General features: G+C 71.7%; 50 protein-coding genes and 2 pseudogenes. 33 read left to right on the top strand and 19 right to left on the bottom strand.

The window, feature by feature from the left end; all coding sequences use genetic code 11:
• Nucleotides 1-44 precede the first annotated feature (44 nt).
• The 7 genes from ACFRCG_RS07940 to ACFRCG_RS07910 form a co-directional block, all read right to left on the bottom strand.
• On the bottom strand, nucleotides 45-1,556 hold the full coding sequence (locus ACFRCG_RS07940; RefSeq protein WP_380029917.1) for an FAD-dependent monooxygenase: 1,512 nt from the start codon (nucleotides 1,554-1,556) through the stop codon (nucleotides 45-47).
• Between the two features lie 36 nt (nucleotides 1,557-1,592).
• A complete protein-coding gene (locus tag ACFRCG_RS07935; protein ID WP_380029916.1) occupies nucleotides 1,593-2,726 on the bottom strand; it encodes a zinc-binding alcohol dehydrogenase family protein in 1,134 nt (377 codons plus the stop codon).
• A gap of 81 nt (nucleotides 2,727-2,807) precedes the next feature.
• Entirely contained in the window at nucleotides 2,808-3,734 is a 927-nt protein-coding gene (locus tag ACFRCG_RS07930) for a ketoacyl-ACP synthase III (protein WP_380029915.1), read from the bottom strand.
• A complete protein-coding gene (locus ACFRCG_RS07925; protein ID WP_380029914.1) occupies nucleotides 3,731-3,979 on the bottom strand; it encodes a phosphopantetheine-binding protein in 249 nt (82 codons plus the stop codon). Before ACFRCG_RS07925 ends, ACFRCG_RS07930 begins: the two co-directional genes overlap by 4 nt.
• 31 nt (nucleotides 3,980-4,010) lie before the next feature.
• The gene (locus ACFRCG_RS07920) at nucleotides 4,011-4,259 is read right to left on the bottom strand and encodes a biotin/lipoyl-containing protein (protein WP_379997784.1); all 249 of its coding nucleotides are present in this window, start codon (nucleotides 4,257-4,259) and stop codon (nucleotides 4,011-4,013) included.
• On the bottom strand, nucleotides 4,256-5,254 hold the full coding sequence (locus ACFRCG_RS07915; protein WP_380029913.1) for an alpha-ketoacid dehydrogenase subunit beta: 999 nt from the start codon (nucleotides 5,252-5,254) through the stop codon (nucleotides 4,256-4,258). The genes ACFRCG_RS07920 and ACFRCG_RS07915 overlap by 4 nt, the downstream gene beginning before the upstream one ends.
• The gene (locus ACFRCG_RS07910) at nucleotides 5,251-6,162 is read right to left on the bottom strand and encodes a thiamine pyrophosphate-dependent dehydrogenase E1 component subunit alpha (protein WP_380029912.1); all 912 of its coding nucleotides are present in this window, start codon (nucleotides 6,160-6,162) and stop codon (nucleotides 5,251-5,253) included. The genes ACFRCG_RS07915 and ACFRCG_RS07910 overlap by 4 nt, the downstream gene beginning before the upstream one ends.
• A 627-nt stretch (nucleotides 6,163-6,789) precedes the next feature.
• Here ACFRCG_RS07910 and ACFRCG_RS07905 point away from each other — a divergent pair.
• From ACFRCG_RS07905 to ACFRCG_RS07860, 10 genes are all read left to right on the top strand, one after another.
• The gene (locus ACFRCG_RS07905) at nucleotides 6,790-7,017 is read left to right on the top strand and encodes an MbtH family protein (RefSeq protein WP_380029911.1); all 228 of its coding nucleotides are present in this window, start codon (nucleotides 6,790-6,792) and stop codon (nucleotides 7,015-7,017) included.
• A 41-nt stretch (nucleotides 7,018-7,058) separates the two neighbouring features.
• On the top strand, nucleotides 7,059-8,600 hold the full coding sequence (locus ACFRCG_RS07900; protein ID WP_380029910.1) for an amino acid adenylation domain-containing protein: 1,542 nt from the start codon (nucleotides 7,059-7,061) through the stop codon (nucleotides 8,598-8,600).
• A gap of 35 nt (nucleotides 8,601-8,635) precedes the next feature.
• The gene (locus tag ACFRCG_RS07895; RefSeq protein ID WP_379997774.1) at nucleotides 8,636-8,866 is read left to right on the top strand and encodes an acyl carrier protein; all 231 of its coding nucleotides are present in this window, start codon (nucleotides 8,636-8,638) and stop codon (nucleotides 8,864-8,866) included.
• 86 nt (nucleotides 8,867-8,952) lie between these two features.
• Nucleotides 8,953-10,140: an NAD(P)/FAD-dependent oxidoreductase gene (locus tag ACFRCG_RS07890; protein WP_379997772.1), complete on the top strand. Its 1,188-nt coding sequence runs from the start codon at nucleotides 8,953-8,955 to the stop codon at nucleotides 10,138-10,140.
• 43 nt (nucleotides 10,141-10,183) lie between these two features.
• Complete coding sequence (locus ACFRCG_RS07885; RefSeq protein WP_380029909.1) at nucleotides 10,184-17,962, top strand: amino acid adenylation domain-containing protein; 7,779 nt, start codon at nucleotides 10,184-10,186, stop codon at nucleotides 17,960-17,962.
• An 11-nt stretch (nucleotides 17,963-17,973) separates the two neighbouring features.
• Nucleotides 17,974-25,701, top strand: a complete 7,728-nt coding sequence (locus tag ACFRCG_RS07880) for an amino acid adenylation domain-containing protein (protein WP_380029908.1) — start codon at nucleotides 17,974-17,976, stop codon at nucleotides 25,699-25,701.
• A 4-nt stretch (nucleotides 25,702-25,705) separates the two neighbouring features.
• Nucleotides 25,706-29,569, top strand: a complete 3,864-nt coding sequence (locus ACFRCG_RS07875) for an amino acid adenylation domain-containing protein (protein ID WP_380029907.1) — start codon at nucleotides 25,706-25,708, stop codon at nucleotides 29,567-29,569.
• Between the two features lie 79 nt (nucleotides 29,570-29,648).
• A complete protein-coding gene (locus tag ACFRCG_RS07870; protein ID WP_380029926.1) occupies nucleotides 29,649-30,374 on the top strand; it encodes a thioesterase II family protein in 726 nt (241 codons plus the stop codon).
• A gap of 120 nt (nucleotides 30,375-30,494) precedes the next feature.
• Nucleotides 30,495-31,433 carry an ATP-binding cassette domain-containing protein gene (locus ACFRCG_RS07865; protein ID WP_380029906.1) on the top strand — a complete coding sequence of 313 codons (939 nt, stop codon included), beginning with the start codon at nucleotides 30,495-30,497 and terminating at the stop codon, nucleotides 31,431-31,433.
• Nucleotides 31,430-32,191, top strand: coding sequence for an ABC transporter permease (locus tag ACFRCG_RS07860; RefSeq protein ID WP_380029904.1), 762 nt, complete (start codon nucleotides 31,430-31,432; stop codon nucleotides 32,189-32,191). The genes ACFRCG_RS07865 and ACFRCG_RS07860 overlap by 4 nt, the downstream gene beginning before the upstream one ends.
• Here ACFRCG_RS07860 and ACFRCG_RS07855 read toward each other — a convergent pair.
• Nucleotides 32,175-35,318: a BTAD domain-containing putative transcriptional regulator gene (locus ACFRCG_RS07855; protein WP_380029903.1), complete on the bottom strand. Its 3,144-nt coding sequence runs from the start codon at nucleotides 35,316-35,318 to the stop codon at nucleotides 32,175-32,177. The genes ACFRCG_RS07860 and ACFRCG_RS07855 overlap by 17 nt on opposite strands.
• Before the next feature lie 518 nt (nucleotides 35,319-35,836).
• Here ACFRCG_RS07855 and ACFRCG_RS07850 point away from each other — a divergent pair.
• From ACFRCG_RS07850 to ACFRCG_RS07800, 11 genes and pseudogenes are all read left to right on the top strand, one after another.
• Nucleotides 35,837-36,148, top strand: a complete 312-nt coding sequence (locus tag ACFRCG_RS07850) for a phosphopantetheine-binding protein (protein WP_380029902.1) — start codon at nucleotides 35,837-35,839, stop codon at nucleotides 36,146-36,148.
• Nucleotides 36,145-37,392, top strand: a complete 1,248-nt coding sequence (locus ACFRCG_RS07845; RefSeq protein ID WP_380029901.1) for a cytochrome P450 — start codon at nucleotides 36,145-36,147, stop codon at nucleotides 37,390-37,392. Before ACFRCG_RS07850 ends, ACFRCG_RS07845 begins: the two co-directional genes overlap by 4 nt.
• A complete protein-coding gene (locus ACFRCG_RS07840) occupies nucleotides 37,389-38,126 on the top strand; it encodes a thioesterase II family protein (protein ID WP_380029900.1) in 738 nt (245 codons plus the stop codon). Before ACFRCG_RS07845 ends, ACFRCG_RS07840 begins: the two co-directional genes overlap by 4 nt.
• 68 nt (nucleotides 38,127-38,194) lie before the next feature.
• Complete coding sequence (locus tag ACFRCG_RS07835; RefSeq protein WP_380029899.1) at nucleotides 38,195-41,287, top strand: type I polyketide synthase; 3,093 nt, start codon at nucleotides 38,195-38,197, stop codon at nucleotides 41,285-41,287.
• A gap of 39 nt (nucleotides 41,288-41,326) precedes the next feature.
• Nucleotides 41,327-46,891, top strand: a pseudogene (locus ACFRCG_RS07830) (SDR family NAD(P)-dependent oxidoreductase); the annotation flags it as partial.
• Nucleotides 46,892-46,900: 9 nt separating this feature from the next.
• Nucleotides 46,901-53,473 (top strand): type I polyketide synthase, encoded by a 6,573-nt coding sequence (locus ACFRCG_RS07825; RefSeq protein ID WP_380029898.1) that lies wholly within the window; start codon nucleotides 46,901-46,903, stop codon nucleotides 53,471-53,473.
• 2 nt (nucleotides 53,474-53,475) lie between these two features.
• Complete coding sequence (locus ACFRCG_RS07820) at nucleotides 53,476-56,601, top strand: type I polyketide synthase (protein WP_380029897.1); 3,126 nt, start codon at nucleotides 53,476-53,478, stop codon at nucleotides 56,599-56,601.
• Nucleotides 56,602-56,848: 247 nt separating this feature from the next.
• The gene (locus tag ACFRCG_RS07815) at nucleotides 56,849-60,148 is read left to right on the top strand and encodes an amino acid adenylation domain-containing protein (protein WP_380029896.1); all 3,300 of its coding nucleotides are present in this window, start codon (nucleotides 56,849-56,851) and stop codon (nucleotides 60,146-60,148) included.
• 14 nt (nucleotides 60,149-60,162) lie between these two features.
• Nucleotides 60,163-60,933 (top strand): thioesterase II family protein, encoded by a 771-nt coding sequence (locus ACFRCG_RS07810; protein ID WP_380029895.1) that lies wholly within the window; start codon nucleotides 60,163-60,165, stop codon nucleotides 60,931-60,933.
• A 219-nt stretch (nucleotides 60,934-61,152) separates the two neighbouring features.
• Nucleotides 61,153-61,617: a hypothetical protein gene (locus ACFRCG_RS07805; protein WP_380029894.1), complete on the top strand. Its 465-nt coding sequence runs from the start codon at nucleotides 61,153-61,155 to the stop codon at nucleotides 61,615-61,617.
• 87 nt (nucleotides 61,618-61,704) lie between these two features.
• Nucleotides 61,705-62,553 carry a DUF4097 domain-containing protein gene (locus ACFRCG_RS07800; protein ID WP_380029893.1) on the top strand — a complete coding sequence of 283 codons (849 nt, stop codon included), beginning with the start codon at nucleotides 61,705-61,707 and terminating at the stop codon, nucleotides 62,551-62,553.
• A 112-nt stretch (nucleotides 62,554-62,665) separates the two neighbouring features.
• On the opposite strand, the gene ACFRCG_RS07795 is transcribed toward ACFRCG_RS07800, so the two are convergent.
• Both ACFRCG_RS07795 and ACFRCG_RS07790 read right to left on the bottom strand, forming a co-directional pair.
• Nucleotides 62,666-63,178: a hypothetical protein gene (locus ACFRCG_RS07795; protein ID WP_380029892.1), complete on the bottom strand. Its 513-nt coding sequence runs from the start codon at nucleotides 63,176-63,178 to the stop codon at nucleotides 62,666-62,668.
• A 240-nt stretch (nucleotides 63,179-63,418) separates the two neighbouring features.
• Nucleotides 63,419-64,624: a serine hydrolase domain-containing protein gene (locus ACFRCG_RS07790; protein ID WP_380029891.1), complete on the bottom strand. Its 1,206-nt coding sequence runs from the start codon at nucleotides 64,622-64,624 to the stop codon at nucleotides 63,419-63,421.
• A 355-nt stretch (nucleotides 64,625-64,979) separates the two neighbouring features.
• On the opposite strand from ACFRCG_RS07790, the gene ACFRCG_RS07785 reads away from it, so the two are divergent.
• The 5 genes from ACFRCG_RS07785 (at nucleotide 64,980) to ACFRCG_RS07765 (ending at nucleotide 69,673) form a co-directional block, all read left to right on the top strand.
• A complete protein-coding gene (locus ACFRCG_RS07785) occupies nucleotides 64,980-65,390 on the top strand; it encodes a hypothetical protein (protein WP_380029890.1) in 411 nt (136 codons plus the stop codon).
• A complete protein-coding gene (locus ACFRCG_RS07780; protein ID WP_380029889.1) occupies nucleotides 65,335-66,396 on the top strand; it encodes a tyrosinase family protein in 1,062 nt (353 codons plus the stop codon). Before ACFRCG_RS07785 ends, ACFRCG_RS07780 begins: the two co-directional genes overlap by 56 nt.
• 159 nt (nucleotides 66,397-66,555) lie before the next feature.
• A complete protein-coding gene (locus ACFRCG_RS07775) occupies nucleotides 66,556-68,271 on the top strand; it encodes an alkaline phosphatase D family protein (RefSeq protein ID WP_380029888.1) in 1,716 nt (571 codons plus the stop codon).
• 25 nt (nucleotides 68,272-68,296) lie between these two features.
• Entirely contained in the window at nucleotides 68,297-69,133 is an 837-nt protein-coding gene (locus ACFRCG_RS07770; protein ID WP_380029886.1) for a helix-turn-helix domain-containing protein, read from the top strand.
• A gap of 72 nt (nucleotides 69,134-69,205) precedes the next feature.
• The gene (locus tag ACFRCG_RS07765) at nucleotides 69,206-69,673 is read left to right on the top strand and encodes a cupin domain-containing protein (protein WP_380029880.1); all 468 of its coding nucleotides are present in this window, start codon (nucleotides 69,206-69,208) and stop codon (nucleotides 69,671-69,673) included.
• A gap of 75 nt (nucleotides 69,674-69,748) precedes the next feature.
• On the opposite strand, the gene ACFRCG_RS07760 is transcribed toward ACFRCG_RS07765, so the two are convergent.
• Complete coding sequence (locus ACFRCG_RS07760) at nucleotides 69,749-70,099, bottom strand: MerR family transcriptional regulator (RefSeq protein ID WP_380029878.1); 351 nt, start codon at nucleotides 70,097-70,099, stop codon at nucleotides 69,749-69,751.
• Nucleotides 70,100-71,486: 1,387 nt separating this feature from the next.
• Between ACFRCG_RS07760 and ACFRCG_RS07755 the strand changes: the two genes are divergently transcribed.
• Nucleotides 71,487-71,843, top strand: coding sequence for a hypothetical protein (locus ACFRCG_RS07755; RefSeq protein WP_380029876.1), 357 nt, complete (start codon nucleotides 71,487-71,489; stop codon nucleotides 71,841-71,843).
• A complete protein-coding gene (locus ACFRCG_RS07750) occupies nucleotides 71,840-74,788 on the top strand; it encodes a tetratricopeptide repeat protein (RefSeq protein ID WP_380029874.1) in 2,949 nt (982 codons plus the stop codon). Before ACFRCG_RS07755 ends, ACFRCG_RS07750 begins: the two co-directional genes overlap by 4 nt.
• A gap of 198 nt (nucleotides 74,789-74,986) precedes the next feature.
• Here ACFRCG_RS07750 and ACFRCG_RS07745 read toward each other — a convergent pair whose 3' ends face one another.
• From ACFRCG_RS07745 to ACFRCG_RS07710, 8 genes and pseudogenes are all read right to left on the bottom strand, one after another.
• Entirely contained in the window at nucleotides 74,987-75,922 is a 936-nt protein-coding gene (locus ACFRCG_RS07745; RefSeq protein WP_380029872.1) for a hypothetical protein, read from the bottom strand.
• 183 nt (nucleotides 75,923-76,105) lie between these two features.
• Nucleotides 76,106-76,405, bottom strand: a complete 300-nt coding sequence (locus ACFRCG_RS07740; protein WP_380029870.1) for a metal-sensitive transcriptional regulator — start codon at nucleotides 76,403-76,405, stop codon at nucleotides 76,106-76,108.
• 16 nt (nucleotides 76,406-76,421) lie between these two features.
• Nucleotides 76,422-76,667, bottom strand: a pseudogene (locus ACFRCG_RS07735) (DUF2892 domain-containing protein); the annotation flags it as partial.
• Between the two features lie 157 nt (nucleotides 76,668-76,824).
• Nucleotides 76,825-77,571 (bottom strand): sulfite exporter TauE/SafE family protein, encoded by a 747-nt coding sequence (locus ACFRCG_RS07730; RefSeq protein WP_380029868.1) that lies wholly within the window; start codon nucleotides 77,569-77,571, stop codon nucleotides 76,825-76,827.
• Complete coding sequence (locus ACFRCG_RS07725) at nucleotides 77,568-77,927, bottom strand: rhodanese-like domain-containing protein (RefSeq protein WP_380029866.1); 360 nt, start codon at nucleotides 77,925-77,927, stop codon at nucleotides 77,568-77,570. The genes ACFRCG_RS07730 and ACFRCG_RS07725 overlap by 4 nt, the downstream gene beginning before the upstream one ends.
• Before the next feature lie 41 nt (nucleotides 77,928-77,968).
• Complete coding sequence (locus ACFRCG_RS07720; RefSeq protein ID WP_380029864.1) at nucleotides 77,969-79,342, bottom strand: rhodanese-like domain-containing protein; 1,374 nt, start codon at nucleotides 79,340-79,342, stop codon at nucleotides 77,969-77,971.
• Nucleotides 79,343-79,595: 253 nt separating this feature from the next.
• Nucleotides 79,596-81,113 carry a diacylglycerol/lipid kinase family protein gene (locus ACFRCG_RS07715; RefSeq protein ID WP_380029862.1) on the bottom strand — a complete coding sequence of 506 codons (1,518 nt, stop codon included), beginning with the start codon at nucleotides 81,111-81,113 and terminating at the stop codon, nucleotides 79,596-79,598.
• 192 nt (nucleotides 81,114-81,305) lie between these two features.
• Nucleotides 81,306-81,722 carry a hypothetical protein gene (locus ACFRCG_RS07710; RefSeq protein ID WP_380029860.1) on the bottom strand — a complete coding sequence of 139 codons (417 nt, stop codon included), beginning with the start codon at nucleotides 81,720-81,722 and terminating at the stop codon, nucleotides 81,306-81,308.
• Nucleotides 81,723-82,304: 582 nt separating this feature from the next.
• Between ACFRCG_RS07710 and ACFRCG_RS07705 the strand changes: the two genes are divergently transcribed.
• The 5 genes from ACFRCG_RS07705 to hutH all read left to right on the top strand — a co-directional run bounded on the left by ACFRCG_RS07705 (nucleotide 82,305) and on the right by hutH (nucleotide 86,686).
• On the top strand, nucleotides 82,305-82,886 hold the full coding sequence (locus ACFRCG_RS07705) for an AAA family ATPase (protein ID WP_380029858.1): 582 nt from the start codon (nucleotides 82,305-82,307) through the stop codon (nucleotides 82,884-82,886).
• A gap of 118 nt (nucleotides 82,887-83,004) precedes the next feature.
• On the top strand, nucleotides 83,005-83,328 hold the full coding sequence (locus tag ACFRCG_RS07700) for a hypothetical protein (RefSeq protein ID WP_380029856.1): 324 nt from the start codon (nucleotides 83,005-83,007) through the stop codon (nucleotides 83,326-83,328).
• Nucleotides 83,329-83,338: 10 nt separating this feature from the next.
• A complete protein-coding gene (locus tag ACFRCG_RS07695) occupies nucleotides 83,339-83,977 on the top strand; it encodes a nucleotidyl transferase AbiEii/AbiGii toxin family protein (RefSeq protein ID WP_380029854.1) in 639 nt (212 codons plus the stop codon).
• 159 nt (nucleotides 83,978-84,136) lie between these two features.
• The gene (locus ACFRCG_RS07690) at nucleotides 84,137-84,454 is read left to right on the top strand and encodes a hypothetical protein (RefSeq protein ID WP_380029852.1); all 318 of its coding nucleotides are present in this window, start codon (nucleotides 84,137-84,139) and stop codon (nucleotides 84,452-84,454) included.
• Nucleotides 84,455-85,096: 642 nt separating this feature from the next.
• Nucleotides 85,097-86,686, top strand: a complete 1,590-nt coding sequence (gene hutH, locus ACFRCG_RS07685; RefSeq protein ID WP_380029850.1) for a histidine ammonia-lyase — start codon at nucleotides 85,097-85,099, stop codon at nucleotides 86,684-86,686.
• Nucleotides 86,687-86,897 lie beyond the last annotated feature (211 nt).

Raw genomic sequence — 86,897 nt, 5'->3', positions numbered from 1 at the left:
GGCCCGTGGCGCCATTGCCACGGGCCCGCCTCGGCGGTAGGGCGTCAGGATCGGCGCGGCGGGCCGAACCAGGTGGTGAGGGCCCGGCGCAGGGCCCGGGTGTCCGGGTCGGCGTCCGGGTCGGCCCCCCAGGCGACGTGGCCGTCGGGGCGGATCAGCAGCGCGGCCGGGGCGGCGACCTCGCTGCCGGGCGGGACGGGCCAGTACTCGTCCGCGCTCCGGGCCTCGACCAGGTCGACCCGATCCGACCAGTCCCGGACCACCTCCGCCAACTCCTCGCCGCCCCGCAGATCGAGCAGGACCGGGCGGGCGGCGTGCAACAACTCGTGGATCCGGCCGACGCCCTCGGACGTCTTGAGGTCGGCGTCGGGGACCCGCCGGCCCACCAGCGCGTGGTCCCCGTCGATCGGATACCGGATGTCCAGCGCCGTGAGCATGGCGCACAGATGCCGGTTGACGTCGTCGAACACGATGAGCGAGCCGAACACGTCGCGCAGCGCGTCCGTTTGCGGACCGGGTCGGGTCAGGGCCGACTGCGCCCGGGTGTTGTGCAGCACCCGCTCCGCGACCGGGTGGCGTTCGTCGTGGTAGGTGTCCAACAACTGCTCCGGCGCCCGGCCCAGTACCACCGAGGCGAGCTTCCAGCCGAGGTTGACCGCGTCCTGTACGCCCACGTTCAGTCCCTGCCCGCCGGCCGGGAAGTGGATGTGCGCGGCGTCGCCCGCGAGCAGCACCCGGCCGACCCGGTAGCGGGCCGCCTGCCGCGCGGCATCGCCGAACCGGGAGATCCACCGGGGGTTGCGCATGCCGTAGTCGGTGCCCGCGAGCTTGATCAGCGAGTCACGGAGCTGCTCGAACGTCGCCGGTTCGTCGCGATCCGCGACCCGGTCGTACGCGGACGTGATCACCCGGTACCAGCCCGGCTCGAAGCCGATCACCGAGAACTCGCCCTCCGGGCGACGCCGCGCCCAGATGTACTCCTCGTCCAGATCCGGGAGTTCGACGTCGCCGATCAGCGCGGTCATGGTGGCCGGCGTGCCGGGGAAGTCGATGCCGGCCAGCTTGCGCACCGTGCTGCGCCCGCCGTCGCAGCCCACCAGCCAGCGGGCGCGCAGCGTCGCGGACTCGTCCGTACCCAGCTCGACGCTCACCCCGGACTCGTCCTGGCGCAGCCCGGTCACCTCGGCCGATCGCCGCACCCGCACCCCGAGTTCGTCCGCCCACTCCTCCAGCAGCCGCTCGATGGTGGACTGCGTGATCATCAGCGGCAGGGGGTGCCGGGACTCGGACTCGTCGAAGTCCAGCCAGATGCCGGAGAAGTGGCCCACCGACTGGAGTTCGCCGAGCGCCAGGAACCGGTCCAGCACCCCGCGCTGGTCCAACACCTCCAGGGTGCGGGAGTGCATCCCGCCGGCGCGCGCCTCGCCCGTGCGGTCCGCGCGCCGCTCGACCACCGCCACGTCGACGCCCGCCAGCCGCAGTTCGCAGGCGAGCATCAAGCCCGTCGGCCCGGCGCCCGCGATCACCACGTCCGCGTCCATGCCGGTGTGTGCCACGTCGTCTCCCCCTGATATCACTGCGTCTCCAACCGGTCAGAGCGGGTTCACGCGGTACATCGGGAAGTACGACCCGATCCGGGCGTTCGCGTAGTCGTCGGCCAGCTCCGGCACCCGGTCGAAGTCGTAGATCACGTCGGACCCCTTCGGCGCGATCCAGCCCTCGGCCTCCTGGAAGTCGCGGATGCCCGGCGAGTCCGGCAGACGCCAGACGTGCGTGTTGATGAGCAGGTGCCGGCCGATGCTCTCCGCGCCGCGCAGATGCGACAGGCGCATCCCCGCCTTCCAGCCGCACGTGGTGACGACTCCCTCGCGGGCCAGCGCGGTCAGGGTGATGTCGTACAGGGGCTCGCCGATGTTGTCCACGAAGATCGCGACCCCGTGGCCGTCGCTGAGTTCGTTCACCAGCTCCAGGAACTCCCGCACCGACGTGCGCCGTCGCTGGTGCCGCTCGCGGTCCGTGCGTTCGGCGCGGGTGGGCAGCGAGAGGGCGGGGAACCGGCGGCGATCCACCGGGGTGATGCCGTTCTCGCGCAGGAAGGCGATCCGGTCGTCCGAGCCCGCCGTCATCGCCACCCGGAACCCGGCCCGCTTGGCCAGCATCAGTTCGGCGAAGGCCACGCCGCCGCCCCAGCCGAAGACCAGATGGTTCGCGGGGTCGTCTTCGGCCACCTGGGTGCGCCAACACCCGTACGCCTTCTGCCAGTTGTCCCACGCGGTGAAGTACCGCCCGTATGTGGTCCACTGCGGCAGCGAGTAGGCCGTACCGTCGGGGATGGGCAGCAGCAGCCGGGCGTCCATCTTCGTCCGCTTGGCCAGCAGGCCGATTGTGTGGGGACAGTCGTAGGCGTAGGCCAGTTCGGCGTAGCCGAAGCGGTCGAGCTTGCCGAACGGCATGAGCAGGCACAGGTCCCCTTCGCGGACCCGCACGTCCCGGCCGGCGGCGTTCACGTCGAGCACGCGCACCACGCCCAGGTTGCCCAGGACCACCGCGTCCTCACCGCGACTGCTGCACACGTCGATCGGTGAACGGGTCAGCGCGTGGTCCATGTTGGCCTCCCAGGAGCAGAGGATCGGCTCCACCAGCGCCTCACCCTCCTCCAGCGGGCCGAAGGCGAACCGATCGCGTTGCAACGCGCTCCCGGGACTGCCGTCGTGCGCACCGGTCATCGCACCGGAGCGCAGGACCCAGGCATCTGGCGAGTAGATGACAACCTCCTGTGATCGACTGTGTTGGCGAAGCCTGAAGCTCTAGAGGTCCACCCGGTAGCCCACCGACACCCCGCCCCATGCCTCGCCCGCGCCGTAGGCCACCGCTCCGAGTCGGCCCGCGGTGGGCAGGGATCCGGCCGTCAGTTCCTCGGCGAAGGCCAGTGGGATCGTCGCGGACGACGTGTTCCCGGAGTGCTCGATCCGATTCACGAACGGCACGCCGAGATGGGTGGTGAAGGTGCGGACCTGCTCCAGGATGCGGCCGTTCGCCTGGTGGCCGACCACGACGGTCGGCGCCGGACCGTGGTCGAAGAGATACTGCGCCGACTCCGTCATCCGGCGCACGGCGCGGTCGTACACCTGCATCCCGTCCAGGTGGATGCCGCCGCCGTCGAGTTCGCGCATCAGCGCCTCCTGGGCGCCGTCGCAGCCGGCCACCTGGCGAAATCCCTCGAACTCCGGGCGATCCGTGAGCAGTACGGCCGCGGCGCCGTCGGCGAAGATGCACGCCGTCTGCCGGTCCGTCCGGTCCACCATCCGGGACATGGCCTCCACCGAGCACAGCAGGACCGACCGCGCCGATCCCGCGTCGCACAACGAGAGCCCGGTGACCAGGCCGTAGACGAAGCCGCAACAGGCCGCGTTCATGTCGAACGTCAGCACCGAGGGCCCCAGCCCGACGAGTTGTGCGACCTTCTGCGCGATCCCGGGAACGCGCTGCGGCGACGAGGTGCTGACCACGATCAGGGCGCCGATCTCGGAGGAGTCCGCCATCGCCGTCACGATCGGTACGCACGCCTCCGCCGCCACCTCCGCCAACGGGGTCTCGTCCGGCAGCCAGGAGCGGGACGCGATGCCGCTGCGGCGCCGGATCCACTCGTCGGTGAGGCCGATCGACGTGAAGTGCTCGTTGTCGATCGTTCGGCCCGGCTTGGCGGTGGCGATGTCGACGATGCCCGCGCTCATCCCCGGTTCGCCAACTTCACGAAATAGGTGGTGAAATCGTCCAGGAAGGCGAAGCCCGCGGTCTCCTTCAGGTCGCCCTTGACCTGGAGCTCGCTCTCCAACTGCTGGTGCAACTCGACCAGGTCGAGGGAGTCGAGGTCGAGGTCGGCGATCGGCCGGGCGAGGTCGTCGGGACCCAACCCCGGGTCGCGCTCGCGCAGTTTGGCCAGCATGGTGTCCGCGATCCGGCTCTCGATGTCGCTCATGTCCTTCTCCGTTCTCCGTCCCCGGGGGGAACTACTCGGCCGCCAACCGGTACAGCACCTCGCCGGACTTGAGGATCGTGCCCACCGTCGCGGCGTGGGCCGTGATCCGTCCGCCGCGTTCCGCCTCGATCTCGGTACTGGCCTTGTCGGTCTCCACGACCGCGATCACGTCGCCGCGCTCGACCCGGTCGCCGACACCGGCGACCCACTCGATCAGCAGGGCCTCGCCGAGACCGTGGCCGAAGCCGGGAACCGGCATGTCCTCGGAGGAGTCGCTCACTTCGTCATCACCAGCACCTCGTCCTTGATCTCCTGCACACCGATCAGGTATTCGCTCTCGAAGTTCGCCGGGGGATAGATGCGGCGTTCGGGGGCCAGTCGGCGGATCGGGGCCCGGAGCGTGTCGAAGCCGCGCTCGGCCACCTCCGCGGCGATCTCGGCGCCGATGCCCACGTCCTTCGATCCCTCGTGCACGATCAGCAGCCGCCCGGTGCGGGTCACCGACTCCAGGACCGTGTCCATGTCGAGCGGGGCCACCCAGCGCAGGTCCACCACCTCGACGTCGACATCGGGGGCGAGGTCGTGCGCCGCCTCCAGTACCTCGTGGGTGATCGCGCCGAACGTGGCGATCGTCAGTTCCGTGCCGCGCCGGACGATCCGGGCCGCGGTCGGCGACCGCGCCGGCTCGGGGTCGCGCACGGGTGTGTCCCGCCGCCAGTACAGCCGGATCGGCTCGTACACCACCACGGGCGAGCCGAGCGTCACCGCGTGGCGCAACACCTGGTCGGCGTCCTCGCCGGTGGACGGGCACGCCACCGAGATGCCCGGGTAGCGGGCGAACAGCGCCTCGTTGGACTCGCTGTGGTGCTCGACGCCCCGGAAGCCCCCGCCGGTGGGGATGCGCACCACCAGGCTCGGGCTCACCTGCCCGTTCCACCGGTAGCCGATCCGGGACGCCTGGGTCACCAGCTGGTTGACCGCGGGATAGGTGAACCCGTCGAACTGGATCTCGCAGATCGGCACGAGACCGCTCATCGTCATGCCGACGGCCTGGCCCACGATGGTGGACTCGGCCAGCAGCGCGTCGCGTACCCGCTCCGCGCCGAAGCGCTCCCGCAGGCCCCGGGTCACCCGGAACACGCCGCCGAGGCGGCCGATGTCCTCGCCGAGAAGCAGCAGTGCCGGCTCGTGTTCGAGCAGGTCGGCAAGGGTCGCGTTGATCGACTCCGCGAAGGTGGGGGTCCGCACGGTGCTCGTCTCGACGGTGCTCGTCACGCGTACTCCTTCATCAACCGTTCGCGCATCTCCCGTACCTCGGTCTCGACACCCTCGAGCCACGCGGCGTCCACCACGCCCAGGCCGTTCAGCCGGGCCGCGTACGAGGTCACCGGATCCGCGGCCAGGCTGCGCGCGATGTCGTCGCGGGTGCGGTAGACCTCCTGCGAGTCGGTGGTCGTGTGGCCGCGGATGCGGCCGACCTGGATCTCGACCAGATAGGGCGCGCGTTCGCCGCGAATGTGGGCGGCGGCCCGCGAGCACGCGGAGAACACGGTTTCCGGATCCCGACCCGAGATTCGGACCGACTCGATCCCGAAGCCCCGGGCCCGCTCGGCCACCGAGGTGCGCATCTGCTCCTCGGCCGGCTTCGAGATGGCCCAGCCGTTGTTCTGGCACACGAACAGCACGGACGCCGACTCCACGGCGGCCAGGTTCAGCGCCTCCGACATGTCGCCCTCGCTGGTGGCCCCGTCGCCCACGTAGACGACGACGAAGTCCTCCCGCCCCTGGAGGCGTTGCCCGATCGAATAGCCCACCCCGTGCAGGGTCTGCGCGGCCAGGACCAGCGTGTAGGGGAAGAACCGCAACCGAAACGGATCCCAGCCGCAGAAGGTGCGGCCGGCCCACTGCGCCAGCAACTCGTCCGGCGCCACGCCCCGAAGCAGTGCGATGGCGTGCTCGCGGTAGGTGGGAAAGACCGTTGCCTCGGGGCCCACGGCGAGCGCGGAGCCCACCTGCGCGGCCTCGTGCCCCTGCCCCGAAGCCCACAGGATGAGCCCGCCCTGCTTCTGGAGCCGATGCGCCTCCTCGTCGAGACCTCTCGCCACGAGCATGTGGCGCAACAACGACCGCCGTGTGTCGTCGTGCAATTCGGTCGCGTACTCGTACTCGGATTCCGACTTCAAGACCATGGATCACCAGCCGTAGGTTCGTCGATGAGCTTTCTGTCGTCGTATCGCGGTATCGCGCGCAACATCCCGGCGACCTCCGGGTGACGGCGAACCGTACGTCGGCGGTCGGGGTGCGGCTTTTCCGGCATTTCCCCGCCCGGGAGATCGGGCCTCGGCGGGCCGACCGCGCAGACCCGTAATCGACTGCGCGCTCTCGATCGCCTCCGGGGAGGAGATTGGCAGAACCCGAATTCGAGCAGACCCGTCCACGGGCCGATGCCCGGTCATGGTGGCACAGAACTCGGTGGGGTACAGGCCCGATGGATGCCCGGGAGGTCGTCGCTCCCGCAGCCCCTGTTCGGCGCGCCCGTCGCCATTGTGACGTGGGCGGTCGGGTCCTACGGTGTGGCCTCGGAACCGCGATGCGGCCGGCGGATGCCGGGTGTCCCGTCGACGGGACGACGCCGAACGGTGAACCCGCGTCCCGGCCCGCGACGAGCGATATCGAGTCGCCCGGCGACGGGCGAGGGTTGTGAAATGGTGTGCGCCTCGGCCGAATTGCCCACCGTGTCGCCCCATGATCACCCGGGGCGGCTCGGTCGCGGCATTCATCGATTCCCAGTTGTGACGCGACGATTAAGGATGGTGCCCGTGAGCACGAACCCCTTCGACGACGAGGACGGCCGTTTCCAGGTCCTGGTCAACGCCGAGGAACAGCACTCCCTGTGGCCGGTGTTCGCCGACGTCCCGGAGGGCTGGCGGGTGGTCTTCGGCGAGGCGAGCCGGGCCGAATGCCTGGAATACGTCGAGCGGAACTGGACCGACCTGCGCCCGAAGAGCCTGCGGGAGGCCATGGCGGCGGACCGGTGATCCTGCGGGGAAAGCGGGTCGCCCTGCCACCGAATCCCGTCGTGCACCGGCAATTCGAGGCGCACGCGCGGACCACCCCCGACGCCGTCGCCGTGCGCTGGGCCGACCGGGAGGTGACGTACGCCGAACTCGACGCGCGCGCCAACCGGTTCGCCCGCCTGCTGCTCGCGCGCGGACACGGCCGGGGCGCGAAGGTCGGCCTGTGCCTCGACTACTCGATCGACCTGCTCGTCGCCATCCTCGGCACGCTCAAGGCGGGCGCGGCCTACGTCCCGCTCGACCCGGCCTACCCGGAGGCGCGACTGCGGCTGCTGCTGGGCCAGGTCCCCGATCTCGCCATGATCGTGGCCTCCCCGGCGACGTTCGCCCACGTCGAGTCGGCGTCCGTCGAGGTCGTCGTCTTCGAGGAGCTGGCCGACTACCTCGCCGGGCTCGCCGGCACCGCCCCCGACGTCGCGGTCACCGGGGACGACGTGTGCTACGCGGTCTTCACGTCCGGGTCCACCGGTACGCCGAAGCTGACCGCGGTGCGGCACGAGGGCTGGTTCAACCTGTTGAACTGGCTGATGCTCGAATACGGCCTGAACCGCGAGTCGGACAACCTGGTGGTCAGCGCGTTCGGGTTCGACCTGTCGCAACGCAGCCTGATGATGCCGCTGTTCTGCGGCGCCACCCAACACCTTTTGGCCAGCCGCAACTTCGATGCCGCCATGGCCTATCGGCTGCTGAACCGACACGGGATCCGGGTCGTGCACTGCGCCTCCAGCACGCTGTATCTGCTGGTGGACTGGGAGACGGCGCGCAAGGGCGACGCGCTGACCCGGCTGGACTACGTGATCTTCGGCGGCGAGCCGCTGCACGTGGAGCGGCTCGCGCACTGGATGCGACGCGAGGGCAACACCTGCACCCTCCTGCACCAGTACGGGGTCGCCGAGTGCACCGACGTCGCGTCGTCGTACGACCTGGCCGACTACCGGCCGGGTGAACACGACATCGCACCCGTCGGCAGACCGGCGTACAACACCGACCTGCACATCGTCGACGAGCGCATGCGGGGCGTCGCGGCGGGCGAGTACGGCGAGATCCTGATCGCCGGCACCAGCGTCGGCGCGGGCTACCTCAACGGCACCGGGCCCGAATCCGAACGGTTCACCACGATCGAGGTGGACGGCGAACCGCGCCGGGTGTACCGCACGGGCGACCGCGGCCACGTCGACTCGAACGGCGATCTGGTCATCGCCGGCCGGATGGACGCGCAGGTCAAGGTGCGCGGGATGCGCATCGACCCCACCGACATCGAGCGTGCGCTCGGCCGGCTGCCCGGCGTCCGGCAGGCCGCCGTGGCGGTCGCGCACACCGACTCGGGCGACGTCGAGCTGATCGCGTTCCTCGTCCCGATCGGCGACGACCTCGCCGAGGACGACGTGCGCGCCGGTCTTTTGGCGACGTTGCCGCGAAACATGGTTCCGGCCCGGTTCGTCAACACCGCGCGGATTCCGCTGAGTCCGCACGGGAAGGTGGATCGGCCGGCGCTGGTCCGGGAGTTCCGGAGGAATTTCGCCGACAGCGGCACCCCGGCATAGTCGACGGACCTTGATGACAACCGAGAGGACCTGTGATGATTGCCGAAAGAGTGCTGTCCATCTGGCGTCGGGAACTCCGGCGCGACGACATTTCCGTCGACGACAATTTCTTCACCCTCGGCGGCCAATCCGTGATTATGGCCGGGATTCAGGGTGCGTTCATCGAGGAGCTGGACGTCGAGGTTCCGATGGACCAGTTGTTCCTCAATCCGACGGTGTCGTCGATCTCCGCGTACATCGAATCCATGGGCGCGACGACCTCATAGCGTCACCCGGTCGTTCCGGCGGCCACGACGACTTTCCGGCTGCGGCCGCTTCGGGATCCAGATAACCACCAAGTGAGAGAGGCACCATGTACGACGTCATTGTCATCGGTGCCCGTTGCGCGGGTTCGCCAGCGGCCATGTTGTTCGCGCGTCAAGGATATCGAGTCCTGCTCCTGGAGAAGGCACGATTCCCCCTGGACACGCTGTCCTCGCATTACATCCACCAGCCGGGAGTGGCGCTGCTCGGTCGCTGGGGGCTGCTCGACGACCTCCGCGCCGCGGGTTGCCCGCCGATCAACCACGAGAGCTACGACGGGCCCGGGGTGCGACTGGACGGCTTCTCGCTGCCGGTCGACGGCTACCGGACGACCTACGCGCCCAGGCGGTTCGTACTCGACCCGATCCTGGCGCGGGGAGCGGTGGCGTCGGGTGTGGACTTCCGGGAGTCCTGCGCGGTCACCGACCTGATCTTCGAAGACGATCGGGTGGTCGGGGTGCGGTACACCACGCCCGAGGGCACCGAGGCAACGGACCGGGCCCGGCTGGTGATCGGCGCGGACGGCATGCGCTCGCTGGTGGCCCGCAAGGTCGGCGCCCAAAACGTCGTCGAGCACCCGCGGGCGACCTGCGTCTACTACAGCTACTGGGCCGATGTGCCGTCGAGCTTCGAGCTGTTCGAGCGGCCGGGGCGCTGGATCGCCGCCATCCCGACCAACGACGACCTCACGCTGATCATGACCTACTTCCCGCAGGACGAGTTCCCCACCGTCCGCACCGCGGTGGAGCCCGCCTACCTGGAGGCCGTCCGCACCACCAACCCCGTGCTGTTCGAGCGGATGGCGGCGGGCAAGCGCGTGGAGCAGATGTACGGCACGGGGCACCAGGAGAACTACTTCCGCAAGGCATACGGGCCCGGGTGGGTCCTGCTGGGCGACGCGGTGCACCACAAGGACTCGATCACCGCCCGCGGGATCACCGACGCCTTCATCCAGGCTCAGACGCTCGTCGACCACATCGGCGACGGCCTGCACGACGACGCCGTGCTCAAGCGGGCGTTGCGGCGTTACGAGAACGACCTGAACAACAACTTCCTCAACCTCTACCAGGGCGTGCTCAACGTGGCCGAGCTCAAGCCCGAGGGGCGCACGGAGATGTTGCGCAAACTGGTCGGCCACCAGGACCTGATCGACCGCTACTTCTCCACGGTCTCGGGTGCGTGCTCCCTCGACGACTTCTATAACGCCGACCTCTTGACGGTGCTCGATCAGAACTGAGTGGCGGATTGCTCCTGTGTAGTTCCGCTGATTTGGAGACACAATGATTCCGTTGTCGTTCGCGCAGCGTCGGCTGTGGTTCGTGGACCGCTTCGAAGGCCCCTCGCCGACCTACAACGGCGCGTTCGCGCTGCGGCTGACCGGCGAACTGGACGTTGCCGCACTGGAGTCGGCGCTTCGCGACGTCGTCGACAGGCACGAGGTCCTGCGCACGGTGATCGTCGAGGACGACGACGGGGTCCCCCATCAGGTGGTGCTGCCCGCCGATCACGAGCCGTTTCGCCTGCCGGTCGTCGAGGTCGCCGAGGAGGGGCGGGCGGCGGCGGTCGACGCGGTGGCCACGAAGTGCTTCGACCTGGCGGCCGACGTGCCGATCCGGGCCGAGTTGGTGCGGTGCGGACCGCGCGAACACACGCTGGTGGTGGTGGCGCACCACATCGCCGTGGACGGGGAGTCGTTCGGGCCGCTGTTCCGCGACCTGACCACGGCCTTCGCGGCGCGTCGCGCGGGCGCGGCACCGGTGTGGGAGGCGCTGCCGGTGCAGTACGCGGACTACACGCTGTGGCAGCGCGACGTGCTCGGCGAGGAGTCCGACCCGGAGAGCCTGGCGGCCCGGCAACTGGCCTACTGGCGCGAGGGGTTGGCCGACATGGCGCAGCCGCTGGCGCTGCCCACGGACCGGCCGCGGCCGCGGATGATGAGCGCGCGCGGCGACGCGGTCGGGTTCGCCATCGACCCCGACCTGCTCCGCTCCGTGGAGAAGCTGGCCGCGCAGGCGGACACCACGGTCTCGATGGTCATGCACTCCGCGCTCGCGGTGCTGCTGCACCACCTCGGCTGCGGCGACGACGTGCCCATCGGCGCCCCGATCGCGGGCCGCACCGACGAGGAACTGCGGGACCTGGTCGGCTTCTTCGTCAACACCTGGGTGCTGCGCGTCGACCTGTCCGGGAACCCGACCTTCGGCGAACTGCTGGGGCGGGTGCGGGATCGGGCGCTGGCCGCCTACGACAACCAGGACATGCCGTTCGAGCGGCTGGTGGAACTGCTCAACCCGGACCGGTCCACCGCCTACAACCCGTTCTTCCAGGTGATGCTCTCCTGGCAGCCGCCGGTGCCGGCGCTGACCATCCCCGGTCTGGAGGTGCGCGCCGAGCGGCTGGAGACCCGAACCGCCAAGTTCGACCTGTTCTTCGACCTGCTCCCCGACGCCTCGGGCGGGGCGCGGTGCCGACTGGAGTACCGCACCGACCTGTTCGACCGGGACACGGTCGAAACCCTCGCGGGGCGGTTCGTGCGCGTGCTGGGCCGACTCGCCGCCGACGCGGAGCGCGGGATCGGCGGGATCGACGTGCTGGACGAGGCCGAGCGGGAGCGGCTGCTCGGCACGTTCAACGACACCGCCACGACCCCGACCGCGCTGACCGTCCCGGAGCTGTTCGAAACCCAGGTGGCGACGACACCGGACGCCCCGGCGATCGTGTGCGACGAGCGCACGCTGACCTATCGCGAACTGGACGAGCGGGCCAACGCCGTCGCGTGGGAGCTGATCCGGCGCGGCGCCGGGCCCGAGGACCTGGTGGTGCTGGCCCTGCCGCGCACCGAGGACCTGGTGGTCGGCCTGCTCGGGATCCTCAAGTCCGGTGCCGGATACGTGCCGATGGACCCGCAGTACCTGGGCGGGCGGGCGCAGACGGTGCTCGCCGAGGCCGGGCCGCGATTCGCGGTCACCGACACGCGGACGTGGCCCAACATGCCGGCCAACGACATCTCGACCGTGGACCTGGACCGGCGGGCGCAGTGGGACACGCCCGCGGGGGCGCCGGACGACGCGCGCCGGATCTCGCCGTTGGCGCCGGACCACCTGGCGTACGTGATGTACACCTCCGGTTCCACCGGCAAGCCCAAGGGTGCCGCGATCACCCACCGCAACGTGGTCAACGGCGTGCGGGAGCTGGTCCGCGTGCTGGACGCGCCGCCCGGATGGCGGATGTTGGCCGGCACCTCGGTCAACTTCGACGTCTCGGTCTTCGAACTGCTGACCACCCTGTCCACCGGCGGCACGGCCGAGGTGGTGCCCAACGCGCTGGCCCTGGCCGAACGGCCCGGCTGGGCGGGCCACGTGATCAGCGCGGTCCCCTCGGTGCTCGGCGAGCTGGTCGGCCACCTGGAGAAGACCACCGACGTGCGCACGGTCGTCTTCGCGGGCGACATCCTCCCGGCCCGGCTGGTACGCCAGGTGCGCGAGGCGCTGCCCGGTGTGCAGGTCGTCAACTCCTATGGGCAGAGCGAGAGTTTCTACGCCACCACGTTCTCCCTCGGCGGATCCGAGGAGTGGACGGACGGCGAGGTCGCGCCGATCGGCACCCCCCTGGGCAACATGCGCGCCTACGTGCTCGGCCCGGGACTCGCCCCGGTGCCGCAGGGCGTGGTCGGCGAGTTGTACGTGGTGGGCACCTGCCTCGGGCGCGGCTACCACGGCCGCCCGGGCCTGACCGCCGAGCGGTTCGTGGCCAACCCGTTCGGCCCGGCGGGCGAGCGCATGTATCGCACCGGCGACCTGGCCCGGTGGAACGCGCGCGGGCAGCTGGAATGCCTGGGGCGCGGCGACGGCCAGGTGAAGGTGCGCGGCTTCCGGATCGAGACCGCCGAGGTCGAGGCGGCCTGCGCGGCGCACCCCGGGATCGGCGAGGCGGTGGTGGTCGCCCGCGAGGTGCCCGGCGGCGGCCGTCGACTGGTCGCGTACGTGGTGCACACCGAAGGCGAACGTGTCGGCGACGACGGCGCCGGCGGCATCGGCGACGTGGACGTACAGTCCGGTGCCTCGGCCGCCGAGCTGCGCAGGTTCGTCGCGGCCCGGCTGCCCGACTACATGGTGCCGTCGGCCTTCGTGGTGCTCGGCCGCATGCCGCTGGGACCGACCGGCAAACTGGATCGCTCGGCGCTGCCCGAACCGGAGTTCGTCGGCGAGACCTACCGGGAACCGCGCACCGAGGCCGAGGCGATCATCGCCGCGGCATACGCGGACGTGCTCGGCGTGGAGCGCGTCGGCATCGACGACGACTTCTTCGCGGTCGGCGGGGACAGCCTGCGCTCGATCCAGGTGGTGGCCCGGACCCGGGCCCGGGGCCTGGAGCTGACCACGCGGGAGATCTTCGAGTGCCGTACGGCGGCCCGACTCGCCGAGGTGGCGACCGCGCGACGGGACACGATCCCGGTGCTCGCGGAGCACGAGGGCGGCGGCGTCGGCCCGATGCCGTTGCAGCCGGTGGCCCGGCAGGTGTTCGAACACGGCGGCGGGATCGACCGGTTCGCCATGTCGATCGCCCTGGAACTGCCCGCCGGCATCGACGAGAGCGGCCTGGCGGCGACGCTGGACGCGGTACTGGACCGGCACGACCTGCTGCGCGCGCGACTGGTGCGCGACGACGACGAATCCTCCCTCGTGGTCCGCCCGCGGGGCGCGGTGCGGGCGGCGGAGTTGATCCGCCGGGTTCCGTGCGACGGCCGGTGGGACGAGCCGAAGCTGCTCGACCTGGCGCGGACGGAACTGGACGAGGCGACCGGACGCCTGGACCCGCGGGCCGGGACCATGGCGGACTTCGTCTGGTTCGCCGCCGAGTCGGGCGCCGGCCGACTGCTCGTGGTGCTGCACCACCTCGTGGTGGACGGCGTGTCCTGGCGGATCCTGATGGCCGACCTCGCCGAGGCGTGGCAGCAGGTCCGCTCCGGCCGCACGCCCGAACTGCCCGCCGTCGGCACCTCGGCCCGCCGCTGGGCGTCGGCCCTGGCGGACGAGGCGCTGAGTCCGGAGCGGGAAGCCGAACTGGCGTTTTGGCGCGACATGTTGGAGGCGCCGAACCCCCCGCTGGGCACCCGCGCGTTCGACCCCGCGGTGGATGTGATGGCCACGCTCGACAGCGTCCGGGTGCAGGTGCCCGCCGACGTCACCGAGGCGGTGCTGACCACGCTCCCCGCGGCCTTCAAGGGCACCGGGACCGATGTACTGCTCGCCGCGCTCGCCCTGGCGGTCAACCGGTGGCAGGGCGCGGAGCGCTCCACCCTGGTCCGGTTGGAGGGACACGGCCGCGAGGAGGACGTGGTCCCCGGCGCCGACCTGTCGCGCACCGTCGGCTGGTTCACCAGCATGTATCCGGCCCGGGTCGACGTGCGGGGCGTGGACCCGGCCGAGGTGTCGGCCGGCGGTTCCGCCGTCGCGCGGGCGATCAAGCTGGTCAAGGAGCAGCTGCGCGCCATCCCCGACAAGGGCGTGGGATTCGCCCTGCTGCGTCACCTCAACCCGGAGACCGCCGAACAACTGGCCGAACTCCCGGTGCCGCAGATCGGGTTCAACTACCTCGGCCGGGTCTCCGACGCCGACGTGCCCGAACACCTGCGCGCGCAGGGGTGGGGACCGGCGTCGTCCTGGTCCGCCGAACTGGTCCCGACACCCGACCCGGACCTGCCCGCGCTGTCCGCCCTGGAGGTCAGCGCGGTCGCCACCGACACCCCCGACGGCACCCGACTGCAGGCCGCCCTCATGTTCCCCACCGGGCTGCTCACCCGCGAACGCGTCGCCGAACTGGCCGAGCTGTGGGTGGAGATGTTGCGCGGGATGGCCGCGCACGCCGCGCAGTCGGCGATCGGCGGCCTGACGCCGTCGGACAACCCGCTGGTCACGGTGGGACAGGACGAGATCGAGACCTGGGAGGAGCGCTACGGCCGACTGGCCGAGGTGTGGCCGATGCCCCCGTCGCAGTCCGGCATCCTGTTCCAGGCGGCGCTCGCCGACGGCTCCTTCGACGTCTACCACATGCAGTTCGTGCTGCACCTGTCCGGGCACGTGGACCCGGAGCGCACCCGGGCGGCCGGGCAGGCACTGCTCTCCCGCTACCCGAACCTGCGCTCCGCGTTCCTGACCGGAGCCGGCGGCGAGCCGATCCAGGTCGTGCCGGAACACGTCGACATCCCCTGGCGGCACATCGACCTGACCGACCGCGACGAGGCCGAACAGGATGCCGAGCTGGACCGGTTCCTCGCCGCGGACCGGGTCGACCAACTCGATCCCGTCCGGCCGCCGCTGCTGCGCCTGGCCCTGCTCACCTGCGGGCCGAAGCGGGCCAAGCTGGTGATCACGGCGCACCACGCGCTGTTCGACGGCTGGTCGTCGCCGTCGGTGATCACGGACCTGATCCGGCTCTACTCCGGCGCCCACGAGATGACGCCGGTCCGCGGCTACGGCGATTACCTGGCCTGGCTGGCCGCGCGGGACCGGGAGGCGTCGGCCGCCGCGTGGGCCGCGGAGCTGGCCGGATTCGACCGGCCGACCCTGGTGGCCCCGAGCACCGCGTTGCGCGAGACGGCGTCGGCCCTGGGCCGGATCGAGGTACCGCTGTCGATCGACAAGGGCCGCGAACTGGCCCGCCGCGCAGCCGAACTCGGGGTCACGCTGAACACGCTCCTCCAGGCCGCGTGGGCGATCCTGCTCGCCAAGCTCACCGGACGGCAGGACGTGGTGTTCGGCGCCGCCGTCAACGGTCGCCCGGCGGACCTGCTCGGCTCCGACGAGATGGTCGGCCTGTTCATCAACACCCTGCCGATCCGGGTCCCGTGCCGACCCGACCAGCGTGTCGCCGACGTGGTCACCGAGTTGCAGCGGCGCCAGACCGCACTGCTCGACCACAACCACTACGGGCTGGCCGACATCCAGCGCGGCGTCGGACTGCCCGCCCTGTTCGACACCATCGTGGTCTTCCAGTCCTATCCGATCGACCGCGAGGGCATGATCGAGGCGAACACCTCCGCAGGCTTCTCCATCGACGCCATCCGGCCGTTCGCGGGCTCGCACTACCCGCTCACGCTCAACGCCTCCGACCCCTACCTGCGACTGTCCCTCGACTACCAGAACCACCTCTACGACCGCGCCGCGGCCGAGGAGGTCGCCGCCCGGCTCGTGCGGGTGCTGGAGCAGGTGCTCGCCGACCCGACCGTGCCGATCGGCGCCGTCGACGTGCTGGCGGCCGACGAGCGGGACCGGCTGGTGCGCCGGGTCAACGACACGGCGCACCCGGTGGCCGCCGACACCCTGCCGGGCGCGTTCGAGGCCCAGGTGGCGCGGGAGCCCGACCGGATCGCGCTGATCGGCGACCGGGAGACGCTGACCTACGACGAGTTCAACCGGCGGGCCAATCGACTGGCGCACTGGCTGATCGTCCAGGGCGCGGGCCCCGAGCGCACCGTCGCGGTACGCATCCCACGGTCGGTGGACCTGATGGTGGCGATCTACGCCGTGGTCAAGGCCGGTGCGGGCTACCTCCCCGTGGACACCGACCTGCCCGAGGACCGGGTGCGGCACGTACTGGACAGCGCGAAGCCGCTTCTGGTGCTCGACGGGACGCTCCCGGACGTCTCCGGATACCCGGTGGTCGACCCCGAGCGCACGCTGTCGCCCGACAACGCCGCCTACGTCATCTACACCTCCGGATCCACCGGCGGCCCCAAGGGCGTACAGGTGTCGCACCGGTCGATCATGAACCGGCTCAAGTGGGGCTTGGCGCACTTCGACGTCGACGAACGGGACCGGGTGCTGCTCAGTACCTCCGCGAGCTTCGACGTGTCGGTGCCCGAACTGTTCGCCCCCCTCCAGGTCGGCGCCGCCGTGGTGATCGCCCGTCCCGACGGGCGCCGGGACCCGGCCTATCTGGCCGAGTTGATCCGGCGCGAGAAGGTGACCGGAGCCGACTTCGTGCCCTCCCTCCTGGAGGCGTTCGTCGCCGAACCCTCGGCCCGGGCGTGCACGAGCCTGCGCTGGATCGAGGTCGCCGGCGAGGCGTTCCCGGCCACGCTCGCGAACAAGACGGTCGACCTGCTGCCCGACTGCGGGGTGCACAACCTCTACGGGCCCACCGAGGCGGCCGTCGAGGTCACCGCCTGGCAACACGTGCCCGGCGCGGAACGGGTCCCGATCGGCGCACCGGTGTGGAACACGCAGGTGTACGTGCTGGACGCGGCACTGCGCCCGGTCGCGCCCGGCGTCGCGGGGGAGCTGTACCTGGCCGGCGCCGGCCTCGCCCGGGGCTACCTCGGCCGCACCGACCTGACCGCGCACCGCTTCGTCGCCTGCCCGTACGGCGCCCCGGGAAGCCGGATGTACCGCACCGGCGACCTGGTGCGCTGGAACGAGGACAGCCAGGTCGAATACCTCGGTCGCACCGACTTCCAGGTCAAGGTGCGCGGCTTCCGGATCGAGCTGGGCGAGATCGAGGCGGCGCTGACCGCGCATCCCGACGTCGACCACGCGGTGGTCGTGGTGCGCGAGGAGCGCGCCGGCGATCAGCGGTTGGTCGCCTACGTCGTCCCGGGCAAGGATCCGGGCACCGCGCAGGCGCCGGACCTCGACCTCGCCGCGCTGACCGACCTGGCCCGGGAACGGCTGCCGGAGTACATGGTCCCCTCGGCCATCGTGCCGCTCGCCGAGTTCCCCACGACGGCGAGCGGAAAGCTCGACCGCAAGGCCCTGCCCGTGCCCGAGCAGACCGAGGTCGCCGTCGGACGCGGGCCGCGCAACCCGAGGGAGGAAGTGCTCTGCCGGTTGTTCGCCGAACTGCTCGGTGTGGAGGAGATCGGCATCGACGTCGACTTCTTCGAACACGGCGGGCACTCGCTGCTGGCCACCCGGCTGACCGGTCGCATCCGCAACGAACTCGACGTCGACGTGAAAGTCACGACGGTATTCCGCAATCCGACCGTCGCCAAGCTGGCGGAGAGCCTCGGCGAATCGACCGCTTCCAGCCGCCCGCAGCTGCGCCCGATGACCACATAGGAGAAGCGTCGATGATCCCGTTGTCCTTCGCCCAGCGTCGGCTGTGGTTCCTCCACCGTCTGGAAGGCTCGTCCGCGACCTACAACATTCCGTTCGTGCTCCGCCTGGACGGGCCACCGGACACGGCGGCCCTGGCCGCGGCGGTGACGGACATCGTCACTCGGCACGAGAGCCTGCGCACCCTGATCGTGGAGGACGCCGACGGAACGCCGGAGCAGCGGATCCTGGCCCCGGAGGAGGCGATCCCGCGGTTCCGGGTGGTCGACGTCGCGGCGGACGCGGTCGAGGCCGTGACGCGGGAGGTCGCCTGCGAGGGGTTCGAACTGCACACCGACCTGCCCCTGCGGGTGACCCTCCTGCGGATCGCCCCGCAGGAGCACGTCCTGGTGTTCGTCTTCCACCACATCGCCGCCGACGGATCGTCGATGGCGCCGTTCCTGCGTGATCTGGTGTCGGCGTACGCGGCCCGGCGGCAGGGGAGCGCGCCGGAGTGGACGGCGCTTCCGGTGCAGTACAAGGACTACACGCTGTGGCAGCAGCAGTTGCTCGGCGACGAGGCCGACCCGAAGAGCCTCGCCGCGACACAACTCGACTACTGGCGCGCGGAATTGGCGGGGGTTCCACAGCCCCTGCAACTGCCGCTCGACCGGCCCCGGCCGACGGTGGCCGGCCACGACGGCGGCCATGTCTCCTTCGAGTTGGAACCCGAGTTGCTCACCCGACTCGGAAAGCTGGCCGCGGACCGCGGCGCGACGGCGCCGATGGTGGCCCAGGCGGCGCTGGCGGTGCTGCTGCGCACCCTCGGCGGCGGCGACGACGTGACGATCGGCAGCCCGATCGAGGGGCGCACCGACGAGGCCCTGGCCGATCTGATCGGGTTCTTCGTCAACACCTGGGTGCTGCGCGCCGATCTGTCCCGCAACCCCACGTTCGGCGAACTGCTCGAACAGGTACGGGACAAGTCCCTGGCCGCCTACGACAACCAGGACGTGCCGTTCGAGCGGCTGGTGGAACTGCTCGACCTGGAACGCTCCACCGCGTACCAGCCGCTGTTCCAGGTGATGCTGGCCTGGCAGTTCGTGTGGCCGCCGATCGAGATACCGGGCCTGCGGGTGACCCCTGTGCCGGTGGGCACCGACACCGCCAAGGTCGACCTGTTCCTCAACGTGGTCCCGGACGCCGGCGGACGCGCGCACGGCCGACTGGAGTACGCGACCGAATTGTTCGACCGGGCCACGGCGACCGACATCGTCGAGCGGTTCGTCCGCATCCTGGAACTGGTGGTCGCCGATCCGGGCGTGGGCGTCGGCGACCTCGACGTGCTCGGCGAGGACGAGCGGGCCTGGCTGCTGCACACGGCGAACGACACGGTCGAGCCGATCCCCGCCGCCGACCTCGTGGACACGGTGGCGCGGCATGCCCGCGACACCCCCGACGCGCTCGCCGTCATCGGCGAGGAACGGTCGCTGACCTACCGGGAGTTGGATACCCGGGCCAACCGGCTGGCGCACCGGCTGATCGAGCGCGGGGTGCGGCCCGAGTCGCCGGTCGCCGTCCGGTTGCCGCGCTCCGCGGACCTCGTGGTCGCACTGCTGGCGGTGCAGAAGGCCGGCGCCGCCTACATCCCGATCGACCCGGAGCACCCGGGTTCCCGGATCGACCACATCCTGGCGGACTCCCGCCCGGTGCTCGTGCTCGACACCGGGACGTGGGCCGACATGGACCTGTCCACGGGCCCGGACTCGGCACCGACCGTGCGCGTGTCGCCGGACAACATCGCCTATGTCATCTACACCTCGGGTTCGACCGGCAACCCGAAGGGGGTGGCGGTTCCGCGCGGCGCGCTGACCAACTTCCTGGCCACGATGAGTCGGCGGGTTCCGCTCTCGCCCGCGGATCGACTGCTCGCGGTGACGACGATCTCGTTCGACATCGCGGCGCTCGAACTGTATCTGCCGCTGATCTGCGGGGCGGCGGTGGTGCTCGCGAACAAGGACACCGTGTCCGATCCGTCCGCCGCCGTGGCGACGATCGGCCGGCACGGAGTCACCGTCGTACAGGCGACGCCCGCGTTCTGGCAGATGGTGCTGACCCACGAGCCGACCGCCGCGACGGGCCTTCGGGTCCTGGTCGGCGGCGAGGCGCTGCCGCAGCGGTTGGCCGAGACGTTGGCCGGGCGGGCCGTCGACGTGCTCAACGTGTACGGCCCGACCGAGACGACGATCTGGTCGACGAGCGCGACCGTCGCGCCCGGATCCGGTGCCCCGGCGATCGGCACACCCATCGGCAATACCCGGGTCTACGTGCTGGATTCGCGGCTACGGCCGGTCCCGCGCGGGGTCGACGGCGAGTTGTACATCGCCGGTGACGGCCTGGCCCGCGGATACCACGGGCGACCCGACCTGACCGTCGGACGATTCGTCGCCTGTCCGTTCGGTCCCGCCGGTGCCCGGATGTATCGCACCGGGGATCTCGTGCGCTGGGGGCGGGACGGGCGGCTGCACTACGTCGGGCGGACCGACTTCCAGGTCAAGGTCCGCGGATTCCGGATCGAACTCGGCGAGATCGAGCATGTATTGGCGGCACACCCCGGCGTGACGCAGGCGGTGGTCGTGGTGCGCGAGGACGGGTCGGACAAGCGGCTGGTCGCCTATGTGGTTCCGGAGGCGGAAGCCGACCCGGACCCCGCGCCGACCGAGGCCGACGCCCCGGCGCCGCCCCCGGACGCCGCCCTGCTCGCCGACCTGCGCGAGCACCTGCGCGCCCGGCTGCCCGACTACATGGTGCCCGCCGCGATCGTCCCGCTCTTCGCGATTCCGCTGACGCCGAACGGGAAGCTCGACCGGCGGGCGCTGCCGGCGCCGGACTACGCACAGGTGTCCACCGGCCGGGCGCCGCGGAATCGGCGCGAGGAGACCCTGTGCGCCGTGTTCGCCGAAGTACTCGGCCTGGACGGCGTCGGGATCGCCGACGACTACTTCGCGCTGGGCGGGGACAGCATCCGCTCGGTCCAGGTCGTGGCCCGGGCCAAGGCCCGGGGCATCACGGTCGGCGTCCGGGAGATCTTCGAGCACCGCACGGTCGCGCGGCTCGCCGAGCTGGTCGCGGAGCGGGACGCCGAACAGGGCCCGACCCTGGCCGAGTTGCCCGGCGGCGGTGTCGGCCCGGCCCCGCTGACGCCGATGGCGGCGCACGTTCTCGCGCTCGGTGGTGGCATCGGGCGGTTCTCGATGTCGGCGATGCTGACCCTGCCCGAAGGTATCGACCGCGCGGAACTGCTCGGCGCGCTCCAGGCCGTGCTGGACCGGCACGACGTGTTGCGTTCGCGGCTCGACCGGGCCCGGCCGGGCCTGTGGATCGAGCCGCCCGGCAGCGTGGACGCCGGCGCGCTGCTGCGGGAGGTGCCCAGCGGCGACGCCGACGTCACCGCCGAACTGGACGCGGCCGCAGGCCGGTTGGATCCGGACGCCGGTGTCGTGGCGCAGTTCGTGTGGTTCGCCGCCGACCCGGGCGCGGGACGGTTGTTGATCGTGCTGCACCACCTGGTGGTCGACGGGGTGTCGTGGCGGATCCTGGTCCCGGACCTGATCCGCGCGTGGCAACGGATCCACGCCGGCCACGCCCCCGAACCGGCGCCGGCGGGAACCTCGTTGCGCCGGTGGGCGCATGCCCTGGCCGACGAGGCTGCCGACGCGGCGCGCGTGGCGGAACTGCCCGTGTGGCAGCGGATCCTGAGCGGCGACGAGCCCGTGCTCGGCGCCCGGGAACTCGACCGCACGCGCGATGTCGCGGCCACCGTGGACACGGTGCGGGTCCGGGTACCGGCCGACGTCACCCAGGCCCTGCTGACCACGGTCCCGGCGGTGTTCCGCGGCGGGGCCGACGACGGGCTGTTGGCCGCGCTCGCGCTGGCGCTGACGCGGCGGCGCCGTACCCGGGGCGGGTCCGAGTCCTCGGCGCTGGTGCGCATGGAGCGGCACGGCCGGGAGGAGCACGTGATCCCCGGCGCGGACCTGTCGGGCACGGTCGGATGGTTCACCTCCTCGTTCCCGGTCCGGCTCGACCTCGCCGGAATCGACGTGGAAGACGCGTTCGCCGGCGGACCCGCCGCCGGCCTGGCGATCAAGGCGGTCAAGGAGCAGTTGCGCGCCGTACCGGACAACGGCATCGGCTACGGCCTGCTGCGCCGGCTCAACCGGGACACCGCCGGCACGCTGGCCGCCGAGCGGGAGCCGCAGATCGGGTTCAACCACCTCGGCCGCGCCGCCTCCGGCACGGACATCCCCGCCGAGCTGCGCGGCCTTGGCTGGGCACCGGACGACACGCACCCGGACCTGATCGCCGCGCCGGACGCGGACATGCCGGTGCTCTCGGCCCTGGAGATCGACGTGGTGGCCACGCCCACCGCCGCCGGCGACGAATTGACCGCCTACTTCGCCTTCCCCACGGGTGTGCTCTCCCGTGAGGACGTGAGCGAGCTGGCCGAGGCGTGGGTCGAGGCGTCGACCGCGCTGGCCCGGCACGCCGCGACCCCCGACGCGGGCGGGTCGACCCCGACCGACGCGCCGCTGGTCGAGGTGCGTCAGGAGGAGATCGACGGTTGGGAGGCCCGGCTCGGCCGGCTGACCGAGATCTGGCCGACCACCCCCGCGCAGTCGGGGATGTTGTTCCACACCATGCTGGCCGGCGCGTCCTTCGACGCCTACCACGTGCAGCTGGTTTTCCAGCTCTCCGGCGAGGTCGACCCGGAACGCATGCGCCGGGCCGGACAGGCCCTGCTGGATCGGCACACCAACCTGCGCGCGGCGTTCGTCGAGCGGGCCGACGGCGCTCTCGTACAGGTGGTCCCGGCGCGTGGGGTGACCCTGCCCTGGACACACCTCGACCTGACCTCGGTCGACGAGGCCAAGCGGACCGAGACGTTCGAGCGATTCCTCGTCCGGGACCGGGCCGCCCACTTCGACGTGCGCACCCCGCCGCTGATGCGACTGGCCCTGGCCACCGTGGAGTCCGGGCGGGCGGAGTTCGTGATGACCGCCCACCACGTGCTGTTCGACGGCTGGTCGATGCCGCTGCTGATGCGCGATCTGCTCCTGCTCTACGCCTCCGGAGGCGATCCGGCCGGCCTGCCCGAGAGCCGTGGCTACGGCGAGTTCCTGGCCTGGCGGGCCCGGCAGGACCAGGACGAGACGGCACGGGCGTGGGCGGCCGAACTCGACGGGGTCGAGGAGCCGACCCTGCTCGCGCCCGGCTCCGCCGACGTGGGCGAGGGCGGTCTCGAACAGGTGGAGATCGCCCTCCCGGTCGACGAGGCGCGCGAGTCGATCCGCCGGGCCGCCGCGATGGGCATCACCGTCAACACCCTGGTGCAGGGCGCCTGGGCACTGCTGCTCGGCCGACTCACCAACCGCCGGGACGTGGTCTTCGGCGCCACCGTCTCCGGGCGCCCGCCCGCGGTGGCGGGCGTCGAGTCGATGGTCGGGATGTTCATCAACACCGTTCCCGTCCGCGTGCGCCACGCCCCCGGCGACACCGTCGCCGAGGTCCTGACCGCGTTGCAGCGCCGACAGGCCGACCTGATGGAGCACCACCACCACGGGCTCGTCGACATCCAACAGGCCGTCGGCCTGCCGTCCCTCTTCGACACCCTGGTGGTCTTCGAGTCGTATCCCATCGACCGCGAGGGCCTGGCCGACGCCGGAGCCGCCGCGGACGGGATCACCTTCACCGGTCTGCGCCCGAACAACGGCACCCACTACCCGCTGGCTCTGATGGTGGCCGCCGACCCGCACCCGGAGTTCATCCTCCAGTACGCGCCGGGCGTCTTCGACCGGGCCGACGTGGAGGCGATCGCGGCCCGCTTCCTGCGCGTCCTGCGCCAACTCGTGGCCGACCCCGAACGCCCGGTCGCCCGGGTGGACACGCTGGATCCGGCCGAACGCGAGCGCCTGCTCGTCGCGTTCAACGATACGACCGTGCCGACCCCGGACGTGAGCATCACCGAACTGGTCGAGGCCCAGGCGGCCCGCACCCCGGACGCGGTCGCCGTGGTCGCCGAGGGCGAGTCGACGACGTATCGCGAGCTGACGGCCCGGGTCGACCGCCTGGCGCGCGAACTGGTCGCGCTCGGGGTGTGTCCGGAGTCGCCCGTGGCGGTGTCGCTGCCGCGCTCGGCCGATCTGGTGGTCGCGCTGCTCGCGGTCCTGAAGGCCGGCGGCGCGTATCTGCCGGTCGACCCCAAATACCCCAGCCAACGCCTGCGGGCCATCCTCGAGGAGGCACGCCCGCGCCTGGTCCTGACCGACTCCGCGACGGTGGCCGCGCTGCCGGAGCACGACGCCCCGGACGTGTTCCTCGACGCGCTCGACCTGTCCACCGCCCGCGCCGACATCGAACGACCCCCGCACGCCGAGCAGTTGGCGTATGTGCTGTACACCTCGGGATCCACGGGCAAGCCCAAGGGCGTCGCGATCACCCACTCCAACGTCGTCAACGGCGTACTGCGGCTCGCTTCCAGGGTGGGCATGGAGCCGGGTAAACGCCTTTTGGCGGGCACGTCGATCAACTTCGACGTCTCGGCGTTCGAGATCTTCACCACCCTCGCCGCCGGCGGCGTCGTCGACGTAGTCCGCGACGTTCTGGTCCTGGACGAGCGGGAGCGCTGGAGCGGCGCGGTGGTGTCCACCGTGCCGTCGGCCTTCGCCGAACTCGTCGACCGCATCCGCGACCGGGTCGAGGTGGAGACGGTCGTCTTCGCCGGCGAGGCCCTGCCGCCGTCGCTCGTCGACAAGACGCGCGAAGCCTTCCCGGGCGTACGGATCGTCAACGCCTACGGGCAGAGCGAGTCGTTCTACGCCACCACCAGTACCGTCTCCGGCGATACCCGGGACTGGGCGGGCAGCGCGCCCGTGGGCACCCCGCTCGGCAACATGCGGGCCTACCTCCTCGGCCCCGACCTCGCGCCGGTGCCGCCGGGCGCGGTCGGCGAGTTGTACGTCGGCGGGAACGTGGGGCGCGGCTACCACGGCAACACCGGGTCGACCGCGGAGCGCTTCCTCGCCGACCCGTTCGGCCCGGCCGGCGCGCGCATGTACCGCACCGGGGACCTGGCCCGCTGGAACGCCGAGGGCGAGCTGCGATACGTGGGCCGGGGGGACGCGCAGGTCAAGCTGCGCGGCTTCCGGATCGAGCCCGCCGAGGTCGAGGCCGCGCTCACCGCGCACCCCGACATCGCCCGGGCCGCCGTGCTCACCCGGGGCACCGGCGCCGGCACGCGGCTCGTCGCGTACCTGGTCTCGTCGGGCGAGGCCGACGCGGACACCGTTCGCGGATTCCTCGCCGAGCGACTGCCCGAGTACATGGTGCCGTCGGCCCTGATGTTCCTGGACCGGCTGCCACTGATGCCCAACGGCAAGCTGGACCGGGCCGCGCTGCCCGAGCCGGAGATCGGCACGAGCGCCTACCGGGCGCCGCGCAATGTCCGCGAGCAGGCCCTGGTCCGGCTGTTCGCCGAAGTGCTCGGCCTCGACCGGGTGGGCATCGACGACAACTTCTTCGCGCTCGGCGGGCACTCCCTGCTCGCCACCCGGTTGATCAGCCGGGCCCGCGCCGACCTGGGGATCGAGATACCCATCCGCAAGATCTTCGACCTGCCGACAGTGGCCGCGCTCGCACCGTGGTCGGAGGAACCGACGGCTCCCCGCCGCCCCGGTTTGCGCAAGATGACCGTAGAGGAGTGAGGCAATGATTCCGCTGTCATTCGCACAGCGTCGCTACTGGTTCCTGCACCAACTGGAGGGTGGGGAGACCTGGAACATGGCGGCGGCGTTCCGGCTGACCGGGGCGCTGGACCGCGACGCCCTCGCCGCGGCGATCCGGGACGTGGTCGAGCGGCACGAGGTCCTGCGCACCACGTACGTGACCGACGAGGACGGTGAGCCGCGCCAGCGGATCCTGCCCCTGGCGCAGGCCCTGCCGCAGGCGCGGATGCCGGTGGTCGAAGTGGCCGCCGAGGACGTCTCCGCGGCGGTCGACGAGGCCGTCGCGCACGGGTTCGACCTGGCGAGCGAAATCCCGTTTCGGGCAAGCCTGTTCCGCTGCTCGCCCGAGGAGCACGTGCTGACGGTGGTGATCCACCACATCGCCACCGACGGCAGCTCGGGCGCGCCGCTGGCCCGAGACCTGGGCGTGGCCTACACCGCGCGCCGCGACGGTCGGGCACCGGAGTGGGAGCCGCTGCCCGTGCAGTACAAGGACTACACGCTGTGGCAGCGCGAGGTCCTCGGCGACGTGGACGACCCGGACAGCCTGGTCGCGACGCAGATCGAATACTGGCGCGACGAACTCGAGGGTGTGCCCGAGCCGCTGAACCTGCCGCTCGATCGCCCGCGATCGGTGGAGACGGACACCGCCGGCGACGCGGTCGCCCTCGTGGCGACCCGGGAGGTGTCGGCCGGGTTGGAGAAGCTGGCCGCCGAACGCGGCACGACCATGGCGATGGTCGTACAGTCCGCCGTGGCGGTGCTGCTGAGCAGGCTCGGCGCCGGCGACGACGTGCCGATCGCCACCCCGATCGCCGGCCGCACCGACGACGCGCTCGCGGACCTCATCGGCTGCTTCGTCAACAACCTGGTGCTGCGCGTGGACCTCTCGGGCGACCCGTCCTTCGTGGACGTGCTCACCCGGACGCGGAACAAGGCGCTGTCCGCCTACGAGCAGCAGGACGTGCCGTTCGACGTGCTGGTGGAAACGCTCAACCCCGACCGCTCGGCCGAATACCGGCCGCTGTTCCAGGTGATGTGCGGCTGGCAGAACTATGCCCGGCCCAGCTTCGAACTCCCCGGCCTCCGGGTGGAGTTCCAGCAGGCGCTGACCCAGAAGACGATGGTCGACCTGTTCTTCAGCATGGGCGTGGACGAGGCGGGCCGGCTGCACGGCGACATCCAGTATTCGGGCCGGCTGTTCGACCGCGGCACGGTCGAGGACATGGCCGCCCGGTTCATCCGGATCCTGGAGCAGGTGGTGGCCGACCCGAACGTGCGCGTCGGGGACATCGACGTGCTGGTCGCGGGCGAGCGCGAGCAACTGCTCGTCGAGGTCAACGACACCACCGAACCGACCCTGGAACAGGGGCTGTTGGCGGCGATCCACCGGCAGGTGGAGGCGGCCCCGCAGGCCCTCGCCGTGATCGGCGAGGAGGAGACGCTCACCTACCGGGAGCTGGACGTCCGGTCGAACCGGCTGGCGCACTGGCTGGTCGAGCGCGGCGTGCGAGCCGAGTCGCGGGTCGCGGTGTGCCTGCCGCGCACGGTGAACCTGATGGTGGCGATCCTCGCGGTGCTCAAGGCCGGCGGAGCCTATGTCCCGGTCGATCCGGACCACCCGCGTTCGCGGATCGACCACGTCCTCGGGCAGGCGGATCCGCTCCTGGTACTGGACGCGGACACGTTGGCCGGAGCGGATTGTTCGGGATATCCGGACTCGGCGCCGGAGGTGGTCGTACGGCCCGACAACACCCAGTACGTGATCTACACGTCGGGCTCGACCGGAACCCCGAAGGGGGTGGCGATCCCCCGCGGCGCGCTGGCCAACTTCGTGGCCGCGACCCGGCGGCGCTTCCCGCTGTCGCCCGACGACCGCATGTTGTTCAGCACGACGGTGTCGTTCGACATGGCCAACACCGAGCTGTACCTGCCGTTCGTCTGCGGCGCGACCATGGTGATGGCGACCAGGGACACGGTCACCGAGCCGTCGAGGATGGTGGCGTTCCTGCGCCGGCACGAGGTCACGGTGGTGCAGGCCACGCCCGCGTTCTGGCAGATGGTGCTCACCCACGAGCCGACCGCCGCGCGGGGTCTGCGGATCATCACCGGCGCGGAGGCGGTGCCGGTACGGCTGGCGGAGACACTGGCGGACCAGGCCGTCGAGGTGGGCAACTGGTACGGCCCCACCGAGACCACCACGTGGTCGACCATGGCGCCGGTCAAGGCCGGGGCGGGGGTCGCGATCGGGACCCCGGTCGGGAACACGCAGGTGTACCTGCTCGACGCGCGGCTGCGCCCGGTTCCGCGCGGGGTACAGGGCGAGTTGTACATCGCCGGTACGGGTATGGCGCGCGGCTACCAGGGTCGCCCGGATCTGACCGCGGAGCGGTTTTTGCCCTGCCCGTTCGGCCCGGCCGGGGCGCGGATGTACCGCACCGGGGACCTGGCGCGGTGGAACCGCGACGGCCTGCTCGAGTACATCGCGCGCACCGACCACCAGGTGAAGATCCGGGGCTACCGGATCGAGTTGGGGGAGATCGAGCACGCGCTGGCCGGGCACCCCGGGGTCGCGCAGGCGGCGGTCGTGGTCCGCGAGGACCGGGAGGACGAGCGGCAGATCGTGGGATACGTGGTGCCCGCGTCCACCGTCGGCGCGTCGGCCGACTCCGCCGGCCCGGCGGGTGAGGGGCCGCGGGTGTACGACGACGAGGCGACCGTCGCGCTGCTCGCCGAGCTGACCGAGCACCTGCGCGGGCGCCTGCCCGAGTACATGGTGCCCGCCTCGGTGATCGCGCTCTCGCGGATCCCGCTGACGCCCAACGGCAAGCTCGACCGGCGGGCACTGCCGGCGGAGCAGACGGGCGCCGTCGTCGGCGAAGGGCCCCGCGACGTCACCGAAGAGAAGTTGTGCGCGCTCTTCGGCGAGTTGCTCGGCCGAAAGAGCGTCGGCATCCACGAGGACTTCTTCGCCCTCGGCGGACACTCGCTGATGGCCACCCGGCTCAGCGTGCGCATGCGCGCCATGTTCGACGTCGACGTGCCCCTCAGGACGATCATCAAGTTCCCGACGGTGGCCGAGTTGGCCTCGCTCGTGCTCATCGGCGGTATCCCCGTGGGCGACAACGTCGACCCGTTCGGGGTCGTGCTGCCGTTGAACAACGATCCCGGGACGGGCAAGGAGCCCCTGTGGTTCTTCCACGGGGGAGGCGGCCTGGGCTGGGCCTACTTCAGCTTCGTGATGCACGTGCCGGACCGCCCGGCCTACGCCCTGCAATCGCGCGGCTCCAACGGCGTGGACGCGCTGGCCGGCTCCGTCGAGGAGATGGTCGACGACTACATCGCCGAGATGTTGAAGATCCAGCCCGAGGGCCCTTTCCATCTGATCGGCTGGTCCTACGGCGGTACCGTCGTGCAGGCCGTCGCGGAGGGGCTCGACCGGCGCGGGCACGAGGTCGCCCTGGTGGCCATCCTCGACTCCCAGCCGGGCGGCGAGGGGTTCTCGGAGATCCACGCCGGCAAGACGCTGGAGGACTACCGGGACGAACTCGAGGAGTTCTTCGGCCAGTACATCGGCACCGACAACCAGCAGGACTTCCTGGACACCATGTCGAAGGTGCTGGCCAACAACACCCGGCACATCATGTCCTTCCAGTCGCCGGTCTATCGCGGCGACGTGGTGTTCTTCAGCGCGACGCTCAAGGACGACCTGTACGCGCACATGTGGCGACCGCTGGTCCTGGGCGAGATCGAGGTGCACGACGTGCGGGCCACGCACCACGAGATGAACATGCCCGGCCCCGTGGCCGAGGTCATGGAGGTCGTCGTCCGCAAGCTGGCGCAGTGACCGCACGTCGATTGCCCGAGACCGGTTTCGACGAACCGACGAATGATGATTGGGGTTGGTCGGGGTGAGCGCACCCGGCATGTCCGCGCCGGACGAGAAGCAGACCGCGCTGTTGTGCGTGCCGTTCGCCGGAGCGGGACCGTCGTTCTTCCACCCGTGGCGGGAACCCGCCGCAAACCGGTGGCGCGTGCTCTCGGTCGAACTGCCCGGCCGGGAGCGGCGGATCCTGGAGACGCCGTATCGCAATGTGGTCGAGGCGGCCAAGAACTCGGTCGACGAGATCGTCGAGAACCTCGGCCGGGGCACGCGAACCGTGTTGTTCGGGCACAGCCTGGGTGCGGTGCTCGCCTACGAGTTGGTGCATCTGCTGAGCACGCGCGGGGTGCCCGTCGAGCGACTGGTCGTCAGTGGCTCGCCGGGTCCCTGGACCCAGCGGGAGCGCCGGGCCTCGGGTCTGCCGGACGAGGAATTCCTGGCCCGGGTCGAGGAGTTCGCCGGATTCCGGCACGAGGCTCTGGACCACCCGGAGATGCGCGAGCTGATCCTGCCCGTGTTGCAGGCCGACTGCGAGATGCACGAGAACTACCTCCCGAGTACCGACGACCCGATCTCGGTGCCGATCTGCTCGATTCGCGGCAGCCGCGACGGTCTGGTCGACGCGGACCAGGCCCGGGAGTGGCGGGACGCGACCACGAGCACGTTCGCGTACGCGGAGTTCCCGGGCGATCACATGTATCTGGTCGATCACGCCCGGGAGATCCTGGATCTGATCGAGGCGCAATCCGCCCACGACACCACGGGGTGACCAGCGGCCTCCGGCCGAAGCAGCGGTGCCCCACCCGGGGCGACACGACGGAATGCGATGTCAGCGGCCGTGTCAGGGGTGTGACAGTCGGGTGACAGTCACCGTGGAAATGGTGGATGCATGAGAAGTACGGCGATCGCAGTTTCCGGGCTGCGCAAGGCATACGGCGACCGGATGGTGCTCGACGGCATCGACTTCGAGGTCGCCGAGGGATCGGTTTTCTCCATGCTCGGCCCGAACGGGGCGGGCAAGACGACGACGGTGAACGTTCTGGCGACGTTGCTGAAAGCGGATTCCGGAAGCGTGCACGTCGCCGGGCACGACGTGCTGACCGCGACCAGGCAGGTCCGCGCGGCGATCGGGGTGACCGGTCAATTCGCCGCGGTGGACGAGTTGTTGACGGGTCGGGAGAACCTGCAGCTGATGGCGGACCTGAAGCGGGTGCGCTCCGGGGAGCGGGTGGTCGAGCGGCTGCTCGAGCGCTTCGACCTGGTCGAGTCGGCGGACAAGCGCATCTCCACCTACTCCGGCGGCATGACCCGCAAGCTGGACCTGGCGATGACCCTGGTCGGCGCCCCGCGGATCATCTTCCTGGACGAGCCGACGACGGGCCTCGACCCGCGCAGCAGGCGCACGATGTGGGGGATCGTCCGCGATCTGGTGGCCGACGGCACCACCATCTTCCTCACCACGCAATACCTCGACGAAGCCGACCACCTCTCCGATCGGATCGTGGTGCTCGACCAGGGCAGGCTGGTCGCCGAGGGCACCCCCGACGAACTCAAGCGTCAGGTCCCCGGTACCCACGTCCGGCTACGCTTCACCGATCTCGACGAGCTCGACGCGGCGGCGCGCGTGCTGCGCGGGGGCACGAGGGACGACCAGGAACTGCTCCTGCGAGTGCCCAGCGACGGCCAGTCGAAGTCGCTGCGGGCCCTGCTGGACCGGCTCGACGAGTACTCGATCAACGCACAGGAGTTCTCCGTGCACACCCCGGACCTCGACGACGTCTTCCTCGCCCTCACCGGGCACCCGAGCGAGGAGGCGGTCGCGTCATGAACAATGTCGCCACGGCGTGGGCCGACTCGACGATCATGTTGCGCCGCAACCTCAAGCACACCATGCGCAACCCCCTCGTGCTGTTCAACGCGATCCTGTTCCCGATCGTGCTCCTGCTCATGTTCGTCAAGGTGCTCGGCGGCGCCTTCGAGGTCGGCGAGAGCTACATCGACTACGCCACGCCGGGCATGCTCGTGATGGCCGTCAGCTACGGGCTCGGATCCACCGCGACGGCCGTCAACGACGACATGACCAAGGGCATCATCAACCGCTTCAAGGCGATGGACATCTCCCGCGGCGCGGTGCTGACCGGGCAGGTCATCGTCACCACGGTGCGCTGCCTGGTGGCCTGCACGGCGATCATCGCGGTGGCCTTCGCGATGGGTTTCGACCCGGATGCCGGTGCACTCGACTGGCTCGGCGTGCTCGGCTTCGTCATCCTGCTCACCGTCGCGGCCAGCTGGCTCACCGTGGCGTTGGGGCTGGCCGCGAAGTCGGCGGAATCGGCGGGCCTGGCCACCGTACCGCTGATCATGCTGCCGTTCCTGAGCAGCGCCATCGTGCCCGCGGACACGATGGGCGCCGGAGTGCGCCAGTTCGCCGAATACCAGCCCTTCACCCCGATCATCGAGACGCTGCGCGGGCTGTTGGCGGGCGACCCCTCGACCGGCGACGCGCTCGCGGGCATCGCCTGGTGCATCGGGCTCGCTCTCGTGGGGTACACGTGGGCGGTGTCCACCTTCAAGAAGCGAGCGTGACCTCGACAAGCCGGGACCAGTGCGTTTGAGTCCCTTCCCGAGCCGCCTCGGCGAAACCCCCGTCGCCGAGGCGGCGTCGCGCGTTCTGCTCGATCCGCGCCGCGTCCGGATGAGAGCGGTCCGGCAACCCGCGTACGTCCGCGCTCGCCGCGAGCAACCGCGCGGCCTGCACGGGGTCGTCACGACGCAGCGCCAGGTCCGCGACCCCGACGAGCACCTGCGCGATCACCGGCGCGTGACCCGCCTCGGTCGCCGCTCGGCAGGCCGCCGCCCGGTGCTCCCGCGCCTCGCCCACGTCATCGGCGAGATAGCCGAGCAGGTCGTGCGTGGCCGCCCGGACGTTCGCCTGCTGTGCCTCCTCGCCCAACATGGCCGTCGCGACGCCGAGTTGCCGACGCGCCTCCTCGGTATCGCCGCCCCATCGGGCGAGTTCCGCCCGCGCGAAGGCCAACTCGGCCAGCGCGTCCGGCCAGGTGACCCGCTTCGCGTGCCGCTGCGCCTCGGCCAGGGCGGCCGCGCCGGCCTCCTCGTCGCCCAGCAACCAGTACAACTGCGCCTGCCGCGAGCGCATCCGGATCACGTCCTCCAGCGCACCCACCTCGGTGACCACCGCGATCGCCTGCTCGTAGTGCTCGCACGCGCCGGCGAACTCGCCGCGCACGGCTATCCGATCCGCCAGCTCCGTCTGGGCGAACGAGATCCCGAACCGCTCGCCGATCTGCCGGAACGCCGCCAGCGCCATCTCCAGATACGCGTCCGCGTCCCGCCCGCCCTGGCCGAGCATGATGCGCATCTTGCCCAGGTGCAGCCGAGCCAGCGCGCGCACCCACGGGTCCTCGTTGTCGAGTAGCGGCTCGAATGCGGGCAGGAACGCGTCGGGCGCCTGCAACAGGCGCTCCAGCGCGGCGACGAGCCCGAGCAGCGGGTAGCTGCGCCGGCTGCGCAGGCTGAACCGGTGCGCCTCGTGGATCCACACTGCCGCCTGGTGCTCGTCGCCGCGCCCGGAGCTGACGAACAGGACGACCAGCGCGTACACCATGGCCCGGATCTCGTCGGTCACCTCGCCCGGCGTCCTGGTGGCCGCGATGATCAGCTCGATGCCCTCGGTCCGGTGTCCGCTGAGCCACCAGTACCAACCCGTGCCCGCGGCCAGCCGCATCGCCGCCTGCGCCTCGCCCGCCGCCAGTGCGCCGCGCATCGCCGCGCTGATGTTGTCGTGCTCGCTCTCCAGCGTGGCGAGCCATTCCAACTGCTCGGCGCGGCGCAGGTGCGGCTCCGCGGTCTCGGCGAGTTCGGTGAACCAGGCCAGATGCGCGTGGCGCGCCCGGTCCGATTCCCCCGCCTCGGCGAGCCGGTGCCGGGAATACTCCTTGATCGTGCCGATCATGCGGTAACGCTGGGTGCGGTCGCCCTCGGCGAGCAGCAGCGACTTCTCGGTCAGCGCGGTGAGCAGTTCGAGGACCTGCTCCGGCTCGACCGCGTCGCCGGCGCAGACCCGTTCGGCCGCCTCCAGGCTTGCTCCACCGGCGAACACCGAGAGCCGACGCAGGACCACCCGCTCGACATGGGTGAGCAGTTCCCAGCTCCAGTCGACGGCCGCGCGCAGTGTCCGGTGTCGAGGCAGTGCGGTCCGGCTGCCACTGGTCAGCAGACGGAACCGGTCGTCGAGTCGGTTGGCGAGCTGATAGATGGACATGGTGCGCAACCGGGCCGCGGCCAGTTCGATCGCCAGCGGCATCCCGTCCAACGCCCGGCACACGCGCGCCATCGTCTCCGGCGCGGGGGCCTCGACCCACGGGTCCCGGCGCACCGCCCCGGCCCGGTCGCGCAGCAGCCGGACGGCGGGCGAGGCCTCGATCTCGTCGGGGCTCGCGTCCGCGTCCGGCAGGGCCAGCGGCTCGACCAGCCACAGCGCCTCCCCGGTGATGCCGAGCGGCTCCCGGCTCGTTGCCAGGATCCGCAGCCGCCGGCACTCCCCGAGCACCCGGTGGGCGAACACCGCCGCGGACTCGATCACGTGCTCGCAGTTGTCCAGGATCAGCAGCGCCTCCCGCTCGCGGATCGCGGCGATCAGCCGGTCCGTCGGCTCCACGCTCGGCGCCGCGCCGAGCAGCGCGTCACGCAGACCGAGGCCGGAGAGGGTGGAGCGGGCCACGTCGCCGTCGGTGCCGATGGCGGCCAGTTCCACCAGCCAGGCCCCGTCCGGCAGGTCGTCGAGCAGGGTGCGGGCGGTCTCCGTGGCCAACCTGGTCTTGCCCGCCCCCGCCGGCCCGATGACCGTGGTGAGCCGGTGTTCGGCGACGAGTTCGCGAACCGCGGCGATGTCGGCGTCGCGCCCGAAGAAGGTGGTCAGCTCGGCACGCAGGTTGCTCCTGCGGTTCTCCTCCCGCCGCCCCAACTCGCCCCGCAGCAGCGCGCCATGCAACGCGGCCAGCTCCGGCGAGGGATCCACGCCCAACTCGTCCGCCAGGGCCTGCCTGGTGCGCTGGTACACCAGCAGTGCGTCGCTGTCGCGCCCGGTCGCGACCAGGGCGCGCATCAGCGCGGTGGCGAACCGTTCCCGCAGCGGATGTGTGGCCACCAGGTCGGTCAGCTCCGTGACCACCTCGGCGCCACGCCCCAGGGTGACCTCCGCGTCGAAACGCTCCTCGGTGGCGGTCAGGCGTAAGCCTTCCAGGCGTACGATCGCGGCGTCGAACGCGGGGCTGTCCGCCAGACCGACGTCCTGCATGGCCGCACCGCGCCACAGCTCCAGGGCCTCGCGCAGCAGGCGCACCCGTCGGGAGGCGTCCTCGGTGCGCAGGCGGCCCGCGGCGACGAGGCGTTCGAACCGCACCGCGTCGACGGAGTCGGGTTCCACGGTCAGCCGGTAACCGTCCGGCCGGCCCTCGATCACCCCGTCGGGCAGCGCCTTGCGCAGCCGCGACACCAGGCGTTGCAGTGCGTTCGTCGCGTCGACGGGCGGGTGTTCGCCCCAGATCCAGTCCACGAGCACGGCCTTGGGGACCGGGTGGCCCGGTCTCAGTGCGAGGGCGATCAGCAATGCGCGCAGCCGCGCGCCCGGCACGTCGGCCGTACCGCCGGCGTCCGTGCGAACCTCGAAAGGACCCAGCATCCCGATCTGCACCCGCCGATTTTGCCACGGTCGTTCGGCCCGCCCGACCGGGTCCCGAAACCTTGACGGACCCCGAACGCGATATGGCGTGTCCGCGTGTCGATACCGCGCGGGAATTCGGTACCGATTTCGAGGTGATCGGCAGCCGCCGCCGAAAAACCGGACGGCGCCGGAATCAATGCCCCGGGCGATCCACGGCATGCGTCGAGTCCGTGGGGTCCTCGGCCGGCCGGTCTCGTATTACTGTCCTGTCGGCGGGACACCGGCGTCCGTCGGTGTGCGCGGACCACCGTCCCTTGCACCGGGTTTCCCCGGCGATTTATGTTGGCGACGCGAGTTTGCCCCCGAAAGCCGCCCACCGTAACGCTCTTTGGTCGGCGTGCACAGACGGTCGCTTTTCACCTCGGGGTCCCGGAGCCGCCGGCACGAACCAATCGTCGAACAGCGGGCGCAACGCCTGCGGATGGCGTTGTCATGCCGGTTCGCCGGCGCATTCCCGATCCGTTCGGCGAAGGAAGGAGAGGCCGGCCATGGAATCGCTGCCGCGTATCCACGAACGAGGCGGACAGGACGAGACATCGGAGGGGCGTGCGGCGCCGACGGGTGCGCCGACGGCCCTCGTACCGGAAATCGCGGCGCTGTGGGGGGAATTCCTCGGGGGCCGCGAGGTCGGGGCGGACGACGATTTCTTCGCGATCGGCGGCAATTCGCTGATCGGGATCAAGATCATCGATCGGGTGGCCCAGGACTACGGCGTCGCCCTGTCCGTGCGCGGGTTCTACCTGGCCCAGACCCCGGCCCGGGTCGCCGAGCTGATCGAACAGGAAAGGGCGCGAACGTGAGGTTGACGCCGGGAGCCGCACGCGAGATCGACCTCGACCGTGTCGACCTGTTCGACCTGGACCTGTACACCTCGGGCGATCCGCACCCGATCTGGGACGTGATGCGGGCAAAAGCCCCGCTGCACCATCAAGTCCTTCCGGACGGCCGTGAGTTCTGGTCCGTGACCCGCTACGACGACGTGTGCAGCGTGCTCGGCGACCACCGCAGGTTCACCTCGGAACGCGGCACGGTGGTCACCCACCTCGGCGAGGACGACGTCGCGGCGGGCAAGCTGATGACCTCCACCGACCCGCCGCGGCACACCCAGGTTCGCCGGGCGATCGGCGCGCGGCTCACCGCGCGGGCGGTGGCCTCGTGGCAGGACCGGATCCGGGAGGCGATCGTGCGCTTCCTCGAACCGGCCCTCGACGGAGGCACGTTCGACCTCGCCGAGAAGGCGCACCGGCTTCCGATGATCGTCGCGGGCCCGCTGCTCGGGATCCCCGAGCGGGACTGGGACGAGCTGGTACAGCTGACCGCGATGGTCACCGCGCCCTCGGACCCGCACTTCAAGCACGGCAGCGAGGCCGCGACGCTGGCCATCTCCCATCACGAACTCGTCACCTATGTCACCGAATGGGTCAAACGACGGCGGGCCGCCGGAGGCGAGGACGGCAGCCTGCTCGACCACCTGACGACCGTGCGGGCGGGCGACGCGCCGCTGACCGACGAGGAGATCGCGCTCGACGGCTACAGCATCCTGCTCGGCGCCAACGTGACCACGCCGCATACCGTTTCGGGTACGGTGCACGCGCTGATCGAGCGGCCGGAGCAGTTCGCCAAGGTCCAGGCCGACCCCTCGCTCGTGCCGTCCCTGGTCGAGGAGGGACTGCGCTGGACCTCGGCCGCGTGCAACTTCATGCGCTACGCGGTCGACGACACCGAGATCGGCGGCGGTACGATCCCCGCCCGCGGCGCGGTCGTCGCGTGGATCGGTTCGGCCAACCGGGACGAGTCCCAGTTCACCGACCCGCACCAATTCGACGTCACCCGGCGCGAGAACCGCCACGTCGCGTTCGGATTCGGGCCGCACTACTGCATCGGCGGTCCGCTGGCCCGGCAGACGCTGCGCATCTTCTTCGAGGAACTGCTCGGCCGCTTCGGCTCGATCGAACTCGACGGCGAGCCGCAACACCTGCGGTCGTACTTCATCGCCGGGATGACCCACCTCCCCATCGTCGCCCAGAAACGAACGACGCCATGACATCCGGCAGCGCCCCCGCCACGTCGCCGTGGTTCGTCCGGCCTCCGGCCGGCGACCACCCGGCCCGGCTGTTCTGCTTCCCCTACTCCGGCTCCGGCGCCTCCGCGTTCAGCGCCTGGCCGGCCGCGATCGACGACGTCGAGGTCTGCCCCGTGCAGTTCCCCGGCCGGGAGAGCCGGCTGGCCGAACCGCACTACGGCAGCTACGAGGATCTGGCCGCCGCCCTGGTGGAACCGCTGGCGGCACGCCTGGACCGGCCGTTCGCGTTCTTCGGGCACTGCGCGGGCGCGCTGCCCGCGTTCGAGACGGTGGTTCGGCTCGCCGAACTGGATCTGCCGGGGCCGCACTGCCTGTTCGTGTCCGGCCAGCCCGCGCCGCACGACGCCGCGAGCGATCGCATGCTCACCATGACCGAGGCCGAGCTGCGCGCCGAATTGGTGTCGGTGGTACGCGGGCGGGGCATCGAGCCGCGGCCGGACATGGTCGAGGTGGGGATGAGCGTGCTGCTGGAGGACCTCGCCGCCGCGCGTGCCTATCGCAGGGTCGAACCGGTTCGGCTGGGCTGTCCGATCGTCGTGCTGCACTGGCGCGACGACCCCGACGTGACCCCGGACCAGCTGGAGGGATGGCGTCGGTACGCGGATTCGGTCGAGATCCGGGTCGTCGAGGGCGGCCACCACGACTTCATGAACGCGCCGGACGAGCTGCTGAAGCTGCTGACCGCCCGGCGGTGACGGCAGACGGCGGTGACGGCGGGGCGGCCCGCGAGCGCCGGCCGGCGAGGGAATCGGAAGGAATTCGTATGAGTGGCGCAGCCACCGATATTGCCGTCGTCGGGATGTCGTGCCGCTTCCCCGGTGTGCGCGGTCCGGACGGGTTCTGGCGCCTGCTGGTCGAGGGCGGGTCCACCATCGGGACCTTCCCCGAGCGGCGCGCCGCCGACGTGCGGCGCTCGACCCATCCGGACGCCGCCACGGTCGACGCGGGTTCCTTCCTCGACGCCATCGACGGGTTCGACGCGGAGTTCTTCGGCGTGGACGCGGCGGAGGCCACCGCGATGGACCCCGTGCAGCGGCTCGGCCTGGAACTGGCCTGGGAGGCCGTCGAGGACGCCCGGATGCCGGCGACCGCGCTCGCCGGCCGGGAGATCGACGTCGTGGTCGGCAGCGCGCCCTCCGGCTACGAGGTGCTGCGCAAGCTGTCCGGCGGCGACCGGGACGACCACTACGCCGCGCTCGGCTTCGGCGGCGCGTGGATCGCGAACCGGATCTCGACCCTGTTCGACGTGCGCGGGATGAGCCTGTGCGCGGACTCGGGCCAGTCCTCCTCCCTCGTGTCGTTGGCCCTCGCGTGCGACCGGATCCGCGCCGGCGCGGTCGACCTGGCGCTCGCGGGCGGCGTACACCTGATCGCCGACCCGGAGGCGGGCCTGGGCCTGGCGAACCTGGGCGCGTTGTCGCTCGAGGGCCGCTGCTTCCCCTTCGACGAACGCGCCGGCGGCTTCGTCCGAGGCGAGGGCGGGGCGTTCGTCCTGCTCAAGCGGCTCGACTCGGCCGTCGCCGACGGCGATCACATCTACGCGGTGGTGCGCGGCTGGGGGGTGGGCAGCGGCGGCGCGACCAGCCGGATGCCCGATCCCAGCCCGGCCGGGCAGGCGGCGGCGATCCGCACCGCGCTGGAGCGGTCGGGCGTGCCGTTCGACACCGTCGACTACGTCGAGGCGCACGGCACCGGAACCCGAGTCGGCGATCCGGCGGAGGCGGCCGGGCTGCGCGAGGTGTTCCGGGCGACCGGGCGGGATCGCCCCCTGGTGATCGGCTCGGCCAAGGCCAACGTCGGGCACCTGGAGCCGGCCGCCGGCATCGTCGGTTTCGTCAAGGCCGCACTGTGCCTGGACCGTGCGCGGTTGGTGCCGCACCCGAACTTCCGGACGCCCAACCCCGCCATCCCGAACTTCCACGAGCACTTCGACGTCCCGAGCGCCGCCCGGCCCTGGCCGAGCCCGGCCGACCGGCCGCGACGGGCGGGGGTGTCGGCGTTCGGCCTGGGCGGGACGAACGCGCACGTGATCCTCGAACAGGCACCGGAGGAGCCGGGGCGCCCCGGGGTCGTCGACGCGGGGACGGTGCCCTGGGTGTTGTCGGCGCGCACCGAGACCGCCCTGCGGGAGCAGGCGGCACGGCTGCGGGACCGGCTGTGTGCGGACGCGACGCCGTCGGCGGCCGATGTGGGCCACTCGCTGGTCTCGACCCGAGCGTCCTTCGCCCACCGGGCGGTGGTCCTGGGCGCCGGCCGCGAGGAGGCCCTGAACGGGCTCGACCTCCTTGCGACGGGCGGCGATTCGGCCCGTGTGCTGCGCGGGGTCGCGGCGAACCCGCCCGGCCCGATCGTCTTCGTCTTCCCCGGCCAGGGGTCGCAGTGGGCGGGCATGGGCAGGCGGTTGTACGCGGAGTCGGAGGTCTTCGCCCGCTCGATCGACGAGTGCGCGCGGGCCCTGGAACCGTGGCTGGACTGGTCGTTGCCGGACGTGGTCACGGGGACGGACTCGGCGGCGCTGCTGGAGCGCGGCGACGACGTGGTGCAGCCCGCGCTGTTCGCGATGATGGTGTCCCTGGCCCGGGTCTGGCACTCGCTGGGCGTGGTCCCCGACGTGGTGGTGGGGCACTCCCAGGGGGAGATCGCCGCAGCCTGCGCGTCGGGCGCGCTCTCCCTCGACGACGCGGCGCGCGTGGTCGCGCTGCGCAGCACGGCACTGACCGAACTGGCCGGACTGGGTGGGTTGAACGCGGTGTTCGCGCCCCTGGACTGGGTCGAGCAGCGGTTGCGGCCGTGGGCCGGGCGGTTGTGCGTGGGCGCGGTCAACGGGCCGGGGTCGGTGGTGATCTCCGGCGACCTGGAGGCACTGGCGGAGTTCGCCGCGATGGCGGCCGGCGACGGTGTCCGGGTACGCCGGGTCAGGATCGAATACGCGTCGCACTCGCACCAGGTCGAACGGATCCGGGACCGGGTGCTCGCCGCCGCGCAGGGCATCACGCCCAGGGCGTCGGCCGCGGCGTTCCACTCCACGGTCACCGGCGGCCCGCTCGACACCCGCGGGCTCGACGGCGCGTACTGGTACGACAACCTGCGCTCGAAGGTGCGATTCGGCGAGGTGATCGAAGACCTGATGCGCGTGCGAGGCAGCGTGTTCGTCGAGGTCAGCCCGCATCCGGTACTCGCGGTGGCGATGGCGGAGACCGCCGACGCGCTGGCCGCCTCGCCGGTGTTGTCGGGCACCCTGCACCGGGACGACGGGAGCATGGGCCGGGTGTTGGCGGCGTCGGCCGAACTGTACGTGCGCGGCGTGCCGGTGGACTGGACGGCCTGCTTCACCGCGGCCCGGCCGCGCCGGATCGGCCTGCCGACCTACCCGTTCCAGCGTCGGCGGTACTGGCTGACACCACCCGTCGACACCACCCCAGTGGCCGCGAACTCTCGTACGGAGAAGCTTGATTCGGAATCGGCGGTACGCAAACTCGTGTGCACCGAGACGGCCGCGCTGCTGAGCACGCCCGACGCGCCCGTCACCGGCGCCGAACTCGCCGCGAGGTCGACCGAGACCTTCAAGGCCCTGGGCTTCGAGTCCTCGATGGCGGTACGGCTGCGCAACCGGCTCACGACGGCGGCCGGGGTACGACTGCCCGCCACGGTCGCGTTCACCTACCCGACCCCGCAGGCGCTCGCCCGGCACATCCTCACCCTGCTCGGACCGACGGTCCCCGAAGTCCCGGAAACGGCGCCGGAATCGATGCCGGCGCCGACCTCGGCGGCGGCCCCGCCCCCGGTGCCGGAGACACCTTCGGCGAGCCGCAGCGACGACGAATTGTACGCATTGATCGACCGCGGGTACGTGTAGCGCCACCCGTTCGTCCGAGTAACCGTTGGGGGAGTTCCCGTGGAGGAAGTCGACAAGCTCCGGTCCTACCTGCGCCGTGCCGTCGGCGACGCGCAGGAGTTGCGCGAGCGGGTGCGCGCGTTGGAGGAGTCCGCTCGCGAGCCGATCGCGGTGGTGGGCATGGGGTGTCGCTACCCGGGCGGGGCGAACACCCCCGAAGGGTTGTGGGACGTGGTCTCCGGCGGGGTCGACGCGGTGGGCGACTTCCCGACGGATCGCGGCTGGGACCTGGAGGCACTGTACGACCCGGACCCCGCGGCGCAGGGCAGGACGTACACCCGCTCGGGCGGATTCCTCCCCGATCTCGCCGAGTTCGACGCGGCGTTCTTCGGGATCAGCCCCCGCGAGGCGCTGGCGATGGATCCGCAGCAGCGGGTGATCCTGGAGACGTCGTGGGAGGCGCTGGAGCGGGCCGGGATCGACCCGGCGGGCCTGCGCGGTTCGGCGACCGGGGTGTTCACCGGGATCTACGCGGTCGACTACGGCCCGCGGATGGGCGGCGGGGCCGCCGCCGAGGTGGAGGGCCACTCGATGGCCGGGACGTACACCAGCGTGGCCTCGGGCCGGGTGGCGTACGTACTGGGCCTGGAGGGACCGGCGATCTCGATCGACACCGCGTGCTCGGCGTCGCTGGTCGCCGTGCACCAGGCCGTGCGGTCCCTGCGCGCGGGGGAGTGCACATTGGCACTGGCCGGCGGGGTGTCGGCGCTGGCGAGCCCCGGGATGCTGGTGGAGGCCGCCCGGCAGCGTGGCCTGGCCGCCGACGGGCGGTGCAAGTCCTTCGCCGAGGCGGCCGACGGCACCGGCTGGGGCGAGGGCGCGGGCGTGCTCGTCCTGGAGCGGCTGGTGGACGCGCGGCGCAACGGCCGGCGCGTCCTGGCGGTGATCCGGGGCTCGGCGATCAACCAGGACGGGGCCTCCAACGGGCTGACCGCGCCGAACGAGCTGGCACAGCGGCGGGTCATCCGCGCCGCCGTGGCCGATGCCGGGCTCTCGCCCGCCGACGTGGACGCGGTGGAGGCGCACGGAACCGGCACCCGGTTGGGCGACCCCATCGAGGCGGAGGCGCTGCTCGCCACCTACGGACAGGGCCGCGACGCCGCCGGCCCGCTGTGGCTGGGCTCGCTCAAGTCGAACATCGGCCACACGCAGGCCGCGGCGGGCGTCGGCGGCATGATCAAGATGATCATGGCGATGCGCCACGAGGTGTTGCCCAGGACGCTGCACGTGGACCGGCCGACCCCGCACGTCGACTGGTCGTCGGGTGCGGTGGAACTGCTGACCGAGGCCCGGGAATGGCCGGCCAGGCCCGGACGGCCCCGGCGCGCCGGCGTGTCGTCCTTCGGGATCAGCGGTACGAACGCGCACGTCGTGCTGGAAGAGGCACCCGAGGAGACCGAGGCACCGGAGGCGGCGGAGCCGGCGACCGCGCCGGGGCCGGAACCGCGTCCCGGCGCGGTGCCGTGGGTGGTGTCGGCGCGCTCGGCCGAGGCACTGCGGGAGCAGACGCTGCGGCTGCGGGACCGCCTGGCCGCCGACCCCGATCTGCCGCTCGTGGGCGTGGGTCGTGCGCTGGTGACGACACGATCGTTGTTCGAGCACCGTCGGGTGGTGATCGGCGCCGACCACGACGAACTGCTCGCCCGCCTGGGCACCGACGTCGGCACGACCAGGAATCCGCCCGGGGTGGTCTCCGGCACCGTCGAACCCCTCGGCAAGACGGTGTTCGTCTTCCCCGGCCAGGGCTCGCAGTGGGTCGGCATGGGCCGCGAACTCCTCGACGCGTCACCGGTCTTCGCCGAGTCCATGAACGAGTGCGCCCAGGCTCTCGCGCCGTGGGTGCCCTGGTCGCTGATCGACACCGTGCGCGGTGAGCCGGAGGGCGCGGACCTGGAGCGCATCGAGGTCGTGCAACCGGTGCTGTTCGCGATGATGGTGTCGCTGGCGCGGGTGTGGCGCTCCTTCGGGGTGACCCCCGACGCGGTGATCGGGCACTCCCAGGGCGAGATCGCCGCCGCCTGCGCGGCCGGCGCGCTGACCCTGCACGAGGCGGCCAGGATCGTGGCCCTGCGCTCGCGACTGCTGGCCACCGCCGACCAGGACGGCGGCATGGCCGGGATCGTGCTGCCCGAACAGCGGGTTCGGGAGATGTTGGAGCGGGTCGGCCCCGGAGTGGTGATCGCCGGCATCAACGGCCCCTACTCGACCACCGTCGCGGGCGAGGCCACGGCGGTCCGGGAGGTGGTCGCGCTGTGTGAGGCCGAGGGTGCCCGCGCCCGGTGGATCCCGGCGAGCGTGCCCGGGCACTCGCCCCTGGTGGACCGGTTCGAGGGGCCGCTGCGCGACCTCCTGGGCCGGGTCACCTCCGTGTCCTCGCCGGTGGCCTTCCACTCGACGGTCACCGGCGGGCCGCTCGACACGGCGGGACTGGACGGCGCCTACTGGTTCCGCAACATGCGCGAACCGGTGCAGTTCGAGGCCGCCATGCGCAGCCTCCTCGACACCGAGCACGGCACGTTCATCGAGATGAGCCCGCACCCGCTGCTCACGATCAACATCCGCGACATGCTCGACCACACACCCGGCGCCGGCGGGGTGGTGGTGGGCTCGCTGCGCCGCGGCGACGGCGGGCCGGCCCGGTTGTACCGGTCGATGGCCGAGGCGTTCGTGGCGGGCGTCCCGGTGTCGTGGGAGGAGGCGTTCCCGGGCGGCGACGGGCCGGCGGTCGAGTTGCCCACGTACGCCTTCCAACGGGCGCGCTACTGGTTGGACATGCCCGTGGAGGGCGCCGTCGCGAGCAGCTCGGACCACCCCCTGCTCGACGCCGTGATCGACCTGCCCGACGACGGCGAACGCGGTGCGCTGGTGGGCAGCGGGCGGTTGTCCCCGCGTCGCCGGCCGTGGCTCGCCGACCACGTGGTGCACGGCGCCGTACTGGTGCCGGGAACGGCGCTGGTCGAACTGGCGGCGTGGGCGGCGCACCGGGTGGGCTGCGACGTCGTCCACGAACTCGGCCTGGAGACACCGCTGGTGTTGTCCCGCACGGCCGATCGGGAGATCCGCGTGATGATCGACGGCAAGCGCGTGCTCACCGTGCACTCCAGGGGCGCGGGCGAGTCCGAGTGGACACGCAACGCCGTCGGGGTCGTCGGAGACGACACCGGAACCGGCCGGCGTGAGCCCGACCTCGCGGCGTGGCCGCCCCCGGGCGCGGTCGAGGTGCCCGTCGAGGACGCGTACGCCGGATCGGCCGCGCTCGGGTTCGACCACGGGCCGCTGTACCGCGGCCTGAAGCGGGTCTGGCGCAGCGGTGAGGTCCTTTTCGCCGACGTCGAGTTGCCCGGCGACGACGATGCGGACCCGGGCCGGTACCGGATCCACCCGGCGCTGCTGCACGCCGCGTTGCTGCCGATCGGTCAGGGGGACGGCGACGCAGGCCGGCTGGCGCATCGTTGGACGGGTATCCGGCTGACCTCCGCCATGCCGACCGTGCTGCGCGCACGACTGGCGCCCGCCGGCGAGGGCGGCTGGTCCGTGGCCATCGCGGACCGCCACGGAGCCCCCGTCGGCGGAGTCGAGTCGCTGACGACGCGGCCCGTGGACGTCGCGGAGCTGACCGAACTGGGCTTCGACCGGCGGGACTCGCTGTTCCGGGTGGACTGGGCCCCGCTCACGGCCCCGTCCGGCGCGGCCACGGGCCGGTTCGCGGTGGCGGGGCCGCCCGACGAACTCACCGCGTCCCTCGGGGCGCGCGGGGCGCTGTTCGCCGACCTCGACGAACTCGCCGCCTCCGAAGGATCGATCCCCCCGATCGTGGTGACCACCGTCGAGCGCACCGACGCGGGCGTCGCCAACACCCCGGCCCTGGTCGAGCGCAACCTGCACCGGATGTTGCGGTGGACACAACGCTGGCTCGCCGAGGACCGGTTCGCCGACTCGCGCCTGGTCGTCGTGACGCGGGAGGCGCTCGCCGACGGCCCGGCCGACCGCGTCGACCCCGCCGCGGCCGCGATCTGGGGATTCGTGCGCACCGCGCAGACCGAGAACCCGGGTCGGTTCCTGCTCGTGGACACCGACGATCGCCCCGACTCGTGGGCGCGGGTCCCGGCGGTGGCCGAGACCGGGGAAACCCAGCTGAGGATCCGGGCGGGCGTGGTGACCACCCCGCGACTGGCCCACGTGCCGGGCATCCTCGCCGAGCACCGGGCCCGCGGCCTGGGCTCGGGGACGGTGCTGATCACGGGCGGAGTCGGTGGCCTGGGCGCGACGTTGGCCCGGCACCTCGTGCAGCGGCACGGGGTACGCCGGTTGTTGCTGGCCGGCAGGCGGGGGCCGACGGCTCCGGCCGCCGCCGCACTGCGGCAGGAGTTGATCGAGGCGGGAGCCGAGGTCGAGATCGTCGCCTGCGACGTCACGAGCCGTGAATCCGTCGCGGCGCTGATCGCCGGCGTGCCGGCGGAGCACCCGTTGACGGCGGTGATCCACTGCGCGGCCGTGCTGGCCGACGGGGTCGTCGAGACACTGACCGAGGAGCGGGTGGACGCGGTCCTCGCGCCGAAGGTGCGCGGCGCCTGGTATCTGCACGAACTGACCAGGCACCTGGACCTGTCCGCGTTCGTGTTGTTCTCCTCGATCGCCGGCGTGCTCGGTACGGCGGGGCAGGCCAACTACGCGGCGGCGAACGCGTTCTTGAACGCACTGGCCGAGGCCCGGCGGGCCGAGGGGCTCGCGGCCGGCTCGCTGTGCTGGGGCTACTGGGCGCAACGCACCGAGGCGGGCGCGGACATCGGCGAGTCGGACATCGCGCGGCTGCGCCGACAGGGCGTGCGGCCGCTGGCCACGCACGAGGGACTGGCGCTGTTCGACGCGGCGATCGCGCGGGACGAGCCGGTGCTGGTGCCGGTGCGGCTGAGCCTGCCGGCGCCGGGCGCGCCGAGTGCGGGGCAGGTGTTGTCGCCGCTCCTGAGCGCGCTGGTCGCGACGCCCGCCGGTCCCGGTGCTTCGAGCCCGGTGGCTCCGGAGGCCGCCGACATCGAACTCGCCCGGCGGATCGCCTCGCTGCCCCCGGCCGACGCGGAGGCGCTGCTGCTCGACGCCGTGCGCACGCAGACCGCGAGTGTGCTCGGCCTCGCCGACGCCGCGCGGGTCGGCCCCGCCTCGGCGTTCAAGGACCTCGGGGTCGACTCGCTCATGGCGCTGGAGTTGCGGAACAGGTTGACGGCGGTGACCGGGCTGAAGCTTTCCGCCACGCTCGCGTTCGACTACCCGAACCCGGCCGCCCTCGCGGGATTCCTGTACGCGGGCATCAACCCCGACTCCGTCGACCACCCGCTGTCCCCGACCGATCGCCTGACCAGGGAAATCGAGGGATTGGGCGCCCGGCTGGAGGACGCGTTCCGCGACCTCGCCGCGGCGGACAAGGCCACCATCACCACGCTGCTCGGCGAAGTGCAGGGCCGCGTACGGGCCCTGGCCGGCGACGGATCGCCGGTCGGGATCGCCGACCGGATCAGTGCGGCATCGGCCGGCGAACTGCTTTCGCTGCTGGACAAAGAGCTCGGCTAGGGGAGAGCGATGACAAACGACAACAACGCCGATGTGCTCGACTACCTCAAGCGGACGTCGATCGAACTGCTCGACACCCGTCGGCGTCTGAACGAGCTGACCGAGGCCGCCGCCGAGCCCGTCGCCGTCGTGGGCATCGCCTGCCGCTACCCGGGAGGGGTGACCTCGCCGGAGGCGTTGTGGGACCTGGTGCGGGCGGGCCGGGACGCGGTGTCGGACTTCCCCGACGACCGGCACTGGGACCTGGACCGGCTCTACGACCCGGATCCGGACCGGCCGAACACCTGCAACACGCGCGCGGGCGGGTTCCTGTACGACGCGGGCGACTTCGACGCGGAGTTCTTCGGGATCAACCCGCGTGAGGCGCTGGCCGCGGACCCGCAGCACCGGTTGTTGCTGGAGTCCGCGTGGGAGTCGCTGGAACGGGCCGGCATCGAGCCGCACACCCTGCGCGGCAGCGACACCGGTGTGTTCGCCGGTCTGGCCTACTTCGGCTACGGCAACCACTTCTCCACCCCCGAGGTCATCTCCGGCTACGGGCAGACCGGTTCGCTGCTGAGCGTGGCGTCCGGGCGGGTGGCGTACGCGTTGGGCCTGGAGGGTCCGGCGATATCCACCGACACCGCGTGCTCGTCGTCCCTGGTGGCGGTGCACCAGGCGGTGCGGTCGCTGCGGCAGGGCGAGTGCGGGCTGGCCCTGGCCGGGGGCGTCACCGTGATGGGGACCACGCAGGTGTTCCGGGAGATGGCGCGCCAGCGCGGCCTGGCCGTGGACGGCCGATGCAAGGCGTTCGCGGACGCCGCCGACGGCACCGGATTCGCAGAGGGCGTCGGTGTGTTGGTGCTGGAGCGGTTGTCCGACGCGCGACGCAACGGGCGGCGGATCCTGGCGGTGATCCGGGGCTCGGCGATCAACCAGGACGGCGCGTCCAACGGGCTGACCGCGCCGAACGGCCCCGCCCAACAGCGGGTGATCCGGGCGGCGTTGGCCAACGCCCGGGTGCAGGCGGGCGACGTGGACGTGATGGAGGCGCACGGGACCGGTACCACGCTGGGCGATCCGATCGAGGCACAGGCGCTGCTGGCCACCTACGGCCGCGACCGCGACCCCGAGAACCCGCTGTGGCTGGGCTCGTTGAAGTCGAACATCAGCCACACGCAGGCGGCGGCGGGCGTCGGCGGCATGATCAAGATGATCATGGCGATGCGGCACGGGATCATGCCCAAAACGCTGCACGTGGACCGGCCGTCGACGCACGTGGACTGGTCGGCCGGGGCGGTGGAACTGCTCACCGAGGCGAGGCCGTGGCCGAGCACCCCGGGACGCCCCCGGCGGGCGGCTGTGTCCGCCTTCGGGGCCAGCGGTACGAACGCGCACGTGATCCTGGAGGAGGCGCCCGAGGAGGTCGTGTCCGAGGAGGCGGCGTCGGAGCGCGCGGATCACCCGGTCGACGTGATCCCGTGGGTGGTCTCCGCACGCTCCGAGCCGGCGCTGCGGGCCCAGGCGGAGCGCTTGCGCGCGTTCGCGGCCGCCGAGCCGGACGCGCATGTCGTCGACATCGCCCGCTCGTTGGTGGCGAGCCGGTCGCGGTTCGAGCACAGCGCGGTGGTGCTGGGCCGGGACCGGGACGAGTTGCTGAGCGGTCTGACGGCGCTGGGCGAGGGCGCCGATTCCGCGCGATCGGTGCGCGGCGTCGCCGGCGAACTCGGCGGCACCGTCTTCATGTTCCCCGGACAGGGCGCTCCCTGGGCCGGTGTGGCCCGGGAGTTGTACGACACCTTCCCGGTCTTCGCACGAAGCCTCGACGAGGTCTGCGCGCGCTTCGATACCCACCTGCCCTTCGCGCTGAAGGCCCTGCTGCTCGCCGAGGCCCCGGAGGAGGCCCGAGCGCAGCGCACCGACGTGGCGCAGCCCGCGCTGTTCGCGCTCCAGGTCGCGCTGTACCGGCTGCTGACCGGGTTCTGCGGGGAACCGAACCACCTGATCGGCCACTCCGTCGGCGAGATCGCCGCCGCGCACGTGTCCGGCGTCCTGGACGTGGACGACGCGACCAGGCTCGTGGCCGCCCGCGGCCGGCTCATGCAGACGGTCACCGAGCGCGGCGCCATGCTGGCGGTGCGCGCCTCGGAGGACGCCGTCGACGCGCTGCTCGACGGATACGACCACCTCGGCATCGCGGCCGTCAACGGCCCGGAATCGGTGGTGGTCTCCGGCGCCCGTGAGCAGGTCGTCGAACTGCGGGATCGGCTGGTCGCCGAAGGGAGTTCGGCCAAGCTGCTCGACGTCGACCACGCGTTCCACTCGCCGCTCATGGATCCGATCCTGGACGAGTTCGCCGCGTCGATCGGCGAACTCCCGGCGGGACACATGGCGATCCCGATCGTCTCGACCAGGACGGGCCGCGAGAGCACGGTGGAGGAACTGACGTCCGTCGCGCACTGGGTGCGGCACGTCCGCGAACCCGTTCGTTTCTTCACCGCGGTGGAGAGCGCCCGGGCGGCCGGCGCGAGCGTCTTCTACGAAATGGGCCCGGGAGCGGCCCTCACCGGCATCGCCAAGGAGGCGTTCGCCGCCGTCGGCGTGCACGACGCGGTGGCCCTGTCGGCGTCGCGACGCAACCGCGGGCCGGTGTCCACCCTGATCGGCTCGCTGGCCCAACTGCACGTCCGCGGCGGCGCCGTCGACTGGGCGGCCCTGCTCGGCGACGTGCGGAGGCCGGTGGACCTGCCGACCTACGCGTTCCAACGGCAGCGCTACTGGCTGGACTTCCGGGCCGGGACCGACACCGCCGACGTGACCTCCGCCGGTCTCTCGGCCGCCGAACACCCGCTGCTCGGCGCGGTGGTGGAGCACCCCGGTACCGACGAGGTGGTGTTCACCGACCGATGGTCGCTGCGCACCCACGCGTGGCTGGCCGACCACGCGGTGTTCGGCGCGGTCGTGGTACCGGCGACGGCGTACCTGGATCTGGCCCTGTGGGTGGGCGACTTCGTCGGATGCACCACGATCGGGGAGCTCTCCCTGGAGGTACCCCTGATCGTCCCCGACACGGGCGAGGTACGCGTGCGGGTCGTGGTCGGCGCGGCGGACGAGATCGGCCGTCGCGCGGTGGAGGTGTACTCCGGCCCCGACGACGACGAGGATCGCGCCGCCGGCGGGTGGACCCGGCACGCGACGGGGAGCCTGGCACCGGGCGGCGCGCGAACCGAGGACGCGGGCGCGCCGGTCGCGTGGCCGCCGGCCGAGGCGGAACGGATCGACATCGGCACCCTGTACGACTCCTTCACGGACGCGGGCTTCGACTACGGGCCGGTGTTCCGCGGGCTGCGCGAGGTGTGGCGGCACGGCGACGACCTGTTCGCCGGCGCCACACTGCCGACGGATGCCGACGGCTCGGCCGCCGCCGCATTCGCCCTGCATCCGGCGCTGTTCGATGCCGCGCTGCACGCGGTGGTCGCCGGCGGGGTCGTCGAGATCGGCGCCGACCGGGGCTGGATGCCCTTCTCGTGGTCCGGGGTGGAGCGGTTCGCGGAGTGCGGCCGGGCCGTGTGGATCCGGCTCTCCCCGGCCGCCGACCCGGTGGCGGGCGACCGTGCCGTGTCGGTGGCGATCGCCGACGAGCGGGGCCGCCCGGTCGCGCACGTCGGAGCGCTGACGTTTCGACCGGCGAGCGCCGAACACCTGCGCGCGGCCCGCGGCGAGCGGTCGTTGTACGAAACTGCCTGGCGCCCGGCCCGCCCGGTCGAGCCGGCGACGCCCCCCGGGCGGTGGGCCGTGCTCGGCTCGCCCGCCCGACTCGGCGAACCGGTCGACGGCGATGTCGTGTTCCACGCGAGCCTCGACGAACTCCTCGCGGGAGAGCCGCCGCGACACATCGTGCTGTGCCCGGACGACGTCGCCGCGTCCGAGACCGACCTGTTCGCCGCCGTCGCCGACACGGACACCCGCGTCCTGGAATGCGTGCAACGGTTCCTCGCCGAGGACACGCTCGCCGAATCAACGCTGGTCGTGCTCACCCGGCTGGCCGTGGACACCGGCGGCGGGGAGCGGGTGGACAGCCTGCCCGGCGCGTCCGTCTGGGGCCTGGTCCGGTCCGCCCAGACCGAACACCCGGGCAGGTTCCGGCTGGTGGACGTCGAGGACGTGACCGCCGCATGGCCCCGCATCCCCGCCGCGCTCGCCCTCGACGAGGAGCAACTGGCCCTGCGCGGCGACGCCTACCTGGTGCCGCGCATGACCGCCGCCGCCCCCGCGGCCAACCGGATCGAGCCGCCCGCGGTCGGCGCGTACCGGCTGGGCATCCCGAACAAGGGCACGTTGGAGAACCTGACCTGGATTCCCTGCCCCGAGGTGGAGGCACCACTGACGAGCGGTCAGGTCCGCGTCGCGGTGCAGGCCGCGGGCCTCAACTTCCGCGACGTCACGATCGCCCTGGGACTGGTGGAGCGCACCGCCCTGGACGCCGGAATCGGCGGCGAGGGCGCCGGAACCGTCCTGGAGGTGGCCGACGACGTCACCGAACTCGCCCCGGGCGACCGGGTGATGGGCATCTTCTCCGGCGCGTTCGGCCGCATCGCGGTGGCGGACCACCGCCTGCTCATGCCCATCCCCGACGAGTGGACCTACACCGAGGCGGCGTCCGTACCGGGCGCCTACCTCACCGCCTACTACGCCCTGTTCCACGTGACCAATCTCGAAAAGGGCCAACGAATCCTGATCCACGCCGCGGCCGGCGGCGTCGGGATGGCCGCCGTGCAACTGGCCAAGCACGTCGGCGCCGAGGTCTACGGCACCGCGAGCCCGGCCAAGTGGCCCACCCTGCGAGCCCTCGGGCTCGACGACGCACACCTGGCCTCGTCGCGGAACCTGGAGTTCGCCGACACCTTCCTGGCCTCCTCCGGAGGCCGCGGCGTGGACGTCGTGCTCAACTCCCTGGCACACGACTTCGTCGACGCCTCGCTGCGCCTGCTGCCCGAGGGCGGCAGCTTCGTCGAGATGGGCAAGACCGACATCCGCGACCCGCACCGGGTGGCGGCCGGGCAACCGGGCGTCGACTACGCGGCGTTCGACCTCTACGAGGCCGGCCCCGATGTCATCCACGAGGTGTTCCGCGCGGTCATGGACCTGTTCGCCGACGGGCGGGTGCGACTGAACCCGATCGCCGTACGAAACATCCGCGACGCGCGCGGGGCGTTTCGCGAGATGAGCCAGGGCCGACACATCGGCAAGATCATCTTCGACATGGGCAGCGGCTTCGGCGGCGGAACGGTCCTGGTCACCGGCGCCACCGGCGGCATCGGCTCGCTCGTGGCCCGCCACCTCGTCGCCGAACACGGCGTGCGCAGCCTGGTGTTGGCGAGCCGCCGAGGCCCCGCAGCCGACGGCGCCGCCGAACTCGTCGCGGACCTGGAGGCGGCCGGCGCCCTCGTCCGGGTCGCGGCCTGCGACGTCGCGGACCGGGGCGCCGTGGCGGACCTGCTCGCCGAGATGCCGCCCGGATACCCGCTGACCGCCGTCGTGCACGCGGCGGGCGTACTCGCCGACGCCACCCTCGAAGCGCAGACCCCACAGAGCCTGGACCGGGCCCTGCGGGCCAAGGCCGGCGGCGCGATCAACCTGCACGAACTGACCAGCGAACACACCCTGTCCGCGTTCGTGCTCTTCTCCGCGCTCGCCGGCACGCTCGGCACCGGCGGCCAGGCCAACTACGCCGCCGCCAACGGCTTCCTGGACGGCCTCGCGGCCCAGCGCAGGGCGGCCGGCCGGGCCGGCACATCCCTGTGCTGGGGCTGGTGGGAACAGCGCAGCGGGATGACCGAGAACCTGGACGAGGTCGACCTGCGGCGCATCCGCCGCCTCGGCATCGCCGAGATGCCCGGCGCCGAGGCACTGGGCCTGTTCGACGCCGCGTGCACGATCGACAAGCCGGTCCTGATCCCGGCCCGACTGGACCTCACCGCGCTGCGGAGCCGAGCCGCCGACGAGATCCCACTCCTCCTGCGCGACCTCGTCACCGCCGGCCGCACCGCCCGCACCCGCGCGAGCACCGCAACCGGAGCCGGCTCCCTCGGCCTGCCCGCCCGCCTGGCCGGGCTGTCCGAGAGCGAGGGAGAGGTGGCCGTGCTCGACTGGGTCCGCGACCAGGTCGCCGTCGTCCTCGGACACCCCGCCGGCACGGGCATCGACGCCGACCAGGCGTTCACCCACCTCGGCTTCGACTCGCTCACCTCGGTCGAACTGTGCAACCGCCTGGCCTCCTCGACCGGGCTGCGCCTGGCATCCACCCTCGTCTTCAGCTACCCGACACCCCGCGAGCTGGGGCGACACGTCTTCGACCTGCTGCGCCCCGCGGAGCGCTCCAGTGCGGACGAGGGCGACGACGCGCGGATCCGCGAGGTGCTGCGCGGCATCCCGATCGACCGGCTGCGCGACGCGGGCCTGCTGGAGCAGATCCTGGCGTGCGCCGCCGCGCCGTCGCACCCCGACGCCGGTTCGCCCGACGCGGACACCGGCGCGGAGGAACTGGCGGCGCTGGACCTGGAAGCACTCGTCGACCTGGCTCTGGCCGAGAAGGGCAAGTGACCATGAACACCTCCGCGAACAACGCCGCACAGCGGCCGGCGGACGGCGGGGACCGGGTCGCCCAGGCGCTCCGCACCCTCCTGGAGGAGCGCGACCGGCTGCGCCAGGAGAACGACGCCCTCAAGGCCGCCCGGGTCGAACCGATCGCCGTGGTGGCGATGGCCTGCCGCTACCCCGGAGGAGTGTCCTCGCCCGAGCAGCTGTGGGACATGGTCCGCGACGGGGTCGACGCGATCGAGGAGTTCCCGGCGGACCGGGGCTGGCGGGACCTGTACGACGAGGACCCGGACACGCTCGGCGGCTCCTACGTGCGGCACGGCGGATTCCTCGCCGACGCCGCCGACTTCGACCCGGAGTTCTTCGGGATCAGCCCGCGCGAGGCGCTGGCGATCGACCCGCAGCAGCGCCTGCTGCTACAGACCTCGTGGGAGGTCCTGGAGCGGGCCGGCATCGTGCCCGCCGACGTGCGCGGCAGCGACATCGGCGTGTTCACCGGGGTGGCCTCGTCCGAGTACGGACTGCGCTTTTTGGAGGGCAGCGCGGGCGAGTTGGAGGGCTACCTGCTGCACGGGAGCGCGCTGAGCGTGGCGTCCGGTCGGGTGGCGTACGAACTGGGGCTCACCGGGGCGGCGGTGTCCGTGGACACGGCGTGCTCGTCGTCGCTGGTGGCCCTGCACCTGGCGATCCAGTCGTTGCGCTCGGGGGAGTGCTCGCTGGCGCTGGCGGGCGGGGTGTCGGTGATGGCCACCCCCGCGATCTTCGTGGAGTTCTCCCGGCAGCGCGGCCTGTCGGCCGACGGCCGGTGCAAGTCCTTCGCGGACACCGCCGACGGGACCGGCTGGGCCGAGGGCGCGGGTGTCCTGCTCCTGGAGCGGTTGTCCGACGCCCGCCGCAACGGCCACCCGGTGCTCGCCGTCGTGCGCGGCTCCGCGGTGAACCAGGACGGGGCCAGCAACGGGCTGACCGCGCCCAACGGCCGGGCCCAGGAGCGGGTGATCCGGCAGGCGCTGGCCAACGCCGGGGTGGAGGCCGCCGACGTGGACGCGGTCGAGGCACACGGCACGGGCACCGTGCTGGGGGACCCGATCGAGGCGGGCGCGCTGTTCGCGACGTACGGGCGGGATCGGGCCGCGGGCCGGCCGCTGCGCCTCGGCTCGATGAAGTCCAACATCGGGCACGCGCAGGCCGCCGCCGGGGTGGCCGGGGTGATCAAGATGGTGATGGCCCTGCGGCACGGCTACCTGCCCAGGACGCTGCACGTGGACACCCCCTCCCGGCACGTCGACTGGTCCTCCGGCGCGATCGAACTGCTGGCGCAGGGGTGCGAATGGCCCCGGGCGGGCGGTCCGCGGCGGGCCGCGGTGTCGTCGTTCGGCGTCAGCGGGACCAACGCGCACGTGATCCTGGAGGAGGTACCGGAGCCGGAGGACGACGGGCGCGGCCCGACAGCGGGCGTCGTCGGCGGGTTGGTGCCGTGGGTGTTGTCGGGCAAGAGTGCCGCGGCCGTGGAGCGACAGGCGGGCCGACTGCACGAGTTCGTCGCCGCCGACCCGGACGCGGACGTCGCCGACCTCGGCTGGTCGCTGGTGTCGAGCCGTTCGCGATTCGACCATCGTGCGGTGGTCCTCGGCCACGACCGCAACGAACTGCTGAGTGCGCTCGCGGCGTTGCGCGACGGCACCGAGTCGGCCGAGGTGGTGCGCGGTGTCGCCGGGAACCTCGGCGGGGTCGTCTTCATGTTCCCCGGACAGGGATCCCAGTGGGTCGGCATGGGCCGGCAGCTCTACGACGCCTTCCCGGTGTTCGCGCGCACCCTCGACGAGTGTGGGGCGGCGCTGGCCGAGTGGACCGACTGGTCGCTGCTCGACGTGGTGCGCGGCGCGCCCGGGGCGCCGACGCTGGACCGGGTGGACGTGGTCCAGCCGACACTGTTCTCGGTGATGGTGTCCATGGCCGCGCTGTGGCGGTCCTGGGGCGTGGAACCGGCCGCGGTGGTCGGGCACAGCCAGGGCGAGATCGCCGCCGCCCACGTGTGCGGCGCGTTGTCGTTGCGCGACGCCGCCAAGGTGGTGGCGCTGCGCAGCAAGGCCCTGGTGGACCTGATCGGTCACGGCGGGATGGCCTCGGTCGCGGAATCCGCGGATCTGGTCGCGGCCCGGCTGACCCCATGGCAGGGCCGGGTGAGCATCGCCGTCGTCAACGGACCCCGCTCGGTGGTGGTTTCCGGGGAACCGGACGCGCTCGACGAATTCGTCGAGAAGATGAAGGCGGAAGGTGCCCAGGCGCGGAGAATATCGGTCGACTACGCCTCGCATTCCCACGGTGTGACCCGGGTTCGCGAACAGGTGATCACACCCCTCGCCGACCTGGAACCGAAAACCTCGACACTGCCCTTCTATTCGACGCTGTACGGCGAGACGATCGACACCGCGAAACTGAACGGCGAATACTGGTACACCAACCTCCGGGAAAAGGTTCTCTTCGAATCCTCGATCCGGCGATCGGTCGACGACGGATTCCGGACCTTCATCGAGATGAGCCCGCACCCCGTATTGACCGTCCCCGTACAGGAGATCGTCGAGGACGTGGACGACGCGGTGGTCCTGTCCTCGTCCCGCCGGGACCGGGGCGAGGCGGAGGCCGTGCTCGGCTCGCTGGCCCACCTCCACACCCGGGGCGGCACGGTGGACTGGGACGCCCTGTTCGGCGCGCGCCGCCGGGTGGACCTGCCCACGTACGCCTTCCAGCGGCAGCGCTACTGGCTGAACTCCGCGCACACCGCCCCGACGGCGCAACCGCTCGCGGTCGAGGCCCCCTCGGACGAGGAGCAGGCCGTCGCGTTGGCGGATGTGCTGCCCACCCTGTCCGCCGACGACGCGGCGGCATTCGTGCTGGACCACGTCCTGACCAGGGTTGCCGTGGTGCTCGGGCACGACTCGGGTGCGACGATCGACCCGGACCGGGAGTTCAGGGAACTCGGCTTCGACTCGCTGCTTTCGGTGGAACTGAGCAAACGCCTCGCCGCGACGACCGGCCTCAAACTCAGGGCCAACCTGGCGCTGCGGCACCCGTCGCCGCGACTGGTCGCGGCGCACATCCTGTCGTCGATGGGCGGGCGCGCGGCGTAGCGTCGCCACCGTGACGCGGTACGCCCGGCGTGGCGACGCCACGCCGGGAGGTGGGCGGGCGTTCGGCGTATCCCCGCCGGCTCGGGCGGGAGCCCGCCCGCCGGGAGTGTCCCGCCGGCGGGACACCGCGGACGCGACGCGGCCCGGCCCGTTCCGGCACCCGTTGTCTTGACCGGCCGATCACACTTCCGTGAAGGTGGAGGTGATCTGCGAATTCATTCAGGTTCCTGGCCTGTTTGCCGAGGGGATGATCCCTGTGCGTTCGTTCGGTGCGTCGTCGGCGCATAAAGGATTGTGGCTGGCCCAGAAGATGTCCCCGGACATGCTCAACCACGCGCTGAGCATGTGGGACGTGGACGGTGAAATCGACACGGCGGTCATGGAATCCGCATTCCGGCACGTGCTGGCGGAAGCGGAAGTGCTGCGGATCGATTTCGTCGACGACGGCGAGGGAAATCTGCTCCTGGTGCCCCGGGAATCGACCGACTGGCAGCCGTTCTTCCTGGACGTGGGCGCCGAGCCGGATCCCGAGCAGGCCGCGCGCGAGGCGCTGGCCGACATGATGAAGCAGCCGTTCGACCTGGAGCGCGATCTGCTGCTCCGGCTCGGCGTGGTGCGGCTCGGGCCCGCCCGCTCCCTCGTGGTGATCGCCTACCACCACCTCGTCTCGGACGGGTACGGCGCGGGCGGCCTGCTGTCGCGGCGCCTCGCCGAGGTGTACACCGCGCTGGCCCGGGGCACGGCCGTGCCGGAGCCGGAACACCCGTGGGATGTCGAGTCGTTCGCCGCCGACGCCGCGCGATACCAGGAGTCCCCGAAGTTCGCCGAGGACACCGGGTTCTGGCGCGACTACCTCGCCGAGGCGCCGGCGCCCGCGCAGGTGCCACGCGTGCCGCTGTCCGACGCGGCGCGCGTCGCGCTCGCCGAGCCGATGAGCCGGGTGGACCGCTGGGCGCAGTTGGCCGACTCCATCGGCATGGTCAGTCGTACGCTGACCGTGCCGCGCGCCGAGGCGGACGGGTGGATCGCCGCCGCGGAGTCCATGGGCGTGTGGATGTCGTCGCTGCTGACCGCGGCCTCGGCGGCGTACTTCCGACACCGGTGCGACCGACCGGAGTTCCTGCTCTCGCTGGCCGTGGCCAACCGGGCCGGCGAGGCGAGCCGCACACCCGGCCTGGCGGTGAACGTGGTGCCGATGCGGGTGAAGGTGCCGCTGGGCGCGACCTTCGCCGACATCGCCGACGCGGTCGTGGACGAGACCTACGAGATCTTCGGGCAAACCGCCTGCCACTACTCGGAGATCCAGCGTGCGAGCGGCACCGTCCTGAGCGGACGCGGCAGTTTCGGCGCGGTATTGAACATCGTCGAATTCGCGGAGCAACTGCACTTCGCCGACCACTCGGCGCGCTACCTCGGCGGAACCAACGGGGTCTTCGACGAGCTGTCCATCGGCGTCTACACCGACGGCAGCGCCGACAGCGACCTGTTCGTGCGCCTCGACGCCCCCGCGGGCCTGTACACCGGCGCCGAACTGCGTTTCATCGGCGCCGAGTTGATCGAGTACATCCACGCGGTGACGGCCGATCCGCAGCTGCGCGTCGGCGCGCTGGACGTGCTCGGCGGCGACGCACGCGACCGGGTGCTGACCGCGCCGAACGAGACGACCGTGCCCCTGCCGGGGTCGACGGTTCCGGAACTGTTCGCCCGCCGGGTGGCGCAGGCCCCCGACGACGTCGCGGTGCAGTTCGGCGAATCGGCGCTCACCTACCGCGAGTTGCACGCACGATCCGACCGCCTGGCCGAGACGCTGCGCGGGCGGGGCGTGGATCCGGAGACGGTCGTGGCGGTGGCGCTGCCCCGGTCGGTGGACCTGGCCGTCGCGCTGCTCGGGGTGGTGAAGGCGGGCGGAGCATACCTCCCGATCGACCCCACCTCCCGGGCGGAGCGCATCGTTCCGGTGGTGCGCGACTCCTCGGTGCGGGTGCTGCTCACCGACGCGGCGACCGCCGAGGGGGCCGCCGTCGCCCGGGACGTCGCGGTGATCCTGTTCGACGACGTGCGCCCGGAGACCACCGCCGACACCGGCGAGGCGTCGAAGACTCCCGTCCTGTCGCGACCGGACAACCTGTTGGCCGTGATGTACGGCTCCGGACCGGCCGGCAAGGCCGTCGGCGTCGCCGTGACGCACCGGAACATGGAGCGCTTGGCCCTGGACCGCCGGTGGCACGAGGGCGGCCGAGGCACCGTACTGTGGCACTCGCCGATCACCGCCGACGCGCTCGCCCTGGAACTGTGGGTGCCGCTGCTGAACGGCGGCCGAGTGCTGGTGGCCGGGCCGGCGGAGTCGGTGGTGGACGCGCTCGCCGCGTCGACGTCGATCACGGCGGCGTGGTTGTCCGCCGGCCTCTTCTCGGCGATGGCGGCGCAACACCCCGAACGCCTGGCCGGGTTGCGCGAGGTGTGGACCGGCGGCGATCGGGTGTCCTCGACCGCGCTGCGCCGGGTGCGCGAATCCTGCCCCGACCTGACGATCGTGCATGGCCACGGCCCGACGGAGACGACCGTGTTCGCCGCGTGCGACCGCCCGGTCGACGGCGAGGCGGCGTACCACGCGGGCTCGATCGGCCGCCCGATGGACAACACCGCCCTGTACGTCCTGGGTCCGGGCCTGGCGCCGGTCCCCGTCGGGGTGACCGGTGAGCTGTACGTGGCCGGCCCCGGTGTGACGCGCGGCCGTCCCGGGCGCCCCGGGCAGACCGCGGAGCGCTTCGTGCCCTGCCCGTACGGCCCGGCCGGCGGTCGCATGTACCGGACCGGGGACCTGGTGCGGTGGGGAACCGACGGCGGGCTGGAGTACGTCGGCGCGGCCGATGCCCGGTTCGACGTGCGCGATGTCCGGGTCGAGCCGGCCGAGGCCGAGGAGGTGCTGTCCGAACACCCCGGCGTGGCACAGGCGGTGGTGGTCGGCCGGGCGGACGAGTCGGGGCAGCCGCGTCTGGTGGCCTATGTGGTCCCGGTCGGCGACGCGGGAGAGGGCGCCGCGAACTCCGCCGGGCTCTCGGGTGCTCCGGGCTCCTCGGACGCCTCGGCTGCCGGCTCCTCGGGCCCCTCGGGCGAGGAGCTGCGTCGGTTCGCCGCCGAGCGGCTGGCGGAGTCCGTGGTGCCGTCGGCCTTCGTACTCCTCGAACGCCTGCCGCTGACCGCGGGCGGTCGGGTGGACCGGGCCTCCCTGCCGAAGCCCGAGTTCGACGGCGGGTCCTACCGGGGTCCACGCAACCAAACCGAGCGGGTCCTGGCCGCGCTGTTCGCCGACGTGCTCGAACTGGACCGCGTGGGTATCGACCAGGACTTCTTCGACCTCGGTGGGAACTCGCTGCGGGCGATCCGGCTGGTCGGTCTGATCCGGGCGGAGCTGAACCTCGAGGTGTCCATCCGCACGCTGTTCGCGGCGCGCACCATCATCGGCCTGTCGGACATGTGGGGAGACCTCACCCGGTCGAGTCGGCCGGCTCTGCGCAGGCGGACGAAGGACGGCAAGGCCCTCTGAGAGGAATCCCGACAATGACGAGTCCGGTGGAAGAGCGGTGGCTCCGCCGCTTTCGTGACGACGACGCGTGCGGAACCAAGCTCGTCTGCTTCCCCCACGCCGGCGGCTGGTCCAACGCGTACCGCACGTGGGCGCGGGGACTGCCTTCGGACGTCGGCGTGCTCGCCATCCGGTATCCGGGCCGCGAGGACCGGATCGGCGATCCGTTCCCGTCCGGGTTGGAGGCCCTCGCCGACGACATCGTCGACGCCCTCGTCGGATTGACGCGGTATCGGCTGGTGTTGTTCGGCCACAGCATGGGGGCCTCGGTGGCGCACGAGGTGGCACTGCGCCTGCACAAGCGCGGGTGCCCGCCGGCCGCGTTGTGCGTGTCGGGCAGGCGTCCGTCGCACGCGCTGGAAGGTTTGCGGCGCCACTTCGGCACCGACGAGGAGATCATCGCGGACGTGGTGCGCTTCGACGAGAGCCGCGCCCCGGTGTTCGCGGATCCCGACCTGCGGGAGATCCTGCTCCCCGCCGTGCGCGCGGACTACCGGCTGGTGGACGACTATCCCGCAGGCGACCGGCCTCCGCTCGACTGTCCGGTGTACGGCTACACCGGCGACCACGATTCCGAGGTGAGCCCGGAGCTGATGCGCCGCTGGGCGGACACGACGAACGCCGGTTTTCGGATCCGGGTCTTTCCCGGTGGGCACTTCTACCTCCGGGCCGAGGAGGACACGCTGCTGGCGGATCTGCGCGATGTATTGGATCGGGTCAAGCGCGGCGTGGGGGCCGGCTCGTGACCGGGTGGCCCCGGTCCGGGCACGTCGACCGACCCGGCGAGGTGTCGATCCGGATACCGTGACCCGCGCGAGGTGTTCGGCTCGCGATGACGTACGGGTGCCGCCCAGGCCCCGGTGACCTGCCCGGATAGCGGTCCGGGCCCAGCCGGCATGGCGCTGATGGCGCCATCCGGGTCACAGTGACTTGTGGTGGCGCAACTATTGCGCCATGATGACGTCATGGATGTGAGCCCGCTCGTAGACAGGTTCGGGCGCGAGTTTGCCGCGCTCGCCCGGACCGACAGTGGGGACGCTGTCGTGCCGGAGGCGCGACTGCTCGAGCCCGTGATCCGACGCATGTTGTTCGACGCCCTGGCCGCCGCCGCGGACGAGATCAATCGCGACTTCGCCCCGGGCGCGGTCGAGATTCGGCTCCGCGAGGGCGAGCCGTATTTCGCCGTGCTGCCACGCGAACCGGAGAGTTCGCCCGACGCCGGTGCGGACGGTGCCACGGCACTCCTCGACGTGTGCGTTTCCCGGCGCCTGAAGGAGTCCGTCGAGCAGGCCGCCGACCGCGAGGGGCGTTCGGTGCGGGACTGGTTGGAGCAGGCGCTCTCCGCCGCGGTGCGGCACGAGCGCATACCCGGTGCCGCGGACCGGCGCGGCAAACGGGCCCGGCAGCGCTACACCGCCTGGGCGCGCTGACCCGACCGGGCCGACACCCAGGCCGTCCCACCGTCCCCGCACGGGAACACCCGCGACACCCGCCCGAAATGACGAGGAAGGAAAACCATGCCTGTTTTCGAGACCCCCAAGCCGATCTCCGTCGAGTTCGAACTCGGTGTCGGTGACGTGGAGATCACCGCCGAGGATCGCACCGACACCGTCGTCGAGGTACGGCCGACCGACGAGAAGGACGCCTCGGACGTCAAGGCGGCCGACCAGATCCGCGTCGAGTACAACAACGGCGTACTGCTGATCAAGGGGCCCAAGCACGGGGTGCCCGTGGTGGTGGACTTCTCTCGGAAGTCCCGCTCGGTGGACGTGTCGATCGTGCTGCCCACGGGCTCGCGGGTGCGTGGCGAGGCGGCGATGGCGGACCTGCGCGGCTCCGGACGCCTCGGGGAGTGCACGTACAAGACGTCCACCGCGAACATCCGCCTGGAGCACGTCGGCCGGTTGAACCTGCGCACGGCGGGTCACATCGGCGTGGGCCGGGTCGACGGCGACGCCGAGGTGGCAACCGCCACCGGGCGGATCCGGCTGACGGAGGTCGACGGTGCGATCGACGCCAAGAACTCCAACGGCGACATCGAGATCGGCCGGGTCACCGGCGACGTGCGTGCGCGCACCTCCAACGGTGACATCACCGTCGGCCACGCCTCGGGGGACACGACCGAGGCCAAGACCGCCAACGGCAACATCCGGGTCGCGGAGGTGACCCGCGGTTCGCTCGTGCTCAAGACCGGGTCCGGCGACCTGGAGATCGGCATCGGTGGGGACAGCCCGGCGAAGCTGGACCTGAACACCGGATACGGGCGCGTGAACAACACCCTGGAGGAGGTCGCCAAGTCGCTCGGGGAGGCCATCGAGGTGCGGGCGCACACCTCCTACGGGGACATCACGATCCAGCGGGCCTGACGGCGGGCCGTACGGTCGGGCCCGGGCCGTCGTGCCCGGTCGCGACGACGGGCGTGGCCGGCGCGCCCGGCGCCGCCGGCCGGCGATCGCCCGGCCACCCGCGCGGGGGCGGCTACTGCACCCAGCCGTTGAACTGCTGCTTGCCGCGATGGGACCGCCTGCTGTTGGACAGCGCCGCGGCGGAGGCGCGGACCATCCACGTGTTGACCGAGACGCCCTGTCGGCTCGCCGCCTTCTCGATCTCGTCCTTCATCTCCTGCGGCGGCCGGAAGTTGATCCGGGCCGTGGCGCCACCCCTGGCGCCGCCGAACTCGCCGGTCGACCACTCGCTCACCGGGTCGTCGGTCTCCTCCGGGGCGTCCTGGGCGGGGTCGTCGTCGCCCGAGGGCGGGGTCACCACGAAGCTGGGATCCATCCCGCGCAGGCGCAGGTCCACCGAGCCGGGCGCCAGGTCCCGGGTGATCTCGTCGGCCGCCGCCGACAGAACCTTGAGCAACGTGAGCCGGACGGCCGACTCCAGCGGGGCGACGAGCCGCTCGGCCACCGCGCGGGTCTCGGCATCTCCGGCCGCGGAGGCTGCGACCAGCTCGTCGCGCAGCGCCTCGACATACTCCCGTAGTTCCATGCGCCCCATCATGGCACAGCGATTGCGCCGCACGGCGCCTACCTGGCCCGATGTCGGGACACGTTCCCTTTGCCCAGGTGGAGACGCGACGGCCGGAACCGCCCGGACCGCGCCGGCTCGCCGGGCTCGGTGGGATCCGGGCGACCTGACGCCATGGTTGGCGCCATGGCCGCGCCACCGAGGGGCGGACGGGCGCGGGACGGGCGTCGCCACGTCGCGTCGCCCGTCCCGAAGCTCGCCTCAGCGCCGGTCGGAAGGTGTGTCCGACGGCGTGTCCGAGGGCGCCGGGCAGAACTCGGCGTTCACGATGGGCAGGATGGTCTCCGCCGCCCAACCGCCGTTGTAGTTGAACGCGAGCTGATGCCGGCCGTCCTCGGTCAGCGCGACCATGGTGATCGACCCCGGCGCGCCGCCGTCGTGGTACCACAGCGTGACGCCGCAGCCCAGCGTGAACCGCTCGATGCCGAGTCCGTAGGACGCGCCCGGAAAATCGGGGTTGTCGACGGTCGTCTTCAGCTCCGCCAACTGCCGTGGCGGCAACAACCTTCCGCGGATCAGGGCCGCGTAGAACCGGTTCAGATCGTCCGCGTCGGAGATCATGTCGCCGTTGCCCCAGGCCTGGGATCCGTTCGTCTCGGTGACGTCGTCGACGCGATCCGGCTGCGCCGCGAAGAGCTTGGCGTAGCCGCGGCTGCTCGGCCGGGGCAGCCGGACCCGGTTGCCGGGGTTGGACGTCGCCCCCAGCCCCAGGGGCTCGATGATGCGATCGTGCACCTCGTCCTCGTACCGCCTGCCGGCGACGCGCTCCACGATCAGCGCGGCCAGGACGTCGTTGGTGTTGGAGAACGAGTGCCGGACACCGGGCCCGAACGGCGCCTGGTGGGACAGCGCCACCCGTACGCGCATCTCGGGGGTCAGCGTGTCGTACCGATGCCGCAGGAAGCCGTCGCCCGCGAGATAGGTGGCTCCGTACTCCGGGTCGAGGGCGTAGTCGAACAGCCCGCTGGTGTGGTTGAGCAACTGCCGTACGGTGATCGCCCGCCCGTCGTTGCCGTTGCCCCGGACGAGGCCGGGCAGATGGCGCTCGACGGTGTCGTCGAGGCCCAGCCGCCCCTCCGCCTCCAACTGGAGCAGTACGGTCGCCACGAACGTGTCGGTGACGTTGCCGACCCGGAACCGATCGTCCCGGCCGCGCGGCGCACCCGTCCTCAGGTCGCCCACTCCCGACGCCGCCCGCCAGACCCCTCGGCCGTCGCGCGCTTGGGCGGTGACCCCGGGAACCCCGGCCCGTACGGCGGCCTCGATCGCCTGCCGCGTCTGCGGATGCCGGCCCCCGGCGCGGTCCGCCTCGTCCGCCGAAGCCCGTGCGGACCCGGTGAACACGGTGGCCACCATCGCCATCACCGCCAACCCGACCGCGCCGCCCCGCGCCCTCTTCCACGCCACCACGCCGTACCCCCGAAAGTCGTCCGCACTCGCCCGTCGGCCGCACCCGGTGCCGCTCCCGAGCACCCGTCGGCGGCAGCGTAGATCACCCCCGAGCCGCATGGGGCTTTTCCCGTGCCAAGACCACACCCGACGACGAAACGACCGGCCAACACCGCTTCGGACACCCGGAATTACCGGCTCGAACGCCCGCCGCACCGGCCTCGTGTCCAGCCGCCGGGACACCCCGAACCCGGCCCGGGGCGGCGCCCGCCACGGGCCGGGCCCGGCGCGGCAGGAGTTGCAGCGGGTGGCGGATGAGCGTCTCCTGGACATGAGGCGACAGTGTGTTTCGTGTGCTTTGGGAGAAGATCTGATGACTCATCAGGACATCGAAGCAACCGCCGAACCGGCCGTCCTCGCGCGGTACATCGCGGATCTGCCCGTACCGGACCTGATGCCGGGCTCGATGGAGGGCGTTCGCGAGGACGAATTCGAGGGCCACCGGATCGTCGTCAGGACCAGTTACGAGATCACCGTGGACGACCGGCCGGTCACCGCCCACCTGATGGTGTCGAACAACGGCGAGGTGCACTGCCACGCGCTGCCGGCGTACCAATTCCTGTCCGCCGTCGACACGGTGAAGGCCCTCATCCAGTACTTCCCCGACGAATTCCCGCCCGGCGGCGGAGGCGCGCCCGAGGGGCACGAGGGGCACGAGGGGCACAACCATGAGCACCACCACCACGAGCACGGTCACGAGCCGGATCACCCCGGAGGTGGCTGAGATGGCGGTCGTACGCAGAAACGTCATCACCGACCTGTCCGCCCGCGACGGGTACATCCGCGGCGTCAACCTCCTCAAACAGGAGAGCACGACGCTGCAGACGACCGCGTTCGGGATCCCCGGCCCCGCCGCGCCGGTCCGTACATACGACCTCTTCGTGATCTGGCACCACCGGGCCATGACCACGCCCGTGCCGCCGACCGGGGACTGGATGGTCCGCAACGGCGCCCATCGAGGGCCGGTCTTCCTGCCGTGGCACCGCGTCATGCTCGCCTACCTGGAGGCCAACCTGCAGCGGGTCCTGAACGACCCCGGCTTCGCCCTCCCGTACTGGGACTGGTCGATCGACGGCTCCCTGCCCAGCCCGGCGAGCCAACCGATCTGGACGCAGGAGTGGATGGGCGGTCCGGGCAATCCGATCTCCACGGGGCCGTTCGTCTTCGAGGCCGCCGACCCGAAGAGCTTCCGGGTCCGCGTGGAAACCGACAGCTCCCTTCGACTCGTCCAGGCGAACCGGGGTCTGCGCCGGGGCCTGGGAAAGCTTCCCCCGCAGGGCACCGCCTCGTCGACCACCCTCCCGACCGCCCTCGACGTGGGCGCCGCCTTCAACACACTGCCCGTGCTCGGCGGCGATCCCGACCTCGCCACCTACGACTTCGCCCCCTGGGACGCGGGGTCGAAGGGATTCCGCAACCGGCTCGAAGGATTCATCGGAACCGGACTGCACAACCAGGTACACCGCTGGGTGGGCGGCGACATGGGCCCGGCCTCGTCCCCGAACGACCCGATCTTCTACCTGCACCACTGCAACGTGGACCGGCTCTGGGAAGGCTGGATGCACCACCACGGTCGCTCCTACGCCCCACCCATGACCGCCTCGGCCGACCTCCTGGGCCACCGCATCGACGACCCGATCGTCACCCCTCTGGGCCCGAACGCCCCGGGCGGCACCCCCCGCCTGACCCTCGACTTCACCGCCGAGTACACCTACGACCTCGTCCCGTAGACCCCGACGATCCGGCTCACGGGGACGACGAGCCGACCTCGTCGGTTTCGGCGCCCCGGACGTACGCGTGGCCCGATAACCTCTTCCGCCGCATCAGGACCCGCCGACCGGGCAGGCACTGGGGATCGAGGGTGTCGGCGAGGTGGGAGGCCGGGGACGATGGCCGTGTTGTTGCTCGGTCCCGTGTTGCGGCACGTGGATCGCACGAGTGCCACGGTGTGGGTCGAGACCGACTCACCCTGTGTGGTGACCGTGACGTGCGAGGACGGCGTGGCCAGTGCGGCCACGTGGACGGTGTTCGGCCACCACTACGTGCTGGTGGTGGTCGAGGGACTGACGCCGGGGCGATCGCGGGAATACCGGGTGCTGCTGGACGAGCGGACGTGCTGGCCGGACGAGCGCTCGAATTATCCGCCGAGCGTGCTGCGCACCCCCTCGGCCGACGACGAGGAGCGCGACCTGAACGTCGTGTTCGGGTCCTGTCGCTGGTCGAGCCCGCCCAGCACCGAGGCGGGCGAGGAGCGCCGGCTCGACCCGGACGCGCTGGACACGCTCGCCCGCCGGCTGATGCGCTCGCCCGACGGACCGCTGCCGGACGCGCTGCTGCTGCTCGGCGATCAGGTGTACGCGGACGAGACCTCGCGCGCGATGCGGAACCGGCTGGCCCGGAGGCGCGATCCGGACGAACCCCCGGGCGGCCAGGTCGCCGACTTCGAGGAGTACACGCTGCTCTATCACGAGTCGTGGTCGGATCCGCAGATCCGCTGGCTGCTGTCGACCGTGCCCAGCGCGATGATCTTCGACGACCACGACGTGATCGACGACTGGAACACCTCGCACGCGTGGCGCGCCGACATGGCCGTGACCGACTGGTGGTCCGAGCGGATCGCGGGCGCGCTCGCGTCGTACTGGATCTACCAGCACGTCGGCAACCTCGACCCGGCCGCATTGGCGCGCGACGAGGTGCTCGCGGCGGTCCGCGCGGCGCCGCCGGGCGAGGACGTGGGGCCGCTGCTGCACGAGTTCGCGCTGCACGCCGACGCGGAAGCCGACGGCAAGACGACCACACGCTGGAGCTTCCGGCGCGACTTCGGCCGGACCCGGCTGCTGATGATCGACTCGCGCGCCGGCCGTGTGCTGACCACCGACCGACGGGCGATGATCGGCGCGGGCGAGTTGGCCTGGATCACCGAGCAGGCGGACGAGGGCGGATACGACCACCTGCTGATCGGCACGTCGCTGCCATGGCTGCTGCCGCCGGGCGTCCACGACCTGGAGTCGTGGAACGAGGCGCTGTGCGCGGGCGATCGCGGGCCCCGCCTCGCGCGCTGGAGCGAGTGGTTGCGGCGGACGGGCGACCTGGAGCACTGGGCGGCGTTTCGCGAATCGTTCGATGCGCTGTCCGCGCTGATCGGGCGGATCGCGCTGCACGGGCCTCGGGCGGGCGGGCCGGCGCCGGCCACGGTGTGCGTGTTGTCGGGGGACGTGCACCACGTATACGCGGCGGAGGCGCACTGGCTCGGTCCGGGAGAGGGGCCGCAGGCGGGCGACGCCGCCGGCGGCGCGGCCCGGGTCTACCAACTGACCTGCTCGCCCGTGCACAACTCGGTCCCGCCGGCGATCCGGATCGGCTTCCGGTTCGGGTGGGGACGTACGGCGACGCGCATCGGGCGCGCCCTGGCCGCACACGCGCGGCTGACGCCGCCGCCGGTCGAGTGGACGAAGCTGGGTGGGCCGTGGTTCGGCAATCACTTGATGACGCTCACCCTGCGCGGGCGCCGCGCCACGCTGTCCCTGGACCGGGCCGAGAACGGCCGGCGCCACCGCGCCGCACGGCTGCGCCGCGTCGGCCGCGCGACACTGCGCGGGGACTGACCGGGCGGCTCGTACACTGACGAGCGTGGAGGATCGTAGGACCGCCGGGACCGGTGCACGGCCGACGGCAGCCCTGCGGCCCTACGTCGACTCGTACGTCGGTTTCGACCTCCGCGGGTTCCCGGAGGGAGTGCACTGCGGCCCGCCGGGACGCGCGCTCACCACGGTGATCAGCCTGTCGGATCCGTTGGAGGTGGCGACGGGCGTCGACGACGGATCGCCGATCACCCGATACGACAGCGTGGCCTGCGGCCTGCGCAGCCGGTCCGTCGCGATCCATCACAACGGACGGCAGCAGGGTGTACAGATCGCGCTGACGCCGCTCGGCGCCCGGGCCGTCTACGGCATGCCCGCCGCCGCACTCGCCCACCACCTCGTCCCCCTCGACGAACTTCTCGGATCGCTCGGCATCGAGTTGGTCGAGCGGCTGCGAACGGCGACGACATGGGCGACGCGGTTCACCGCGCTGGACGAACTGCTCCTTCGAGCCGTCGAACGCGGCGCCGACGGCGACCGGGCGCACCGGGCGCGCCCCGAGGTGGCCGAGGCGTGGCGCCGGCTCGTCGCCACCCGGGGCCGCGCCCGGGTCGGGGCGGTCGCCGCGGGACTCGGCTGGAGCCGCCGCCACCTCACCGACCGCTTTCGCGACGAACTGGGGCTGTCGCCGAAGACCTTCGCCCGAGTCCTGCGCTTCGAGCACGCGCACGAACTGGCGACGGCGCCGGCCTCGCTCCCATGGGCCGACGTGGCGACCGTGTCCGGCTACGCCGACCAGGCCCATCTGGTCCGGGACTGGAACGAGTTCACGGGCCGATCACCCACGGCCTGGCGTCGTGGGGAAGTCCTCCTCGCGACCGGATAGCCGCCGACCGCCCGGGCCGCTGTTCCCTTTCGTTCAAGACCACCCGATCGCCGGCGCGGCACGATCGTCGGCATGAGACTCCTCAACGACGAACACGACGCCGTCGACCTGCGGACCACCCCCGTGCACCTCGGGCTGGGATCGCGCGCCAAGCCCATCGAGGGCTTCGCCTGGGACCCGGAGGTGCTCCAGGCATACGGCGCCGCGGTCGCGGCGGACGGCGCCGAAGGCCGGATGGTGATGATCTTCGACGGCGAGGGCCCCGGCGACCACTGGGAGCGCCACCCCGCCGGTGACGAACTGGTCGTCTGCCTGAGCGGGTCGGCGACGGTCGTCCGCGACATGGACGGGGCACGCGAGCGCGTGCGGCTGCGACCGGGCGAGGCCACCATCAACCCGGCCGGCGCCTGGCACGTCGTCGACATGGCCGGGCCGACGTCCATCCTGACCATCACCGCCGGCCTCGGCACCGACCACCACCCCCGAACCGACACCCACCCGGGCGAACACACCGGCACGCCCGACCCGGAAACGCCGTGACGACACGCATCGTGTCCCTCGGCAACTTCGGCGTCGACCACCCGGCGTCGATCCGCGCCGGGCGTCCTCGGGGGGTCAGGGGCTCTCGTGCGACCGGGTCTCGTTGGCGCTGCGCAGTTCGGCGTTCAGGCGCAGGGCCTCCTCGAGTTGGTCCTCGAGGATGACGATGCGGCAGGCGGCGTCGATGGCGGTGCCCCGATCGACGAGTTCGCGGGCGCGTTGGGCGATGCGCAGTTGGTAGCGGGAGTAGCGGCGGTGGCCGCCCTCGGAGCGCAGGGGGGTGATCAGGCCGTAGTCGCCGATCGCGCGCAGGAAGCCCGGCGAGGCGCCGATCAGTTCGGCCGCGCGGCCCATGGTGTAGGCGGGGTAGTCGTCATCGTCGAGCCTGTCGGTGCCGGTCGGGGTCGAGCCGGATTCGGGTGCCATCGGCGCCTCTCTGGAGTTCACATCCGTGGGAGCTGTTCGGGGAACGCGTCGAGGGGCCCTGGTGCCGTACGGCACCAGGGCCCCGAAAGAAATCCACACCATCCACCGACACCGAGGTGCCGGCCTATCCGTTCCGCACGCTTCCCAACGGGTGGGGGTGCGGGGATCGCAATTGCGTGACCGCGGACGACCTTTCGTATCGGCGTCTCCACGGATCCCACTCGGCCGAAGTCTCACCGTGCCGAGCGGGCGATCCGGATGGCGTTCGCTCCTTCCTCTCCTGTCCCGCGTTGTGCAACGTGTGCTGCCTGTCCTGCGCGGCGACCCCGTGGGCCGCCGTCGGTTTCTCCTCGGCCCGACAACCGGTCTCCGGAGCCCCTGCCCAACAACGAACGGCCCCGGGACTCTGCTGTCGAACCCTCGACGACGCGTGCCGGTTCGTCTCCGTCACGCCTCACTGATTCGCTTGGTTACGACAGAAAACATAACCATCGACCCCTCTGATGTCTACTCCATGGGCAATAGATTTTCCGGCATCGTCGGAGGTGGAAACTGCCGCTCCCCCGGGGCGTGTGCGTGACGTCGGCAATCGGGGTGGGCCGTCGTCCGGTCCCGGGGGCGCGTGGAACGCATAGAGGGGCCCCGGTGCCGTACGGCACCGGGGCCCCGAAGGAACTGCTACACCACCTGCCGGCCGTGATGTCGCGCCGGCTTCATGTTTCCGCGGGCCCGACCGAACTGCCGTCGGGGGCGCGGGGATCGCGGTTGCTCGACCGGAGACCACCTCACTATCGATGTCCTGCGGTACCCGGGCCCAAGACTTCCGCCCGGGCGATCCCGATGGTGCTCGGCCCCTCCGTTCTTCCCTCGAATATCGACTGCTTGACCACTGCACCGCCTGCGGTGACCCCTGATACCGCGGGCCACCCGGTCCGGCCGTCAGCCGCGTCGCCCTGTCCTTCGAACCGTGGCTTCGCAACTCCACCGCCGAACCGTCCTGCGTACTACGAACACCTGTACTACCGCCCGGCAGTTCGTTCCCTCCGGGCCCTTCGGTCTCCCTGGGCTACGAAAAAAACCATAGCCACGCCACCACGTGATGTCTACTCCAGACACGATAGATTTTGCCGTCTCCAAACAACAGGCAATCTGCTCCACACCAAAGCACCCCAGCCGGCCCAAACCCCCGTCCATCCCTTCTCTCGTCCCTCGGTGTCGGACACGCCTCGCACTCCGGGAGTCGGCCGACCGCATCCCCACCGGTGGAACGCCGGTGGTGTCCGGCCGGGACGATCTCGATCGGGTGCCGGTTGTTGGAAACGGTGATCGACAAGGTTCATCTCTGCTATTGATGGACGGACTGTCGACTGTCGCGGGGTGGACGCCCATGTACTTGAAGATCACGGTGTTGGTGGTCGCGATCCTGGGGATCGTCTCGACTCCCTTGATCTGGCTGTTGGACGGACCCGACAACGGTCAGGTGGTAGCCGCCTCCGTCCAAGGCGCCACCGGCGTGGTCGCGTTGATCTGGGCTCTGCTCCAGAAACCGCCCCCGGCTCCCGGGGCGCAGGACGTCGCCGTGGATACCGGCACGGCGCGGTCCACGGGCGGAGGGGCCACCGTCACCGGCGTTCGTCGCCCTGGTGGTGCCGGAAACGGGTCGGCTCGGGTGGAACGTAGCGGAGACGCCACGGCGCACGGCCGCGACAGCAGTGCGAGCACGGGGATCGACTACGGGCCGTGAAGCGGAAATGGTGGCAGGGACGTTCGGCCGGCATCGAGGCGCGGGCCGACGACGTCGGCATTCCCACGCCCGACGAGTCCGTGCCCGATGCGCGGGTCACGGATACCGGTAGTGCGGATGCCCGGGACGGCGCCGTTGCGGTGAGCGGCATTCGCGGCCCAGGGCCGGCCGGGCAGACTCGGGCGTCGGGAACCGGGGACGCCATCGCCGTTGCCGGGGTCGCCGTCAGCGGGGTCGTCGGCTCGATCGGAGATATCGACCAGAGCGTGCGCACCTACGCCGCGCCGCGCGCCCCCGCCGCGTGGCCGCATCAGGTCGGGGTCATCCCGCGCCGCGCAGAGGCGTTCGTGCGCCGGGCCGAGATGGCGGAGATCCGGGACGTCGGCCTACCGGCGTCGTGTCGAATCCTGACCGGGACCGGCGGGGTGGGCAAGACGCAGCTCGCCGCCGATTTCGCCCGCCGTGCCTGGGACGCCGACGAAGTCGACGTACTTGTGTGGATCACCGCGACCACCCGTTCGGCCATCGTGACCGGCTACGCCCGGGCCGCTGTCGAGCTTCTGGGCATGGACGGGGACGATCCCGACGAGGCCGCGAAATCTTTCCTGGCATGGTTGGAACCCAAGCCGAACCAGCGGCCGTGCCGCTGGCTGATCGTGCTCGACGACGTTGCGGATCCCACGGATCTGCGCGGATTATGGCCGCCCCCGGGGCCGCACGGCTGCTGCGTGCTCACCACCAGGCGGCGCGACGCCGCCCTGGGCCCGGAGCGCCGACTCACGCACGTGGACCTGTTCACCGCGGATCAGGCCGCCGCCTACCTCACCACCGCACTGGCCGCCCACGGCCGCGCCGAGCCGGCCGACCAATTGGCTTCTCTGGCAGCCGACTTGGGCCGTCTGCCCCTGGCACTGTCCCAGGCCGTCGCCTACCTCGTCGATGCCGGAGTGGACTGCGCCACGTACCGACGCCTGCTCGCCGAGCGGCTGCCCGAGCCCGACACGTTGCCGGATGACCAGACCCTCGCGGTGTCCGCACTCTGGTCCCTCTCGATCGATCGGGCCAACCGGCTCACACCCGTCGGACTGGCTCTGCCGATGCTGCGGTTGGCGGCCATGCTCGATCCCAACGGCATTCCCGGTACCGTCCTGATTGGTGTCTCCGCTCGCGACCACCTCGCCGAAGACCGCGATCGCCGGGACTCCTCCACCGAGGAACGGGCCGTGGCACGGGAGGAGTCCGCGGTGTCGGTCGACGACGCGATCGGCGCGCTGCGCGCGTTGCACCGCCTGAACCTGATCGATCACATCACCCACGGCCCGCTCCCGACTGTTCGTGTCCACCAGCTCGTTCAACGCACGGCCCGCGCACCGTTGGCCTCCGTCGAGCGCGATCGGCTCGCTCGTATCGCCGCCGATTCTCTCGTCGACGTCTGGCCGGAGGGCGAACGCGACGCCGAACTCGTGGAAGCGCTACGGGCCAACACCGATGTTCTGTGCGGCCACGCCGGCGCCGCCCTGTGGCATCGCGAGGCGCACGTCGCGATGTACCACGCCGGCAAGAGCCTCGGTACAACAGGCAGGGTCGGCGCCGCCGCAGAGCATTTTCGACAGATGCTGACCACGGCGCACCGGCACCTGGGCGCCGATCACCCGGACACCCTCATGATCCGCAGCAACCTCGCCGGCTGGCGAGCGGAGGCGGGGGACGCGGCGGGGGCGGCCCGCGCGTTCGAGGAACTCCTGGCCGACGAGCTGCGGATCCTGGGGCCCGACCATTCCAACACCCTCACCACCCGCTGCAACCTGGCCTACTGGCGAGGAGAGGCGGGGGACGCGGCGGGGGCGGTCCGCGCGTTCGAGGAACTCCTGGCCGACGAGCTGCGGATCCTGGGGCCCGACCATTCCAACACCCTCACCACTCGTAACAACCTGGCCTACTGGCGAGGGGGAGCGGGGGATACGGCGGGAGCCGCCCGCGCATTCCGGGAACTCCTGGCCGACCAGCTGCGGATCCTGGGCCCCGACCACCCCCAGACCCTCGGCACCCGCAACAACCTCGCCTCCAAACTGGGGGAGGCCGGAGACATCTCCGGAGCTGTCACCACTTTCGAACAACTCCTGGCCGACCAGCTGCGAGTTCTGGGGCCCGACCACCCCGATACCCTCATCTCCCGCAGCAATCTCGCCGGTTGGCGAGCAGAGTCGGGGGACGTTGCGGGGGCCGTTCGCGCGCTTGAGGAACTTTTGGCCGACCAGTCGCGGATTCTCGGTCCCGAGCACCCGAATACCCTCACCACCCGCAGCAACTTGGCCGGCCGGCGAGGGGACGCAGGGGACGTCGCGGGAGCGATGGCCGCTTGCGAAGAACTTCTGGCCGTGGTGGTGCGAACCTTGGGTGCCGGCAGCCCCGCCACACTTGCCATCCGCGGTAACCTCGCCTACTGGCAGGCCGCAGCCGGGGACGTCACAGGAGCCGCCGCGGCGTGCGAGCAACTCCTGACCGACCAGTTGCGAATCCTGGGCTCGGACCACCCCAACACCCTTACCACCCGCCGCAATCTCGCCGGCTGGCGTGGAGCCACGGGGGACGCGGCGGGAGCCGTCGCCGCCTTCGAAGAACTCTTGACCGACCAGCTGCGAGTTCTGGGGCCGGACCACCCCGACACGTTGAGCACTCGCGGCCACCTGGCCGGCCGGCGTGGGAAGGCGGGCGATGCCGAAGGAGCCGCGGCCGCCTTCGCGGAACTTCTCACCGACCAGCTGCGGATCCTGGGCCCCGATCACCCCGAAGTCCTCATCACCCGCCGCAATCTCGCCGGGTCGCTCTGGCAAGCGGGGGACGCCGCGGGAGCCGCCGCCGCCCTCCGAGGACTTCGGACCGTGATGGTGACGGAGGCCGTGGAACCCGGGTCCGCATCACATTCCCAAGAGCGCCCGGGATGATTTCGTCCTCCGTTGCCCGACAAGTGGGCGATCGGTGGCACGTGGGTTCCGGGCGTGGTCGAGGGCGCGCTGTGGGTCCGTGGCCGGGAGCGGTACGCCGACCTCCGGGACGCGGTCGCCAGGGTGTGGGGATCTCCGCGATCGCCGAGGTGCCGGGCCCGGAGCGCGAGGCCGTACGGCGGTTCGCGGCGTAGGCGGTTACGACTCGTCCTGGCGTAGGCCGAGTTCGGTGGGTACGTACGTGGGGTCGGGGTGGGGGCCGTTGCGGAACGCGTGGACGGTCAGGGCGGTGGGGGAGGGGATGCCGAGGGCTCGGGCGGCGGCGACGGCTTGGGCGGGGACGGTGCCGGCGCCCCAGTGCACGATCGGTACGCCGAGGGTCCATTCCGCGATTCCGGGCGCGCACTCTTGCGGCCGCCAGCCGGTCGCGAACATGCTCCGGGCTCGTTCGGAGCCGGGGTTCGAGGCGTCGGGCAGCCTGGCGGCGTCGAGTTCGGGGTCCATGACGCTGGTGTAGAGGGAACCGCCGTGCGGGCCGGTCATGAACTGCACGACCTCGCCGCCCGGGCCGGCCATGACGACCGCCGAGTCGGCGGCGAGGGTGGTCAGTACCCAGTCGAGGCGGCGCTGTAGGTCGTCCCACTCGGTGCACTCCGGCGCGCCGCCGACGGCGCTGGGACGATCGCCGAAGTCCTCCACGGAGTAGAGCTCGGTCGGGCCGTCGTCGTCCGCGCCGCGCACCACCACGTCGTCCGCGGACAGGCGGAGGACGTCGCGGAGGGCTTCGACGACCGCGCGTCCGCGCGCGCCGCGCACCGAGGCGTCGCCGTACCAGCGCCAGGACAGCGACCAGACGTGTTCTCGGACCGGCATCACCGAGCTCGGCCCGTGTCGCCACTCCGCTGCGGCGAGCAGCCTTTCCTGGTCCGCGGTGAGCGGGACGCCGTTGCCGGCCCGGATCTCGGCGACGACGAAGTCGTCGAGGCGGGTGAGGGTGACGGACGGACCCGCCTCGGGGGCGCCGATCCGGACCCGCGTGTTGTCGGGTTCGCCTTCGTCGCCTACGAGGTGGGCGACATACGGGATTCCGGCATGGTCCGGACGCGACAGCGCGTCCCAGAGCGCGTGTTCCATGGCGGCAGTGTGCCAAGGCAGGCCGACAGACCGTACCGGTGGTCGTCGAGTCGATCGGCGCGCACGGCCTCGTGGGCCTGCGTGACGCGACGCACCGGGACGAAGTGGTCGCCGCGCTCGGGGCGGCAGCCGGGCCCGGCCCGCCGATGCGGGGCCGGGCCGTTCGTGTGGCGGTGGTGGCTGTCAGGCGAGAGCGAGGAAGAGCTTCTCGAGTTCTTCCTCGGTCATGGGGGCCTGGTTCTCGTCGGCGTTGTTCATGCACTGGCGCATGCCGCCGGCGACGATTTTGAAGCCTGCGCGGTCCAGGGCCTTGGAGACGGCGGCGAGTTGGGTGACGACGTCCTTGCAATCGCGGCCGGCTTCGATCATGGCGATGACGCCGGCGAGTTGTCCCTGGGCACGCCGCAGGCGGTTGAGGACTGCGTTGACTGCGTCGTCGTCGACTTTCACCGATGCCTCCTGGCCTTGTGTGCTCTTCTTCATGGTACCCCAGGGGGTATCAGTGTTCGGAGCGCCGGTGGTCGCGGAGGGCGGTGAGGGTGTGCTCGAGGTCGCCCTGGTGGGGGCGGTTGTGGGGGAGTTTGGCGAGGATGGCGGCCATGCCGCATGTGTCGCTGAGGGCGGAGAAGACCAGGCCGCCGGCGATACCGGCGGATGCGAGGCGGAAGGCGGGTCGCAGACGGCCGAGCGCGAGGCCGGTCAGGACGACGGCGCCGGCGGTGAAGCGGACCTGTCGTTCCATCGTCAAGGACGACGAGTTCGTGCAGGCGGCTGTCGGCCTGGTCGACGTCCAGGGTGTGGGGGTTGGTCATGATGCGGGATCCGTCCTTGTTTTCGGAGGGTGCCTGGATATGGGCGGCGCGATGCCCGGGGAGCGCCTGTGGTGTGGTCGTGGCGGGGTGTCAGTGGAGGGCGTCGGCGAGCATGAGGGCGGCGACGGCCAGGAGCACGACGGCGAACACGCGCTGGAGAGCGGGGCCGGAGACTTTCCCGGCGAGGCGCTTGCCGTCCCAGGCGCCGAGGATCGCGGCGCCGGTGAAGGGAGTGATGAGCGCCCAGTGCAGGGGTGTGGGGGTGCCGACGCGGGCGGTCAGCGCGGCGAGGGAGTTGACGGTGATGACCAGGAGGCTGGTGCCCACGGCGGCCCGCATGCGCAGTCCCAGGACGGAGACGAGCGCGGGGACGGCGAGGAAGCCGCCGCCGACGCCGAGGAAGCCGGTGACCGTGCCGAGTCCGGCCCCGGCTCCGGCCGCCCGGGCGGGGCGGACGGGTTGCGACGGCGGGTCGGTGGCAGGGGGTTTGAGCATGGCCGCGGCGGCGAGGGCGGCTATCGCGGCGAAGGCCGCGGTCAGGGCGGCTTCGGGCAGGCGGGCGGACAGGAGGCCGGCGGCGATGGCGGGCCCGATGCCGGCGGCCGCAAACGGGATGCCGGTCTTCCAGCGGACGTTGCCGCAGGTCGCGTGGGTGTAGAGGGCGGTCGCGGAGGTGGCGGTGACGATGATCAGCGAGGCGGTGGTGGCCGCGGCCGGGGTGAAGCCGAGGAGGTAGATCAGGGCGGGGACGGCCAGGACGCTGCCGCCGCCTCCGAGTGCCCCGAGGGCCAGGCCGACGACGGCCCCGGCGGCGAGGGCGAGGAGGAGGGCGCTCACGCTATCCGGCCGCTGCTTCCGTGCTCGTCCACGACCGGCAGTGCGGCCGACGCCCAGGCGTTCATGCCGCCCTTGACGTCGACGGCGTCGGCCCCGCGCCCGGCGAGGAGCTCGGCCGCCTGCCGGGAGCGGTGACCCGAGCGGCAGATCACCACCAACGGGCGGCCCTTCGCGGCCGGCGGCAGGTCCTGGCCGGCGAGGAGGCGGGAGAGCGCGACGTGGACGGCGCCGGGGGCGTGCCCGGCGTTCCATTCGGCCCGCTCGCGTACGTCCAAGAGCACGGCGTCACCGGACGTGACGCGCTCGTGGGCCTTGGTGGGAGTGACGCGGGCCGTGCCGCGACGGAAGAGGAACATTCCGTCGTCCTTCCAGTCTTGGGGGTGGGGCTGTGGGCGGTTCAGCGACCGGTGTCGGTACCGGTGGTGAGGGGGAGGCCGGCTTCGGTGGCGGCGTCGAAGGTGTCGTCGACGGCGACGACGTCGCGTCCGGCGGCGTCCAGGAAGGAGGCCGCGATGGCCGCGCGCATGCCGCCGGCGCAGTGCACCCACACCGTGCCGGGCGGGACCTCGTCCAGGCGCCGGTGGAGCTGGTGGATGGGGATGTGCGCGGAGCCCGTGATCCAGCCCTTGGCGCGTTCGGAGTCGCGGCGCACGTCGAGTACGACGTCGGGGCGGGGGTCGTGGGCAGCGAGGTCGGCGAAGGTGGCGCGGGGGAAGGAACGCGGGCTTTCGCCGTCGGGTATCCAGTCGCGGGGGCCACCGGTGGCGGCGGCGGCCGGGCGGTCGATGCCGACGCGGACCAGTTCGCGCCGGGCGGCGGCGAGCTGTGCGGGGGACTCGGCGAGGAGGGTGACGGGCTTGCCCCAGGGGATCATCCAGGCGAGGTAGGTGGCGATCTTCCCCTCGGCCTCGAAGTTGAAGGATCCCGCGAGGTGGCCCTCGGCGAACGTGATCCGGTTGCGCAGATCCACCACCCATTCCCCGGCTGCCAGACGTGCGGCGATGTCGGAGGGATCGGCCACCGGCGGCGAGGTCAGGTCCACCGGCGCAGGGCCCTCGGCGTTGGCCGGGCCCATGTGGGTGTAGTAGGCGGGCACGTCCTCCAGGCCGACGAGCAGTTCGGCGACGAAGGAGTCGACGTCCTTGACCAGGGCGTCGTTGCCGCTCCTCTCCTTGCCGATGGTGGTGGCGTCGCCCTCGGACTGGGAGGAGGAGCAGAAACTGCCGAAGCCGTGCGTGGGCAGGACCGGCGTCTCGTCGGGGAGTTCGGTCGCCAGCCGGTGGGCGGAAGCGTGCTGGGCGCGCGCCAGCGCCTCGGTCAGTCGAGGCTCGACCAGGTCGGGGCGGCCCACCGAGCCGATCAGCAGCGACCCTCCCGTGAACACCGCCGCCACCGCGCCCCGTTCCTCGAGGATGTAGGACGTGTGGTGGGGGGTGTGGCCGGGGGTGGCCATCGCCCGCAGGGTGACGCCGTCGTCGACCTCGACGGTGTCACCGTCGGCGACGGGCGTGCGGGCGAACGCGACCCGCGCGTCGGCGGGCACGAGATAGACGGCGCCGGTCAGGCGCGCGAGGTCCAGGCCACCGCTCACGTAGTCGTTGTGGACGTGGGTCTCCGCCACGTGCGAGATCCGCACCCCCCGTGCCGCGGCCGCCGCCAGGACCCGGTCGACGTCGCGTGGCGGGTCCACCACCACCGCACTGCGCGCACCGCCCGCCAGGTAGCTGCGGTTGCCCAGGCCCTCGGTTTCGATGGTGTCGATGAAGAACACGCGGCTGCTCCTTTCGGCTGAGATTTACCCCTGGGGGTATATTTTCGAGCGTAGCACGATTACCCCTGGGGGTATTTTCGGCGGCAGTGGAACCCGCTCTCGCGAGGGCGTGCGGCAACCCGCCGCCCGTCCGTTTCCACCCGTGCGGCGGGATCGTCGAATCGGCGGTCGGCGAATGGGTGATCAACCCGCTACGTGCGCATGGCCGGGCGCGACGGCGACGAGCGCCCGGCTCGAGCGGTTCGCGTGATCGTCACGGAACCGGCGTCGGCCCCGGCGAATGCGGACGAGTTCGGGAGCTCGGGATGCACAGCGGAGAGTGACACCACAACGACGTATCGTCGTTCACGGGCCTTCGTCGACCGGACCCGGATGTGGCGGAGCCGGGGGGGCGGTGCGGTGCCCGATCGCCTCCCGAGGTCGTGTCGCGACCGAGGGCCAGGGCGAGCACGCGACGCCAGTCCACGGGGCGGGTGGGTCGGGGAACGCCCGGGCGATCGCGCGGGACGACGACGCGTAGCGCGGCCGGACGCAGGGTGCATACGACCGGTGTACGCATGCGGAGTGCCTCGCCGTCGACCGCGACGGGAATCTCGGCGGCCCCGGAGCCGACCTCGACGCGGCGGGCGCTCGTCACGGTCAAGGCCTCGGAGCGGTCACCGCGTACGACCAGGTCGGCGGCCCGGACCGCGCCCCGGACGTGGATGCCCAGCACGCCGAGTTCGCCGTCGTCCAGGCGCGGGCGTCGGCCGGTGCCGGCCATCTCACTGGGGGAGTTGTACCGATTGTTGCTGATCAGCAGGGCCTGCTGGGCGGTCAGGACGGTGTCGTCGTCGACGCGCGCGTCGAGCCGTACGCCACCTTCGCCGACCAGCAGGTCGGGCAGGAGGCCGAGCGCCGTCGCGGTCTTGTCGTCGCGATACTCGGGGCGCTGCACGACGTCGGCGTACGCACCGAAGGACACCGTGTTGACGAAGGCGCGGCCCGCGACATCGCCCAGGTCGACGCGCAACTCCTCGCCATCGGTGAGCGCGTCCAGGCATCGGCCCGGGTCGGCGCGGTCGAGCCCGAGGTCCATCGCGAAGTGGTTGCGAGTTCCGGCCGCGATGACGAGGAAGGGCAGGTCGTGTTCGGCGGCGACCGCTGCCACCAGCGCCTGGGTGCCGTCGCCACCGGCCACGCCCAGCAGGTCCGCGCCGTCGACGACGGCTTCCCGGGCCAGTTCGGCGACGTCCGCGGGAGCGGAGGGGTCGAGGAGAACGACCCGCGCGCCGAGTTCCTCGGCCCGTTCGACGAGGCCGAAGCGGCCGACCTTGCCTCCCCCGGACTTCGGGTTCATGATCAGGAACGGCCTCGCGGGCCGGGGCGCGGCCGTCGCCGGTTGCACACGGTCCGGGTCCGACGTGCGCAGGGCCGCCCGGGCGCACGCCAGGGTGGCGGCCCAACACGCGCCCAGGATCAGAGCGTCGAGCCACAGGCTGTTGAAGGCGAAGAGCACGAGGACGGTCACCGGCGCGCACACCGCGACCAGTGCGCCGACCAGCCGGACCACGCCCCGGTGCGCGAGGAACCACCACAGACCGACGGCGCAGGCCACCAGGCCGAGAAACGCCGCGCCCACGATCAGGAACCCGGCCTCGCGCAGTGCGATCACGAGGACGACCACCACGCCGACGACGGCGAGCAATGCCAGACGCGCCAAAAGGCGTGCGGCCCCGCCTCCGTCGACGCCGGCCGCTCGCCGTGACGCGGCCGTTGCGTACCGGCCCATGGTGTGCCTCCCGGCCTGCTCCGCCCGACCGATGCCCACGGAAGAGTCGGCGTGCGGTCGAACCGCATCCGACCGGGTGACGTCGTCTTCCGATCGTGCCGGAGACGCTCGTCGCGGGCTTGGTGTGATGGAGACGGCAGAGGACCGGTGTCGCACCGCGGTCTCCTGCCGCCTCGGCGTTGCCACGAACGCTCAATACCGATTCCTGGCCCCTCCCGTGCACAGAGCCCAGATGACGGCGATGTCGATGGCGATGAGGATCGTCGACCACAGCGGATAGTGCGGCAGCCAGGCGAAGTTGGCGATCATGCTCAGCCCCGCGAGCAGCACGCCCACCATGCGCGCCCAGAGCGCGTTGGCGAACAACGCGAGGCCGGCGAGAGCGACCACGATCCCGAGGATCAGGTGGATCCAGCCCCAACCCGCGACGTTGAAGCCGAACGTGTAGTTGTGGGTCCTGACGATGACGTCGTCTTTCGCGATGGCGGAGATCCCCTGGAATACCGCCAACACCCCGCCGACGATCATCAGGACCGCTGCGAACACCGTCCATCCGCTCGCGGCGGTGGATGATGGGGTGTGATGTCGCGTGCTTGTGTGATTGCTCATCGCTGATCATCCTTTCGGGCGCCGACACAGGCATCTGCCCGCGGCGTCGGCGTCGACCATCTCCATCGGCGTGCGGCTTTCGCCGCTTCGCGTCGGCGCTCCGAACGAACCACCGCTTTCGAGGCGTCGCCCGCTTCCTGCACCGTGGCGCCCTGGGGCGCGCCCGCGTGCGCGTGTGCCGCGATGCAGCCGTCGCATTCCTCGCTCACCGCGACGGTCGGCGCGATGAGTTTCCTGGGCTCGTGGTCATCGGGGTCTCCTGTTGTTCCGCCCCGCTTCCACCGTCTCTCTCGTGTACGAAAGGCGCCACCGGATCGACACAGGCACGCTGCTGTGGCAACAGGCCGAGAACGAGATCCGCCCGGAAACCGGTCGATCCTGCCGTGGTCTCCACCGGCCCCGTCTGCGCCATCGCCATTGCCATCGTCATCCGACCGAACCGAGGTCGACTTCGTCGGTAATGTTCTTGGACGCGAGTTCGGCTGCGTGCATCACCTTCCGGCTCGCCGAGAACCCCTGTCCGCCTGCCGATCGACCACCGATACGAATGGGCGGTCCACTATGCCGACTTGCGAGCACGCGATGACCTCACCGAGCCTGGCCGTCGTGAGCGGCGGCCCCGGCACCGGCAAGACCACCTTGGCCCACGCCCTCGCCCAGGAGCTCGGGTGCCCCGCGATCATCCGGGACGAGATCAAGCAGGGCCTGGTCCTGTCCACCCCCGGCCACCGGAGCGGCGGCGACGATCCGCTCAACCGCCCGACGCTGGACGCGTTCTTCGGCGTACTGAAGGTGCTCCTCCGAGCCGGAGTGACCACCGTGGCCGAGGCCGCCTTCCAGGACCGACTGTGGCGCCCGAACCTGGAGCCGCTGACCAGCGTCGCCCGCATCCGCGTCATCCGCTGCGTCACGCCTGCCGCGATCGCGCACGACCGCATCGTCCGGCGCGTCGAGGAGAACGCGCACCGAGCCGCGCACGGCGACCGAGACCTGCTCGACGCGATCGCGGCCGGAGAGCACTCCCTGGAGTCCTTCGTACCCATCTCGCTCGACGTACCCACGCTCACGGTGGACACCTCCAACGGCCGCACCCCGCCCATCCCGGACATCGCCGCCTTCGTACGAACAACCACTCCGGACGGAGCCCCCCACCGGCACGGATAGCCCGCCCGCCGCGCGAGCAGCACGAGTGTGAGCCGCGGCCGGTGGCATCGGCGACCAGGTCGGGTCGGAGTGCCTCCGTCGCGGACCTCTCGTGCGCGTCCGTTGCCATACTGGAGGCATGGACGCGCGTGTGCGGTACGTGGATGTCCGGCCGTATGCGTTGCCGGACACGTTCGCGGAGTTGGTCGGCCCGGCCGAGGGTGTCGTCGTGTTGCCCACGTCCCTGGATTGGACCCCGAAGCAGTCGTACGACCTGGCGGACGACGCCGACGTGCGCCTGCTGTACGAGACGGTGCTCCGTGAGGCGACGCGTGGCGAGGAACTCCGTCGCCACGTGAACGGGGACCTGCTGGCGCGCGTGTGGCCGCGGTTGTGGTTGCCGCTGCGCCTGCGGGTGCTGTGGGAGTCGAGGTTCCCGGACCTGGTCCCCGCGCCCGCATAACATTCCGGGCATGGATCCCCTGCAGGCCAGGCTCGCCCGTGTCGGCCTTGCCGCCGCCGCCACGTACGGTTTCGTCCTGGCGGGCGGCTACGCGGTCCAGGCCCACGGCTTCCTCGAACGTGTCTCGGACGACGTCGACCTGTTCACCGACGTCACCGACCCCACGGCGTTCGCCGAGGCGGTGGATCGTGTGGCCGCGGCCTATCGGATCGATGGCCTCATGGTCGACGTCGAACTCCTCGGGGACGTGTTCGCGCGCTTCGCGGTGACCGACGAGGCGGGCCGCGACGCGAAGGTCGAGATGGGCTGCGACTGGCGATCCCGCCCACCGTCCCAACTCGACATCGGTCCGGTCCTCCACCCCGACGACGCGGTGGCCAACAAGGTCACCACCCTGTTCGGCCGAGCCGCCCCACGCGACTACCTGGACGTCGACGCCGCCCTCGCCTCCGGCCGCTACACCGAGGAACGCCTCCTCGAACTCGCCGAAGAACACGACGCCGGTTTCGACCGCCCCTACTTCGCCCTGGCCCTCCAAGCCGTGGACCGCTGGCCGGATCGCGAGTACGCGGTGTACGGAGTGACCGAGGCACAGATTGCTCGCATGCGCGAGCGACTGAAGCAATGGGCCACCCACATGCGGCGTTGACCGGCGCATAGGCTCCGTTCGGGTGAACTCCCCGGCTCGTCCGGCGAAATGGTTGTCGGCGAGGGGTAGCCGGTCACCGGGAGTCGCGGGGTTTCGTGGCGCACGCGGGCCCGGCCCGGTGGCTGCCGGTGTCGATTTCCCATCCTCAGGAGTTGTCCCATGCGTATGCGCCTTCGCCCGCGCGCGGCTCTGGCCGTCACCGCCGGTGCCCTTGCCCTGTCCCTCGTGGACCTCTCCGCCGCCACGGCGGCCCCGGGCGTGGTGGTCATGTACCGCCTCGGCCAGGAGAAGGCCGTCTCCGATCCGCAGGCCGAACAGTGCCAACCCGGACTCGGAGCCGGCACCACGATCTCCAACAGGACCGAGGGCACGATCCTGCTGTTCCCGGACGGCAACTGCCAGACGAAGGTCTACGATCCGCTGGAGCCGGACCAGACCCGAACCACGCGCGTAGGTAGTTTCATGGCCCTGGACTGAGCCCCCGTACCGCCTCGCCTGCCCGCCGGCCCGGACCTCACCGGAGCGGTGGCAGGCGAACGGCCGGCCGATGTCGAGAACAGGGAGCGGGGAGCGCGGCGGGGACGGGGCGCTCGTGTCGGTCGAGGCCGCGGCGGTGAACCGTGACGCCCTTCCGCGAACCGAGAGCCCGCCCCCGTGCGAGGCAGAAGCATGGAGCCGTTCTCGGTGGGCCTGATGCGGATGGTCGCTCGTGCCGAGTAGTGGGTGACCGTGCCGCATTGTCGCGCGATCGAGGTCGGCCGGCAGCGGCTCGCCGGGTGGAGGTCGGCGTTCGGGGGCAATGTGGACGTCGATCTTCAGCGTGCGGAGCGTCCGGTCGACGCGATAAGTATGAAAATCATTTCGGATTGTCACGGCGCCACCTCGGCGCCGCTCCACACCTCGGCATCTCGGCCCGTCGGGCGTCGTTTCCGCGGGCTTCCCCTGCCCCGGGTCGCCCGCATGGCCGTGGCCGTGGCGGGCGTACTCGCTCTGGTGTCGGGCTCGGCCGCCTCCGTGGCGCCGCCTTCGCGGGCTTCGGCCCATGCGGACCACGCGCCGGCGGGCGGTGATCCCTCCGGGGGAGGGGCTCGTGAGGTCGAGGATCGCACGGGTGCGACCGTGGCCCTGGACGGCGCGCACTTGACGATGGCGCAGATGTCGGCGGTCTTCCGCGGCACGTCCGGCCCGGTGACACTCTCCGAGAGCGCCGCCGCGGACATGACCCGGACCCGCGACGGCGCACTGGCGTCATTGGCCCAAGGGCAACGCGTCTACGGGTGGAACCAGGCCCTCGGCCCGCTCAAGAACAAGGCGCTCACCGACGCCGAGCAGGTCGAGTTCCAAAAGCACATCCTGCGCTCGCACGCGGCCGGCACGGGTCCCGAACTCTCCTCCGGCGTCGCGCGCCTTGCCCTGGTCCTGCGTGCCAACGCGATGGCCCGGGGGCACATGGGAGTCCGTCCCGAGATGGTCCGGCGCATGCTCGCGCTGGTCAACGCCGGAGTGACCCCCGTCATGCCCGCGATCGGCTCGCTCGGTACGGGCGACCTCCAACCCATGGCCGCCGCCGGGCTCGTGCTCACGGGCGACGGTGCGACGGCTCGGTCGGCCGGCGGGGAACCCGGCCCCGCCGGCGACGTGCTCGCCCGCGCGGGCCTGCCCAGGACGTTCGAGTTGCAGGCGGGCGAGGCGCTGCCCCTGATCAGCGGCAGCGGTGTGCTGACCGCGCGCTACGTCGCCTCCGTGCTTCGCTCCGAGGCCTTCCTCGACCAATTCGGCGGCGCCTTCGCCCTGTTCATGGAGGCCACCCGCGCCGAGGCGGGCTCCCTGGACGCCCGGACCCACGCGGAACGCCGCATCCCCGCCGAGGAGCACGAGGCCGGCGTACTGCGCGCGCTGACCCAGGGCAGCCAGTGGATGACCGAGCAGGGTCGCACCCAGTACGGGGAGACGACCCCGCGCATCCAGGACGCGGTGTCCGTGCGCTCCACACCACACATCGCCGGCACGCTGCGGCAGACCCTCGCGGAGGCCGTCGCGATCATCGAGCGCGAGGCCAATTCCTCGACGTCCAACCCCCTCGTGTTCGAACGCCCGGACGGCAGCCGCGAGTTCGTGATGGGGGGCAACTACGACGACGCCCAGATCGGTCACGCCATCGACACCCTCAACGCCCAGGTCACCGACGTCGCCGTGCTCAGCCACGAGTTGTCGGCGCGCCTGATCGCCACCAAGTGGAGCTACGGCCTGCCCGACAACCTCGCGGGCCCGCCGGTCGGCCTCAATTCCGGCATGGTGCAGGCGCAGACCGTCGCGGCGGCGCTCGTGCCCGAGATGCAGGTACGGGCCGTGCCCGCCGGAGTCCTGTCCCGCCCCGAGAAGTTCGGACAGGAGGACCACAACACGATGGCCATGGCATCGGAGCGCAACCTCGACGACAACCTCGAACGCGCCGAGATCATCCTGGCCGTGCACTTCCTCCTGGCCGCACAGGGCATCGACGCGGCCCGCCCGCAGATGGGCGGCCTGGCCCTGGGCAAGCGCACCGCCGAACTCCACGCCCGCTTCCGGCAACACATCCCCGAACTGGGCGAAGACCGATGGATGACGCCCGACGTCGACAAGGCCGTCCACCTGGTCACCCACGAACACCTGCGCACCGACCCGCGGCCGGCCACCCACACGCAGTCCCTACCGCACCCACGCTGACGCCCCGCGGCACGACCGACCGCCCCCGACGCGAGGGGCGACACCACGCGGGCCGGACAGGACCACAGACAACTTGAACCACCCGGCCAACCCACACGTGATCTCAACCAACAAGGGGTGGCGACCAGGGGGTTTTGGAGCGGGGGGCCCCCCAAAAAAACCACGGGGGGCCCGGAGATAGACCCCGGGAGGAGTAAGTGAGCGGTAATCG

The sequence above is a fragment of the Embleya sp. NPDC056575 genome (genome assembly GCF_042793325.1).
Classification (GTDB): Bacteria; Actinomycetota; Actinomycetes; order Streptomycetales; family Streptomycetaceae; genus Embleya.
The sequence above is the reverse complement of the archived record's forward strand: the minus strand, read 5'-3'. Positions and strand labels throughout refer to the sequence as shown.

Coding starts and splice junctions, on each gene's coding strand:
- ACFRCG_RS07880 (WP_380029908.1), top strand. CDS start 17,974: ATGATCCCGTTGTCCTTCGCCCAGCGTCGGCTGTGGTTCCTCCACCGT.
- ACFRCG_RS07775 (WP_380029888.1), top strand. CDS start 66,556: ATGGCCGTGTTGTTGCTCGGTCCCGTGTTGCGGCACGTGGATCGCACG.
- ACFRCG_RS07895 (WP_379997774.1), top strand. CDS start 8,636: ATGATTGCCGAAAGAGTGCTGTCCATCTGGCGTCGGGAACTCCGGCGC.
- ACFRCG_RS07725 (WP_380029866.1), bottom strand. CDS start 77,927: ATGTTCCTCTTCCGTCGCGGCACGGCCCGCGTCACTCCCACCAAGGCC.
- ACFRCG_RS07755 (WP_380029876.1), top strand. CDS start 71,487: ATGTACTTGAAGATCACGGTGTTGGTGGTCGCGATCCTGGGGATCGTC.
- ACFRCG_RS07860 (WP_380029904.1), top strand. CDS start 31,430: ATGAACAATGTCGCCACGGCGTGGGCCGACTCGACGATCATGTTGCGC.
- ACFRCG_RS07715 (WP_380029862.1), bottom strand. CDS start 81,113: ATGGGCCGGTACGCAACGGCCGCGTCACGGCGAGCGGCCGGCGTCGAC.
- ACFRCG_RS07885 (WP_380029909.1), top strand. CDS start 10,184: ATGATTCCGTTGTCGTTCGCGCAGCGTCGGCTGTGGTTCGTGGACCGC.
- ACFRCG_RS07820 (WP_380029897.1), top strand. CDS start 53,476: ATGAACACCTCCGCGAACAACGCCGCACAGCGGCCGGCGGACGGCGGG.
- ACFRCG_RS07805 (WP_380029894.1), top strand. CDS start 61,153: ATGGATGTGAGCCCGCTCGTAGACAGGTTCGGGCGCGAGTTTGCCGCG.
- ACFRCG_RS07765 (WP_380029880.1), top strand. CDS start 69,206: ATGAGACTCCTCAACGACGAACACGACGCCGTCGACCTGCGGACCACC.
- ACFRCG_RS07905 (WP_380029911.1), top strand. CDS start 6,790: ATGGTGCCCGTGAGCACGAACCCCTTCGACGACGAGGACGGCCGTTTC.
- ACFRCG_RS07760 (WP_380029878.1), bottom strand. CDS start 70,099: ATGGCACCCGAATCCGGCTCGACCCCGACCGGCACCGACAGGCTCGAC.
- ACFRCG_RS07740 (WP_380029870.1), bottom strand. CDS start 76,405: ATGAAGAAGAGCACACAAGGCCAGGAGGCATCGGTGAAAGTCGACGAC.
- ACFRCG_RS07825 (WP_380029898.1), top strand. CDS start 46,901: ATGACAAACGACAACAACGCCGATGTGCTCGACTACCTCAAGCGGACG.
- ACFRCG_RS07835 (WP_380029899.1), top strand. CDS start 38,195: ATGAGTGGCGCAGCCACCGATATTGCCGTCGTCGGGATGTCGTGCCGC.
- ACFRCG_RS07925 (WP_380029914.1), bottom strand. CDS start 3,979: ATGAGCGACATCGAGAGCCGGATCGCGGACACCATGCTGGCCAAACTG.
- ACFRCG_RS07710 (WP_380029860.1), bottom strand. CDS start 81,722: ATGAGCAATCACACAAGCACGCGACATCACACCCCATCATCCACCGCC.
- ACFRCG_RS07890 (WP_379997772.1), top strand. CDS start 8,953: ATGTACGACGTCATTGTCATCGGTGCCCGTTGCGCGGGTTCGCCAGCG.
- ACFRCG_RS07745 (WP_380029872.1), bottom strand. CDS start 75,922: ATGGAACACGCGCTCTGGGACGCGCTGTCGCGTCCGGACCATGCCGGA.
- ACFRCG_RS07780 (WP_380029889.1), top strand. CDS start 65,335: ATGAGCACCACCACCACGAGCACGGTCACGAGCCGGATCACCCCGGAG.
- ACFRCG_RS07690 (WP_380029852.1), top strand. CDS start 84,137: ATGCGTATGCGCCTTCGCCCGCGCGCGGCTCTGGCCGTCACCGCCGGT.
- ACFRCG_RS07865 (WP_380029906.1), top strand. CDS start 30,495: ATGAGAAGTACGGCGATCGCAGTTTCCGGGCTGCGCAAGGCATACGGC.
- ACFRCG_RS07800 (WP_380029893.1), top strand. CDS start 61,705: ATGCCTGTTTTCGAGACCCCCAAGCCGATCTCCGTCGAGTTCGAACTC.
- ACFRCG_RS07810 (WP_380029895.1), top strand. CDS start 60,163: ATGACGAGTCCGGTGGAAGAGCGGTGGCTCCGCCGCTTTCGTGACGAC.
- ACFRCG_RS07850 (WP_380029902.1), top strand. CDS start 35,837: ATGGAATCGCTGCCGCGTATCCACGAACGAGGCGGACAGGACGAGACA.
- ACFRCG_RS07700 (WP_380029856.1), top strand. CDS start 83,005: ATGGACGCGCGTGTGCGGTACGTGGATGTCCGGCCGTATGCGTTGCCG.
- ACFRCG_RS07875 (WP_380029907.1), top strand. CDS start 25,706: ATGATTCCGCTGTCATTCGCACAGCGTCGCTACTGGTTCCTGCACCAA.
- ACFRCG_RS07795 (WP_380029892.1), bottom strand. CDS start 63,178: ATGGAACTACGGGAGTATGTCGAGGCGCTGCGCGACGAGCTGGTCGCA.
- ACFRCG_RS07930 (WP_380029915.1), bottom strand. CDS start 3,734: ATGAGCGCGGGCATCGTCGACATCGCCACCGCCAAGCCGGGCCGAACG.
- ACFRCG_RS07935 (WP_380029916.1), bottom strand. CDS start 2,726: ATGACCGGTGCGCACGACGGCAGTCCCGGGAGCGCGTTGCAACGCGAT.
- ACFRCG_RS07815 (WP_380029896.1), top strand. CDS start 56,849: ATGATCCCTGTGCGTTCGTTCGGTGCGTCGTCGGCGCATAAAGGATTG.
- ACFRCG_RS07695 (WP_380029854.1), top strand. CDS start 83,339: ATGGATCCCCTGCAGGCCAGGCTCGCCCGTGTCGGCCTTGCCGCCGCC.
- ACFRCG_RS07785 (WP_380029890.1), top strand. CDS start 64,980: ATGACTCATCAGGACATCGAAGCAACCGCCGAACCGGCCGTCCTCGCG.
- ACFRCG_RS07840 (WP_380029900.1), top strand. CDS start 37,389: ATGACATCCGGCAGCGCCCCCGCCACGTCGCCGTGGTTCGTCCGGCCT.
- ACFRCG_RS07705 (WP_380029858.1), top strand. CDS start 82,305: ATGACCTCACCGAGCCTGGCCGTCGTGAGCGGCGGCCCCGGCACCGGC.
- ACFRCG_RS07870 (WP_380029926.1), top strand. CDS start 29,649: ATGTCCGCGCCGGACGAGAAGCAGACCGCGCTGTTGTGCGTGCCGTTC.